This is a genomic window from Magnetospirillum sp. XM-1 (genome assembly GCF_001511835.1).
GTDB lineage: Bacteria > Pseudomonadota > Alphaproteobacteria > Rhodospirillales > Magnetospirillaceae > Phaeospirillum.
The window spans coordinates 55,863-168,041 of record NZ_LN997848.1 but is presented as its reverse complement, the minus strand read 5'-3'; the positions used below and the strand labels follow the sequence as shown (position 1 = coordinate 168,041).

The 112,179-nt window shown below is 65.0% G+C and carries 107 protein-coding genes, 5 tRNA genes and 1 pseudogene (2 of these 113 running past the window's edge); 47 read left to right on the top strand and 66 right to left on the bottom strand.

All coding sequences use genetic code 11. The annotated features are described in order from the left end of the window. The 14 genes from flhA to XM1_RS00770 form a co-directional block, all read right to left on the bottom strand. A protein-coding gene (flhA, locus tag XM1_RS00835) for a flagellar biosynthesis protein FlhA (RefSeq protein WP_068428286.1) crosses the window boundary here: on the bottom strand, nt 1-2,089 show its 5' portion. 23 nt of this gene lie to the left of the window's left edge; the window shows 2,089 of its 2,112 coding nt (coding positions 1-2,089); it begins with the start codon at nt 2,087-2,089; its stop codon lies beyond the left edge, outside the window. Nucleotides 2,090-2,093: 4 nt separating this feature from the next. Beyond that, on the bottom strand, nt 2,094-3,470 hold the full coding sequence (locus tag XM1_RS00830; RefSeq protein WP_068428283.1) for a sigma-54 dependent transcriptional regulator: 1,377 nt from the start codon (nt 3,468-3,470) through the stop codon (nt 2,094-2,096). Between the two features lie 26 nt (nt 3,471-3,496). After that, complete coding sequence (gene fliN, locus XM1_RS00825; RefSeq protein ID WP_068428281.1) at nt 3,497-3,826, bottom strand: flagellar motor switch protein FliN; 330 nt, start codon at nt 3,824-3,826, stop codon at nt 3,497-3,499. A 12-nt stretch (nt 3,827-3,838) separates the two neighbouring features. After that, on the bottom strand, nt 3,839-4,516 hold the full coding sequence (locus XM1_RS00820) for a FliH/SctL family protein (RefSeq protein ID WP_068428277.1): 678 nt from the start codon (nt 4,514-4,516) through the stop codon (nt 3,839-3,841). A 126-nt stretch (nt 4,517-4,642) separates the two neighbouring features. Continuing rightward, nucleotides 4,643-5,662, bottom strand: coding sequence for a flagellar motor switch protein FliG (fliG, locus tag XM1_RS00815; protein ID WP_068428276.1), 1,020 nt, complete (start codon nt 5,660-5,662; stop codon nt 4,643-4,645). A 12-nt stretch (nt 5,663-5,674) separates the two neighbouring features. Beyond that, nucleotides 5,675-7,336 carry a flagellar basal-body MS-ring/collar protein FliF gene (fliF, locus tag XM1_RS00810; RefSeq protein ID WP_068428271.1) on the bottom strand — a complete coding sequence of 554 codons (1,662 nt, stop codon included), beginning with the start codon at nt 7,334-7,336 and terminating at the stop codon, nt 5,675-5,677. Between the two features lie 252 nt (nt 7,337-7,588). Beyond that, the gene (locus tag XM1_RS00805; protein WP_068428268.1) at nt 7,589-10,081 is read right to left on the bottom strand and encodes a flagellar hook-basal body complex protein; all 2,493 of its coding nucleotides are present in this window, start codon (nt 10,079-10,081) and stop codon (nt 7,589-7,591) included. A 22-nt stretch (nt 10,082-10,103) separates the two neighbouring features. Further along, nucleotides 10,104-10,913: a flagellar hook assembly protein FlgD gene (locus XM1_RS00800; RefSeq protein ID WP_068428261.1), complete on the bottom strand. Its 810-nt coding sequence runs from the start codon at nt 10,911-10,913 to the stop codon at nt 10,104-10,106. An 11-nt stretch (nt 10,914-10,924) separates the two neighbouring features. After that, nucleotides 10,925-12,688, bottom strand: coding sequence for a flagellar hook-length control protein FliK (locus XM1_RS00795; RefSeq protein ID WP_068428258.1), 1,764 nt, complete (start codon nt 12,686-12,688; stop codon nt 10,925-10,927). 192 nt (nt 12,689-12,880) lie between these two features. Further along, a complete protein-coding gene (locus tag XM1_RS00790) occupies nt 12,881-13,141 on the bottom strand; it encodes a hypothetical protein (RefSeq protein WP_068428254.1) in 261 nt (86 codons plus the stop codon). Between the two features lie 4 nt (nt 13,142-13,145). After that, nucleotides 13,146-13,880, bottom strand: a complete 735-nt coding sequence (locus XM1_RS00785; protein ID WP_068428252.1) for a molybdopterin-binding protein — start codon at nt 13,878-13,880, stop codon at nt 13,146-13,148. A 28-nt stretch (nt 13,881-13,908) separates the two neighbouring features. Beyond that, nucleotides 13,909-14,892: a bifunctional GNAT family N-acetyltransferase/(deoxy)nucleoside triphosphate pyrophosphohydrolase gene (locus XM1_RS00780; protein WP_068428250.1), complete on the bottom strand. Its 984-nt coding sequence runs from the start codon at nt 14,890-14,892 to the stop codon at nt 13,909-13,911. A gap of 19 nt (nt 14,893-14,911) precedes the next feature. Then, nucleotides 14,912-16,144 carry a bifunctional glutamate N-acetyltransferase/amino-acid acetyltransferase ArgJ gene (gene argJ, locus XM1_RS00775; protein ID WP_068428248.1) on the bottom strand — a complete coding sequence of 411 codons (1,233 nt, stop codon included), beginning with the start codon at nt 16,142-16,144 and terminating at the stop codon, nt 14,912-14,914. A gap of 76 nt (nt 16,145-16,220) precedes the next feature. Next, nucleotides 16,221-17,042, bottom strand: a complete 822-nt coding sequence (locus XM1_RS00770) for a peptidylprolyl isomerase (protein WP_068428245.1) — start codon at nt 17,040-17,042, stop codon at nt 16,221-16,223. A gap of 314 nt (nt 17,043-17,356) precedes the next feature. On the opposite strand from XM1_RS00770, the gene gap reads away from it, so the two are divergent. The 9 genes from gap to XM1_RS00725 all read left to right on the top strand — a co-directional run bounded on the left by gap (nt 17,357) and on the right by XM1_RS00725 (nt 25,847). Further along, a complete protein-coding gene (gap, locus tag XM1_RS00765; protein WP_068428242.1) occupies nt 17,357-18,355 on the top strand; it encodes a type I glyceraldehyde-3-phosphate dehydrogenase in 999 nt (332 codons plus the stop codon). Nucleotides 18,356-18,426: 71 nt separating this feature from the next. Next, nucleotides 18,427-19,674, top strand: a complete 1,248-nt coding sequence (gene pgk / locus XM1_RS00760; protein ID WP_068428239.1) for a phosphoglycerate kinase — start codon at nt 18,427-18,429, stop codon at nt 19,672-19,674. Nucleotides 19,675-19,762: 88 nt separating this feature from the next. Continuing rightward, nucleotides 19,763-20,524: a precorrin-4 C(11)-methyltransferase gene (gene cobM, locus XM1_RS00755; protein ID WP_068428235.1), complete on the top strand. Its 762-nt coding sequence runs from the start codon at nt 19,763-19,765 to the stop codon at nt 20,522-20,524. Nucleotides 20,525-20,561: 37 nt separating this feature from the next. Beyond that, nucleotides 20,562-21,341 (top strand): uroporphyrinogen-III C-methyltransferase, encoded by a 780-nt coding sequence (gene cobA, locus XM1_RS00750; RefSeq protein WP_082700308.1) that lies wholly within the window; start codon nt 20,562-20,564, stop codon nt 21,339-21,341. Continuing rightward, entirely contained in the window at nt 21,338-22,096 is a 759-nt protein-coding gene (locus XM1_RS00745; RefSeq protein ID WP_231920642.1) for a sulfite exporter TauE/SafE family protein, read from the top strand. Before cobA ends, XM1_RS00745 begins: the two co-directional genes overlap by 4 nt. A gap of 16 nt (nt 22,097-22,112) precedes the next feature. Continuing rightward, entirely contained in the window at nt 22,113-22,715 is a 603-nt protein-coding gene (locus XM1_RS00740) for an SCO family protein (protein ID WP_068428229.1), read from the top strand. Next, nucleotides 22,708-24,033, top strand: a complete 1,326-nt coding sequence (locus tag XM1_RS00735; RefSeq protein ID WP_068428225.1) for a cobyrinate a,c-diamide synthase — start codon at nt 22,708-22,710, stop codon at nt 24,031-24,033. The genes XM1_RS00740 and XM1_RS00735 overlap by 8 nt, the downstream gene beginning before the upstream one ends. A 142-nt stretch (nt 24,034-24,175) precedes the next feature. Continuing rightward, entirely contained in the window at nt 24,176-25,402 is a 1,227-nt protein-coding gene (locus tag XM1_RS00730; protein ID WP_068437342.1) for a polyhydroxyalkanoate depolymerase, read from the top strand. After that, nucleotides 25,365-25,847 carry a YcgN family cysteine cluster protein gene (locus tag XM1_RS00725; protein ID WP_068428222.1) on the top strand — a complete coding sequence of 161 codons (483 nt, stop codon included), beginning with the start codon at nt 25,365-25,367 and terminating at the stop codon, nt 25,845-25,847. Before XM1_RS00730 ends, XM1_RS00725 begins: the two co-directional genes overlap by 38 nt. Nucleotides 25,848-25,866: 19 nt before the next feature. Here the strand turns inward: XM1_RS00725 and XM1_RS00720 are convergent, their stop codons facing one another. Continuing rightward, a complete protein-coding gene (locus tag XM1_RS00720) occupies nt 25,867-27,987 on the bottom strand; it encodes a transglycosylase domain-containing protein (RefSeq protein WP_068437339.1) in 2,121 nt (706 codons plus the stop codon). Between the two features lie 95 nt (nt 27,988-28,082). On the opposite strand from XM1_RS00720, the gene XM1_RS00715 reads away from it, so the two are divergent. Next, nucleotides 28,083-28,286: a ribbon-helix-helix protein, CopG family gene (locus tag XM1_RS00715; RefSeq protein WP_068428219.1), complete on the top strand. Its 204-nt coding sequence runs from the start codon at nt 28,083-28,085 to the stop codon at nt 28,284-28,286. Between the two features lie 85 nt (nt 28,287-28,371). Here the strand turns inward: XM1_RS00715 and XM1_RS00710 are convergent, their stop codons facing one another. The 4 genes from XM1_RS00710 to XM1_RS00695 all read right to left on the bottom strand — a co-directional run bounded on the left by XM1_RS00710 (nt 28,372) and on the right by XM1_RS00695 (nt 33,293). After that, nucleotides 28,372-29,772, bottom strand: a complete 1,401-nt coding sequence (locus XM1_RS00710; RefSeq protein ID WP_068428217.1) for a nitronate monooxygenase family protein — start codon at nt 29,770-29,772, stop codon at nt 28,372-28,374. A 104-nt stretch (nt 29,773-29,876) separates the two neighbouring features. Next, the gene (gene ugpQ / locus XM1_RS00705; protein WP_068428214.1) at nt 29,877-30,584 is read right to left on the bottom strand and encodes a glycerophosphodiester phosphodiesterase; all 708 of its coding nucleotides are present in this window, start codon (nt 30,582-30,584) and stop codon (nt 29,877-29,879) included. Then, a complete protein-coding gene (locus XM1_RS00700) occupies nt 30,581-31,795 on the bottom strand; it encodes a glycosyltransferase family 9 protein (RefSeq protein ID WP_231920641.1) in 1,215 nt (404 codons plus the stop codon). The genes ugpQ and XM1_RS00700 overlap by 4 nt, the downstream gene beginning before the upstream one ends. 7 nt (nt 31,796-31,802) lie before the next feature. Next, a complete protein-coding gene (locus XM1_RS00695) occupies nt 31,803-33,293 on the bottom strand; it encodes a glycosyltransferase family 39 protein (protein WP_068428211.1) in 1,491 nt (496 codons plus the stop codon). A gap of 127 nt (nt 33,294-33,420) precedes the next feature. Between XM1_RS00695 and XM1_RS00690 the strand changes: the two genes are divergently transcribed. Then, nucleotides 33,421-33,765 (top strand): hypothetical protein, encoded by a 345-nt coding sequence (locus XM1_RS00690; protein WP_068428208.1) that lies wholly within the window; start codon nt 33,421-33,423, stop codon nt 33,763-33,765. 7 nt (nt 33,766-33,772) lie between these two features. Here the strand turns inward: XM1_RS00690 and XM1_RS00685 are convergent, their stop codons facing one another. From XM1_RS00685 to XM1_RS00645, 8 genes are all read right to left on the bottom strand, one after another. Beyond that, nucleotides 33,773-36,343 carry a nitrate reductase gene (locus tag XM1_RS00685; protein WP_068428199.1) on the bottom strand — a complete coding sequence of 857 codons (2,571 nt, stop codon included), beginning with the start codon at nt 36,341-36,343 and terminating at the stop codon, nt 33,773-33,775. Beyond that, complete coding sequence (gene nirD, locus XM1_RS00680; RefSeq protein ID WP_068428197.1) at nt 36,336-36,671, bottom strand: nitrite reductase small subunit NirD; 336 nt, start codon at nt 36,669-36,671, stop codon at nt 36,336-36,338. Before nirD ends, XM1_RS00685 begins: the two co-directional genes overlap by 8 nt. A gap of 3 nt (nt 36,672-36,674) precedes the next feature. Continuing rightward, a complete protein-coding gene (nirB, locus tag XM1_RS00675) occupies nt 36,675-39,134 on the bottom strand; it encodes a nitrite reductase large subunit NirB (RefSeq protein WP_068428196.1) in 2,460 nt (819 codons plus the stop codon). After that, nucleotides 39,131-40,354, bottom strand: a complete 1,224-nt coding sequence (locus XM1_RS00670) for a CmpA/NrtA family ABC transporter substrate-binding protein (protein WP_068428194.1) — start codon at nt 40,352-40,354, stop codon at nt 39,131-39,133. The genes nirB and XM1_RS00670 overlap by 4 nt, the downstream gene beginning before the upstream one ends. A 310-nt stretch (nt 40,355-40,664) precedes the next feature. Next, nucleotides 40,665-42,326: an ABC transporter ATP-binding protein gene (locus XM1_RS00660; RefSeq protein ID WP_068428192.1), complete on the bottom strand. Its 1,662-nt coding sequence runs from the start codon at nt 42,324-42,326 to the stop codon at nt 40,665-40,667. A gap of 14 nt (nt 42,327-42,340) precedes the next feature. Beyond that, complete coding sequence (locus XM1_RS00655; protein ID WP_068437332.1) at nt 42,341-43,429, bottom strand: ABC transporter permease; 1,089 nt, start codon at nt 43,427-43,429, stop codon at nt 42,341-42,343. Nucleotides 43,430-43,454: 25 nt separating this feature from the next. Continuing rightward, nucleotides 43,455-44,867: a CmpA/NrtA family ABC transporter substrate-binding protein gene (locus XM1_RS00650; RefSeq protein ID WP_068428191.1), complete on the bottom strand. Its 1,413-nt coding sequence runs from the start codon at nt 44,865-44,867 to the stop codon at nt 43,455-43,457. Nucleotides 44,868-45,256: 389 nt separating this feature from the next. Continuing rightward, nucleotides 45,257-45,835 (bottom strand): ANTAR domain-containing response regulator, encoded by a 579-nt coding sequence (locus XM1_RS00645; RefSeq protein ID WP_231920640.1) that lies wholly within the window; start codon nt 45,833-45,835, stop codon nt 45,257-45,259. Between the two features lie 173 nt (nt 45,836-46,008). Here XM1_RS00645 and XM1_RS00640 point away from each other — a divergent pair, with 173 nt between their 5' ends. The 3 genes from XM1_RS00640 (at nt 46,009) to XM1_RS00630 (ending at nt 49,197) form a co-directional block, all read left to right on the top strand. Beyond that, a complete protein-coding gene (locus tag XM1_RS00640) occupies nt 46,009-46,572 on the top strand; it encodes a hypothetical protein (protein WP_068428182.1) in 564 nt (187 codons plus the stop codon). 104 nt (nt 46,573-46,676) lie between these two features. After that, a complete protein-coding gene (locus XM1_RS00635; RefSeq protein WP_068428179.1) occupies nt 46,677-47,018 on the top strand; it encodes a DUF2946 family protein in 342 nt (113 codons plus the stop codon). Nucleotides 47,019-47,073: 55 nt separating this feature from the next. Beyond that, nucleotides 47,074-49,197 (top strand): TonB-dependent receptor, encoded by a 2,124-nt coding sequence (locus tag XM1_RS00630; RefSeq protein ID WP_068428177.1) that lies wholly within the window; start codon nt 47,074-47,076, stop codon nt 49,195-49,197. Between the two features lie 184 nt (nt 49,198-49,381). Here XM1_RS00630 and XM1_RS00625 read toward each other — a convergent pair whose 3' ends face one another. Then, nucleotides 49,382-49,993 carry a histidine phosphatase family protein gene (locus XM1_RS00625; protein ID WP_068428174.1) on the bottom strand — a complete coding sequence of 204 codons (612 nt, stop codon included), beginning with the start codon at nt 49,991-49,993 and terminating at the stop codon, nt 49,382-49,384. Next, on the bottom strand, nt 49,990-50,769 hold the full coding sequence (gene cobS, locus XM1_RS00620; RefSeq protein WP_068428169.1) for an adenosylcobinamide-GDP ribazoletransferase: 780 nt from the start codon (nt 50,767-50,769) through the stop codon (nt 49,990-49,992). Before cobS ends, XM1_RS00625 begins: the two co-directional genes overlap by 4 nt. A 56-nt stretch (nt 50,770-50,825) precedes the next feature. On the opposite strand from cobS, the gene cobT reads away from it, so the two are divergent. From cobT to XM1_RS00595, 5 genes are all read left to right on the top strand, one after another. Next, the gene (cobT, locus tag XM1_RS00615; protein ID WP_068428166.1) at nt 50,826-51,845 is read left to right on the top strand and encodes a nicotinate-nucleotide--dimethylbenzimidazole phosphoribosyltransferase; all 1,020 of its coding nucleotides are present in this window, start codon (nt 50,826-50,828) and stop codon (nt 51,843-51,845) included. 36 nt (nt 51,846-51,881) lie between these two features. Further along, complete coding sequence (locus XM1_RS00610; RefSeq protein ID WP_068428163.1) at nt 51,882-52,214, top strand: accessory factor UbiK family protein; 333 nt, start codon at nt 51,882-51,884, stop codon at nt 52,212-52,214. Nucleotides 52,215-52,443: 229 nt separating this feature from the next. Continuing rightward, nucleotides 52,444-52,947: a YbjN domain-containing protein gene (locus XM1_RS00605; RefSeq protein ID WP_068428157.1), complete on the top strand. Its 504-nt coding sequence runs from the start codon at nt 52,444-52,446 to the stop codon at nt 52,945-52,947. Nucleotides 52,948-53,009: 62 nt separating this feature from the next. Continuing rightward, a complete protein-coding gene (gene proC / locus XM1_RS00600; RefSeq protein ID WP_068428152.1) occupies nt 53,010-53,801 on the top strand; it encodes a pyrroline-5-carboxylate reductase in 792 nt (263 codons plus the stop codon). Between the two features lie 132 nt (nt 53,802-53,933). Continuing rightward, entirely contained in the window at nt 53,934-54,371 is a 438-nt protein-coding gene (locus tag XM1_RS00595) for a phasin family protein (RefSeq protein ID WP_068428145.1), read from the top strand. 57 nt (nt 54,372-54,428) lie between these two features. Here XM1_RS00595 and XM1_RS00590 read toward each other — a convergent pair whose 3' ends face one another. The 5 genes from XM1_RS00590 to XM1_RS00570 all read right to left on the bottom strand — a co-directional run bounded on the left by XM1_RS00590 (nt 54,429) and on the right by XM1_RS00570 (nt 59,457). Further along, entirely contained in the window at nt 54,429-56,162 is a 1,734-nt protein-coding gene (locus XM1_RS00590; RefSeq protein WP_082700307.1) for a hybrid sensor histidine kinase/response regulator, read from the bottom strand. Between the two features lie 105 nt (nt 56,163-56,267). Further along, the gene (locus XM1_RS00585) at nt 56,268-56,891 is read right to left on the bottom strand and encodes a ParA family protein (RefSeq protein WP_068428136.1); all 624 of its coding nucleotides are present in this window, start codon (nt 56,889-56,891) and stop codon (nt 56,268-56,270) included. Between the two features lie 35 nt (nt 56,892-56,926). Then, entirely contained in the window at nt 56,927-58,252 is a 1,326-nt protein-coding gene (locus tag XM1_RS00580) for an ATP-binding protein (RefSeq protein WP_068428133.1), read from the bottom strand. An 11-nt stretch (nt 58,253-58,263) separates the two neighbouring features. After that, nucleotides 58,264-58,947 carry a response regulator gene (locus XM1_RS00575; protein ID WP_068428130.1) on the bottom strand — a complete coding sequence of 228 codons (684 nt, stop codon included), beginning with the start codon at nt 58,945-58,947 and terminating at the stop codon, nt 58,264-58,266. Nucleotides 58,948-58,950: 3 nt separating this feature from the next. Continuing rightward, on the bottom strand, nt 58,951-59,457 hold the full coding sequence (locus XM1_RS00570) for a MarR family winged helix-turn-helix transcriptional regulator (RefSeq protein WP_068428127.1): 507 nt from the start codon (nt 59,455-59,457) through the stop codon (nt 58,951-58,953). Between the two features lie 120 nt (nt 59,458-59,577). Between XM1_RS00570 and XM1_RS00565 the strand changes: the two genes are divergently transcribed. The 3 genes from XM1_RS00565 (at nt 59,578) to XM1_RS00555 (ending at nt 62,608) form a co-directional block, all read left to right on the top strand. Next, complete coding sequence (locus XM1_RS00565; protein WP_068428124.1) at nt 59,578-60,450, top strand: branched-chain amino acid aminotransferase; 873 nt, start codon at nt 59,578-59,580, stop codon at nt 60,448-60,450. 152 nt (nt 60,451-60,602) lie between these two features. Further along, entirely contained in the window at nt 60,603-62,309 is a 1,707-nt protein-coding gene (locus XM1_RS00560; RefSeq protein WP_231920639.1) for a methyl-accepting chemotaxis protein, read from the top strand. Nucleotides 62,310-62,416: 107 nt separating this feature from the next. Next, nucleotides 62,417-62,608, top strand: coding sequence for a hypothetical protein (locus tag XM1_RS00555; protein WP_156428600.1), 192 nt, complete (start codon nt 62,417-62,419; stop codon nt 62,606-62,608). A 157-nt stretch (nt 62,609-62,765) separates the two neighbouring features. Here XM1_RS00555 and XM1_RS00550 read toward each other — a convergent pair whose 3' ends face one another. Beyond that, a complete protein-coding gene (locus XM1_RS00550) occupies nt 62,766-63,815 on the bottom strand; it encodes an HD-GYP domain-containing protein (RefSeq protein WP_068428118.1) in 1,050 nt (349 codons plus the stop codon). Nucleotides 63,816-64,161: 346 nt separating this feature from the next. On the opposite strand from XM1_RS00550, the gene XM1_RS00545 reads away from it, so the two are divergent. Continuing rightward, nucleotides 64,162-65,856 (top strand): methyl-accepting chemotaxis protein, encoded by a 1,695-nt coding sequence (locus XM1_RS00545; protein ID WP_068428115.1) that lies wholly within the window; start codon nt 64,162-64,164, stop codon nt 65,854-65,856. A 207-nt stretch (nt 65,857-66,063) separates the two neighbouring features. Here XM1_RS00545 and XM1_RS00540 read toward each other — a convergent pair whose 3' ends face one another. Beyond that, complete coding sequence (locus tag XM1_RS00540; protein WP_068428112.1) at nt 66,064-67,266, bottom strand: pyridoxal phosphate-dependent aminotransferase; 1,203 nt, start codon at nt 67,264-67,266, stop codon at nt 66,064-66,066. Between the two features lie 206 nt (nt 67,267-67,472). Between XM1_RS00540 and XM1_RS00535 the strand changes: the two genes are divergently transcribed. Continuing rightward, a complete protein-coding gene (locus tag XM1_RS00535; RefSeq protein ID WP_068428109.1) occupies nt 67,473-68,618 on the top strand; it encodes a tetratricopeptide repeat protein in 1,146 nt (381 codons plus the stop codon). Between the two features lie 97 nt (nt 68,619-68,715). Here the strand turns inward: XM1_RS00535 and XM1_RS00530 are convergent, their stop codons facing one another. Next, on the bottom strand, nt 68,716-69,126 hold the full coding sequence (locus tag XM1_RS00530; protein ID WP_068428106.1) for a peptide ABC transporter substrate-binding protein: 411 nt from the start codon (nt 69,124-69,126) through the stop codon (nt 68,716-68,718). A gap of 6 nt (nt 69,127-69,132) precedes the next feature. Next, complete coding sequence (locus tag XM1_RS00525) at nt 69,133-69,552, bottom strand: two-component system response regulator (protein ID WP_068428103.1); 420 nt, start codon at nt 69,550-69,552, stop codon at nt 69,133-69,135. Between the two features lie 233 nt (nt 69,553-69,785). On the opposite strand from XM1_RS00525, the gene XM1_RS00520 reads away from it, so the two are divergent. Beyond that, on the top strand, nt 69,786-70,319 hold the full coding sequence (locus tag XM1_RS00520) for a hypothetical protein (RefSeq protein WP_068428100.1): 534 nt from the start codon (nt 69,786-69,788) through the stop codon (nt 70,317-70,319). Nucleotides 70,320-70,406: 87 nt separating this feature from the next. Beyond that, nucleotides 70,407-70,631, top strand: coding sequence for a hypothetical protein (locus tag XM1_RS00515; RefSeq protein ID WP_068428098.1), 225 nt, complete (start codon nt 70,407-70,409; stop codon nt 70,629-70,631). A gap of 198 nt (nt 70,632-70,829) precedes the next feature. Here XM1_RS00515 and XM1_RS00510 read toward each other — a convergent pair whose 3' ends face one another. From XM1_RS00510 to XM1_RS23775, 9 genes are all read right to left on the bottom strand, one after another. Beyond that, entirely contained in the window at nt 70,830-71,600 is a 771-nt protein-coding gene (locus XM1_RS00510) for a LamB/YcsF family protein (RefSeq protein ID WP_068428095.1), read from the bottom strand. A 6-nt stretch (nt 71,601-71,606) separates the two neighbouring features. After that, entirely contained in the window at nt 71,607-72,653 is a 1,047-nt protein-coding gene (locus XM1_RS00505; protein ID WP_068428092.1) for a biotin-dependent carboxyltransferase family protein, read from the bottom strand. Then, on the bottom strand, nt 72,646-73,356 hold the full coding sequence (pxpB, locus tag XM1_RS00500) for a 5-oxoprolinase subunit PxpB (RefSeq protein ID WP_068428088.1): 711 nt from the start codon (nt 73,354-73,356) through the stop codon (nt 72,646-72,648). The genes XM1_RS00505 and pxpB overlap by 8 nt, the downstream gene beginning before the upstream one ends. A gap of 171 nt (nt 73,357-73,527) precedes the next feature. Further along, nucleotides 73,528-74,052, bottom strand: a complete 525-nt coding sequence (locus tag XM1_RS00495; RefSeq protein ID WP_197603099.1) for a Swt1 family HEPN domain-containing protein — start codon at nt 74,050-74,052, stop codon at nt 73,528-73,530. A gap of 58 nt (nt 74,053-74,110) precedes the next feature. Next, nucleotides 74,111-74,952, bottom strand: a protein-coding gene (locus XM1_RS22950; RefSeq protein ID WP_148207253.1) for an IS5 family transposase whose coding sequence is annotated in 2 segments (ribosomal slippage) — nt 74,111-74,580 and nt 74,580-74,952 — 843 coding nt in all. Because the reading frame shifts where the segments join, the coding sequence is not laid out codon by codon here. A gap of 110 nt (nt 74,953-75,062) precedes the next feature. Then, on the bottom strand, nt 75,063-75,761 hold the full coding sequence (locus tag XM1_RS23780; RefSeq protein ID WP_156428599.1) for a DUF5343 domain-containing protein: 699 nt from the start codon (nt 75,759-75,761) through the stop codon (nt 75,063-75,065). Between the two features lie 89 nt (nt 75,762-75,850). Beyond that, entirely contained in the window at nt 75,851-76,066 is a 216-nt protein-coding gene (locus XM1_RS00480; protein ID WP_156428598.1) for a hypothetical protein, read from the bottom strand. A 201-nt stretch (nt 76,067-76,267) separates the two neighbouring features. Continuing rightward, entirely contained in the window at nt 76,268-76,495 is a 228-nt protein-coding gene (locus XM1_RS00475; protein WP_068428079.1) for a hypothetical protein, read from the bottom strand. Between the two features lie 566 nt (nt 76,496-77,061). Then, a complete protein-coding gene (locus XM1_RS23775; RefSeq protein ID WP_156428597.1) occupies nt 77,062-77,352 on the bottom strand; it encodes an XRE family transcriptional regulator in 291 nt (96 codons plus the stop codon). 133 nt (nt 77,353-77,485) lie between these two features. Here XM1_RS23775 and XM1_RS00470 point away from each other — a divergent pair, with 133 nt between their 5' ends. The 9 genes from XM1_RS00470 to XM1_RS22945 all read left to right on the top strand — a co-directional run bounded on the left by XM1_RS00470 (nt 77,486) and on the right by XM1_RS22945 (nt 85,043). Then, nucleotides 77,486-79,006 (top strand): recombinase family protein, encoded by a 1,521-nt coding sequence (locus XM1_RS00470; RefSeq protein ID WP_068428076.1) that lies wholly within the window; start codon nt 77,486-77,488, stop codon nt 79,004-79,006. Next, nucleotides 79,003-79,872: a plasmid partitioning protein RepB C-terminal domain-containing protein gene (locus XM1_RS00465; RefSeq protein ID WP_068428073.1), complete on the top strand. Its 870-nt coding sequence runs from the start codon at nt 79,003-79,005 to the stop codon at nt 79,870-79,872. Before XM1_RS00470 ends, XM1_RS00465 begins: the two co-directional genes overlap by 4 nt. Nucleotide 79,873: 1 nt before the next feature. Continuing rightward, nucleotides 79,874-80,773 (top strand): plasmid partitioning protein RepB C-terminal domain-containing protein, encoded by a 900-nt coding sequence (locus XM1_RS00460; protein WP_068428070.1) that lies wholly within the window; start codon nt 79,874-79,876, stop codon nt 80,771-80,773. A 632-nt stretch (nt 80,774-81,405) separates the two neighbouring features. After that, entirely contained in the window at nt 81,406-82,419 is a 1,014-nt protein-coding gene (locus XM1_RS00455; RefSeq protein ID WP_231920638.1) for a YafY family protein, read from the top strand. After that, entirely contained in the window at nt 82,420-82,668 is a 249-nt protein-coding gene (locus tag XM1_RS00450) for a hypothetical protein (protein WP_068428067.1), read from the top strand. Next, complete coding sequence (locus tag XM1_RS23770) at nt 82,665-82,808, top strand: hypothetical protein (protein ID WP_156428596.1); 144 nt, start codon at nt 82,665-82,667, stop codon at nt 82,806-82,808. The genes XM1_RS00450 and XM1_RS23770 overlap by 4 nt, the downstream gene beginning before the upstream one ends. A 35-nt stretch (nt 82,809-82,843) precedes the next feature. Further along, on the top strand, nt 82,844-83,305 hold the full coding sequence (locus XM1_RS00445) for a YfbR-like 5'-deoxynucleotidase (RefSeq protein WP_231920637.1): 462 nt from the start codon (nt 82,844-82,846) through the stop codon (nt 83,303-83,305). A gap of 98 nt (nt 83,306-83,403) precedes the next feature. Then, a complete protein-coding gene (locus XM1_RS00440; protein ID WP_231920636.1) occupies nt 83,404-83,760 on the top strand; it encodes a DUF3572 domain-containing protein in 357 nt (118 codons plus the stop codon). Beyond that, a complete protein-coding gene (locus XM1_RS22945; protein ID WP_156428595.1) occupies nt 83,757-85,043 on the top strand; it encodes a hypothetical protein in 1,287 nt (428 codons plus the stop codon). Before XM1_RS00440 ends, XM1_RS22945 begins: the two co-directional genes overlap by 4 nt. Here XM1_RS22945 and XM1_RS00435 read toward each other — a convergent pair. The 7 genes and pseudogenes from XM1_RS00435 to XM1_RS00405 form a co-directional block, all read right to left on the bottom strand. After that, a complete protein-coding gene (locus XM1_RS00435) occupies nt 85,032-85,388 on the bottom strand; it encodes a hypothetical protein (protein ID WP_197603098.1) in 357 nt (118 codons plus the stop codon). The two genes, XM1_RS22945 and XM1_RS00435, sit on opposite strands and share 12 nt — an antisense overlap. A 27-nt stretch (nt 85,389-85,415) precedes the next feature. Beyond that, nucleotides 85,416-86,367, bottom strand: a protein-coding gene (locus XM1_RS22940) for an IS630 family transposase (RefSeq protein ID WP_156428594.1) whose coding sequence is annotated in 2 segments (ribosomal slippage) — nt 85,416-86,031 and nt 86,030-86,367 — 954 coding nt in all. Because the reading frame shifts where the segments join, the coding sequence is not laid out codon by codon here. Between the two features lie 150 nt (nt 86,368-86,517). Beyond that, nucleotides 86,518-86,766 (bottom strand): hypothetical protein, encoded by a 249-nt coding sequence (locus tag XM1_RS00425; protein ID WP_068428062.1) that lies wholly within the window; start codon nt 86,764-86,766, stop codon nt 86,518-86,520. Beyond that, entirely contained in the window at nt 86,763-87,971 is a 1,209-nt protein-coding gene (locus tag XM1_RS00420) for an IS91 family transposase (RefSeq protein ID WP_369815998.1), read from the bottom strand. The genes XM1_RS00425 and XM1_RS00420 overlap by 4 nt, the downstream gene beginning before the upstream one ends. A gap of 1 nt (nt 87,972) precedes the next feature. Further along, the gene (locus XM1_RS00415) at nt 87,973-88,830 is read right to left on the bottom strand and encodes a tyrosine-type recombinase/integrase (RefSeq protein ID WP_068428055.1); all 858 of its coding nucleotides are present in this window, start codon (nt 88,828-88,830) and stop codon (nt 87,973-87,975) included. A 138-nt stretch (nt 88,831-88,968) separates the two neighbouring features. Next, nucleotides 88,969-89,493, bottom strand: a pseudogene (locus XM1_RS00410) (3'-5' exonuclease); the annotation flags it as partial. Nucleotides 89,494-89,640: 147 nt separating this feature from the next. Beyond that, complete coding sequence (locus XM1_RS00405) at nt 89,641-90,426, bottom strand: nucleotidyltransferase domain-containing protein (protein WP_068428048.1); 786 nt, start codon at nt 90,424-90,426, stop codon at nt 89,641-89,643. A gap of 1,031 nt (nt 90,427-91,457) precedes the next feature. Here XM1_RS00405 and XM1_RS00395 point away from each other — a divergent pair. From XM1_RS00395 to XM1_RS23765, 10 genes are all read left to right on the top strand, one after another. After that, nucleotides 91,458-91,535 (top strand) — tRNA-Met (locus XM1_RS00395). 192 nt (nt 91,536-91,727) lie between these two features. Further along, nucleotides 91,728-92,363, top strand: coding sequence for a hypothetical protein (locus XM1_RS00390; protein WP_068428042.1), 636 nt, complete (start codon nt 91,728-91,730; stop codon nt 92,361-92,363). A gap of 114 nt (nt 92,364-92,477) precedes the next feature. Next, a tRNA-Lys gene (locus XM1_RS00385) sits at nt 92,478-92,552 on the top strand. 22 nt (nt 92,553-92,574) lie between these two features. Continuing rightward, nucleotides 92,575-93,141: an HNH endonuclease gene (locus XM1_RS00380; protein WP_068428039.1), complete on the top strand. Its 567-nt coding sequence runs from the start codon at nt 92,575-92,577 to the stop codon at nt 93,139-93,141. Nucleotides 93,142-93,226: 85 nt separating this feature from the next. Next, a tRNA-Phe gene (locus XM1_RS00375) sits at nt 93,227-93,302 on the top strand. Between the two features lie 15 nt (nt 93,303-93,317). Beyond that, nucleotides 93,318-93,392, top strand: a tRNA-Gln gene (locus XM1_RS00370). Between the two features lie 34 nt (nt 93,393-93,426). Then, entirely contained in the window at nt 93,427-94,644 is a 1,218-nt protein-coding gene (locus tag XM1_RS00365) for an RtcB family protein (RefSeq protein ID WP_068428036.1), read from the top strand. 708 nt (nt 94,645-95,352) lie between these two features. Beyond that, nucleotides 95,353-95,417, top strand: a tRNA-Lys gene (locus XM1_RS00360). A gap of 397 nt (nt 95,418-95,814) precedes the next feature. Further along, nucleotides 95,815-97,416: a TROVE domain-containing protein gene (locus XM1_RS00355; RefSeq protein ID WP_068428034.1), complete on the top strand. Its 1,602-nt coding sequence runs from the start codon at nt 95,815-95,817 to the stop codon at nt 97,414-97,416. Between the two features lie 2 nt (nt 97,417-97,418). After that, nucleotides 97,419-97,655 carry a hypothetical protein gene (locus tag XM1_RS23765; RefSeq protein ID WP_156428593.1) on the top strand — a complete coding sequence of 79 codons (237 nt, stop codon included), beginning with the start codon at nt 97,419-97,421 and terminating at the stop codon, nt 97,653-97,655. A 6-nt stretch (nt 97,656-97,661) separates the two neighbouring features. Here XM1_RS23765 and XM1_RS00350 read toward each other — a convergent pair whose 3' ends face one another. After that, nucleotides 97,662-98,504 (bottom strand): hypothetical protein, encoded by an 843-nt coding sequence (locus XM1_RS00350; RefSeq protein ID WP_068428032.1) that lies wholly within the window; start codon nt 98,502-98,504, stop codon nt 97,662-97,664. Between the two features lie 297 nt (nt 98,505-98,801). Between XM1_RS00350 and XM1_RS22935 the strand changes: the two genes are divergently transcribed. Together XM1_RS22935 and XM1_RS00340 are read left to right on the top strand one after the other, a co-directional pair. Then, nucleotides 98,802-99,842, top strand: a complete 1,041-nt coding sequence (locus tag XM1_RS22935; protein WP_082700304.1) for a GNAT family N-acetyltransferase — start codon at nt 98,802-98,804, stop codon at nt 99,840-99,842. Between the two features lie 107 nt (nt 99,843-99,949). Continuing rightward, nucleotides 99,950-100,474: a phospholipase D family protein gene (locus XM1_RS00340; RefSeq protein WP_068428027.1), complete on the top strand. Its 525-nt coding sequence runs from the start codon at nt 99,950-99,952 to the stop codon at nt 100,472-100,474. Between the two features lie 75 nt (nt 100,475-100,549). Here the strand turns inward: XM1_RS00340 and XM1_RS00335 are convergent, their stop codons facing one another. From XM1_RS00335 to XM1_RS00280, 11 genes are all read right to left on the bottom strand, one after another. After that, complete coding sequence (locus XM1_RS00335) at nt 100,550-101,149, bottom strand: hypothetical protein (RefSeq protein ID WP_068428024.1); 600 nt, start codon at nt 101,147-101,149, stop codon at nt 100,550-100,552. Nucleotide 101,150: 1 nt separating this feature from the next. Then, nucleotides 101,151-101,780: a glycoside hydrolase family 19 protein gene (locus XM1_RS00330; RefSeq protein ID WP_068428021.1), complete on the bottom strand. Its 630-nt coding sequence runs from the start codon at nt 101,778-101,780 to the stop codon at nt 101,151-101,153. 12 nt (nt 101,781-101,792) lie between these two features. Then, on the bottom strand, nt 101,793-104,093 hold the full coding sequence (locus tag XM1_RS00325; RefSeq protein ID WP_068428017.1) for a host specificity factor TipJ family phage tail protein: 2,301 nt from the start codon (nt 104,091-104,093) through the stop codon (nt 101,793-101,795). Then, nucleotides 104,090-105,025, bottom strand: coding sequence for a DUF1833 family protein (locus tag XM1_RS24755; RefSeq protein ID WP_231920634.1), 936 nt, complete (start codon nt 105,023-105,025; stop codon nt 104,090-104,092). Before XM1_RS24755 ends, XM1_RS00325 begins: the two co-directional genes overlap by 4 nt. After that, nucleotides 105,018-105,371 carry a hypothetical protein gene (locus XM1_RS00310; RefSeq protein ID WP_068428014.1) on the bottom strand — a complete coding sequence of 118 codons (354 nt, stop codon included), beginning with the start codon at nt 105,369-105,371 and terminating at the stop codon, nt 105,018-105,020. Before XM1_RS00310 ends, XM1_RS24755 begins: the two co-directional genes overlap by 8 nt. Nucleotides 105,372-105,377: 6 nt before the next feature. Continuing rightward, nucleotides 105,378-105,647: a hypothetical protein gene (locus tag XM1_RS00305; protein WP_068428011.1), complete on the bottom strand. Its 270-nt coding sequence runs from the start codon at nt 105,645-105,647 to the stop codon at nt 105,378-105,380. A gap of 15 nt (nt 105,648-105,662) precedes the next feature. After that, nucleotides 105,663-107,855, bottom strand: a complete 2,193-nt coding sequence (locus tag XM1_RS00300) for a hypothetical protein (RefSeq protein ID WP_068428009.1) — start codon at nt 107,853-107,855, stop codon at nt 105,663-105,665. Between the two features lie 105 nt (nt 107,856-107,960). Continuing rightward, entirely contained in the window at nt 107,961-108,278 is a 318-nt protein-coding gene (locus tag XM1_RS00295; protein ID WP_068428006.1) for a hypothetical protein, read from the bottom strand. Nucleotides 108,279-108,283: 5 nt separating this feature from the next. After that, nucleotides 108,284-109,795, bottom strand: a complete 1,512-nt coding sequence (locus tag XM1_RS00290; RefSeq protein WP_068428003.1) for a hypothetical protein — start codon at nt 109,793-109,795, stop codon at nt 108,284-108,286. A 6-nt stretch (nt 109,796-109,801) separates the two neighbouring features. Beyond that, the gene (locus XM1_RS00285; RefSeq protein ID WP_068428000.1) at nt 109,802-110,299 is read right to left on the bottom strand and encodes a hypothetical protein; all 498 of its coding nucleotides are present in this window, start codon (nt 110,297-110,299) and stop codon (nt 109,802-109,804) included. Then, nucleotides 110,296-112,179, bottom strand: partial view of a phage tail tape measure C-terminal domain-containing protein gene (locus tag XM1_RS00280; protein ID WP_172821873.1) — the 3' portion only. 1,062 nt of this gene lie beyond the right edge of the window; the window shows 1,884 of its 2,946 coding nt (coding positions 1,063-2,946); its start codon lies beyond the right edge, outside the window — the gene reads right to left on this strand; the stop codon is at nt 110,296-110,298. Before XM1_RS00280 ends, XM1_RS00285 begins: the two co-directional genes overlap by 4 nt.

The following is a 112,179-nucleotide window of genomic DNA, read 5'->3' as shown; positions in this document are numbered from 1 at the left end:
TGCGGGCCTTGGGATGGATTTCCGACTGGCTCATCACCACGGTCATGGGCCGGAAGCGCTCGACGATGGAGCGCACATAGGGCCGGACCATGGGGCTGGTCAGCAGGATGGGGGTCTCGCCCTGCATGGCGAAGCGTTCGAAGGTCTGGCGCGTGCGGCTGATGAAGTCCTGCAGCTGCGAGGGCGCCATGGAGATCTGCTTTTCCTCGCCGGTGCCCACCAGGGATTCGGCGAAGGCCTGCTCCCATTCCGGCGAGAGCGTCACCAGCGGGATGAAGCCCTGCGGCCCGGTGTTGTTGTCCGAGATCTGACGCGCCAGACGGGCGCGCACGTGCTCGGTGATCATGGTGACGTTGCGGGTATGGCCGCAGGCCTCGGCGATGCCTTCCAGGATGGTGGGCAGGTCGCGGATGGAGATGCGCTCGCCCAGAAGGTTCTGCAGCACCCGCTGCAGCCCGCCGATGGTCATCTGGCTGGGGATCAGCTCGGCGATCAGCTTCTGGTGCTCCTTGTCCAGCTCGTCCAGCAGTTTCTGGGTTTCGGCGTGGGACAGAAGCTCGCTCATGTTGTCCTTGATCACCTCGGTCAGGTGGGTGGTGATCACGGTGGGCGGGTCCACCACGGTATAGCCGCGGAACAGGGCTTCCTCGCGGTTGGTGGGGTCGATCCACATGGCCGGCAGGCCGAAGGTGGGCTCGCGGGTCTTCTCGCCCGGCAGGGTGATGTCCTCGCCCCTGGGATCCATGATCAGCAGCGCTGCGGGGCGCAGATCGCCTCGGCCCGCCTCCACTTCCTTCACATGGATGACATAGGTGTTGGCGGGCAGCTGCATGTTGTCCTGGATGCGCACCGACGGCATGACGAAGCCCATCTCGGTGGCGATGGCGCGCCGCAAGCTCTTGATCTGGTCGGTCAGGCGCTGGCCCTTGGGCGTGTTGATAAGCTGCAACAGGCCGTAGCCCAGTTCCAGGCGCACATGGTCGATCTTCAGCGCCGTGGAGATGGGCTCCTCGGGGACCGGCGCCTGCTGCAGGGCCTCGGCCTCGACCTCCTGCTGCTTCTGTTCGGCCTTTGCCCGCTGGTCGCGGTCCAGCAGATAGGCCGACGCGCCCATGCCCAACCCCAGCAGGAAGAAGGGCAGGAACGGCATGTTGGGCACCAGCGACATCAGGGTCATCAGGCCGCCGGCCATGCCCACGGCGCGGGGATAACCGGCCAGCTGCTTGAACAGGGCGCGGTCGACGGCTTCCTGCACGCCGGCCTTGGTGACCAGCATGCCCGCCGAGACCGAGACGATCAGGGCCGGAACCTGGGTGACCAGACCGTCGCCCACCGTCAGCTTGGTGTAGTACTCGGCCGCCTGGCTGAAGGTCAGTCCCTGCTGCGCCATGCCGATGATCATGCCGCCGATGACGTTGATGGCGGTGATCATCAGGCCGGCGACGGCGTCGCCGCGCACGAATTTCGACGCGCCGTCCATGGCGCCGAAGAAGGCGGATTCGCCTTCCAGCTCGGCGCGGCGCTTGCGGGCGGTGGGCTCGTCGCACAGGCCGGCCGAAAGGTCGGCGTCGATGGCCATCTGCTTGCCGGGCATGGCGTCCAGGGTGAAGCGCGCCGCCACCTCGGCGATACGGGTCGAGCCCTTGGTGATGACCACGAAATTGACGATCACCAGGATGGCGAAGACGATGATGCCGATGACGAAGCTGCCGCTCATGATGAAGCTGGCGAAGGCGGCGATCACCTGTCCGGCGCCCTCGACGCCTTCGTGGCCGTGGGACAGGATCAGTCGGGTGGACGCCAGGTTCAGCGCCAGCCGGATCAGGGTGGTGAGCAGCAGAACCGTGGGGAACGAGCTGAACTGCAGCGGCTTCTCGATGAAGATGGCCACCATCAGGATCAGCACGGCGATGGTCAGCGACAGGGCCAGGCCGATATCGAGCAGCCACGGCGGCAGCGGCAGGATCAGCATCATCACGATGACGATGATGCCGAACGCCAGGCCCACGTCGCCGCGTCGGGCCGACGCGGCGAAGCGGTCCAGGATTTCCCGGCCGACGCTGGAGCTTGATGCCTGTCCCTCAGCCATGGCTTTAGATCATGGCCCGTTCGATTTCGCCGCCGGCGGGCGGCGGCACGTCGACGCCTTCGTCGGAATACTGCTTGAGCTTGTTCCTCAGGGTGCGGATGGAGATGCCCAGGATGTTGGCCGCGTGGGTGCGGTTGCCGAGGCAATGGGACAGCGTGTCGATGATCAGGTCGCGCTCGACCTCGGCCACCGTCTTGCCCACCAGATTGGCGCCCCTGGCGCCCATCACCGAGGCGGCGGCGTTGGCGGCCTGGGCGACCATGGGATCGGAATTGGTGCCCACCGGGTTGCCCGACAAGATGATGGCGTCGGGGCCGATCTCGGCGCCGCTGGCCAGCAGCACGGCGCGGTGCATGGTGTTTTCCAGCTCGCGCACGTTGCCGCGCCAGTGGTGGCGCGACAGCATCTGGCGGACCTCGGCGGAAATGGGCCGCGTCGGCAGGCCGTTGGCTTCGGTGTAGCGCTTGGCGAAGTGGTCGGCCAGGACGGCGATGTCCAGCGGGCGTTCACGCAGCGCGGGCAGGGCCAGGGTCACCACGTTGAGGCGGTAATACAGATCCTCGCGGAAGGTGCCCTTCTTGACCTCGTCCTCCAGGTTGCGGTTGGAGGTGGCGAGGATGCGCACGTCCACCTTGACCGGCTGGTTGCCGCCCACCCGGTCGATTTCCTTTTCCTGGATGGCGCGCAGCAGCTTGGATTGCAGGCGCACGTCCATCTCGGAGATTTCGTCGAGCAGGAGCGTGCCGCCCTGGGCTTCCTCGAACTTGCCGATGCGCCGGGCCACCGCGCCGGTAAAGGCGCCCTTCTCGTGGCCGAACAACTCGGATTCCAGCAGGTTCTCGGGGATGGCGGCGCAGTTGACCGCCACGAAGCGCTTGTCCGAACGCTTGGACTTGTTGTGGATGAACCGCGCGATCAGCTCCTTGCCGGTGCCGGATTCGCCGGTGATCATGATCGAGGCGTCGGAATTGGCCACCTGCTCGGCCAGCTTCAAGGTCTGGCCCATGCGGGGGTCCTTGAAGACGATGTTGTGGCTTTCCTGGGTGACGGCGGCGATGACGGCGGCGATGAGCTCGGCGTCGGGCGGCAGCGGGATGTATTCCTTGGCGCCGGCCTTGATGGCGCGCACGGCGGCCGAGGCGTCGGACGCGATGCCGCAGGCCACCACCGGGACGATGATGCGTTCGGCTTCCAGGGAATCGATCAGGCCCTTGATGTCGCGCTTGACGTCGATCATCACCAGATCGGCGCCCTGGGTGCGCAGAACCTCGAGGCCGGCGGGAACGTCCTCGGCCTGGCGGACCTTGGCGCCGCGCGCCATGGCGATCTGGCTGGCGGCGCCGATCTGGCCGTCGAGCGTGCCGATGATCAGAAGTCGCATGTCGTCCCTCTCCCGCTAGAGCTCTTTTAAGCCCGGTCGGTCTTGATGATTTCGGTCATGGTCACGCCCAGGCGGTCTTCCACCACGACCACCTCGCCGCGCGCCACCAGACGGTTGTTGACGTAGATGTCGATGGCCTCGCCCACCTTGCGGTCCAGCTCCACCACCGCGCCGCGTCCCAGCTTCAACAGCTGGTTAACCTGCATGGTGGCCTTGCCCAGCACCGCCGAGACCTGCACCGGAATGTCGTAGACGGCTTCCAGGTCGCGGGCCGATCGCGGCATGTCCGGGACATCGCCGCGGCCTACCTGGTCGTCGCCTTCCGGCTTGAAGTCGTTGAGTTCGAAATCGGGCATGGTGACCTCCAGTTACTCTTCCGGGCGGTGTTCGGGCGGCGCCAGGGCCCGGTTCACCGCCGTTTCGATGTCGGCGATCAGGCGGGCCTGATCCCGCTCGGCTCCGCCGTCCGTCCATTCCACCCGGCAATCGCCGATCCCCACCCGAGGGTCGGCCTGGACCACCACGCGGCCCTCGAAGCCGTGCTCGATGGCGGTCTGCTCCAGGCGTTCGCGCATGGGATCGACCAGGGCGGAATCCACCCGGACGATGATGCGCGGCTCGTCGAGCACATGGCTCAGGCATTCGTGGACGGTCCGCACGATCTCGTCGAAGGCGTTCTGCTCGCAGGCGGCGGGCAGCACCTTCTTCAGCACCGCCATGGCCACCCGGGCGGCGACCCGCTGGTTGGCGTCGTTGGCGTCGGCCTGGGCGTTGTCCAGCATGGCCAGCGCGTTGGAGACGCGCTCCAGCGAGGCGGCCAGCAGGGCCTGCTGGGTCTCGTTGGCCTCGGTGGTGCCGTTGCGGTGGCCTTCCTCGTAGGCGGCTTCCCGCACCACCTGGAGGTCCTCCTCGGTGAAGGTGGGCGGTGGCGGCGGCTCGGGCTCGGCCTCGGTCTGGTAGGCATCCTCGACCGGTTCGGCCGCCTTGGGCCGGTTGGCCGGCGGCGGACCGAAATCCAGGTCGAACATGTATTTCTGGTAGGCCATGTGAGTCTTTGCTTTGCCTCAGTCGCCGGCGGGGGCTTCCGCCCCCTTGGCTTTCCTCGCTTTTGCCTTCGCTTACGCTTCGGCAACGCTGCGGCGCCCTCAACGGGCGTAGTCGCTGCGCTCCGATTAGTACACCAGTTCGTCTTCCTCGCGGCCTTCGGAGATGACGATCTGTCCCGACGCCGCCAGTTCCTTGGCCATGACCACGATGGCCGCCTGGGCCTGGTCCACGTCCCTGAGACGCACCGGGCCCAGCGCTTCCATGTCTTCCCTCAGCATCTTGCCGGCGCGTTCGGACATGTTCTTGAAGAACAGCTCCTTGACGGCGTCGGCGCCGCCCTTGAGCGCGATGGCCAGCTTGTCCTTTTCCACCGAGCGCAGCAGCACCTGGATGCCGGCGGCGTCGATGCGGGTGAGGTCGTCGAAGGTGAACATCAGCGCCTTGATCTTCTCGGCGCTTTCGCGGTTGCGCTCCTCCAGGGCCGACATGAACCGGTTTTCGGTGTTGCGGTCCAGGTTGTTGAAGATGTCGGCCATCAGTTCGTGGGCGTCGCGGCGCTGGGTGCGGGCCAGGTTGGTCATGAACTCGGTCCGGAGAGTCTTTTCCACGCCGTCCAGGACTTCCTTCTGCACCGCCTCCATGCGCAGCATGCGCATGATGACTTCCATGGCGAAGTTCTCGGGCAGGATGGCCAGCACACGCGACGCGTGGTCGGGCTTGATCTTGGCCAGCACCACGGCGACGGTCTGCGGGTATTCGTTCTTCAGGTAGTTGGCCAGCACCTGTTCGGAGACGTTGCCCAGCTTGTCCCACATGGTACGGCCGGCGGGACCGCGGATTTCCTCCATGATGGAGTTGACGCGATCCTTGGGCAGGCTCTTCATCAGCAGGCGTTCGGTGGTGTCGAACGAGCCGGTCAGCGAGCCGGTGGACGACAGCGCGTCGGCGAATTCCACGAACACGCGCTCGACCAGATTGGACGACACGGTGCCCAAGGACGCCATGATCTGGGACAGTTCCTTGATCTCGTCGTCGCCAAGCATGCCGAACAGCTTGGACGAGTGTTCCTCGTTCAAGGACAGCATGAACATGGCCGCCTTCTGGGGGCCGGTGAGGCTGCGGTAGTCTTCCTTGACGCGCGCCATCTAAAGACCTCCTCAGCTTTCCTGGTAGAGCCAGTTGCGGATGATGGACAGAGCCTCTTCCGGGTGCTTGTCGACGATCTCGCCGATCTTCCTGATGGACGACGCCTTGACGCGGCCTTCCACCTTGTCGATGTCGATGAGCTCGTCGGCGATGACCTCCTCCTCGCCGCCCAGCGGCGCCGGCATGGCGGCCGCGCCGGGGCCGGTGAGCTGCGGCATGGCGCCGCCCTCGGCGGTCAGCAGGCGGCGGCCATCGGGACCCACCTGGCCCTGCATGGACTCGATGGCGCGGCTGATGAGCGGGCGCAGCACCAGGAGCAGGAACAGGATGGCGACCACGGACAGGCCCAGGTTCGACGCCACCTTCTCGACGAAGTCGCGGCGCATGCCGAAGATGAACTCGCCGGGTTCTTCGGCCTGGAGCAGTTCCTCGCCCTTGTAGAAGGGCATGGAGGCGACCTTGACCTGATCGTCGCGGTCCTTGGTGTAGCCGATGGCGGATTTGACCAGCGCCTCGATCTGCGACAGTTCCTCGGCCGTCCGGTCGCGGTACGAGGTCTGCTTGCCGTCGGCCGATTGCTCGCGCACGCCATCGACGATGACGGCGGCGGACACCTTGCGGATCTCGCCGATCTCGCGGACCGTGCTCTTGGTCTTGCGCGAGATCTCGTAGTTCACGGTTTCCTGGTTCTTGTTGATCTTGGTCGATGTGCGGATGTTGCCCGACGACGAGGCGTTGGGATCGGGCAGGTTCTGCTGCACGGTGACCGGGGTGGGTTCGGCGTCCTGGCTCTGCTCGCCCTCGTTGACGGTGACCTGGGAGCGGACCACCTTGGTCTCGGGGTCGAAGGTCTCCTCGGTGGTGGTGGCCTGGCTCATGTCCATGTCCACCGTCACCTCGGCGCGCACGCGGCCCGGGCCCAGCGAGCGCTCCAGCAGGTCCTCGATGGTCTTGACCAGCTTGGCCTCGGTCTTGATCTTCATTTCCTCGGCGCTTTGCGCCTGGAATTCCTTGGAATTCTCGAAGCCCTTGGCCAGCAGGGTGCCCTTGTCGTCGACGATGGAGATGCGCGACGGCTTCATCTTGGGAACGGCGGCGGCGATCAGGTGCTGGATGGCGCTGACCTGCCCCTTGTCCAGGCGGCCCGCCCCCTGCATCTTGATGATCACCGAGGCCGACGGTTCCTGGGTATCGCGCGAGAAGGCCTCGCGCTTGGGCAGCACCAGGTGGACGCGGGCGGCCTTGACCTTGTCGATGGAGCGGATGGTCTTGGACAGTTCGCCTTCCAGGGCGCGGACCATGGTGATGTTCTGCTGGAAGCTGGTGGAGCCCAGGGCGTCCTGCTTGTCGAACAGCTCGTAGCCGGCCATGCGGCCGCCGGCGGGCAGCGCCTGTTCGGCCATGCGCACGCGCAGGTCCAGCTTGCGGTCCTTGGGCACCCAGACCTCGGTGCCGTCCTTGCGGAGTTCGTAGGGAATCTTGTCGGCGGTCAGCTTCTCGATGATCGCCTTGGAATCGCCCAGGTCGAGATCGCCGTAGAGCAGCTCCATCTGCGGCGCGGCGACGCGGCTCATCAGATAGATGAAGAAACCCAGGATGCTGACACCGACGCCAGCGATGGCGGCCAGCCGCATGGGCCCCAGGCCGCGCAGCATCTGCAGGAATGCGTTCACGTCGTCTCCATCGGATGCACGCGCACGCCGCCGGCCGGCACGCGCGTCCAGGTGACAGACTAAGGTCGGGCCGCTGAAGAGATGGTTAACGCCCGGCAATTTTTGCCGGGTGAGTCTGTTTGCCCTCAATCGCCGGGGGCGGAAACTAAACCGGCGGCCTTCTGGCCCCGCCCGCGCAGGCGGGCAAATACTAAACCGGCGGCCTTCTGGCCGCCGGTTGGGTGTTAGGAAGCAGGTTCAGGGATTGGACGATTAACGTTTGATCTGCACCAGCTCGTCCAGCATCTGGTCGGCAGTGGTGATGATCTTGGCCGCTGCCGAGTAGGCGCGCTGGGTCACGATCATGGTGGTGAACTCGGAACCGATATCCACGGTCGAGGCTTCCAGCGAGGCGGACTGCACCGAGCCGGCGCCGGCGTTGTTGGCGACGCGCAGGGTGTAGGTGCCCGACGTGTTGGTCTCGATCCAGGAATTGCCGGTCAGCGATTCCAGGCCGTTGGGGTTGGTGAAGGTGGCCACCGGGATCTGGAACACCGGACGGCGGACGCCGTTGTCGAACAGGGCGGTGACGACGCCGTCGGTGCCCACCGACACGCCGGAGAAGTTGCCGAACTTCGCGCCGTTCTGGGTCAGATAGGCCAGCTGATAGGTGCCGCCCAACTGGGTCATGCCGTCGGCCTGGGAGGTGTTGCCCACGAACCAGTTGACGCGCTGGTCGGCACCGGTGCCGTTGGGGACCAGGGTCATGGACTGCGCGCCATTGGCCCAGTTGACCGCCATCTTGCCGACGTTGATCTGCTTGGGCGTGCCGTCGCCATTGAAGGTGATGGCCGGGTTGGTGGCGGTGATGGCGTTGACGGAGAATTTCCCGTCCACGTTGTCCAGCGAAGGAATGGACGATGTCCAGTTGCGAGTCTGCGACTGGGTCAGGGTCGTGCCCATGTTGGAGCAATCCACCGACATGGTGGTGCCGCCGGTTTGCTGGACGATTTCCACGGTCGAGCCGTTGGCGCGGAACAGTGGCAGGGTTCCGCCGATGGAAACGACGTCGGTGGTCAACGCGGTGTTGGTGGCCGCCGACCAGTTCCTGGGATTGCGCAGTGCCTGGGCCACCAGGTTGGCGACGTCGGAGCCCGATGTGTAGGAGGTGCTGTTGAGGTTGATGATGACATCGGTACCGGCGGCGTGGGTGAGCGTGCCCTTGGTGTCGAACACCACCTTCATGCTCTGGCTGGCGACGGTGAAGGTGATGTACTTGTTGTGCAGGTTCTGGATATCGGCGTTTGAGGACGCGGTGAAGTCCAGGCGGCCCTGGCTGCCGTAGACCAGCGACGGGTTCGACTGGTCAAGAATGTCCATGGAAGCGGCACCCGACGGAGGGGTTACGCCACGCTGGTCCTGATAGGGGGCGGTGGAGGTGACGATGTAGTCGGCGGGAGTCAAGTCGAAGCCCGTCGCGCTCTTGTTGGCGATTTTGTAGTAGCCGGCGTTCAGGGTCGTGCTGGTGCCGTTGCTGACCTTGATGTAGTCGCCGTTGTTGAAGTTGTTTTGGTTGTAAGTGGTGATCGTGCTGGCGTTCAGCGCGATATGCGGGCTACCTGCGGCAGTGAACGTCACGTTGTTAAAGTTCAAGGTGGCGCCGTTGTAGACCAGGGTGGCGGTGGTGCCGGCCTGGTCGGTGACGGCGGGGCTGGTGGTCACGCCTTGGCTGACGTACCAGTTGCCGTTATTGCTGCTGGCGGTGCCGGAGGCGGCGGAAATGTTGAGGACCGACCCCGTGGGCAGTTGGCTGCTGACCAGCGTGCCCGCAGGCATGGCGATGGCGCCGCTGCTGGCGAAGTAGCCCAGCGGCGTGGCGCTGGCCGTGGTGATCAGGGTGGAGGTGGAGCCGTCCGATTCGCCCACCAGTTTGAGGGCTGCGGTGCTGTTGGTCGTGACGTCGGTCAGCGTGGTGGACACCGAGAAGAAATTGCTCTTGGTCTCCACATCCCACTGGTTGGAGTTCGTCTTGGTCCAGTTGACGTTGAAATTGTGGGTGTCGCCGAGCGAGTCGTAGATCAGCACGCTGGTCTGATGATAGCCCGAGGAACCGACGTCGGCCGGGTTGTAGATGGTGTCGCCCGACGGCAGGTTGGCGCCCATCTTGATCTGAGTGGTCTGGTCGGCGGTGCCGCCGATGGTCTTCAGATTGAGGGACTTCACTTCCTGCGGGTTGATGATGTTCTGGTTGACGTAATGGAAGGTGCCGTCGCTCTGCTTGTACGCCTTCATGTAGGTGTTGCCGTCGATGGTCACCTCGGTCGGCTTGGCCAGGACGTTGTTGTTGGTGGGCTGCAGCGGCCAGCCCTGGACGTAGAAGCCCGACACGTTCTGCAGGTAGCCTTCCTTGTCCACCTTGAACGAACCGGCGCGGGTATAGGCGAACATGCCGTTGCCCGAGACGGCCGGATCGGGATCGGTGTTGACCACGAACATGCCCTGGCCCGACAGGGCCAGGTCGGTGGAGTTGGTGGTGGCCTGCAGCAGGCCCTGGCTGTCGATGGCCGCCCGGGGCTTGGACTGGACACCGCCCGGCGAGTAGGTGGTCAGGGAGACCTGCTTGGTCACCAGGGTCTGGAAGTTGACCTTGGCACCCTTGTAGCCGGTGGTGTTCACGTTGGTGATGTTGTCCGAGATGGCTCCCATGGCGCTGGACTGAGAAGCCAGACCGGAGACACCCGAGAACAATGCGCCGTACAAGCTCATGATATCCTCCTGATCCTAAATCCTACTGGCTGCTCGAGCCGGTGCTGTTGCTGGAGGCCGACTGCAGCGCCTGAAGCTGCGCCAGCGCGGCCTGGTATTGGGCATTGGCGGCATTCAACTGGGCGGTGTTGATGCTGCTGGTGTTGTCCTTGACGCTGACCACCTTATCCATGGCGAGCGAGATGTCGTTGCCCTTGGTCCCGGCGCCCATCACCAGGGTGGTGCCGTTGGTGGCGTCGTTGGTGACCTTGGTGACCCGGCCGAAGGTGGTGCTGGTGGTCGTAATGCTCGTCCCGTCGGTGGCGGTGGCCGTCACCGAGATGGAATAGCGGCCGTCGGAGAGCTGGGTGCCCGACGCGTCCTTGCCGTTCCAGCTGAGGTTGTGGGTTCCGGCGGCGGTCTCGCCGGTGATGGAATCGACCTGCTTGCCCGAGGAGTCCTTGATGACGATCTTCACGTCGCGGGCTTCCTTGGGCAGGGTGTAGGTCAGCGAGGCCGCGCCGTCCTGCAGCGGCAGGTCGGTGCCCGACACCTCGACCGTCTGGCCGAGATAGTTGATGCCCTGGCTGGTCTGCGCGGATTGCTGCAGCTTGATCAGCTTTTCCAGGTTGGAATTGGCGTTGATCTGCTGCTCGACGCTGGAGAACTGGACCAACTGGTTGGTGAACTGGGTCGAGTCCATGGGCGACAGCGGATCCTGATGCTTCAGCTGAGTGGTCAGCATGGTCAGGAAGGTGTTGAAGTTGCTGCCCAGCGTCGCCTTGCCCGCGGCCGAGCCGGTGGCGGCGGCGGCGGTATTGGCGGCGGCGGCTGATGTGTCGACGGTAGTCATCGGACCTGCTCCTACACCGAAATGTCGACGCCGGAGCGTCCGCCCAGGGTACGGCCGCGGGCGGCCTGGGCCGCGCCCGCGCCGGCCATCTGGGCCTCCTCGCCGCCACCATTGCCGCGGCTGCGGCCACGGCGTGACCGGGCGTTGTTGTTGCCGCGATCGGCGTTCTGCTGCTGCTCGCCGCCCTTCAGGCTGAAGCTGGTGGCGGCGGTGTCGGGCTTGAGACCGGCATCCTCCAGGGCCTTCTCCAGGCCCTTGGCGTCCTTTTGCAGCATGGCGAGCGTCTCGGGCTTGTCGGCGGTCACGGTGGCCGAGACGCGGCCATCGGCGCTGACCTCCAGCTTGATCTCGATCTTGCCCAGTTCATGGGGCTTCAGCTGGATCTTGATGGTGTCGGCGCCGTCCTTGACCTGCTTGTCGATCTGGACGGAGACCTGCTCCATCACCTGGGCCTGCAATTGGGTGCGGGGCGTGCGCGCGGCGGACTGGGCGGCCTGTCCGGCCGACGCCTTGTCGGCGGCCTGGGTCGAACCCACGCCGGCCAGACCGGCGACCGTGCGCTGTTCGGGAGCGGCGTCCTCGGCGGCGGAGGCTTCGACCTGGGCGGCCAGAATGGCGGTGAAGGGGCGGGCTTCGGCTTCGGTCACCGTGGCGGCACCCGCGTCCTGGGTCTGGGTGGGGTCCGCCTGGACCAATGCGGGCCCGGCATCCTGGCTGGAGGCGAAGCCCTGCCCGGCCTGCTGGTCCTGGCCGTTGCCCTGGGCGCCGGCCGTCTGGGCGGCGAGGTCGAGCAGCGAGAAGGTCTCGACCACCGTGGGGGCATTCTGGGCGACGGGGCCGGTATCGGCGGTCTTGGTCTGAACCTTGATGTCCATGTGGACATTGGAGCCGGACAGCATGGCGGCCAGATCGCGGGCCTGCTGGTCGGCCAGATTCTCCACCTGACCGGCGGTCGTGGCCTCGGCGGCGGCCTTGTGCTGTCCCACCTTGGTGATCATCTGGTTGACCAGTTCGGTCGCAGCGTCGAGCGCGTCGTCCATGTCGCCGTCCTGGACGTCGTTGACCAGACGGCTCTGCAGGTCGGAGATGCGCTGGCGGTCGTCGGCCGACAGGCCGGCCATGGGATCTTCCTCGCCCTTGCCATCGTCGGCGCCGTTCAACTGGGCCTTGATGTTCTGGGCCAGGGCGTTGAGGTCCAGGGTGGGGGCGTCGGCGGCGGTGTCCACCTGGACGACCTGGACGGTCTCGGTGATGGTCACGTCGATGGCGACGACAACCTGCTCGTCATCCTTGGCCTTGGCCTCGGCCGGGGCCTGGACGGTGTCGTCGTCCTGGGCCGAGGCGTCCTCGTCGGAGGCATCGGTGTCGGCGGCCTGGACGGTGGCGGTATCGTCGTTCTTCTGGACCGGAGCCGGGGCGGCCTGGGTGTCGTCGGCCTTGCGGGAATTGGCCTGGCCGGCACCGGCGGCGCGGGACGGCTTGTCGGCCTTGACGGCGGGACGGGCGTCCTTGGCGTCGGGCTGGGCGTCCTGGCGGGCCTCCTTGGCGTCGACCTTCACTTCCATGTGCAGGCGGGTGATGTGCTCGGACAGGACCTTGTCGCCGGAACTCAGCCCGCCCAGCTTGCCGTTGACGCCGGCATAGCGCTGGGTGGTCTGCTGCAACACCGAAAGGAAGGCGTCCTCCGCCGACACGCCGGCCTGCTGCTTGTCCTGGGAGACGGCAGTCATGTTGGCTTCGGGCACTACACGCTTGTCGATGGATTGCACGGTCATGGTCTTGTCCCCGCGAAATGGGCTTGCGAACGGTCTTTCGCGTCCATTCCTCAGCAAGCGGCGGGCCAAGTCGTGCCGGTTGGGCTAGTGCATTGATATAAATAAGCTTTATTTTTGAGGGGGAGGTGGGGGCTGGGGCGGGAGCGGTCCGGGACGGAAAAAACTGCCGGGTGAGGGGAAAAGGCTGCCGGTTCAGTAGATGTCGCGGTCGCGTTCGTCGTCCTTGGCCAGGCTCATGATCCCCACCCCCATGGCCACCGAGCCGAAGGTGACGAACAGGCCGCCGAACAGCAGCAGAAGGACCGGGACGGGGTTGGGAGACTCCATGGCCATGGTGCGGATATGGCCCAAGTCGGTGGCCAGCACCAGACCGCCGAAGGTGGCGCCGGCGGCAAGGCCGTAGCACAGGTGCTGGGCCAGGAATTTCAGGGGCTCGCGTTCCTTGGGGGTCATGGCTTCACCCCTCGGCGATTGCGGCGCCCAGTTCGGTGGCCAGGGCGCGGGTCTGGACCATGACGCTGTCGAGCATTCCGGCATCGATGCCGCGCGCCACGATGGTCACCAGCGAGCGGCCCTCGGCAAAGGAGGGATAGGAGCCCACCTCCACCTGGGGATGGCGGTCCTGGATGCGGGTCAGTCCCTCGGCCAGGTCGCCTTCGCGCGCCGACAGGGTGAGCGAGCGCGACATCTGGGGCGGCCCTTCCGCCAGCGTGCCGCGAATGCCCTCGAACATGGCCCGCAGGATGGAGGGCACCCCGGCCATGACGAAGACGTTGCCCATGCGAAAGCCGGGGGCCTGGCTGATGGGGTTGTCGATCAGCGCGGCGCCTTCGGGGATTTCCGCCATCTTCAGGCGGGCGGCGTTGAGTTCGCCCTGGCCGTAGCGGCTTTGCAGGCGGCGGACCGCCTCGGGGTCGCGCTCCAGCGCCACACCGAAGGCCTTGGCCACCGCCGCCGAGGTGATGTCGTCGTGGGTGGGGCCGATGCCGCCCGAGGTGAAGACGTAGGTGTAAGAGGCGCGAAGCGCGTCCAGGGCGGCGACGATGGCCGTCTGGTCGTCCCTGACGATGCGCACCTCGCCCAGCGTGATGCCGCGCTCCGCCAGTTCCTTGCCGAGAAAGGCGACGTTGGAATCCTGGGTGCGACCCGACAGGATCTCATTGCCGATCACCAGAATCGCCGCATTGGCCATGACCGCACTCCCACATCAGGGAATGGAATTATACCCATTCCCGGAGGATGGCGACCAGCGGGATGTCGGCCGGCGGCATGGGCAGATCCCCTAGGCGGGCGGCGCGCACCCATCGCAACTCCTGGCCCTCGCGGGCGGCGGGGTTGCCCTTCCACACCCGCACCAGATAGAGCGGCATCAGCAGGTGGAAGGTGTCGTAATCGTGGGAGGCGAAGGCGACGGGCGCCAGGCAGCTTTCCCGCACGTCGATGCCCAACTCCTCCTCCAGCTCGCGCACCAGGGCGCTTTCCGGGGTCTCGCCCTCATGGACCTTGCCGCCGGGGAACTCCCACAGGCCGGCCATGGTCTTGCCGGCGGGGCGCGACGCCATCAGCACGCGGCCGTCGCCGTCCACCAGGGCGGCGGCCACCACCAGCAGGGTGGGGCGCAAGCCGCGGGCCATCTCCCATTCGGCCCGGCGCAGATGGAAGACCGGGGCGACGACGCTGGTGCCGCGTGCCGGCATGGGGCAGGAATCCACATAGTGGAAGGTCAGCCCCACCTTTTCCAGCACCCGCTTGGAGGCCACGTTGTCGGGATGGAAATGGGCCCAGACCCGCTCGAAGCCCAGGGTGTCGAACAGATGGCGGATCAGGCGGTGGGCGGCCTCGGTGGCATAGCCCTGGCCCCAGAAATCCTTGCCGATCCAATAGCCCAGCTCGGGCGTGCCGTCGCGCTCCAGCCCGAAGCCCATGATGCCGACCAGAACGCCGTCGGTGGTGCGTTCCAGCGCCAGGGCCACGCCCTTGCCCTCGATGCGGCGGACTTCCTGGTTGGCGACGAAGGCCTTGGCGTCATCCAGGCCGTAGGGATGGGGAATGGCGGCGGTCAGGCGCACCACGTCCCAATCGCCCAGCAGCGCCACCAGGGCGTCCAGGTCCCGGTCGGCCACGGGGCGCATGCGCAGCCGGGCGGTGAGCAGCGGATGTCCCGCCCAGACCGTGCCGGGTTCCCGGCAACCCCGTTCCGCCATGATGCCCTCTTTCGTTGCCTCAGGTCCGATAGGACCCGTTGATGTCGATATATGCGTGGGTCAGATCGCAAGTATAGACGGTCGCCTTGCCCTTGCCCACGCCCACATCGACCTCGATGACGATGTCCTGGCCCTTGAAGTGGGCGGTCACCGGCGCCTCGTCGTAGCCATGGGCCATCTCGCCCTTGTCGGCGACCAGCACGCCGCCCATGCGGATGGAGAGCCTGTCGCGGTTGGCCTTCTCGCCCGCCTTGCCGACCGCGGCCACCACGCGGCCCCAATTGGCGTCCTCGCCGGCGATGGCGGTCTTGACCAGGGGGGAATTGGCGATGGACATGCCGATGGTGCGCGCCGCCCGCTTGCCGGCGGCACCGCTCACGTGGATGGTGACGAACTTGGTGGCGCCCTCGCCGTCCTTGACCACCTGCAGCGCCAGATCGAGCAGCAGGTCGAACAGCTTGGCCTTGAAATCGGCCAGCCGCTTGTCCTTGGAATCCTTGATCACCGTGTTGCGGGCCGCACCCGTGGCGAACAGCATCAGGGTGTCGCTGGTCGACGTGTCGGAATCCACGGTGATGGAATTGAACGACTTGTCCACGCCCTTGGACAGCAGGTCCTGCAGCACGCCCGACGGCAGAGCCGCGTCGGTGAAGACGTAGGACAGCATGGTCGCCATGTCGGGCGCGATCATGCCGGCGCCCTTGGCTATGCCGTTGATGATCACCTTGGTGCCGTCGATCATGGCGGTGCGGGTGGCGCCCTTGGGGTATGTGTCGGTGGTCATGATCGCCTGGGCGGCTTCCAGCCAGTTGCCGGGCTGGAGCTTGGCGCGCACGTCACTCAGGGCGGCGGTGATCTTCTCGTCGGGCAGGCGCACGCCGATGGTGCCGGTGGACGCGATGTAGACCTCGGATTCCTTGCAGCCCACCAGGGAGGCGGTGGACTCCACCGTGCGCTTGACCGAGGCGACGCCCACCGAGCCGGTGAAGGCGTTGGCGTTGCCGGAATTGACCACCAGGGCGCGGGCCGAGCCCTTGGACACGGCCGCGCGGCACCACTCCACCGGGGCCGACGCGGTCAGCGAGCGGGTGAAGACGCCGGCGGCGGCCGTGCCCTTGTCCATCTCGACCATCAGCAGATCGGTGCGCCCGGCATATCGCACGCCGCAGGCGTGGCTGGCCAGCCGGACGCCTTTGATGACGGGCATGTCGGGGAAGCTCTTGGGCGCAAGCGGGGAGATGGCGGTGCTCATGGCGGGGCGCTTTCCGTAGTTCGCAAAGGTAAAAGGCCCGGCCGCTTGTTTAAGTGGCCGGGCCCGTTTAAGGCTTTTACTTCTTGGCCGCTTCCAGCGGCGAGCCGTCGGGCTTGAACCGCTTGATCTTGGCCTTTTCACGCAGATCGACGACCATCTTTTCCTGGATGTCCTCGGCGATCTGCCGGGCGATCACGGGCTTGGCCTGGTCGAAGGGCGGGATCGAGGCCATGCGCTTGTCCTCGACCTTGATGATGTGATAGCCGAACTGGCTCTTCACCGGGGTCTTGGAGACCTCGCCGGGGCGCATGGCGAAGGCGGCGGCCGAGAATTCCGGCACCATGGCTTCCTTGACGAAGTAGCCGAGGTCGCCGCCCATCTGGCCCGAACCCTTGTCGGTGGAGCGGCTCTTGGCCAGTTCGCCGAAATCGGTGCCGCGGCCCAGGTCGGCGATGATCGAGCGGGCGCCTTCCTCGGTTTCCACCAGGATGTGGCGGGCGCGCACTTCTTCCTGCGGCACGAAGTTCTTCACCGCCATGTCGTAGCGGGCCTTGATCGCCTCGTCGGTGACGGCGCCGCGCACCTTCTTCTGCATCAGGGCCTGGGCCATCAGCTGGGTCTCGACCCGCTTCAGCGCCGCCTTGACGTCGGGGTCGGCGTCCATCTTTTCCTTCTTGGCCAGCTCGTAGACCAGCTGGTTGTTGATGGCGACCTCGAGCACCGCTTCATAGGGGGCCTGGGGGCCCATCTGGCGGCCGTATTCGGCCAGCTGCGACATCTTGATGTCAGAACCGTTGACGTTGGCGACAACGGTGTCGGCGGCGAACGCCGGGCTGGCGGCCAGCCCGGCCGCCAGGGACAGGGCGAGCATGGGGCGGCGCGCGAACAGCATCTTCATGAGCGATCTTTCCTTCTCGTCGGTGGTCTGGGCGCCGGAAGGGCGTCCACGGCCGAGACATCGGTGCCAGCGGTTGAACCATAACCGGGCGGGCGGCACAAGTGCCCGATTTGTATCACCCTGGAATGCGGCAAAGTCATGGCCGGAATTCGCCCCCACCGAGCACTGGATTCGGAGCGCACTCTGTGCAATATGGTTGCCCGACTCGGCAGGCCAGGGCGCGCCGCTTTTCGCGCGCGCCGGCGCCACCCCATCCAAGCCCCCGGCCAGGGCATGCCTGCGAGACGCAAGTGTCGGACCAAGTGGAGGAAATTATGACTGTTCGCGTTGGCATCAACGGCTTCGGCCGCATCGGTCGCATGGTGTTCCGCGCCGTGGCGAAGGAATTCCCCGAGATCGAGATCGTCGGCATCAACGACCTCCTCGAGCCCGACTACCTCGCCTACATGCTGAAGTACGATTCGGTGCACGGCCGCTTTGCCGGCGACATCTCGGTGGAAGGCTCGAACCTGATCGTCAACGGCAAGAAGGTCCGCCTCACCGCCGTCAAGGATCCGGCCGAACTGAAGTGGAACGAGGTCAACGCCGATATCGTCATCGAGTCCACCGGCCTGTTCCTGGATGCCGCCAACGCCGAGAAGCACATCAAGGCCGGCGCCAAGAAGGTGCTGATGAGCGCGCCCTCCAAGGACGAAACCCCCATGTTCGTCTATGGCGTGAACCACGAGAAGTATGCCGGCGAGAAGATCGTCTCGGCCGCTTCGTGCACCACCAACTGCCTGGCCCCCGTCGCCAAGGTGCTGAACGACAACTGGGGCATCAAGCGCGGCCTGATGACCACCGTGCACGCCGCCACCGCCACCCAGAAGACCGTTGACGGCCCGTCGTCCAAGGATTGGCGCGGCGGCCGCGGCATCCTGGAAAACATCATCCCGTCGTCCACCGGCGCCGCCAAGGCCGTGGGCAAGGTGCTGCCCGAGCTGAACAAGAAGCTGACCGGCATGGCCTTCCGCGTTCCCACCTCGGACGTCTCGGTGGTCGACCTGACCGTCGAGCTGAACAAGGACGCGTCCTACGAGGACATCTGCAAGGCCATGAAGGCGGCCTCGGAAGGCGCGCTCAAGGGCGTGCTGGGCTACACCGAGGACAAGGTGGTCGCCACCGACTTCGTCGGCTGCAACATGCCGTCGATCTTCGACGCCGACGCCGGCATCGCGCTGGACAGCACCTTCGTCAAGGTCGTCACCTGGTACGACAACGAGTACGGCTACACCTGCAACATGCTGCGCTTCCTGAAGCACATCGCCAAGTAAGCCGCATGGCTTCGGTCCGGGCGGAAGGGTCTCCCTTCCGCCCGAATTTCTTCCAGACATAAGGAGCTTCCATGTTCCGGACCATCGACAAGCTGGACGTCCAGGGCAAGCGGGTGCTGGTGCGCGCCGACCTCAACGTTCCTGCCAAGGACGGCAAGGTTACCGACACCACCCGCATCGACCGCTCGGCCGCCACGCTGATCCAGTTGGCCGCCAAGGGCGCCAAGGTCATCGTGCTGACCCATTTCGGCCGCCCCAAGGGGCGCGAGGACAAGTACTCGCAGAAGCTGCTGGTCGAGCCGCTGGCCAAGGCGGTGGGCAAGAATGTGGCCTGGGCCGACGACTGCATCGGGCCGGACGCCGAGAAGCTGATCGCCTCCATGAAGGACGGCGACATCGCCCTGCTGGAAAACGTCCGCTTCCATCCCGAGGAAGAGAAGAACGATCCCGCCTTCGCCAAGGCGCTGGCCGCCCTGGGCGACGCCTATGTCAACGACGCCTTTTCGACCGCGCACCGGGCGCACGCCTCCACCGAGGGTCTGGCGCATCTGCTGCCGGCCGCCGCCGGCCGCCTGATGCAGGCCGAGCTGGAAGCGCTGGGTCGTGCGCTGGAAGCCCCCGAGAAGCCGGTGGCCGCCATCGTCGGTGGCGCCAAGGTTTCCACCAAGCTGGACCTGCTGGGCAACCTGGTGAGCAAGGTGGACTACCTGATCATCGGCGGCGGCATGGCCAACACCTTCCTGTTCGCGCAAGGCAAGGCCGTGGGCAAGTCCCTGTGCGAGAAGGATCTGGCCGACACCGCGCGCGAGATCATCAAGAAGGCCGAGGCGGCCAAGTGCCGCATCGTGCTGCCCACCGACGCGGTGGTGGCGGGCGAGTTCGCCGAGAATGCCGCCAACGCCGTGGTCAGCGTCGATGCCGTGCCCGAGGACAAGATGATCCTCGACGCCGGCCCGGCTTCGGCCGAGGCGGTGGTCAAGCTGCTGGAAAGCTGCAAGACCCTGGTGTGGAACGGCCCGCTGGGCGCCTTCGAGATCGCGCCCTTCGACAAGGCCACCAATGCCGTGGCCCAGGCGGCCGCCGCGCTCACCGCCAAGGGCAAGCTGCTCACCGTGGGCGGTGGCGGCGATACCGTCTCGGCCCTGGCCAAGGCGGGCGTGGAGGAGAAGTTCTCCTACATCTCCACCGCCGGCGGCGCCTTCCTGGAATGGCTGGAAGGCAAGGAGCTGCCCGGCGTGGCCGCCCTGCACGTCCAGCCCGACCAGGTGCGCGGCACCGGTTGCGGCTGCGGCGCCGGCGGCGTCGGCGGCTGCGGCTGAGTTTATTCATCGTCACCCCCGGGCTTGGCCTGGGGGTCCATGGATGGCCGGGCCAAGCCCGGCCATGACGATTTTCGGAAGGTAGTTCATGACCGTCCATTTCATCGGCGCCGGTCCCGGCGCTCCCGACCTGATCACGGTGCGGGGGCTGAACCTGATCCGCCGCTGTCCCGTGGTGCTGTACGCCGGCTCGCTGGTGCCGCCCGAGATCGTCGCCGAGGCCAAGGCCGACGCCCGGGTGGTCGACACCGCGCCCTTGAACCTGGACGAGATCGTCGCCGAGATCGAGGCCGCCCACGCCAAGGGCCATGACGTGGCCCGCGTCCATTCCGGCGACCCGTCCATCTACGGCGCCATCGCCGAGCAGATGCGCCGCCTGGATGCGCTGGGCATTCCCTATGACGTGACGCCGGGCGTGCCCGCCTTCGCGGCTGCCGCCGCCGCGCTCTCCACCGAGCTGACCCTGCCCGACATCAGCCAGACGGTGATCCTGACCCGGACGTCGGTGCGTTCGTCGGCCATGCCCAACAACGAGGATCTGGCGACCCTGGGCAAAAGCGGCGCGACGCTGGCCATCCATCTGTCGGTGAGCAACCTGGCCCATGTGGTCAAGGAACTGTCCCCCCTTTACGGCGCGGATTGCCCGGTGGTGGTGGCCTTCCGGGTGGGCTGGCCGGACCAGAGCTTCATCCGGGGCACGCTTTCCGACATCCGCGACAAGGTGAAGGCGGCGGGGCTGACCCGCACCGCGCTCATTCTGGTGGGGCGGGTTCTGGGGGGCGCCGAATTCACCGATTCGCGTCTTTATGCCGAGGACCATACCCACGTCCTGCGTCCCGCGAAGGGATAAGACTCGGACCAAACAACGTCCTATAGTACGGGCCACCATGCTCGACCTGCCTTTCGACCTTCCCGTTTTCGAACCCGGCTCGGTGTGGCTGGCGGGCGCCGGCCCCGGCGATCCCGGCCTGCTGACCCTGCTGGCGCTGCACGCGCTGAAATCCGCCGACGTGGTGGTTCACGACGCCCTGGTCGATGCCCGCATCCTGGCGCTCATTCCCGCCGAAGCCGCAATCGAGTCCATGGGCAAGCGCGGCGGTGAGGCTTCGGCGCGGCAGACCGACATCACGGCGCGGCTGATCGAGCTGGCCCGGGCGGGCAAGAGGGTGCTGCGGCTCAAGGGCGGCGATCCCTTCGTCTTCGGGCGCGGGCCGGAAGAGGCCCTGGCCCTGGTGGCGGCGGGCGTGCCTTTCCGCATCGTGCCGGGCATCACGGCGGGCATCGGCGGGCTGGCCTATGCCGGCATTCCCGTCACCGCCAAGGAGACCAATGCGGCGGTGGCCTTCGTCACCGGCCACGGCCCCGACGGCGAGATCCCCGACGAATTCGACTGGAACGCCCTGGCGCGCGGCGCACCCGTCCTGGTGTTCTACATGGGCCTGAAGCACCTGGACCTTTTGACGGGACGCCTGATGGCGGCGGGCCGCAAGGCGGACGAGGCGGTGGCGGTGGTCTGCAACGCCGCCACGCCCCGCCAAAGCGTGCTGGAGACCACTCTGGCCGAGGCGGCGGGGGCGGTGGAGCGGGCCGGCCTCAAGCCTCCGGCCTTGCTGGTGGTGGGGCCGGTGGTCGAGTTACGCCGCCAGTTGGACTGGTGGATTCCGTGATCGAACTGCTGACCGATCTGGCCCATGCCGGTATCGGCATCTGCAAGGTCGGCGTCGACGGGCGCGAGAACCTGATCCTCGGCCTGTTCGTCACCGGTCTGGTGGGCAGCCTGACCCATTGCGCCGGCATGTGTGGGCCCTTCGTGCTGTCGCAATGCGCGGCAAGGCTCGAAGCCATTCCGCTCGAGCGCATGACCGAGATGCGGCGGCTGGCGGGCGCCGCCCTGCTGCCGTATCATCTGGGGCGCGCTACCACCTATGGTGCGCTGGGCGCCGTGGCGGCGACCTTCGGCGGCATTCTGGGGGGGGCGGCCTCGTTCCGGCTGCTGGCCGCGCTGCTGTTGGGCGTGGCGGCCTTGCTGTTGCTGGCCATGGCCTTGCCCGGGATCAAGGCGCTGGCCGGACGCGGCGGCGAAAGTGCCTGGGCCCGGGCGGTCGGCCGCATGGCCGGGCCGCTGTTCGCGCGCCCCTTCGGGCTGCGCGGCTGGGCGCTGGGGATCATGCTGGGGTTCATTCCCTGCGGCTTGCTGTACGCCGCCCTGGCGGCGGCGGCGGCGGGCGGCAATCCGGTGGCCGGCGCCTTCGGCATGCTGGCCTTCTGGGCCGGAACGGTGCCCATGCTGGTTCTGGTGGCGGCGGTGGGGCAGGCGGCCTTGTCCCATTGGCGGGCCCCGCTGTTGCGGGCGGCGCCCGCCTTGTTGGTTCTGAACGCGGGGATGCTGGGCTTCATGGCCTGGCAGCTTCTTGCTTCCTGATACGGAGAGACTAGGGATGAAGTTCTCGCGCAGCCTGCTGGCCCTGATGGCGGTGATCGTCGTCGCCTTCGTGGTTCTCGGCGTCCGTCTGGTGATCTGGAGCGGCCAGAATTCCGAAGGCGCCAAGGCGATTCCGGCCATCGGCGGACCTTTCCAGCTGACCGACCATAACGGCAAGGCGGTGAGCGACCGCGATTTCCGCAATCGCTACATGCTGATCTTCTTCGGCTACACCTTCTGCCCCGACGTCTGCCCGACCACGCTGTCGACGGTGACGGCGGTGATGGAGAAGCTGGGGCCCAGCTATGCCAAGAAGGTGGTGCCGATCTTCGTCACCGTCGATCCCGAGCGCGACACCGTGGCGGTGATGAAGGAATATGTCGGTGCCTTCTCCCCCGACATCGTCGGCCTGACCGGCAGCCCGGACGAGGTGGCCAAGGTGGCCAAGGAGTTCAAGGTCTACGCCGCCAAGGTCAAGGGCGACCGCCCCGAGCATTACACCGTGGACCATTCGGCCATCCTTTACCTGATGGGACCCGACGGCAAATTCGTGGCCCACTTCACCCACGGCATCTCGGTGGACGATTTGGCGGCGGGGCTGAAGAAGCACGTTGGTTAAAGGTCTGATCATCGCCGCGCCCGCCTCGGGCAGCGGCAAGACCACCCTGACGCTGGGTCTGTTGCGCCTGCTGGCGGGGCGCGGGCTGGCGGTGGGTTCGGCCAAGGTCGGCCCGGACTATATCGACCCGGCCTTCCACGCCGCCGCCTCGGGGCGGGCCTGCTACAACCTGGATTCCTGGGCCATGCGCGCCCTTACCCTGGGCGCCCTGGCGGCCCAGGCGGGCGCCGGCGCCGACCTGCTGGTCTGCGAAGGCGTGATGGGGCTGTTCGACGGCGCCTTCGTGCCGGCCGGACAGGCCGACGGCAGCACCGCCGATCTGGCGGCCATGACCGGCTGGCCGGTGGCGCTGGTCGTCGACGGCCGGGGCATGACCGGCTCGGCGGCCGCCGTGCTGGCCGGCTTCGCCAATCTCCGGCCCGATGTGCGCATCCGGGGCGTGATCTTCAACCGGGTCGTGGGCGACAAGCACAAGGCGGCCATCCGGGCGGCCTGTTCCATCGCCTGCCCGGACATCCGCCTGCTGGGCTTCCTGCCGCCTTCGTCGGGCCTCGAGACGCCGTCGCGCCATCTGGGGCTGGTCCAGGCGGCCGAGCGCGCCGACCTCCAGGCCTTTCTCGACGGCGCTGCCGCCCTGGTGGAGCGGCATCTGGACGTGGACGGGCTGGTCGCCCTGGCCGAGCCGTCCCGGCTGGCGGGGGGCGCGGGGACCGCCATGGTGCCGCCCTTGGGTGCCCGCATCGCCGTGGCCCGCGACACCGCCTTCGCCTTCGCCTATCCCGCCTTGCTGGAAGGCTGGCGGGAGGCCGGGGCCGAGCTTTCCTTCTTCTCTCCCCTGGCCGACCAGGGACCGGACGGGTCCGCCGACGCGGTCTATCTGCCGGGTGGCTACCCTGAGCTGCATGCCGGCCTGCTGGCGGGCAATGCCGGCTTCCTGGGGGGCTTGCGCCACGCGGCGGCGCGGGGCGCGGTGCTCTATGGCGAGTGCGGCGGCTACATGGTGCTGGGGCGGGGAATGGAGGACGCCCAGGGGGGGCGCCATCCCATGGCCGGGTTGCTGGGCCTGGAAACCTCCTTCGCCAAGCGGAAGCTGCATCTGGGCTATCGCCGGGCCACCCTGGCCGCCGATGGGGCGCTGGGCCGGAGCGGTGAGGCCTTTCGCGGCCACGAATTCCACTACGCCTCCATCCTGGCCGAGGAGGGGGCGCCGCTGTTTGCCGTCTCCGACGCGCCGGGCGCTCCGCTGGGCCGGGCCGGGCTGGCCGAGGGGCGGGTCTGCGGATCCTTCGTCCATCTGATCGACGCGGCTGCCCCTTGAACTTGCTGCGGCGCAGCATGAAATCATTCCAGGGTCAAGGTGAATTCTGCACCATAGTGCAGAATAATTTTGTTGCGAGGATTGTCGCTCGCCTGTAACAAAAATGCACGCCACCGTTCCAACCAGCCTGGGATCGACGGACATGCTCTATCACTTGCACGAAATGCAGCACCACGCTTTCGCCCCCATGCGCATGCTGGCCGAGGCCATGCAGTCGGTGTACAGCCATCCCTGGGTGCCCATGGCCTACACCAAGTTCGGCCGCACGGTGGCGGCGACGGCGGAACTGGTGGAGCGGACCACGCGGCGCTATCCCAAGCCGCCCTTCAACCTGCACACCACCACGGTGGACGGCGAGACGGTGAGCGTGGTCGAGCAGGTGGCCCACGAGACCCCCTTCTGCAATCTGCTGCACTTCAAGCGCAACGTCGAAGGGCGCAACGACCCCAAGGTGCTGCTGCTGGCCCCCATGTCGGGCCATTTCGCCACCCTGCTGCGCGGCACGGTGGAGACCATGCTGCACGAGCATGACGTCTACATCACCGATTGGATCGACGCCCGCAACGTGCCGCTGGCCAAGGGCGACTTCACCCTGGACGACTACATCGACCTGCTGGTGGAGTTCATGGAATTCCTGGGGCCCGACACCCACGTCATGGCCGTGTGCCAGCCGTCGGTGCCCATGCTGTGCGCCGTGTCGCTGATGGCCGCCGAGGGCAACCCCAACCAGCCGCGCTCCATGCTGATGATGGGCGGTCCCATCGACACCCGCGTCAATCCCACCAAGGTCAACGACGTCGCCACCCACAAGCCCCATTCGTGGTTCGAGCGCACGGTGATCCACTCGGTGCCCATGAATTATCCCGGCCACGGCCGCAAGGTCTATCCCGGCTTCCTGCAGCTGCACGGCTTCATGAGCATGAATCTCGAGCGCCACGTGGGCGAGCACGTCAAGCTCTACCAGAACATGGTCAAGGGCGACGGCGATTCCGCCGCCCAGCACCGCGAGTTCTACGACGAGTACCTGTCGGTGATGGACCTGCCGGCCAATTACTACCTGGAGACCATCCGCAAGGTGTTCCAGGAGCACCACCTGCCCCGCGGCGTCATGGTGTCGCGCGGCCGCAAGGTCGATCCCGGCGCCATCCGCCACACCGCCCTGATGACCATCGAGGGCGAGAAGGACGACATCACCGGCGTCGGCCAGACCAAGGCGGCCCACGATCTGTGCGTCAACCTGGCGCCCGAGAAGCAGCGCTACCACCTGCAGTCCAAGGTGGGCCATTATGGCGTCTTCAACGGCCGCCGCTGGCGCGAAGAGGTCTATCCCAATGTCCGCGAGTTCATCCGTCAACACGACCGGGGCTGACGCCCAAGCGGAAGGTCCGCCTTTCTGGCGGACCACGCCGCTTTCGGCCATGACCCGGGCGCAGTGGGAATCGCTCTGCGACGGCTGCGGCCGCTGCTGCCTGCACAAGCTCGAGGACGCCGACACCGGCGAGGTCCACTACACCAACGTGGCCTGCCGGTTGCTCAACCTGCATACCTGCGGCTGCAAGAACTATGCGAAGCGCTGGGACCATGTGCCCGATTGCGTCGAGCTTTCCCCCGTGGTGCTGCCGACCCTCAAATGGCTGCCGTCCACCTGCGCCTATCGCCTGCTCGCCGAGGGCAAGGTGCTGCAATGGTGGCACCCGCTGGTCTCGGGCGATCCCGAGACGGTGCATCGGGCCGGCATCTCGGTGCGGGGCAAGGTCATCGCCGAATCCCGCGCCGACCTTCTGGACTACCACGTGGTGACCTGGCCGGAATAGCCGGTCACCAACGAGGGGCTCAGCGCCCGAAGATCCCCTTCAGCAAATCGTCGATGGCCCCGCCGATGCCCTTGGCCACGTCGCCGGCCGCCTGGGCGGCTCCGGCCACGAAGTCGCCGACGCTTTCGGCCGGGTTGGGCTCGGCCGGAATCTCGGGCGTGCGCAGCGGCCGGGCGGGCAGGCCGCGATGGGCGGCGACCATGATCTGCTTCCACAACTGGGCGGGCAGGCCGCCGCCGGTGACCTTCTTCATCTCGATGCGGTAATCGTCGTTGCCCATCCACACGCCGGTGACGTAATCGGCGGTGAAGCCCATGAACCAGGCGTCGCGGTAATCCTGGGTGGTGCCGGTCTTGCCGGCGGCCGGGCGGTCGAGGCGCGCCGCCTTGCCCGAGCCTTGGGTGATGACGGCGCTCATCATGTCGTGCATGCGGGCCAGCGCCACCGGCGACACCACCTGGCCGAAGCCGCCGCCCTGGCGCTGGTAGAGCACCTGGCCCTGGGGATCGGTGATGCGCGACACGCCATAGGCGGCGATTCCGTATCCGCCGTTGGCCAGGGCGGCATAGGCGGTGGTCATCTCCAAGAGCGACACCTCGCTGGTGCCGAGCGCCAGGGTGGCGTCACCCCGCAATTCGGCGGTGATCCCTAAGCGCCGCGCCGTGGCGATCACCCGGGCGGGTCCCACTTCCTCCACCAGCCTGACGGCGACGGTGTTGACGGATTCGGCCAGGGCCTGGCGCAGCGGAATGGGGCCGAGATACTTGCCGGTGTAATTGCCGGGGCTCCAGTTGCCCAGCCTGATGGGGGCGTCCTCGTAGACGTCGTCGGGGGTGTGGCCCTTCTCCATGGCGGTGAGGTAGACGAAGGGCTTGAACGACGAGCCGGGCTGGCGCAGCCCCTGGGTGGCGCGGTTGAACTGGCTGTCGTCGTAATCCTTGCCCCCCGACAGCGCCCGGATGGCGCCGTCGGGGCTCATCACCACCACGGCGCCCTGGGAGGCGTGGGCCTTGGCGCCGGGGCCGGTGATCATGGCCTTGAGGTCGGCTTCCACCTTGCGCTGCAGGCTGATGTCGAGCGTGGTGTGGACGATGATGTCCTTGCCCGCCACCTCGCCGAACTGGTCCAGGTTGCTCATCACCCAGTCGGCGAAGTAGCGTCCGGCCGGAATGGGGCGCTTGACCAGCTGGGCGGCGCCGGTGACCTGGACGGTGTCGGCGGTCTTCTGGTCGATGTAGCCGGCCTTGACCATGTTGTCCAAGACGTCGGCGGTGCGCTTGCGCGACGCTTCCGGGTCGTTCAAGGGCGAATAACGGCTCGGCGCCTTCAGCAGGCCGGCCAGAACGGCGGCCTGGTAGACGTCGACCTTGCGGGCCGAGACGTCGAAATAGCGCTTGGCGGCGGCGTCCACCCCGAAGGTGCCCGATCCCAGATAGACCCGGTTGAGGTAGAGCCCCAGGATCTGCTCCTTGGAGAAGCGCTTTTCCAGCCACAGGGCCATCAGCACTTCCTGCACCTTGCGCTTCATATTGCGGTCGGGGGTGAGGAACAGGTTCTTGGCCAGCTGCTGGGTGATGGTCGAGCCGCCCTGCACCGTGTGGCCGGCGCGCAAATTGACGAACAGGGCGCGGGCCAGGCCGATGGGGTCGACGCCGAAATGGCTGTAGAAGCGCCGGTCCTCGGTGGCCAGCACCGCCTGGGCGATGAAGGGCGACATCTCGGCAAGCTCCAGCGGCTCGCCGTACAAATCGCCATAGGCGGCGAAGGTCTCGCCTTCCACCGAGTGGAACACCACGCTGGGCCGCCGCGTCTGGGCGGTCATGCGGTCGATGTCGGGCAGGTCGATGGCGTAATAGGCGACGATGCCGGCCACGCCGATGCCGGCCCAGATGGCCAGCGTCAGGCCCCACAGCAGCAGACGACGCAGCCAGATCCGCCGGTTTCCTCCGTTGCCGCCGGTCTTCCTCGGCGCCCTGGACGGCTTCTTCGGCTCGCGGGGCTCGCGCGTCTTTTTCGGTCCCGGCGGCTCGCGCGGCGGCATTTCGCCCCCGGAACCGCTGGGCAACAGCCGGTCGGCGGGGTCGATGGAAAGCTTGAACGGATTGCCGGCGCCCTTGGGGCGCGAAGGAGGAACTGCCATGGCGCCTTCTACCACGGGGCGGGGGGCGCTCGGAACTGGCAACATCCGTTCATTGGATGTAGACTCCGCGCGGAATGTTTAACGAGGACCGAACCATGGAAACCCTGTCGCTTGCCATCTCGCCCGAACTGAAGCAGCGCCTGGAGGCGCTGGCCGCCGAGACCGGGCAGACGGTGGGGGAATGCCTGGCCGTCGCGGTCAAGGAATACGTCGAGAACTGGGAAACCCACCTCTCGGACGTCCACCAGATCGACGAGCACGAGGCCCGTGCCGTGCTGAAGGCTGCGGTCAACGAATAGAGCCACAGGCATCGCCCCAACGTGAAACGCCGCCCGGTTTGGGCGGCGTTTCCGTTTGTGGGCTCACAATGTGGCAGAAAGAGGGTCACTCGCCGCTGGCGATGCGCTCCACCAGCTGCTTCACCGTGGGGATGAAGCCGTTCTTGTAGAACGGGTCCGAGCCGAAGCGGTAGGCGTTGTGGCCGGCGAACATCAGCTCGTGCTCCACGTCGCCGCCATGGCCGATGTTCTGCAGGGTCTTCTGGATGCAGAAGCTGCGCGGATCGGCCTTCTTGCCGGTGGTGCCCGCCTCGTTCTGGGCCCAGTTGGAGAACATGCACTGGGACAGGCAGCCCATGCAGTTGACCTGATCGATGCGGATTTCCTCGGCCTTGTCGGGGGTGACGAAGACCAGGGTGGAATCGGGGGTGCGCAGAGCCTCGGTGAAGCCCTCGTTCATCCAGCCCAGCGCGCGGTCGCGGTCATGGGGCGTGACCCAGACGATGCGCTTACGGGCGCCGATGGGCAGCTCGGCCTCGTGGTCGCCGACGCATTCGCTGGAATAGGGGATCTGGTGGTCCAGGCGCTGGCACAGCTCGTTGATGAAGCCGTTCTTCACCGCCGAGGAGTAGAAGCCGGTGGGGCTGAAATGGTGCAGCAGCACGTCGCCGGGCTGGAGCGTCAGCAGGCGCTGCTTCCACTCGTTGGAGATGGGGCTTTCCTGGGTCAGCAGCGGGCGGGTGCCGTACTGGAAGGCGATGGGGCCCAGCTCGGGATTGCCGATCCAGTCCTCCCACTCCTTCAGCCACCAGACGCCGCCGGCCATGAAGATCGGCACGTTGCCGGACACGCCGCATTCCGTCATGGTCTTGCGCAGCTCGGCGACGCGGCCGTAGGGGGGCTCGGGCTTCCTGGGGTCTTCGGAATTGGACAGGCCGTTATGGCCGCCCGCCAGCCAGGGATCCTCGTAGACCACGCCGCCCAGCAACTGGCCGTACTTGTGGTAGGCGCGCTTCCACAGCGCGCGGAAGGCCCGCGCCGACGACACGATGGGGTAGTAGTAGACGCCGTAGCGCGCCGCGATCTCGGCCACGCGGTAGGGCATGCCGGCGCCGCAGGTGACGCCGTGGATCAGGCCCTTGGAGCCTTCCAGCACGCCTTCAAGGATCTGCTCGGCGCCGCCCATCTCCCACAGCACGTTCATGTGGATGCGCCCCTGGCCGCCGGCCAGGTCGTGGGCGATGCGGGCCTGGGCGATGCCGCCCCGGATGCCGTAGGCGATCAGCTCGTGGTGTTTCTCGGTCCTGGTCTTGCCGTGATAGACCATGTCGATGCGATTGCCGTTCTCGTCATAGAGATCGGCGTTGACCCCGGAGAAGGTGGCGACGCCGCCGGCGGCCGCCCAGGCGCCCGAGCTTTCGCCGTTGGAGACGTTGATTCCTTTGCCGCCCTCGACCAGGGGCAGGACCTCGCGGCCGGAAATCAGGATAGGATCGAGCGCTTTCACGTCAGGGGTAACTCCTCGCATGGCGTCGGCGGGCTCTCCCAGGCCTGCCGATGACGGCACATATATAACCCTTTGTCGTCATGCGCCACAGTGACGTTACGAACTCATGACGAATGAGGAAAATCGCTGAACACGCCCGTGACGCCCCAGTCTCGAAGCTGCCGCGCCCGGACGGGGTCGTTGACCGTGTAGGCCCGCACCGAGAACCCCGCCGCCCTTACGGTTTCGACCTGTTCCGCCTCCAGCGTCCGGTGATCCAGATGCAGGGCCTCGACGCCGAGACTTCGCGCCCGCTCGCGCCAGTCGGGGGGGAGGCCTTCCAGCAAAAGGGCGCGCGGCCAATGGGGCGCGACGCGGCGCGCCGCCTCCAGGCAGGGGATTGCGAAGCTGGAAACCAGCGGCGGGGCGATGCCGTCGGGCCACGAGCCCAGGGCCAGGGCCAGGGCGGTATCGGCGGTTTCGATCTCGCGGCCCGCATCGGGCTTGATCTCCATGTTGACCGCGAGCCCCAGGTCCAGGCACAGGCCGAGCGCCTGTTCCAGGCTGGGGACCTTTTCTCCGGCGAAGGCGGGGGCGAACCAGGAGCCGGCGTCCAGGCGGGCGATCTCGGCCCAGTCCCGCGCCGCGACCGGGCCGGTGCCGTCGGTGGTGCGCTCCAGGGTGTCGTCGTGGAAGACCAGCGGCACGCCGTCACGGGACAGCCGCACGTCGAACTCGACCATGGCGAGGCCATGGGCGCTGGCGGCGCGCAATGACGCCAGGGTGTTCTCGGGGGCGAGGCCGGCCAGTCCGCGATGGCCGATCAGCATCATCCCAGCAGGCGCTTCACCGCGCCCAGCACCTGCTCCACCGGAATGGCGCGCATGCAGGCGGGATCTGTGCAGGCGGTGCTGCGATGGTTCATGGCCGAGACGCAGGGCGAACAGGCCAGGCGGGCGGTGATGAACTCGGCCTTGTCGTTCAGCGCGCCATAGAGGGCGGGCGTCTCGGGGCCGAACAGCACGATGGTGGGCAGGCCCACGGGCGCCGCGAAGTGGGCCGGGCCGGAATCGTTGGTGACCATCACCGCCGACAAGGCGTAAAGCGGGATCAGGTCTTCCATGCGGGTGAAGCCGGCCAGATTGCAGATGCGGTCGGAACCCGCCGCCGCCACCAGGGTCTCGGCCTCGGCCTTTTCCGAGGCGACACCGGTGATGATGATGGCCATGTCGTCGTGCTCGGCCAGCAGCCGGCGGGCCACTTCCTTGTAGCGGTCGTAGGGCCAGCGCCTGAGCGGCATCAGCTCGCTGGCGTTGGGGTTGAGGATCACCCAGCGCTTGGCGTCTTGCAGCACCGGATAGGCCTCGAACAGCCGGGTCTTGAAAGCGTCCAGCACCTCGGCCGACGGCGTCACCGGGGCGAGGCGGATGTCGGCTTCAGTGAAATGGACCTTGCCGTGGGGCGTGGTGCCTTCCGGCTCGGTCAGGGCGTGGACCTGGGCCATGAAGCACTTGGCCACGTGCTGGTGGGGATTGTAGGGCACGCGGTGGGTGAGCAGCTCGCCGCGATAAAGCCCCTCGGTGTGGAAGCGGTGGAAGCCCACCCGCTTGGGCGCGCCCGACAGGAAGGTCAGCAGCGCCGAGAAGCGCGAGAACATCTCCATGTCGATGGCGGCCATCAGGTCCAGCGAACGCATGGTGCGGACCATGGCCAGCGTGTCCACCACCAGATTGACCAGGCTGTCGGCGCGGATGGTCAGCATGTTTTCCCGCGCGATGGTGCCCATGATGTCCAGGCTGGGGCGGTTCTTGGCGAAGATCAGGAAATAGATCCGGGCGTCGGGGAACAGCGCCTGCGCCCGCTTGAGCGCCGCGTCGGCGATCACCGCGCTGCCCATCTCGGACAGTTCGATGAACAGGATGTTCTTGCCTGCCTTGGGCGCGGGCGGGCTGAAGAAACAGCGGATACGCCAGTAAAGCGTCATCAGGAAGGTGAGCGGGACCCCCGCCCAGAAATCGATCTGCCGCATCCTGTCGACGTTCACGACCGCCTCACTTGTTCTCGAAGGTGCCCGAGGAATAGCCCTCGGCCAGCCAGATTTCGTACCGATCGACCACCTTGCCCCCCCAGGGCCTTTCCACCGTGGTCAGCAGCGTCAGGCTGCGGAAGGACCTTTGCATATCCTGGATCGCGTAGAAGCTGTCCTTGATCACGTAAAGTCCGTCGCGCCCGACCAGGGTGGCGGCGTCTTGCGCATCATACGAAGGAATTCGGGGAAAGCCAGCCGAACCGGTCAGGAAGACGATGGGATGGCCCGGCAGGTAATAGGTCAGCAACCCGGCCACTTCGTGCTTGCTGGCGAAGACGAAGGAATCGGGGCGCTTGGCCCGCTCGGCCTGGACCGCCCGGGCCAGCGCGTCCCAGCCGCCCAGGCGGCTCATGGGATCGGATTTGATGGGGATGGGCAGGCGCGCCGTGGCCATCTGCACATAGGTGGCGGCGACCAACAGGCCGCCCAGGGCCACCGCCGCCATCCAGGCCCAGCGCAGGCTCTTGCGCCAGGACGGCCCCAGCGTGACCCAGGCGCCCGAGGTGGCGATGGCGGCGCCCAGATAGGCGGGGCCGGGCCAATGGGGCTGCACCAATCCGCCCAGGCTGTGGTTGACGAAGAAGGCCAGCAGCGGCGCCGAGGTGGCGCCCAGCAGGAACCAGCCGGGCCGCCTTTGCCGCCAGCCCGACCACAGGGCCCAGCCCATGCCCCACAGCATGAAGGCGAAGATCAGCGGCGTGACCGTGCCCAGCTGGGTGCCGAGGAAGGTGGAAAGGCTTTTCAGCGGATTGCTGACCGGCACGTCGAAGGAATGGGACAGCTGCTTCTTGATGGACACCCAGTCGTGCTGGGCGTTCCACACCAGCACCGGGGCGGTGCAGGCCAGCGCCAGGACGATGGCGGCCCAGAAATGGGGGCTCTTCCACCAGCGCCGCGCAGGGGCGAACAGGGCGAACACCGCCAGGATGCCGGGCGCGATCAGCACCATGGTGTATTTGGAGGTGAAGCCCAGGCCGAGCGAGAGCCCCAGCAGGTACAGCCAGCGCACCCGCCCCTCGTCCAGCAGGCGGATCATGGCCCAAAGCGACAGGGACCAGAACACCAGCAGCGGCGAATCTGGGGTGACGATCACGCCGGCGGCGGCGAACAGGATGGTGGCGTTGAGCAGAGCCACCGCCCACCAGCCAGCGCGGATGTCCTGGAAGGCCAGGCGGGCGATGTCGAAGACCAGCAAGGTGACGGCGGCCGCGGCGAGGATTGCGGGTAGGCGAATGGCCGCCTCGGACTCGCCGAACAGGGCGGTGGCGGCGGCCATCCACCAGGCCATCATGGCGGGATGGTCGTAATAGGACAGTTGCAGGTCCTGCGACCACAGCCAGTAATAGGCCTCGTCCCCCGACAGCAGGGCGCCGCCGGCCAGCCACAGATGCAGCAGGGCGGCCAGGACCACCACTCCTGCCAGCAATGCGGCGTCTTTCGCTCGAATGGTCATGGTTCCGGCTGCGTGGACTATGGGCGACGGGGCAATACCACGAAATGCCCCCCCTCGACCAGCCGCCACCTTGTCGCCCGGGGCGGACGCCGCTATACCCGATGGGAACATGGATGGAGGAGGTCACATGTCCCGTTTCACCGCCGCAAAGCCGCTGATCGCCGTTTCCCTCGCCTGTGGCCTGCTGGCCGCCTGCAGCGGCGAGCCGTCCGAGGCCGACATGAAGACCGCCGTCGAGCAGACCTTCGGCGGCATGAACGAGCAATTGGGCGGCGTCGGCAAGCTGATCGGCAAGGACCTGTCCACCAAGGTCAAGGGCTTCAAGAAGCTGGCCTGCGCCGAGGCCAAGGGCAATCCCGGCTTCGCCTGCGATTTCGAGATGACGCTGGACGGCCCGCTGGGCGCCAAGACGGAAAAGGCCTCGGGCCGCTTCGTCAAGGGCGACAAGGGCTGGGCGGTCTTCGAGAAGTAAGGGCGCCCTACGCCACCTTCTTAGGCGCCGCCTCGGCCAGGATCGCCCGCAATTCCGGGATGCACGAGCCGCAATTGGTGCCGGCTTTCAGCATGGCGCCCACTTCGGCCACGCTGGACAGGCGGTGGTTGCCGATGGCGGCGCGGATGGCCGCCAGGCCGACGTTGAAGCAGGCGCACACCGTCTTGTCGCGGCCGCGGTCGCCGCCGGGCGGCGCGCCGGCCACCAGGGTGGCCCGCTCGTCGCCAAGGATGGCGGCGCGGCCGAAGGCGGCGGCCACCCAGTCGGGCGAGAAATCGGTGGCCCAGGGAAAGACGAACAGCACCGCGTCCAGGCGGCCGTCCACCAGACGCGCGCCCCGGTAATGGCCGCGATTGGGGTCGAGGAACTCGATCCACTCGCCGTCTTTCCCCAGCCATTGCTTGGCGGCGGCGGGCCAGTCCTCGCCGCTCTCGCCCGCCAGCCGCCAGACCGAATGGCCCGTCCCCGCCGCCTTGGCCCAGTAGAACGAGCGGGGCAGCTCCACCGGGTTGCGCGACAGCAGCACGCCATGCCAGGCGGCGGAAAGGGGCGCGACCATGACGGGGGCCTGCTTCAGCTCGGGCTGGCCCGAGACGGGATCGGTGGCCGCGTCGATCAGGCTGCCGACCACCGCACCGGACGCCGTGCGGTCGTTCCAGTGGATGGGGGCGAAGACTTCCCCTAAGCGCTGGCCGCTGTCGATGGCGACGCGCAGGACCACGCTGGCTCGCGCCCCCGAGACCCTGGCCAGCCCGCCATCGGCGAGGCCGAAGCGGGCGGCGTCCTTGGGGTGGACCAGCAGCGCCGGCTCGGGTGCGTGGGCGGCCAGCCGGGGCGAGCGCCCCGTTCGCGTCATGGTGTGCCACTGGTCGCGCATGCGCCCGGTGTTGAGGATCAGGGGGAAGGCCTCGTCTGTGGCCCGCGCCGGCGGGCGCGGCGTGATCTCGAGCATGCGGGCCTTGCCGTCGGGATGGAAGAAGCGGCCGTCGGCGAACATCCGCGCCGTGCCCTGTCCGGGCGACGTCACCGGCCACTGGATCGGCTCGATGGCCTGGTAATCCGCACCCACCAGACCCGACAGGTCCAGGTCGCGGGTTCCATGGTTCTCGAAGGCGGTCAGGCGGCAGAACTCGTCGAAGATGGCGCCCGCATCGGGCCAGGCGAAGGAATCGGCGAAGCCCATGCGGCGCGCCACCTGGGCGATGATCCACCAATCGCCCCTGGCCTCGCCGGGCGCGGCTAGGAAGGGGCGCTGGCGCGAGATGCGGCGCTCGGAATTGGTGACGGTGCCCTCCTTCTCGCCCCAGGCCAGGGCCGGCAGGCGCACATGGGCCAGCCGAGCGGAATCGGTGTCGGCCTCGCATTCAGAAATCACCACGAAGGGGCAGGCCTGCATGGCGGCGCGCACAAGGTCGGCCTCGGGCAGGCTGACCGCCGGATTGGTGGCCATCACCCACAGCGCCTTGATCTTGCCCTCGGAAACGGCGCGGAACAGGTCCACCGCCTTCAGGCCCGGCCTGGTCGCCATGCGGGCCGCGTTCCAGAAGCGACCGACCCGGTCCACGCTGGCCTCGTCGAAGCCCATATGGGCGGCCAGCATGTTGGCCAGCCCGCCCACCTCGCGCCCGCCCATGGCGTTGGGCTGGCCGGTGAGTGAGAACGGCCCCATGCCGGGCCGACCGATGCGCCCCGTCTGGAGGTGGCAATTGATGATGGTATCCACCTTGTCGGTGCCGGACGACGACTGGTTGATGCCCTGGGACCAGAGGGTGACGGTCTTCTCGGTGTCGGCGAACCACGAGAAGAACTGGACGAGCTGTTCCAAGGGGACGCCCACGTCCAACTCGGTCTCCTCGCCCCTGAGATGGGCGAGCAGCGCGTTGAACAGCACGGCGTCGGAACCGGGACGGATGGCCAGATGCAAATCGGCGCATTCGGCGGTGGAGGTGCGGCGGGGGTCGACGACCACGATGCGCATGTCGGGCCGCCTTGTCTTGGCGGCCAGGATGCGCTGGAACACCACCGGATGGCACCATGCGGCGTTGGAGCCCACCAGCACCACCAGATCGGCCAGTTCCAGATCCTCGTAGCAGCCGGGCACGGTGTCGGCACCAAAGGCGCGCACGTGCCCCGCCACGGTGGACGACATGCACAGCCGCGAATTGGTGTCGATGTTGGCCGAGCCGATGAAGCCCTTCATCAGCTTGTTGGCGGCGTAGTAATCCTCGGTCAGCAATTGGCCGGAGACGTAGAAGGCCACCGAATCCGGGCCGTGTTCGGCAATGGCGGCGGAGAACTTCTCCGCCACCAGATCCAGCGCCGGCTTCCACGCCGCCCGCTCCGTCCCGATCATGGGGTGGAGCAGGCGGCCGTCCAGGCCGATGGTCTCGGCCAGGGCCGAGCCCTTGACGCACAGGCGGCCGAAATTGGCGGGATGCTCGGGATCGCCCTTGACCACCCATTCGGCGGAATCGTCTAAGCGCGCGGCGATGACGCCGCAGCCGACGCCGCAATAGGGACAGGTGGTGCGGACGATCTCGGGCATCGTGTCAGCCATGGGCCACCTTTTTCGCGACGTCGAGCTTCAGCCAGACCTGGCCGTCGGCCACCTTGGATTCCACCGGGCGGGTGCAGCCCTCGTCGGGCTGGGTGGCCTCGCCGGTGACTAGGTCGATGGTCCAGGAATGCAGCGGGCAGACCACCACACGACCGGTGACGATGCCTTCGCTCAACGGGCCGCCCTTGTGGGGGCAGCGGTTGTGAAGGGCGAAGATCTCGTCGCCCGAGGTGCGGAATACCGCGATGTCGCCCTTTGCCGTCTGGACGGTGCGGGCTCCCAGCTTGGGGATGTCCTCGACGCGTCCGATCTTGATCCAGTCCTGCATGGTTCAGCCCACCTCGGCCAGGGTGTTGAATTCGTGCGCATCCACCGCGCCCGAGGCCCGTTCGGCCCAGGGATCGACCTGCGCGTATTTCTGCGAGAAGATGAAGCGGGCGAAGGCGGCGCGGCGGCCTTCGGCGTCCTCGACCACGCGCTTTTGGATGTAGTCCATGCCGACCCGCTCGACCCACGGCGCGGTGCGCTCCAGGTAGCGGGCCTCTTCCCGGTAGATCTGCATGAAGGCGCCGGAATACTCCAACACCTCCTCTTCGGTGGCGACGCGGACCAGATGGTCGGTGCCGCGCAGCTCGATGCCGCCGTTGCCGCCCACCGAGATGTCGTAGCCGGCCTCGACGCAGACGATACCGATGTCCTTGATGGAGGCCTCGGCGCAATTGCGCGGGCAGCCCGACACCGCCAGCTTGACCTTGTGCGGCGTCCACGACCCCCACATCAGCTTCTCCAGCTTGACGCCGAGGCCGGTGGAATCCTGGGTGCCGAAGCGGCACCATTCCGAGCCGACGCAGGTCTTCACGGTGCGCAGGCCCTTGGAATAGGCATGGCCCGAGATCAGCCCGGCCTTGTTGAGGTCGCCCCACACGCCGGGAAGATCCTCCTTCTTGACGCCCAGCAGGTCGATGCGCTGGCCGCCGGTGACCTTCACCGTGGGGATCTCGTACTTGTCGGCCACGTCGGCGATGGCGCGCAGCTCGTCGGGCGTGGTGAGGCCCCCCCACATGCGCGGCACCACCGAATAGGTGCCGTCCTTCTGGATGTTGGCGTGGACGCGCTCGTTGATGAAGCGGCTCTGGTAATCGTCCACGTATTCGCTGGGCCAGGCGCACAGCAGGTAGTAGTTCAAGGCCGGGCGGCACTTGGCGCAGCCGTCGGCATGGCGCCAGCCCAGCGCCGAACGCACCGCGTCCTGGGTCTTCAGGTCCTGGGCGATGATGGCCTTCCGGACCTCGTCGTGGGACAGGTCGGTGCAGCCGCACATGCCGGCGGCCTTGGCTTCCACCACTTCGCCGGTGACGTGGGAAAGGATAGCCTGGACCACCGAGGCGCACTGGCCGCAGGACGCCGAGGCCTTGGTGTGGGCCTTGACCTCGTCCAGGCTGGTCAGCCCCTTCTCGGTGATGGCCTTGACGATGGCGCCCTTGGACACGCCGTTGCAGCCGCAGACCTGGGTGTCGTCGCTCATGGCGGCGACGTTGACGCCGCCCCCGTGGCCCTTGCAGGAGGAATCGGCATAGGCCTGGCCGAAGATCATGCGGTCGCGGATGGCGGCCACGTCGGCCTTCTCGCGCATCAGCTGGAAGTACCAGGAGCCGTCGGCGACGTCGCCGTACATGACGGCACCCACCACCTTGTCGGCGCGGATAACCAGCTTCTTGTAGATGCCCTTGGCGCTGTCGCGGTAGACCAGTTCCTCGTCGGCCTCGTCCTGGGCGGCCAACTGACCGGCCGAGAACACGTCGATGCCGGTGATCTTGAGCCGGGTGGACAGCGGCGGGGTCTCGTAGTTGAGGCCGTCGCGGCCGGCAAGCCGCGAGGCGCAGACCTTGGCCTGCTCCCAGATGGGGGCGACCAGCCCGAAGATCTGGCCCCGATGCTCGACGCACTCGCCCACCGAATAGATGGCCGGGTCCGAGGTGGCCATGTCGTCGCCCACCGCGATGCCGCGGTTGATGTCCAGGCCCGAGGCCTTGGCCAGATCCACGTTGGGGCGGATGCCGATGGCGACCACCACCAGGTCGGCGGGAATCTCGCGGCCGTCGGTGAGCTTGACGCCCTTGGCGGTTCCCTCCTCGGCGCCCATGATCTCCTCGGTCTGGCCCGAGGTGAAGAAGTGCAGGCCGCGCTCGGTCAGGTCCTTTTGCAGCAGGTGGCCGGCTTCCACGTCCAGCTGGCGTTCCATCAGGGTGGGCATCAGGTGGACCAGGGCTACCGGCATGCCGCGCCGCTTCAGGCCCCAGGCGGCTTCCAGGCCCAGAAGGCCGCCGCCGATCACCACGGCGCGCTGCTGGGCCTCGGCCGCTTCCAGCATCTTGTCCACGTCGGCGATGTCGCGGAAGGCGACCACACCGGGCAGGTCCAGGCCGGGCAGCGGCGGCATCAGCGGCTTGGAGCCGGTGGCCAGCAGCAGCTTGTCGTAGGGCACCACGACGCCGTTGGCCGAACTCACCGTCTTTGCCGCGCGGTCGATGGCGACGACGGGGTCGCCGGTGTGAAGGGTGATGCCGTTTTCGGCGTACCATTCGCGGGTGTTGATGACGATGTCGTCCACCTGCTTCTCGCCGGCCAGCACCGAGGACAGCATGATGCGGTTGTAATTGGGGTGGGGCTCGGCCCCGAACACCGTGATGTCGTAGCGGGCCGGCGCGATGGCCAGCAATTCCTCGACGGTGCGCATGCCGGCCATGCCGTTGCCGATGACGACCAGCTTCTGGCGGGGAACAGCGTTCATGTGAGGTCTCCTGATTCGGTCCGCGCCGCCGGGGCGGAGGCGATGATGCGGGCGGTGAAGGGATCGAAGGTGGCGCCGCCCAGCAGCAGGTCGGGGCCCATCTCCATGGGGCGGGTGGCCTTCAGCAGGGTCCAGGGGCCGGCGTGGGCGCCCTCGGTCTTGTAGTCGGTGAGCGGCACGCGCAGGCCCAGCGCCAGGGCGGCCACCCGGTAGAGGTCGGGGCGGAACACGGCTTCGGCGGCCGAGCGCGTGTCCAGGGCGGCGGGCGCCATGCCCCAGCGCTTCATCATCTCCAGGTGCCACATGGCCTGGGAGCGCCAGGGGAAGTTGGCGGCCTGGGCGTGGAAGGTGATCAGCGTCCTGGGCAGGCCGTGCTCGCCCAGCAGCGGGGCCAGCAGGGCGTCGACGGGGGCGTTGACGTATTGCGGCTGGGCCAGCAGCTCGGCCAGTTCGCAGCGGTTGTCGTCGCACCATTGGGCGGCGCTGATCAGCGCCTGCAGCACCGCCAGATGGGTCTCGGGGTGGCTTTCCGCCCAGCTTTGAGTGACGGCGAAGACCTTTTCCAGCCGTCCGGCGAAGATGTCGCCGCTGGTCGCGGCGATGCGGCCCAGATTCATGCGGGCCGCCAGGCTGCCCCAGGGCTCGCCGACGCAATAGCCGACGATGTTGCCCGCCGACAGGAACGAGATCATCTGGGGCGGCGGCACCACGGTAAGGGTGACGTCCTTCTGGGTGTCGATGCCGGCGGCTTCCATCCACAGCCGTAACTCGGCGGCGTGGGAGGAATAGGGATAGACGGTGGCGAACGTCATGGGCGGACGGCCGCAGGCCTTGTCGGCCTCGATCACCCGCTTCAGGGCGCGGGCGGAGACGGGGGCGGCTTCCATGGAATCGGGATCGGCGGCCTCCATGCGCTCCCACAGGGCGTTGCCGATGGCGATGGTGTTGCCGCCCAGGTTCAGCGCCATGCCGGCGGCCATGGGCACCCGGATCGGCGACAGCCCCAGGCTCATGGCCAGCGGCATGGGGGCCAGCATCTGGGCCCCGTCCAGCGCGCCCACCGCCACCTTGTCGCGGATCGACGCCCACGAGGCCTCGCGCGACAGCTCGACGTCGAGGCCCATCTCGGCGAAGAAGCCGCGCTCCTTGGCCACCACCAGGGGGGCCGCGTCGATCAGGGGCACGATGCCAAGCTTCAGGCGGGTCTTTTCCAGGTTCATCTCGTCGGTCCCTCGGCCAAACAAAAAAGGCGTTCCGCGGAAAGGCCCGGTGCCGGCCCATTGGGGGCGGCGCCGAATTTCCGTGGAACGCCTTTGTTCCTTCGCCCCATGGGCCGCTTCGTCGCGACACCGGGGCTTCGTCTTAGGGCGGCGGGCCTCGCCATTGAGGTCCGCCTGAAGTCTCGTCCTCTGCTTTGCACGCCTCATGCCAAGCCGGATGCGGCGAAAATGCTGGGCTTGATGCCGATGGCCGGCAGGATGTGCCTAAAAAATAAACAGTAACAAAATGACGGTCTAAAAATTAATCAGGTCAGGAGGCCTTGGCGTGGGCGCCGGTCTCGTACTCGTCGAGGAAGTTCAGCACCTCGGCGCGATACTCGTAGTAGCGCGGGTGTTCCAGCAGGGCGCGCCGGGTGCGCGGGCGCGGAATGTCGACGTTCAGGATCTTGCCGATGCGGGCGTTGGGGCCGTTGGTCATCATCACCACCTTGTCGGCCATCAGGATGGCCTCGTCCACGTCGTGGGTGACGCAGATGGCGGTGACCTTGGTGCGCGCCCAGACCTCCATCAGCACTTCCTGCAATTCCCAGCGGGTCAGCGAGTCCAGCATGCCGAACGGCTCGTCCAGCAGCAGCAGCTTGGGGCTAAGGGCGAAGGCGCGTGCGATGCCGACCCGCTGCTTCATGCCGTTGGACAGCTCCGCCGCCTTCTTGTCCATGGAATCGCCCAGGCCGACGCGTTCCAGATAATAGGCGACGATGTCGTAGCGTTCCGCCGGACTGGCGTGGGGATAGACGCGGTCCACGCCCAGCGCCACGTTCTGGATGGCGGTGAGCCAGGGGAACAGCGAGGGGGCCTGGAACACCACGGCGCGGTCGGGGCCTGCCTGGGCGACCTCGCGGCCGTCCAGGATGACGCCGCCCTCGGAGACGTCGGTCAGGCCCGCCGTCATGGTCAGCACCGTGGACTTGCCGCAGCCCGAATGGCCGATCAGCGAGATGAACTCGCCCTGGTGCATCTTGAGGTCGAAGCCGTCCACCACGGTCAGCGGGCCCTTGGGGGTGGGGTAGATCTTCTTGACGCGGGAGAATTCCACGTAGCGGTCGGGATTGTTGACTTTGCCGGCCTCGCGGTAGGCCTTGGGCGGCCCGCCGAAGCTGATGGGGGTGACGGCGGGCAGGATGCGTCCGTCGCCGGTCTCGGCCCCGCGCTCGACGCCGACCGCCATCAGGTATTCGGTGACCTCGGCCCGCAGGCGCTTGAAGTCGGGATCGGAATTGACGGCGGCGCGGTCGCGGGGACGCGGCAGGTCCACCTTGAAGCTGGGGCCGAAGGTAGCTCCCGGTCCGGGATTGAGCGGGATAATGCGGTCGGCCAGCAGCAGCGCCTCGTCCACGTCGTTGGTGATGAGAACGACGGTCTTCTTCTCCTGCTCCCAGATGGATTCGATCTCGTCTTGCAGTTTGGCGCGCGTCAGGGCGTCCAGCGCCGACAACGGCTCGTCGAGCAGCAGGATGTCGGGGCTCATGGCCAGCGCGCGGGCCACGGCGACCCGCTGGCGCATGCCGCCCGACAGCTCCGCCGGGCGGCGCTCGGCGGCGTGGGACAGGCCGACCATGCCGATATACTTGGCGATACGGGCCTGGCGCTCGGCCTTGGGCGCGTCGGGCATGACCGAGTCCACCGCCAGCGCGATGTTGCCCTCCACCGTCAGCCAGGGCATCAGCGAGTAGCTTTGGAACACCACGCCGCGATCGGCGCCGGGCCCCTCCACCGCCTTGCCCCGCAGCAGGACTTCTCCGGCATCGGGCTTGATCAGCCCGGCCATCAGGGACACCAGGGTGGTCTTGCCCGAGCCGGAGAAGCCCAGGATGGCGATGAACTCGCCGTCCTCGATCTCCAGGTCGATATCGCGCAACACCGAGGTGGGGCCGTAGGACTTGGCGACGTTCTTGAGTTCGAGGATCGGCATGGTCGATCTCCTGGTCAGCGGGTATTGGAGTGGGAGAACAGCGCCTGGCAGGCCAGCATGACGCGGTCCAGCAGGAAGCCGATCAGGCCGATGGTCAGCACGGCGACCATGATCTTGGCGAGCGACTGCGACGAGCCGTTCTGGAACTCGTCCCACACGAATTTGCCCAGCCCCGGGTTCTGGGCCAGCATCTCGGCGGCGATCAGCACCATCCAGCCCACGCCCAGCGACAGCCTGAGGCCGGTGAAGATGTAGGGCAGGGCCGAGGGCAGGACCAGCTTGCGGATGGTGGTGCCCATGGGCAGGTTCAGCACCCGGCCGACATTCATCAAATCCTTGTCGATGGAGGCGACGCCCACCGCGGTGTTGATCAGCGTGGTCCACAGCGAGCACAGCGTCACCGTGATGGCCGAGTTGAGGAAGGCCTTCTCGAACATGGGGTCGGTGCTGGTATAGGACGCCGACACCACCATGGTGACGATGGGCAGCCAGGCCAGGGGCGACACCGGCTTGAAGATCTGGATCAGCGGGTTCAGCGCGGCGTTGACGGTCTTGGACAGGCCGCACATGACGCCCAGCGGCACGGCCACGGCAGTAGCCAGCATGAAGCCCATGAACACCGTCTTCAGGCTGGTGGCGATCTGGTCGAGATAGGTGGGCTTGCCGGTGAACTTGCGCACCTTGGTCTCGGCCGCCGGGTCCTCGGCCTTCAGCTCGGCGTTGCGCTTGGCCTGGCGCTCGTAGAAGGCCGCCTCCTTGGCGCGCTCGGCCTTGTGGTCGGCCAGCAGGTTGCCCACCTGCTCCCACACCTGGGCCGGGCCGGGGACGGCGCCCAGCGAGGTCTGCACCTTGGGCGCCAGCGCGCCCCAGGCGGCGAGGAACAGGACGATGGCCAGCACGGGCACGCCGATCTGGCGCCACAATTCGCCCAGCTGGCGCTTAGGGTCGGTCCCCGTCATCAGCTTGAACAGCGGAACCACCCAGCCCACGCCCGCCACCGTCAGGGTGGGGGCCGCCCGGTTGAGGGCGTTGGCGAAGGAGAAGGCGGGCTTGGCCGGCTTGGTGGGGGTGCTGTGCCCCGCGGCTTGGGTGATGGTGCTCATGGCTTTGTCCTCGCTTGGGGGCATCTCAGTTTCCGGCCACCTTGTTGTTTTCCACCTTCTGGGCGCCCTTGAGGCCGATGGAGAACTTCTTCAGGTAGTCGTTGGGCTTCTTGCCGTCATAGGAGATGCCGTCGATGAACTCGGCGGTCGGCGCGCGGTAGCCGTCGGAATCCCAGGGAAAGTCCTCCTTGGCCACCTTGCCCTCGTCCAGCAGCGCCTTGGCGGCCTTGAGGTAGACGTCCGGCTTGTAGACCTTCCTGGCCATGTCGGCGTACCAGGAATCGGGCTTGGCCTCGGCGATCTGGCCCCAGCGGCGCATCTGGCTCAGGTACCAGACGGCGTCCGAGTAGAAGGGGTAGGTGGCGTAGTAGCGGTAGAACACGTTGAAGTCGGGAACGGCGCGCTTGTCGCCCTTCTCGTACTCGAAGGTGCCGGTCATGGAATTGGCGATAACCTTGGCGTCGGCGCCCACGTATTCGGGCTTGGCCAGGATCTTCACCGCCTCGTCGCGGTTGGCGTTGTTGTTCTCGTCCAGCCACTTGCCGGCGCGGATCAGGGCCTTGACCACCGCCAGGTGGGTGTTGGGGTTCTTCTCGGCCCAGGCGTTGTTGACGCCGAACACCTTCTCGGGGTTGTTCTTCCAGATCTCGTAATCGGTGATCACCGGCACGCCGATGCCCTTGAACACGGCGGCCTGGTTCCAGGGCTCGCCCACGCTATAGCCCGAGATGGTGCCTGCCTCGAGCGTGGCGGGCATCTGGGGCGGCGGCGTCACCGACAACAGGGCGTCGGCGCCGATCTGGCCCGACACGTTGTCGGGGCTGTAATAGCCGGGATTGATGCCGCCCGAGGCCAGCCAGTAGCGCAGCTCGTAATTGTGGGTGGAGACCGGGAAGACCATGCCCATGTTGAAGCTCTTGCCCTGGGCCTTCAGCGCGTCCACCACCTTCTTCAGGGCGTCGGCCTTGATGGGGTGGACGATCTTGCCGTCGGGGCCCTTGGGCAGGTGCGGCTTCATCATCTCCCACACCTCGTTGGAGACGGTGATGCCGTTGCCGTTCAGATCCATGGAGAAGGCGGTGACCACGTGGGCCTGGGTGCCGTAGCCGATGGTGGCGCCGATGGGCTGGCCGGCCAGCATGTGGGCGCCGTCCAGTTCGCCCGAGATGACGCGGTCGAGCAGCACTTTCCAGTTGGCCTGGGGCTCCAGGGTGACGAACAGGCCTTCGTCCTCGAAGAAGCCCTTTTCCTTGGCGATGGCCAGCGGCGCCATGTCGGTCAGCTTGATGAAGCCGAGCTTCAGCTCGTCCTTCTCCAGCTTCAGCTTGGCGGCCTCGGCCGACAGCGGCAGGGCGGCGGCCATCAGGCCGGCGGCGGCGATCCCAATGGCGACGCGGCGCGTCAGGCCGTTGCTCTCGAACTTGGTCATCTTGCTCATGTCAGCCCCTCGCCGATCTGGAGTTCAAAACGCAAAAAAGGCGTTCCGCGACGTCACGCCATCCCGTGCAAGGGGGCGCAATTGCCGTGGAACGCCTTTGTTCCTTCATCGGCCGGGCCGGCATCGTCGCCGGATCGGCCGTCTGTCATCTCGTGGGGCGGGACCTCGCCATTGAGGGGCGCCGCCGTCGCAAGGAGAGGAAAGCAACCTCCGTGCCAGAGCGGGATTTGACCGATTCAGTGATTTTGCGGCACCGCAGCATATGCGCAATGCCTAAAAATTAGACGCAAATATAAAACTGTCTAAATTTTAGCCAATGCGCCAGCCGGAGGGCGGGCGGAGCGCGGCCGTGACCGGCCGTTGGGCATTTGGGTAATAAAAGCGGCAGGTCAGCCCAGCAGCTCGGCGGCCTCGATGACCTTGTTGGCCACGTCGATCAGGCGCTGCTTCTGGTCCATGGCCATGCGCCGCATCAGGCGGTAGGCCTCGTCCTCCTCGACCTTGCGCCGCTTCATCAAGATGCCCTTGGCCTTCTCGATCTGCTTGCGCTCGGCCAGCGTGGTGCGCGCCTTGTCCAGCTCGCCCCGCAGGGACTGGAACTGGGCGAAGCGGGCGATGGCCACGTCGATCACCGGGCGGACCCGGTCGGGCTTCAGCCCGTCCACCACATAGGCGGAGACGCCCGCCTCCACCGCCGCCTTGATGGTCTCGGGCTTGCCGTCCTGGGCGAACATCACCACCGGGCGGCCCTGCTCGATGCCGACGCGGCGCATGTCTTCCAGGGTGTCGCGGTCAGGCGAATCGATGTCGACGATGATCACGTCGGCGGCCAGCTCCGCCACGCGGGCGGGCAGGCCGGCGCCGCTGGCGAACACCGCCACCACGGTGAAGCCGTCGGCCTCCAGCGAGGAGCGGACCATTTCCGCCCGGTCCCGCTCGTCGTCCACCACGATGACCCGCAATCCCATGTGCATTCCTTGAGGCTGTGTCGAAGGTAAACAAGCATGTATCATGCCAGTTGTCAGGTGTTTCCCCTCTCCCCAACGTGGGGCCTTCGCCGGGCATTGCAATGCCCTGTTTCGGTGCTACCCTCGACGGGTCGAATGATTGAGGAGTGGTCGCGGTGGGCGGAAAACGGGCATTGGCGCTTCTTCTGGTCGCCATGACGGCCTTTCCCGCCCTGGCCGGCGGCAAGGGCGGCAAGGAAGGCGGCAGCGGCGGCGAATCCCAGGGCGCCATGTGGGCGACCTTGGCCGGGCCGCGGGAAGTGGTGGTGGCGCCGCCCCAGGCCAGCGAAAGCCTGGGCACCGTGGCGGTGATCGCCACCATGTGGGCCGGGTCGGGCTCGGCCAAGTGCCGGGTCAATTTCGTGGTGGAGAACTATTCCTCGGCCAATGTGGCGCTGGGCTTCATCGCCCGGACCTTCGGGGCCAAGGACGAACTGGTGGACAACTGGGTGGTCAGCGTCGCCGCCTTGCCCCCCAGCGGGCGTACCGGCCGGCTGTTCTCGTGCACATTGGGGGCGACCCAGCTGACCATCGTTCCCACCGCCGGCTACGACTGGCCGCCCGCCAAGTGCGTCAAGGCGGGGGAGGAGACCGAGATGTGCCCGCTCACCTTGAAGCTCACCTCCACCGTTCCCATCGCGCTCGGCAAGGAAGAAAAGAAGCCGGAAAAGCCCGAGGACAAGAAGGCCAAGAAATAGCCTTTCCATGACCTTTGTCCAACTTGCCGGGTATGTGAAGTCGCCCTAGGGTCTCGCCCCGAGACGGGGGGCGGCGAATGGCCGGGCAATCGATAGTCAGGTGGATGAGACCGGCGGCGGCTTGGCTGCTGGCGCTTGTCCTGCTGATCGGCACCATGCCGCCCATTCCCTCCGCGATCGGCGGCAATGGGCCGGATGCCTTCGTCGCCGCCGACCTCTGCTCCAGCACCCATGGGGTCGATCCCGCCCAGGCGGGCGGACCCAAGCATGATTGCGGCGGCCATTGCTGCATCCTGTCGGGCAAGGTGCTGCCGCCCGCCCCGCTGGCCGTGCGGCCGCTTGGGCTGGTGGTGGCCGAGCGGTCCGTCCCGGACCCGTCCGCCGAGCCGGACCAGCCGTCACTTCCACTCCCCCCCGCCCGCGCCCCTCCGTTCCTCGCCGCCTAAGACACGGCCCGCCTGTTCGGGCCGCCTTTAAGCGATTCATTCATCGAGGAACATCATGACCTGCCACGCGATTCATCGTGGCGGACGTCGGCATGGCCGCGTCCGTCTGCTTGCCACCACCTTTCTTTCCACGATCCTGATGTCCGGCGCCGCATGGGCCGAGGACATTCCCGAAGTGGTGATCTCGGCGCCGCGCCTCAGCATTCCGGCCGAGGCCAAGGCCAGCGCCGCCGGCGACACCGCCAGGCTGCTGTCGGGCACGCCCGGTCTCAACCTCATCACCAATGGCGGCGTCTCCAGCCTGCCCGACATCCATGGCCTGGCCGACGACCGGCTGAAGATCCTGGTGGACGGCATGGAGCTCACGTCGGCTTGCTCCAACCACATGAATCCGGCGCTGTCCTATATGGATTCCTCCAAGGTGGAGCGGGTCGAGGTGTGGAGCGGCATCACCCCCGTGAGCGCCGGCGGCGACAATATCGGCGGCGTCATCTCGGTGAAGGCGGCTCCGCCGGTCTTCGCCGCGCCGGGCGAGGGCTATGCGGTGGGAGGCCGGGCCTCGGCCTTCTTCAAGAGCGTCAACACCGGCATCGGCGGCTCGCTGGCCGTGCATGGCGCCGACGACACCTACAGCCTGGGCTATGACGGGTCGTGGGTGCGCGGCCTCAACTACTCAGCGGGCGGCGACGGCCGCACGGTCCACTCCACCCGCTACGAATCGCGCAACCACGAGCTCTCTCTCGGTGTGAAGGGCAATGCCGGCCTGCTGGTGCTGAAGGCCGGGCAACAGGACATCCCCTTCCAGGGCTTCGCCAACCAGCGCATGGATATGACCGGCAACAAGGGCTATCACGGCAACGGCCGCTACGAGGGCGAGTTCGGCTGGGGCAAGCTGGAAGCCCGCGCCTATTGGCAGCAGGTCAAGCACGCCATGGACCAGGCCGCCAACGAGAAGGGCGGCAAGATGCCCATGCGCACCGACGCCACCGACGTGGGCTACGCCGTCAAGGGCGACATCAACCTGTCCCAGGCGAGCACATTGCGGATCGGGCACGAATTCCACCGCTTCATGCTCGAGGATTGGTGGCCGCCGGTGGCGGGCAGCGCCTCCATGTCGCCGCTTACCTTCCAGTCCATCTATGGCGGCACCCGCGACGTGGTCAGCGCCTTTGCGGAGTGGGAGGAGAAGTGGTCGCCGCAATGGACCACCCTGCTGGGCCTGCGTAGCGACACGGTGCTGATGGATACCGGCGCGGTCCATGGCTACGGCACCGCCCAGGAGGGTATCGACGCCACCGCCTTCAACGGCCGTAACCACGCGAAGATAGACGCCAACTTCGACCTGACCGCCCTGGTCCGCTACGAGCCCGACGGCACCAACACCAACGAACTGGGCTATGCCAGGAAGTCGCGCTCGCCCAACCTCTACGAGCGCTACTCATGGTCCACGTCCAACATGGACAGCCGGATGATCAACTGGACCGGCGACGCCAACGGCTATCTGGGCAACCTGGACCTCAAGCCCGAGGTGGCCCACACCGTCAGCACCTCGGTGGCGCTGCACGATGCGGGGCGCAAGGACTGGGGCATCAAGGCTACGCCCTACGCCACCTACATCGTCGATTACATCGGCGTCGATAAGGTGCGGAACAACGTTTCGGGCGGAGCCAACTACCCGCTGCTGAAATTCGCCAACCACGACGCCATGATGTACGGCATCGACTTCTCCGGCAGCGCGGTTTTCGCCCGCGACACCGGCTGGGGCGACTTCAAGCTCACGGGGCGGCTGGGCTGGCTGCACGGCGAGATGGTCAATACCGGCAAGGCCATGTACCACGTCATGCCCATCAACGGTAAGGCCGCCATCGAGCAGAGCCTGGGCGGCTGGACCTCGGCGATCGAGGCGGAGCTGGTGGGGACCAAGGCGGGCGTGGACACCCTGCGCCAGGAGCCCAAGACCCCCGGGTATGCCCTGCTCAACCTGCGCGGCGGCTATGAGTGGGAGGCGGTGCAGGTCAGTCTCGGCGTCGACAACCTGTTCGACCGGCGCTACTACCACCCGCTGGGCGGCGTGGATTACACCGAAATGAGGCGCACCGGCCGTGGAACCAACACTCAGGCGGGCCCCCTGGCGGCGCCCGGCCGTTCGCTCAACGCCGGGGTGACGGTGAAGTTCTGATCGCGTGGACCGAGGGGGAGCGATCCCCCTCGGACTTACATCAAGATGCGCTGGTCGGAACCGATCATCCCATCGCCCTCAATCGCCGGGCGCCGCCGGTGGCGGCTTGGCTCCCGCCGCATAAGCGGCGCGGCCCCTTGGGCCTATCCAAGCAGCGACGAGTCACGCTCATCGCTGCTTGGTCTTACTCGTAGGGCTGGGCGTTGACCGTTTCCACCCGCCAGCCGGCGGCAGTGGAATCCAGCCGGGTCAGCGACAGCGGCTTGACCGCGAAGCGCAGCGCCTGTTCCGGCTTCAAATCCAGCGCCACCGCCAGCGCGGCGCGCACCGTTCCCGCATGAACCACCGCCAGGATGTCGCGGCCCGCCTGGGCGGCGGTGATCTGCTCCAGCGCGCCCTGCACCCGCCCGATCATGGCGGCGAAACTTTCTCCTCCGGGGGGCGCCGTTGCGGCGGGGTTGGCCCAGAAGCCGGCGAGGTCCGGGTCCTTGGCCGCTTCCAGCTCCATCCACGAGCGGCCCTGCCAGCGACCGAAATCCTGCTCGGCCAGATCGGGCTCGACCATGGGGGGCGGCAGCAGCAGGCCGGCGGCCTCCAGCGCTCCGGCGGTCTGGCGGCAGCGGATCAGGCCGCTTTCCACCAGCACCGGGTTGACCGGCAGGGTGCGGGCCAGGGACCGGAACACCTCGTCCTCGGAGGTGTCGCAGGCCACGTCCAGGCGGCCGGTGATGCGGCCGTGCGGGCAGGGAACGGGGGCGTGGCGCAGCAGCCACCAGCGTGTCGCATTCTGGCTCATGCGAGAACTCCGGCGGCGGCCAGCAGCACGGCGATTTCCGTCGCCTGCTGCACCGATCCCAGCACGTCGCCGGTATAGCCGCCCAGCGCGCGTCGGGCGATCCAGACCACGGCCCCGCCGGCGGCCAGGGCGGCCAGCAGCGCGGCCAGGGTTCCCGGCAGCCCCAGCCCGGTCAGGCAGGCCAGCAGGCCCAGCCCGGCGGCGGTGGCGGCGATGGTGGCGTCGGGTGATCCGGCGCCGGCTCCCAGCCCGTCGGGGCGGGCGGGGCCCATCACCTGCATGGCGGCGGGGATCAGGGCGCGCGACAGGGCGCAAGCTGCGACCAGGGCGGCGCATTGGCTCCAGCCCATGGGAATGGCGGCCAGGGCCGAGGCCCTGAGGCCCACCGTGAAGACCAGGGCCAGCACCCCGAAGGCGCCGGTGCGTGAATCGCGCATCACCTCGAGCCGCCGCTCGCGGCCGCCGCGCGCCCCCAGCCCGTCGGCCAGATCGGCCAGCCCGTCCTCGTGCAGCGCCCCGGTGGCCAGCACCAGGGCGAGGACGGCCAGCATGGCGGCGGGCAAGGGCGGCAGCACGCTTGCCGCCGCCCAGGCGATGGCGGCGGCCCCCAGGCCCAGGCCGATTCCCACCAGGGGAAAGGCGCGCATGGACCGCGCCAGATCGCCGATGCCGGCGTCGGGCAGCGGCAGGCGGGTCAGGAACACGGCGGCCAGATGGGCGTCGCCCAGCCAGGATCGCGGCGGCGGATTCTCGTCGATGACAGGTGACTCGTTCATGGTGATGGTTTATAGGACGGCCAAGGCCAAGCCGCAATATCTTGGGGGGAAAATCCTTGAATTCGTCTATTTCTAGCGTTGCCCAGATCCGCTCCCTGCTGGCCGCCCTGCCCGGCCCCGACGCGGCGGCCTCCGCCGCCTGGGCGGCGCGCGAGCCCCAGTTGACCAAGCCGGCCGGTTCACTGGGCCGCCTGGAAGAGGCTTCCGCCTGGCTGGCGGCCTGGCAGGGGCGTCATCCGCCCCGCATGGAAAGCCCGGCGGCCCGGGTGTTCGCCGGCAATCACGGCGTGGCAGCGCTGGGCGTCTCGGCCTTTCCGCCCGAGGTGACGGTGCAGATGGTGGCCAATTTCCGCCACGGCGGCGCGGCCATCAACCAGCTGTGCAAGACCTTCGGCATCGCGCTCGACGTGCTGGCCCTCGACCTGGATAAACCCACCGCCGACTTCACCCAAGGCCCCGCCATGGACGAGGCCGAGTTCGTCGCCGCCTTCCGGGCCGGCATGGATTCGGTTCCCGATGGCGCCGACGTGCTGGTGATCGGCGAGATGGGCATCGGCAACACCACGCCGGCGGCCGCCGTGTCGGCGGCGCTGTTCGGCGGCGAGGCGGGCGACTGGACCGGGCGCGGCACCGGCGTGGAAGGCGGCGCGCTGGCCCGCAAGATCGAGGTGGTGGGCCAGGGCGTGGCGCGGCACAAGGGGCTTTCGCCGCTCGATACCCTGCGCTGCCTGGGTGGGCGTGAACTGGCGGCCATGGCCGGGGCGGTGCTGTCCGCCCGGCAAAAGCGGGTGCCGGTGCTGCTGGACGGCTATGTCACCACGGCGGCGGTGGCCGCGCTGGAGGCCGAGGCCAAGGGGGCGCTGGACCATTGCATGGTCGGCCACGTCTCGGTGGAACCGGGACACAAGCGCCTGCTGGCCGCGCTCGGCAAGACCGCCCTGTTCGACCTGGGCATGCGGCTCGGCGAGGGATCGGGCGCCGCCCTGGCGGTGGGCGTGCTGAAGGCCGCCTGCGCCTGCCACGCCGGCATGGCGACCTTTGCCGAGGCGGGAGTCAGTGACAAGGACGAGGCTTAGGCCCATAATAGACCACCGTTTTTTCAAGAGGCCGTCATGCAAAGCCAGAAGCCCTTCTTCGACGATATCGCCCGCGTGGCCTCCGGCGCGCTGGGCGCGCTGTCCGGCCTGCGCGCCGAGATGGAGGCGATGATGCGCCAGCAGTTCGAGCGCTTCACCTCCGGCCTCGATCTGGTCCCGCGCGACGAGTTCGAGGTGGTGCGCGCCATGGCCATCAAGGCGCGCGAGGACAACGAGGCCCAGGCCGCCCGCATCGCCGAGCTGGAGGCCAAGCTGGCCGCCCTGGCCGCTGCTCCCGCTCCCAAGCCCAAGGCGGAACCCAAGCCCAAGGCCCCGGCCAAGTCCAAGGCCGCGCCCAAGGGCGCCTGACCCGCCCCCGACGCCATGCCCATCTGGGCATGGCTAGGCCCAAGGGGCCCCGGCATGTGGATAACCCGGGTTATCCACATAAATTCATAAATAGTCCGTAAATAAAGCCTTGCGCCGCCGCTTGGCGTTTGGGTAGGCTACCCCTTGTGCGAATTCTGCGGCTGCGAACACAATCTTTTGATTCGTGCCGTCGGAATCGACGGTAGCCATGCCAAGGGAGGGCGCAGGCATGACCTTGACCGCCACGTATCAGGAAGAGCCCCAGATCAATCCCGTCGATCTTGTCGAGCAAGTCGTCGCCGCCAACGATTGGGCGTTCGACCGCCGCAACGATGAGGAACTGGCCGCCGAGGCCCCTGGGCAATGGTGCAATTACAGCCTTTATTTCGCCTGGCGCGAAGATATGGGCGCCATGCACTTCACCTGTGCCTTCGACATGAAGATTCCGCCGTCGCGCCGTGCCATGGTCCACGAGCTGCTGGCCACCCTGAACGAGAAGCTGTGGCTCGGCCATTTCGGCCTGTGGGAGGACGAGGGCGTGCCCATGTTCCGCCACACCTCGCTGCTGCGCGGCGGGGCCGGCGTCTCGCCGGAACAGGTCGAGGACCTGGTGGACATCGCCGTCACCGAGTGTGAGCGCTTCTACCCCGCCTTCCAATTCGTCATCTGGGGCGGCAAGAGCGCGGCCGAGGCCATCGCCGCCTCGCTGCTGGAGACCGTCGGCGAGGCTTGACTTCGCTCGGCTCCCCGTGCCATGCCGGTCCCCTTGATGGACCGGGGCACGGAGTACTTCCCATGACCAAGATTCTGTTGGCGGGCTGCGGCAAGATGGGCTCGGCCATGCTGGCCGGCTGGCTCGAGCGTGGCATCGAAGCCGCCGACGTGGTGGTGGTCGAGCCTTCCGCGCCCGATCTGGGGGCGGTGCGGGTGGTGACCTCCGATGCCGCCATTCCCTCCGATTTCATCCCCGACGTGGTGATCTTCGCGGTCAAGCCCCAGGTCATGGCCGAGGTGGTGCCGCCCTATGCCCGCTTCGGCTCGGCGGTCTTCCTGTCCATCGCCGCCGGCAAGACCATCGCCTTCTTCCGGGAGCGCCTGGGAGCCGGAGCCGCCATCGTGCGGGCCATGCCCAACACGCCGGCGGCGGTGCGGCGCGGCATCACGGTCTGCTGCGCCGAAACCGCGGTGCCGGCGGCGGCGCGCGACCTCTGCCAGTCGCTGCTGGAAGCGGTGGGCGAGGTGGGCTGGGTCGAGGACGAAAGCCTGATGGACGTGGTCACCGCCGTGTCCGGTTCGGGCCCCGCCTACATCTTCCTGCTGGCCGAGGCCATGGAGGCCGCCGGGCTGGCCCAGGGGCTGCCGGCCGATCTGGCCGAACGGCTGGCGCGGGCCACCGTGGCCGGGGCCGGGGAATTGCTGCGCCTGTCGCCGGAAAGCGCCGCGCAATTGCGCAAGAACGTCACCTCGCCGGGCGGCACCACGGCGGCGGCCCTGGCGGTGCTGATGGCCGACAGCCACGGAATCCCCAGCCTGATGACCGAGGCGGTGGCCGCCGCCACTCGCCGTGGGCGGGAGCTGGCGGGCTAGCCATACCATTTTCGCAACCTAGGTATTTTTACGATAGGCTGTCAGTCGGATGTGACTCCGTTTGACTCGAAAGCGTTGTCGCGATTATGTTCGCTGCACCGCAACATAAAAAACCGGGTTGGAGATTTCATCATGGCCGGCAAGCAGACTGAGCAGTTCTTCGATTTCGACGTCGCCAAGTATCTGGGCGACTTCAAGGTTCCCGGCGTGGACGTCGAGACCATCGTCGCCAATCAGCGCAAGAACATCGAGGCCTTGACCCAGGCGAACAAGCTGGCCTTTGAGGGCCTGCAGAACGTCGTGAAGCGTCAGGTCGAGATCCTGCGCCAGACCATGGACGAGGTCGCCCAGGTCTCCAAGGACTTCGCCGAGCCCGGCACCGCCCAGGACAAGGCCGCCAAGCAGGCCGAGTTCGCCAAGGACGCCTTCGAGCGCGCCCTGGCCAATGCCCGCGAGCTGGCCGAGATGATCGCCAAGGCCAATTCCGAGGCGTTCGACCTGCTGAACAAGCGCTTCACCCAGAGCCTGGACGAGGCCCGCGAGGTCTTCGCCAAGGCCGGCAAGAAGTAATCCTTCCGCGGAATCGGAACGGATGCGACGACGGCCGCTCCCGCAAGGGGGCGGCCGTTACGTTTTGGGAACGGGGGGCTGCGACAGCGGGATGGCCACGGTGACGGTGGTGCCGCGTCCGGGAATGCTGGACACCGACAGCGAGCCGCCGTGCATCTCCGCCAGCCGCTTGGAAAGCGGCAGCCCCAGGCCGGTTCCGGCCTCGGCCTTGGCCACCTCGGACGGGTTCTGCCCGAACGGAGTGAGGGCCACGGCGATTTCCTCGGCGGTCATGCCGGCTCCCGTGTCGCTGACCGTCAGGAACAGCTGGCGGTCGTCGCTGTCGGCTTCCAGGATGATCCGCCCGCCTTCGGGCGTGAACTTGACGGCGTTGGACAGCAGATTGAGAAGAATCTGACGCAGCCGGCGCGGATCGGCCATGGCCATCAGGTCGCGGTCGAGACCGGTGACGGTCAGCATGACGCCCTTGTGTTCCGACCGCATCCGGACGATTTCGCCGCATTCCCTGACCAGCGGCATGATGGCGGTGGGGATTGCGTCGATTTCCATCCGCCCCGCCTCGATCTTGGACAGGTCGAGGACGTCGTTGATCAGGGCCAGCAGCAGGTGGCCGGAACTCTGCACATGCCCGAGATAATCGTGGCAGCGGGTCCGGCAGGAATGGTCGGGAAAGCCGGCGATCAGCGCGTCGGAAAAGCCGATGATGGCGTTGAGCGGCGTCCTGAGTTCGTGGCTCATATTGGCCAGGAAGGCCGACTTGGCGTGGCTGGCGGCATCGGCGGCGAGGCGCGAGCGGGCCAGTTCCTCCAAGGTGGCGTCCATGCGCTCCAACTGCCGGATCAGCAGCAGGGTCAGGGTGGCGATCACGGTTCCGATCAGCAGGGCCGCCATGGCGATCAGAAAGCTGTGCCGCCGCCAGTCCTTCAGGACGGCGCTCCGGTCCGAGGAGGCGATGGCGATCACCGGATGGTGGAGCGCGGCGTGGAAGGCGTAAAGCCGGTTGCGCCCGTCCAGGGGCGAGACCGTGTCGCCGCCTCCCGAAGGCTGGGTCTTGATCCGCTTGAAGTCCGGGCTTGCCGCCAGGGACTGGCCGGCGAAGCGTTCGTGGTCGGGGGTGCGGGCCAGGATGGTGCCGTCCGGCATCACCAGCAGGGCGGTATCGGTTGCGGTGCGGGCCGCCGCCTTGATGACGGTGGACAGGTGCTCGAGGTTGATGGTGGCGGCCACCACCCCGGCAAATGCACCGTCCGGGGTCTCGATCTTGCGGCTCAGCACCATGATCCAGCGGTTGTCGTTGCGGCTTTGGATCACGCCGCTGACGAACAGGGCCGAGGCCGAGGCGTCCTGGTGATGGCGGAAATAGGGGCGGTCGGACAGATCCACCGGCTTGTAGGGATCGGGCAGATTGGTGGCCGCCCGGGACATGCCGTCGGGCCCGATGACCAGCAGGGCGCGGGCCACCGGCGTTTCCGCCAATTGCCGCCGGAGAAAAGGCAGCAGGGCGTCGATCCGGTCCTGCCGCGCCGCCACCTCGCTGGTGCCGAGCAGAACCTTGTCGATGGCCAGGAAGTTGGTGGCGGCGGTTTCCGCCAGCAGATGGGCGGTATGGCGAAGACTGGTGTCGGCGTCGGACAGAGCCTCGCTCCGCATCGCCACGATCCAGAAGAGACAGCCGCCCGCCAGCATGGCCATGGCGGCGCCGACCAGCGTGACCATCAGGAGACGGATTCGGCGAGACGTCGGGCGGCTGGATTCTGCCATGGGGATCGGCTGGGCCGCCTCGGACTGCACGCGCCGCGCTCCGTCATTCTACCTATCGCGGCAAGCTTAGCGCAGAAACGGGGAGGGAGGGAAATGGTGAAAGTGCGAGTGAGGCGCAGCGGTGGCTTTCCGAGCTCAGCCCTTTTCGATCAGCGCCAGCAGCGGTGCCCATTCGGCGGCATAGGATTTGGCGCGGCGGTCGCCGGCTTCCAGCACCGTCGCGCCGGCGGCGGCGACGGCGGTGTAGATCTGGCTGTCGCGCAGGCGGGCCACCACGGGAAAGCCCAGCCCGCCGAAGAAGCCGTCCAAATGGTCGCTGGCCTTGGTGCCCGGCCGCAGCCGGTTGCCGACCACGGCGACCACCCGTTTGTTCTTGCGCACCGCCTTGACCTTGGCGAGCCGCTCGAGGAAATGGGCGGTGGCGTCCTCGTCGAAGGCGCCGGGCAGGACGGGCACGACGACGACCTCGGAAATATCGATCAGGTCCTCGACGTCCTTGTGGTGCATGGCGGCGGGCGCGTCGATCACCAGCCGCTGCAGCCCCTTGGGCGGCGAGCCCACGTCCTTGGACCAGTCCAGGCCGATGATGGCGGGCAAGGTGGCGGGGCGGCGGCGCAGCCAGTTCAGGCTGGAGCGCTGGCGGTCGCAATCGCCGATGGCGGTGGCCAGCCCCTGGCCCGCGAAGGCGGCGGCGATATGGGTGGCCAGCGTGGTCTTGCCGCAGCCTCCCTTGATGTTTCCCACCAGCACCGTCCGCATGCTTCGCTTCCCCTTCAACGCGCCGCCGGACTCTATCACAGCGGCAGCCGCACGCGCGCCCGCAAACCACCGAGCGGCGAGTCCTCGAGGACCACGTCGCCGCCATGGGTGCGCACGATGTCACGGGCGATGGTCAACCCCAGCCCGACGCCGCCGGTTCCGGAATTGCGCGAGGATTCCAGGCGGGTGAACGGCTTGAACACCTCTTCGCGCCGGTCGGCGGGGATGCCGGGGCCGTCGTCGTCGACCAGAACCTCCGCCACCTCGCCGCGCAATCCCACCCGGACCCAGACATGGCCGCCGTAGCGGATGGCGTTGCCGATCAGATTACCCAGGGCGCGGGACAGGGAATCGGGGCGCAGCGGCATGACGATCTCGCCTTCATGGTGGAGGTCGATGACGGCGCCCTGGCGGCGGAAGCGCGAGACCACCTCGTCCACCAGCCCCGGCAGGTCGGTGGGTTCCGGCTGCTCGCTGCCCTCGCCGCGGGCGAAGGCCAGATAGCCCTCGACCATGCGCTCCATCTCGGCGATGTCTTCCTCCAGCTCGGCGCGTCCGTCCATGTCGCCCATGATGGCCAGTTGCAGCTTCATGCGGGTGAGCGGCGTCCTCAAGTCATGGGACACCCCGGCCAGCATCTCGGTGCGCTGCTGGATCTGGCGCTGGATGCGGCTTTTCATCAGGTTGAAGGCCTGGGCCGCCTGGCGCACCTCGCGGGCACCCTCCGGCTTGAAGTCGCCCACGTCCTGGCCCTTGCCGAAGCGGTCGGCGGCCAGGGCCAGCTTGCGCACGCTGCGCACCTGGTTGCGCATGAACACCGTGGCGATGCCGAACAGCAGCATGGCGGTGCCCAGCATCCACAGGATGAAGACATAGGTGGTGGACGAGAACAGGCGCTTCTTGGGGGCGAAGATCTCCAGCATGCCGTCGGACAGCTGGATGCGGATCACCACCTCGCGCTCCAGGGTCTCGGTGTCGATGCGGAAGGGACGCTGGACGCGTTCCTCCATGGCCTCGGTCAGGGCGCGCTCCAACAGGCCGGAGGGGGCGGCGTCCGGCTGGTTGGGCAGGATGGCGCCGGGCTGGAAGCGGGCGTCCAGCTCCATCCGGCTGGCGGCCACGGCCAGGATGACGCTCCGCTCGTCCTCGCCGGGGAAGGCGCGCATGGATTCGATGATCGAGCCGATGTCGCCGGCCAGCCCCTTGGCCAGGCGCTTGGCCACCGATTCCCAGTGGCTGCCGTAGAACACGTAGGTGGAGACCAGCTGCAGCATCACCAGCGGCAGGATGATGATCAGCAGCGAACGCCCCAGCAGGCCCTGGGGGGCTAGGCGTTTCAGAAGAAGACCCATGTGGGTCATGGAGCGAATCCTCAGTCGGGGCGCAGCATGTAGCCCATGCCGCGCACCGTCTGAAGATAGCGCGGCATCTTGGGGTCGTCCTCGATCTTCTTGCGCAGCCGCGTCACCTGGACGTCGACGGTGCGGGGATTGGCCGAGTTGCCGGTCCTGGCCGCCAGATCGTCGCGCGACACGCCCTGGCCCGCCACCTCGGCCAGGATGGCCAGCAGGTCGCGTTCGGCCTGGGTCAGGTGGACCGGCTGGTCGTCCTGGCGCAGTTCGGCGCGGTCCATGTTCCAGACAAAGGCGCCCAGCCGCAATTCGCGGGCGGCTTCGGGCTCCTCGCGCGGGGCGCGGCGCAGGATGGAGGCCACGCGCAGCAGCAGTTCGCGGGGCTCGAACGGCTTGGACAGGTAGTCGTCGGCGCCGGCCTCCAGGCCCTTGATGCGGTCGTCCACCTCGCCCCTGGCGGTCAGCAGCAGGATGGGCAGGGTGCGGCCCTCGGCGCGCAGCGACCGGGTCAGCGCCATGCCGTCCTCGCCCGGCATCATGACGTCGAGGACCATCAGGTCGAAGGCCAGGCCGGCCATGCACTGGCGCGCTTCGGCGGCATCGGCGGCGGCGGCCACCAGATAGCCGTTGTCGGCCAGATACTTGCGCAGCAATTCCCGCAGGCGCCGGTCGTCGTCCACCACCAGGATGTGGGCGTCTTCCACCGCTTAGGCCCCCCGGCGCAGTCCGACGGTGCGGGCGGGGAAGCGGCCTCGGTCGCCTTCGTCCACCAGCCCCAGCATCACCTTGCGGAAGCCCTCCACCGCCTCGGCCCCGGCCTCGCGGTAGGCCCGGGCGATGCGGGCCCGCTGACGCTCGGTCAGCAGGCGCTCCAGCTCGACGCCCTTTTCCGTCAGCTCCAGCAGGCGCTGGCGGCGGTCGCGCACGCCCGGACGCTGGACGATGAACTTCTCGGTGATCAGCTGGCCCAGCACGCGCGACAGGCTCTGCTTGGTGATGCGCAGGATCTCGAGAAGGTCGCTGACCGTGATGCCGGGATGGCGGCCGACGAAGTAGATGACGCGATGATGGGCCCGGCCGAATCCGTACTCGCCCAGGATGGCGTCGGGCTCGGCGGTGAAGTCGCGATAGGCGAAGAACAGCAGCTCGATCCCCTGGCGCAGTTCCTCCTCTCGCAGGAACAGCGGGTTGATGCCGGTCTTGATGTCGCTCATGGCGTGGTTACGTCAGTCATGTTGACATATATGACCTATAAATGTTACGTCATGCAAGAGAGATTGGTAATTTTCCAACCTCCAGCGTCCCTGCCACCTTCTTATTGGAACGGAACGACCATGTCAGTCCTCCCCTTCGACGACCGCGACGGCTTTCTCTGGCTCGACGGCAAGCTGGTTCCCTGGCGTGACGCCAAGATCCACGTGCTGACTCATGGCCTGCATTACGGATCCTGCGTGTTCGAAGGCGAGCGAGTGTATGGTGGCAAGGTGTTCAAGCTGCGCGAGCATTCGCAGCGCCTGATCGATTCGGGTCGCATTCTCGGCTTCGAGGTGCCGTGGACGGCGGACGAGATCGACGCCGCCACCATGGCCACCGTCAAGGCCAACAACATCGTCGACGGCTATGTCCGCCCGGTGGCGTGGCGCGGCTCGGAGATGATGGGCGTCGCCGCCCAGTCCACCAAGATCCGCTTCGCGGTGGCCACCTGGTCCTGGCCCAGCTACTGGAGCCCGGAGGCCCGCATGAAGGGCATCCGCCTCAACATCTCCACCTGGAAGCGCCCCCACCCCGAGACGGCGCCCACCGCGTCCAAGGCGGCGGGCCTCTACATGATCTGCACCATGAGCAAGCACAAGGCCGAGGGCGACGGCTACGAGGATTCGCTGATGCTCGACTGGCGCGGCCAAGTCGCCGAGGCCACCGGCGCCAATATCTTCTTCGTGTTCGGTGATGAACTGCACACGCCGACGCCCGATTGCTTCTTGAACGGCATCACCCGCCAGACGGTGATCGACCTGGCCAAGAAGCGCGGCATCAAGGTGGTCGAACGGGCCATTTTCCCCGAGGACATGGCCAAGGCGTCCGAATGCTTCCTCACCGGCACCGCCGCCGAGGTGACCCCGGTCCGCGAGATCGGGACCTATACCTTCACGCCCGGCGATATTACGCGTCAATTGATTACGGATTATGACGCATTGGTCCGCTCTTAATAATTTCCGGTCGCAGCGCCGGCCATTTTCCTTGCGGAACGTCAAAACCCGGTATTTTCAAGTCCGGGCTTTCGTAATAGTCTCCGCTGGGGAACAGGGATGGGCGTTGCGACCGGGTTGGGCCGGCCGCGCTTGAACGGATGGGAGTTTCCGTGTCGCACGCGTGGCAGAATCTGCGGCTGTCCAGCCGCTTCATGCTCATTGTCGGTGTCGGCGTCGTTATCCTGATCGCCGGTGTCGTCCTCACCATCGCAAGGTTCGAGCGCGCCGAAATGGAGCGCCAGCTGCAGCAGCTCTCGGCCAACGAGATGACCTCGCTGCACGCGCTTATCCAGAACGTGATGGCGAAGCGGCCCGAAGACGGCGACAACATCGGCATCGCCGTCTTCAACAACTGGTTCGACTCCCGCAACATCCACTATCCCGGCAAGGTGTGGAGCGCCTGGGGGCCCCAGGTGGCCGCCTATATGAAGGACGCCGAGCCCGACAAGCCGGCCAAGCTGCCCAGGGACGACGTCGACCGCCAGGCGTTTGAGAGCAAGGTGCCGGTCGGACGGTTCGAGGGCGGCTTCTACCGCTATTCCCTGCCCATCGTGCTGGGCGTCACCGAGGGCGCCAAGGAAGAGGTCTGTCATTCCTGTCATGGCGGCATGGGCATGAATGACGGCGACGTCATCGCCGTGCTGTCGTCGTCGCTGTCCACCACCGAATCCGAGGCGCGTCTTCACCAGGTCCTGACCTGGCTGGTGGTGGGCGGCATCGTCGCCACCGTCCTGGCCGTGTTCGGCGTGCGCCTCATCTTGAAGCGCATCATCGCCGACCCCATCGAGGACATGACCGTCCGCATGGAAAAGCTGGCCCGTGGCGACGTCTCCATCGCCGTGCCGGCGCTGGATCGCCAGGACGAGGTGGGCGACATCGCCCGGGCTGTCCAGGTCTTCAAGGACAACACCATCGCCAAGCAGAAGATGGAGGCCGAGGCCCAGACGGCCGCCGCGGTGCGCGAACAGCGCATGCACCGGCTGGAGGGGCTGATCGCCGCCTTCGACCAGGCGGTGACCGCCGTGCTGGATTCCGTGTCGGCCTCGGCGCAGCAGATGATCCAGACGGCGCGCAGCATGGTGGAGTCCGCCGACCAGGCGTTGGAAAAGGCGGGTTCCGCCGCCCGCCAGGCCAGCGAGGCCAATCAGAACGTCAGCACCGTGGCCGCCGCCGCCGAGGAACTGTCGTCTTCCATCAGCGAGATCGCCCAGCAGGTGGGGATGTCCAATCAGGTGGCGGTCTCCGCCACCAAGGAGGCGGATTCGGTCAACACCAGGGTGCAGGGCCTTGCCGGCGCCGCCGACAAGATCGGCGAGATCGTCGAGATGATCACCGGCATCGCGGAACAGACCAATCTGCTGGCCTTGAACGCCACCGTCGAGGCGGCCCGGGCCGGCGAGGCGGGCAAGGGCTTCAACGTGGTGGCCTCGGAAGTGAAGAACCTGGCCCGGCAGACGGTGGGCGCCACCGAGGACATCGCGTCCCAGATCGGCACCATCCAGAAGGAAACCGACAAGACGGTCCGCGCCATTCGCGGCATCAACACCACCATTTCCTCCATGGACGGCATCACCACCGCCATCGCCTCGGCCATCGAGGAGCAGGGCGCCGCCACCCAGGAGATCGCCCGCAACATCGACCACGCCGCTTCGGGCACCCGCTATGTCTACGACAACATCAACGCGGTGACCCAGACCATCCACGAGACCGACCAGGCGGCCAAGGACGTGCTGGGGGCGGTGGAAACCCTGCAGCGCCAGGCCATGACGCTGCGCGCCGAGGTGGACCGCTTCCTGAACGGCATCCGCGAGGTGTGAGCGGGGGCGCCCAGGTCTGAGCGGAGCGCAGGTCAGGGCGGCGGTGTTTCGCCTTCCATTCCGGAGCGATTCCAGGTAACTCTGTGGGCCTCGACCAGGGGGTGTTCATGAGCCTGCCCAAGACCGTGCTCGATTGCCCGCATTGCCAGCAGAGCAGTGATCATCGCGTCCATTCCTATGGGGATGGCACCGCCATCGTCTGGTGCGGCGCCTGCCACAACCCGCGTGAGCTGCTGATGGCTCAACTGCGCCGCATGGCCCGGCGCGACGGGCGTTCTTCCGTCATCGCCGCCGAATAGCGCGCCCTTATACCAAATCCCGATGAGCCGGCCTCATCGGGATTTGGTTAGGCCCGAAGGGCCGCGCCGCTTATGCGGCGGGAGGCAAGGGCGCACAGCGCCCGCCCGCCGATTGAGGGCGATCCCGGTGATCGCCTGCGATCACCGGGATCTGGTATTACATGGGCGGCGGCGCATCCTCGTCGAGGATGCCGGCGCCCTTCTCCTCCACCACCTCGATGCAGGCCTGCACCACCGTGGCGTCATAGCGGGTGCCCGCATGGTCGCGCAGTTCCTGGATGGCGACGTCCAGGCCGAGGGCCGGCCGGTATGGCCGGTGGGACGAGATGGCTTCCAGCACGTCGGCCACCGCGATGATGCGCGATTCCAGGATGATCTCGTCGCCCTTCAGTCCCATGGGATAGCCGCTGCCGTCCAGGCGTTCGTGGTGCTGGCGGATCATCTCGGCCACCGGCCAGGGGAATTCGATATCCTTCATGATCTCCCAGCCCATCTGGGGATGCATGCGGATGACCTTGTGGACTTCCGCCGACAATTTGCCGGGGCGCGAGAGAAATTCGGCAGGGACGTGAATCTTGCCGATATCGTGCAGCAATCCCCCGGTCCGCAGGCCTTCCACCGTCGCTTCGGACAGGCCCATGCGCTGGCCGATGGCGGTGGACAGCTGGGCCACCCGGCGCTGGTGGCCGGTGGTGTAGGGGTCGCGCATCTCGAGCGTCAGCGACAGCGAGCGGACGGTTTGCAGCAGGACGCGCTTCAGGCGCTCGGCGGTGGTGCGGCGCTCCTCCTCGACCGCCTTGCGCTCGATGGCGTAGAGGATGGTGCGGCGGATCAGGTTGCCGTCGCCCTGGCCCTTGACCAGATAATCCTGGCAGCCGTGCTGCAGGGCCAGCAGGCCCATGGATTCGTCGTCCAGGCCGGTGCAGATGACGATGGGAAGGGTCGGCGCCGCGATGCGCAGGCGCTCCACCGTTTCGATGCCGTGGGCGTCGGGAAGCGAAAGGTCGAGCAGGACGGCGTCCGGCGGCTCGGCCATCGCGGCGGCGACGGCGTCGCCCAGAGTGGCGGCGCGGCGGCAGTGAAAGCCGCCCACCTCGTTCAGCAACAGTTCGATCAGGCGCGCGTCGGCGGGATTGTCCTCGACCAGCAGGAGGTCCACGGATCTCGAGCGCAAATCGGTCATTTCGAGGTCCCGTTTCAGGTGCATCAGGAATATCCCGCCCGTCCTGCGGCATAGGGCCAAAACCCGAGCCACTCCAATGTTGTGGCATAATGTGACGGGGTTGTTAAGTGGGGCTGGAGTCGTGCCTGCCATGTCGTCCTGGCCGTTGGTATTATGGTTCGGGGCTGGCAGCCCTGGTCGAAACTTACAGCAATGGGTTGAAAATACGTAATTTCCGAGGGTGATTGCGGCGGCCGGATAGACCAAGGAGGGCATTCACAAAAGTCTTTATGTCTGGTTAATCTAGGTCTAACGTACTATGTCCGGTCTGTCGGCGGTTTTGCTGCCCGGGGTGAGTGAGGCTCGCTCCGTCTGTCGTGGGAGGTGCGTCATGGGGGCTCTCAAGCTGGGTATTGGCGGAAAGATTTGGGCCCTGGTGGCGCTGCTGGTGGTGGGGTTGGGCCTGTTGACCGCCCAGAGCCTCAGTTCGCTGCGCGACACGCTGGTGGAGGACCGCCGGCAGTCGCTGAAGCATCTGGTGGAATCGGCGACCTCCATCGTCGCCGGCTATCAGGCCCGCGCCGCCAAGGGCGAACTGAGCGAGGACGACGCCAAGGCCTTGGCCAAGACCGCCCTGCAATTCCTGCGCTATGGCAAGAACGACTACTTCTTCATCAACAATTACCAGTACAGCGCGGTGATGCACCCCCTGCGCCCCGAAATGGTCGGGCAGGACCAGTCCCAGATGAAGGACCCCAACGGCATCTTCATCACCCGCGAGATGGTCGATGTGTCGCGCCGGGACGGCGGCGGATACGTCTACTACCACTGGGCCCGGGTCAAGGATCAGCCGCCGGTGCCCAAGGTGGTCTACGTGGCCGACTTCAAGCCGTGGAGCTGGGTGATCGGTACCGGCGTCTACATCGACGACATCGACGAGGCCTACCGGGCCAAGATGGTCGACATCGGCCTCAAGGCGGCGGCGCTCGCGCTGCTGGCCGGCGTGGTGGCGGTGCTGATCGCCAAGTCCATCACCGGGCCGCTGGGGCAATTGGTGACCCGCATGGGCGCCCTGGCCCAGGGCGACATCGAGCATGAGGTCCAGGGGACGGAGCGCCGGGACGAAATGGGCGCCCTGGCCCGCGCCATGGAGGTGTTCCGGGGCGGGGCCCTCGAGAATCGCCGGCTTCTGAGCGAGCAGGAGCGGATGAAGCAGGTCGCCGCCCAAGACCGGAACCGGACGCTGCTGGAGATGGCCGACGGGCTGGAGCGCCGGGTCAAGGCGGCGGTGGAGGCCATCAGCCAGGTGGGAAGCCGCCTCAACGGCGCGTCCAGCGCCATGACCCATACGGCGGAGCAAACCTCCGAACAGACCAGCGCCGTGGTCGCCGCCACCGCCCAGACCTCGGGCAACGTCCAGACCGTGGCGTCGGCCGCCGAGGAATTGAGCGCGTCGGGCAACGAGATCAGCCGTCAGGTGGCGCTGACCGCCGACATCGCGCGTGCCGCCGCCGAGGAGGCGGAGCAGACCAACGGCATGGTGTCGGCCCTGGCCGCCGCCGCCGGGCGCATCGGCGAGGTGGTCCAGCTGATCGACGCCATCGCCGGCCAGACCAACCTCCTGGCCTTGAACGCCACCATCGAGGCGGCCCGTGCCGGCGAGGCGGGAAAAGGCTTCGCCGTGGTGGCGGGCGAGGTGAAGACCCTGGCCAACCAGACCGCCAAGGCCACCCAGGAGATCACCTCCCAGATCAATGCGGTCCAGGCCGAGACCACCAAGGCGGTGGCGGCCATCCGTCACATCGGCGAGACCATCAACCGGGTGGACGAGGCGACGTCGTCCATCGCCAGCGCGGTGGAGGAGCAGAACGCCGCCATCCACGAGATCACCCGCTCGGTGCAGGAAGCGGCGCGCGGCACCCGCGAGGTGTCCGAGCATATCGGCAAGGTGGAGGAGGGTACCAACACGTCGCGCACCGCCGCCGAGGAAGTGGCCGGCTCGGCCCGCGAGATGGTGACCCAGAACGGCACGCTGACCCGCGAGATCGACGGCTTCCTGCGGGAAATCCGCACCCAGGCGGCTTAGCTAAGCCGTTTGCATTGTCTCCTCGTCATGGCCGGGCGTGGCCCGGCCATCCACGCGGTGCCGTTTAGCGCTGTGGGGGCGGAACCATGGATGCCCGGATCAAGTCCGGGCATGACGGGCGGAATGGATTGGGGCAGACCGACGTGAAACGGCAAGGGGCGGTTCCTCGCGGAACCGCCCCCTTTTTATGCCGTCTAGGCTTCAAGCCTACTTCAGGCTTTCGCAGAAGCGCTTGATGCGCTCGGCCGCCTTGGTGAGCGCGGCGTCCGAGGTGGCGTAGGAGATGCGGAAATAGGGCTCCAGGCCGAAGGCCGCGCCTTGGACCACCGCCACGCCCTCGGCCTCCAGCAGGGCGCCGACGAAGTCGGTGTCGCTGTTGATGACCTTGCCGTCGGGGGTCTTCTTGCCGATCACGCCGGCGCAGGACGGATAGACGTAGAAGGCGCCTTCCGGGGTGCGGCAGGTGATGCCGGGGCACTGGTTCAAGAGGCCGACGATCAGGTCGCGGCGGCGCTTGAACACCTCGGCGTTCTTCGGGATGAAGTCCTGGGTGCCGTTCAGCGCTTCCACCGACGCCGCCTGGCTGATGGAGGCGGTGTGGGTCACCGACTGGGACTGGATCATGTTGATGGCCTTGATGATGGCGGCCGGGCCGGCGGCGTAGCCGACGCGCCAGCCGGTCATGGCATAGGCCTTGGACACGCCGTTCATGGTCAGCGTGCGGTCATAGAGCTTGGGCTCCACCTGGGCGGGGGTGCAGAACTTGAAGTCGTCGTAGACCAGGTGTTCGTACATGTCGTCGGACATGATCCACACGTGCGGATGCTTGACCAGCACGTCGGTCAGCGCCTTCATCTCGTCCCAGGAATAGGCCGCGCCGGTCGGGTTGGACGGCGAGTTCAGCACCAGCCACTTGGTCTTGGGGGTGATGGCCTTCTCCAGGTCGGCGGCCTGCAGCTTGAAGCCCTTCTCCTCGGGGCAGCGCACGAAGACCGGCTGACCGCCGAACATCAGGGCGATGTCAGGATAGCTCACCCAATAGGGGGCGGGGACGATCACTTCGTCGCCGGGATTGATGGTGGCCATGAAGGCGTTGAAGATCACGCCCTTGCCGCCGACGCCGACGGTGATCTGGTCGGGGGTGTAGTCCAGGCCGTTCTCGCGCTTGAACTTGGCGGCGATGGCCTGGCGCAGCTCCAGCGTGCCGGCGGGGGCCACGTACTTGGTCTGGCCCTTGTCGATGGCGGCCTTGGCGGCGGCCTTGATGTTGTCCGGGGTGTCGAAATCGGGCTCGCCCGCGCCCAGGCCGATGACGTCGCGGCCGGCGGCCTTCAGTTCGGCGGCCTTCTGGGTCACCGCGATGGTCGGGGACGGCTTGATGGCGGAAAGCCTGTCGGCGATGAACGGCATGGGTCGGGGTCCTCGAAAAGATGAGAGAATTCGCGGGGGGCGAAGTTACGCGCGCCCGCGTACGAGTGCAAGGATCATCCTGATTTTATGATAGAATGGCAGCTCGGAGTGGGGCGATAAGGTGAAGGCCGAAGCTCCGATTGCCATCCTGTGCGGGAAGTGGAATCATGCGCCCCCGTCCTTTTTCCTATGGAAAGTGCCGTTTCATGAGGATCGCCGCTGCCGTCGCCGCGTTGCTCGCTCTCAGCCTGCCTCTGGCCGAAGGGGCCGGGGCGGCGCCGAAGAAGGGCGCCAAGCCCGCCGCCGCGGCCGAGCCGCGCCATGCCGGTCTGGCCGCCGCCGCCGCCAATGGCGACATGGAGGCCCAGTACCAGCTGGCCGTGGCCTATCGCGACGGCGGCCATGGGCTGAAGGCCGATGCCCGCGCCGCGCTGGTGTGGTTCACCCTGGCCGGGGCCGAGGGGCATGTCGCCGCCGCCGCCGAGGCGGCCAAGGCCTTCGAGGCCGGCAAGGGCGTGGCCCGCGACCTCAACGCCGCCGGCAACTGGTGGTACAAGGCCGGCACCCTGGGCGATGCCCGGGGCCGGGCCCGCTGGGTCGACCTGTTCCTCGACGGCGAGGTTCACGCCATCGGCTCGCGCGACGGCATCGCCTGGCTGGCCGAAGCCGCCCAGAACGGCGACCTTCGCGCCATGATGGGGCTGGCCGACGTGCTGGAGCGCGGCCATGGGGTCGCTCCCGACGTGGGGCAGGCCGAGGCCTGGTACCGTCAGGCCGCCCTGCTGTATGGCGACGTCGAAGCCCGCTTCCGGCTCGGCCGTCTGCTGCTCGCCCGCCCGGCCATGTGGCGCAAGCCCGCCGAGGAGGAGTGGAACCTCAAGGACGCCGAGCGCAAGAGCCATCCGTTCGGCGCCGTGTGGTATGCCGCCAAGCCGCTCAATGCCGAAGAGGGCCAGGCGGTGCAGTTGCGTCCCGGCATCAACGAGGGCGAGCGCTGGCTGCGCTCGGCCGCCCGCCGGGGCCATGCCGAGGCGCAGTATCTGCTGGGCTCGGCCAAGGTGGCGGGCATGGAACTGCCCATGGACATGGTCGAAGGCGTCGCCTGGCTCGAAGCCGCCGCCGTCCAGGGCCATGCCGAGGCGCTGGTCGCCCTGGGCGATCTGGCCGCCAAGGGCCAGGGCTTCTACGCCAAGGACCCCATCCGGGCCTACGTCATGTATGATCTGGCCGCCGCCCAGGGCGAGGAGGGGGCCAAGGCGGCCCGCGACGCCATCGCCAAGGGAATGAACCAACGCCAGACCGCCCGGGCCCGCCAACTGGTTCAGGAACTGCGCGATCTCGCGGGGCTCTGATCGGCCGGCGGTGGAACGCGGCCGGGACGGCCGCGCTCCAATAAGGACGGACCGTCACGCGGAGCGCGGGCGTCTCGCCCGCAAAACTCCGGTGGACTCAGCAATTATCCAGCAGGATCCGCCCCCGTTCGCCGCCATCGCCCTCCAGGCGTTCGGCGATGACCTGGGCCATGCCGTCCGCCAGCCGGGCGGCGCGGGCCAGGATTTCCGGCGCCGGCGCCGGTCCCGCCTCCTCGATCAGCCGGCACAGCCGGTTGCCCAGCTCGCTGACCAGGGGGTAGCCGAAGGTGGTCGCCTGGCCCTTCATGTCGTGGCTGATGGTGAAGAGGCGGGGCAGCAGGGCGGCAAGGTCGGCGCCGGGCGCCTGCGCTTCGTCCAGGCAGGCGCGCAGCCGGACGGAATCGGCCGTGGCCCAGTCGAGGTAGCGCCCCGACAATCCGGCCAGGGCCGACTCGGCCCGGGCCAGGGCCTCGGGGGAAATTTCGGGAAGCTCGCCGTCTCCGGCCATCAAGGATTATTCCGCCGCCTGTTCCGCCGTCTCGGTGCGCCGGCGATCCTGCTCAATCAGTTCGGTGGCCCGCGCGATGATTTCAACCGCCGAGATGGGCTTGGCGATGATCTCGTCGATGCCGGTCTCCACCGCCGATTCCAGGACGGCATGATGCAGGGTGGGGCTGATGGCCAGGATCGGCACGTCGGCGCGGCCGATTTCGCCCCGGCGCAGCCGGTGAACGAACAGCACGCCCTCGGTCGGGTCGTCGGACCAGTCCATGATCACCAGATGGGGCGTGCGCGAGGCGACCAGCGACTCGGCCTGCTGCGGGGTGCGCGCCTCGACCACCTCGTGGGCGGGAACCGCACCCATCAGCGTGCCGATCAGGCGCCGCATATGGGCGTTCGGCTCGATGATCAAGACGCAGACGCGCCGTCCCATGCCCTCTTCCCCCGAGACGCCGGGTGCGTGGGCCAATATCCCCGCACCGCGCAATTCCTTCCCTGGCCCGGCTCGTTGACCGGAAGTGGACGCTTTGACAGCTTATCCGGTGAATACCGTAACACCGTACGGGCGCTGAGGAAAACCGAGTCTCTAGTATTAGGTGGAATCGCAGTAGGGTTATAGGGCGGGTATGGGCTTGCCTAACGGCCCGGGCGGAGTAACTTTAGAGTATGATGAAGAAACTCTTCTCGCTGGGCGCCGCCGCCCTTGCCGCCCTGGTGGGCGGTTGCGGCGACGGCCCGTCCACGGTGCCGGGCGGCTATCGCAACCCCGCCACCTGGAGCACCTTCTTCGCCGCCACCTCCTCCGGGCCGCTGCTGCTGGAGGTGCATGGCGATCCCTTCGGCACCTCGGCCGCCGAGCTGCGGGCGAAGGTGGCCACGGCCATGTCGGCGGCTATTCCCGCCCGGCCCTTCGCCATGACCTCCGACCCCCAGGCTGCCAGCCTGCCCAAGGTGAAGGTGGTGGTGGCCCTGGGGGCGCCGGCCAATCTGGACGCCGCCGAATTGTGCGCGGGCCGGGCGGTGACGGCCGCGGCCAGGGCCGATGGCGGGCGCATCGACGTCATGGCCGCCTTCTGCCATGGCGGCTCGCTGCTGTCGTGGGTGCGCGGCTGGGTGGGCAAGGTCGACGGGCCGGACGATGCCCGTTTCGCCCGGCTCATGGGGCAGGTGATGCGCGAGCTGGCCGGCGATCCCCAGTGATGGGCGACACCCAGATTCCAGAACGTGACATTTAATGAAGAATGCGTTAACGTAATGGTCTAACCGTTCAGCCAGAAAGGCAGGACCATGGACGCATCATCCGTCGGCGCCGGGAATTCGGCGCTCTATCTTCAGCGGGCCGCCGCGGGATTGCAGGCGCCGCTGACGGTTATCAAGCAGGAAGAGATGGCCGCCCAAGCCATTGCGCAGGTACTGACCCAAGGCGGTCAGTCGGCGCAGCAGGCCGCTGCGGTCGCTGATTCCGCCGTCAAGAGCGGCTCCATCGGCACCATTGTGGATATTTCAGTCTAGGCTTGGTGGCGGCTTCGTCCATCGGCCCGTTATGCGTCTGGTTTGGCGCGTGATGGGGCAGGTGGCGCTTTGGAATGACGATCGGGGCGGGGACGCGATGGCGACCCTGGTGCCTCATTTTGTGTTTTGGCCCTGTACCGCAATCGTGTGGGCCTGGGGCATTCCTCAGACAACCGGTTGGCGATCCCGGACAGTCTCTCAGGCCAGGGCGGCCAGGGGGACGATCTCGATTCCGGCCGCCGTCAGGCCTTGGCGCAGCCGCAGGGCCAGGGCCACGGCGCCGGCATCGTCGCCGTGGACGCAGACCGACTGGGCGCCGCACGCGATGATCCGGCCGTTCACCGAGCGCAGGATGCCCTGGGTCACCATGCGCAGCACGTTGGCGGCGGCCTCCTCGGGATCATGCACCATGGCCCTGGGGTGGGAGCGCGGCAGCAGATTGCCGTCATCGTCGTAATTGCGGTCGGCGAACACCTCTTCCGCCACCCTCAGCCCCACTTGCCGCCCGGCGGCGACCATGGCCGATCCCGCCGGGGCCAGCAGGATCAGGCCCGCGTCGACGGCCAGGATGCCCCTTGCCACCGCCATGGCCGCCTCGCCGTCCACCGCCGCCAGATTGCTGAGCGCCCCGTGCGGCTTGGCGTGTCCCACCGTCGCCCCGCAGGCGGCGGCGACACCCTTCAGCGCCCCGATCTGATAGGCGAGCAGGGCCTCGATCTCGGCGGCGGACAAGGTCATGGCGCGGCGGCCGAAGCCTTGCAGGTCGGCATAGCCGGGATGGGCGCCGATGCCCACGCCGGCCGCCTTGGCGGCCCGGATGGTGCGGGTCATCACCATGGGGTCGCCGGCATGGAAGCCGCAGGCGATGTTGGCCGACGAGACGATGGCCAGCATGGCCGCGTCGTCGCCCATGGACCAGGGGCCGAAGGCCTCGCCCAAATCGGAGTTCAAATCCACGCGGAGCGCCATGGCCGCCTACCTTCCCAATCCGCTGACCGCGTCCACTATGCCCGAGACCAGGTCGGAACCATAGAGTGCCTCCATGTCGATGCCGGTGGGCGAGAGCGACGTCATCGTTTCGATGGCTTGCCGCACGCCCCTTTCCAGATGGCGCCGCGCCGCTTCCGCCTCGGCGACGCTCACGGCGGCGAAGGTCAGCACGGTTCCCGGCACGGCGCGGCCCAGCCGTGGCAGGTCGGCGGAGATCACCGTGGCGATCTTGGCATAGCCGCCCACCGTCTGGCGGTCGGCCAGCACGATGATGGGCTGGCCGTTGCCCGGCACCTGGATGCAGCCGCCGACCAGCCCGTCCGAGGCGATGTCGGCGGAGCCCCGATGGGCCAGCCTGGGCCCGTCGAGGCGCAGGCCCATGCGGTCCGCCTCGCGGGTGACGCGGTATTCCGATCCAAGCAGGGTGGCGACGGCGTCCTCGGTGAAGGCATCGGCCTGGGGGCCCAGAACCACCCGGATCGGCCCGGCCCCGTACTCCATGGGGCGGCCCAGCGCCGTCTCATCGCGGCCGGCGCAATCGCCTAGCCGCAGCGGCACTCTGCTTCCGGCCGCGAGCGGCCTGCCCCCCAGCGGCCCCAGCCCGGCGCGGGCATAGGTGGACAGGCTGCCCATCACCGGGGCCAGGGCGAAGCCGCCTTCGACCGCTAGGTAGGCGGTGGACGATCCGCTCACCGCGCCGATCGTCAGCACGTCGCCGCGCTTCAGGCGGTGTGAGCGGTTGGAGGCCACCGGCCGGGGCGTCCCGTTCTCGGCGATGACCAGCTTGACCTCGCCCGCCACGCCGATCCGCACCGAATCCGCCGCGACGCGGATGACGGGTCCCATATAACTGATCTCCAGCGCGCCCTCTCCGCCGGCATTGCCGGCCAGGGCGTTGGCGAGGCGCAGACCGACGGGGTCCAGCGCGCCGGCGGGGGGCACGCCCTGGTCCTGAAAGCCCAAGCGGCCCAGATCCTGAATCGTGGTGTAAAGGCCGGGATGAACGATCTCGAGCCCCGCAACCTCAGCCATGGGACGATCCCCCGTTGCGCAGGGACTCGAAGGTCGGGCGGTCGATGGCCTTGAACCGCACCCGGTCGCCGGCCGCCAGCAGGCTGGGCGGATCGCGCTCCAGGTCGAACACCTTGAGCGGCGTCCGTCCGATCAGGTGCCAGCCGCCGGGGCTTTCCCAGGGATAGACCGCGCACAAGGCATCGGCCACCGCCACCGAGCCCGGCGGCACCTTGAGCCGGGGCGAGGCCCGCCGCTTCAGGCGCAGCGCCTCGGGCAGCCCGCCCATATAGGCGAAGCCCGGCATGAAGCCCAGCATGTAGACGAAGAACTCGGCCCCGGTGTGCAGACCGACGGCCTCGTCCCTGGACAGGCCGCGCGATGCCGCGATCTCCCCCAGATCCTCGCCCAGATCGGCATCGTAGCAGACGGGAATCTCCCACAGGCGGCCGGCGGCCTCGGGCGCCGTCCCGCTGGTGCCGGCGATGGCGCGGATCTCGGCCTCGAGTTCGGCGCGGCAGGTCGCCAGCGGATCGTACTGCACCAGCAGCGAGCGGAAGGTGGGAACCGTCTCCACCAGCCCCGCCAGCCTCCCCGCCCGGCAAGCCTCGGCCACGGCATGGCGCAGCCCGGTGACCCGGGCGCTGGCGGCCGGATCGACCGAATCGCCGAATTCGACGCTGAAGGCGGTGTCGCCCACATCGGTGATGCGCAATGTCTCCATCCCCGCATTGTCCGCCCACCGGCGGCCGGCGCAACGGAAATGTGCGGGGGCGGGAGTGCCGCAGCGGCGGGAGGGTGCGTGGAGGTGCAATGGTCTTGGGAGGTGTTGGTCGCTGATCTGTATGCGGTGTGATGCCTCGCTGGGGCTTGGTCGTGCGGGATAGGGGTAATCTTACGCCTTCGGCCCCTCGAGAACCCGGAACCAATCCCGGATTGCCAACTTCAGCCGGTCAACCTCATCTTCGGCCAAGACACCGCAATGGGCGATTGTCCCGCGAAGCATGTTAAGCCCGGAGAGAACCCGCCCAACGGCAGACTGGTTGCTCATAATACCAGCAAAGTCAGTCCAGTTTTCTCGAATGACATCCCATAGCTGTCCAAAGGTTATGTAGTCGATTTCGTCATCAGATCGCGGACTTACTGCCGCCTGTTCTTCTCTGCTTCTGTTCTTCTTCGCCTCATCCCTCACTCCCTGAGGCGCCTTCGTCTCCCACCAATTCGGGCCGTGAGCGCTCTCGAGGGTTTCGATTATAAGTTGCCTGATGTCATTCTCAAGCATGTAAAAGATCTGATAGTAGCGGGCCATCTTGGCGGCGTTCTTGCGGTTCGCCAAGTCAAACTGCCTAATGTATGGCTCAAGCTTGTCGCGGATCAGATCATCATCGGCGGCTGTGTCCGCCTCTCCGTACTCAGTCAAAGACGATCGCAGGCTACTCTCGATGACTGCGCACTTTAGAGTCCGTCCGTGAAGTTTCCTATGATTTCCGGTGTCTTGCTATCCTTCGCAGCATGAGGCGGATCATGGCGAGGCGAAGAAACGCCAGCGCCATCCTGGCGAGATTCTCGAAGTCCTTGGCGAGACGGCGACAACGCCCCAGCCACCCGAAGGTGCGCTCAACGATCCACCGCTTTGGCAGAACTTCGAACCCCTTGGCGGTGTCGGAGCGTTTGACGATTTCCAGGTGCCACGCCCCGAGTGCGCGGACGGCTGCCGCGGTGGCGGCCCCCTGGTAGCCGCCATCAGCGAACACCCGAACGATGAAGGGGAAGAGGCGCCGGACCTCCTTGAGGACCGGCAATCCGCCATCACGATCCTGGACATCGGCCGGTTGGACATGAGCCGCGAGGATCAAGCCAAGCGTATCGACGACGATGTGCCGCTTCTTGCCTTTGACCTTCTTCCCAGCGTCGTAGCCCGATGGATCAATCCGCGCCCCCCTTTTTCCGCGCCCTTGACGCTCTGGCTGTCTATGATCGCCGCCGTCGGGCTGGCTTCTTTGCCGGAGAGTTCCCGCACCTCGATGAACAGGGCGTGATGGAGGCGTGCCAGCGTGCCATCCCATTCCCACAGCCCAAGATATTCATGCACCGTGCTTTTGGGCGGCAGGTCCGTGGGCAATGCTCGCCACTGGCAACCGGTCATCAACACGTAGAAGATCCCATTCACCACTTCACGAAGATCCACCGTTCGCTGGCGCCCGCCGCGCTTTGCCGGTGGGATCAGCGGCGCCACCAGCGACCATTCCTCATCCGTCAGATCACTTGGATAGCGAAGTCCGCTCCGCTCATAGAGCCGTCGGTTGTCCTTGGTCCACATGGCGCCCCCAGCATTTCTCTGGAGACCCATGGAATCATAACCGATTCACCTGATTCAAGAACCTTCCGGACGGCCTCTTAGAACAAAGAGCTCAATTTTATGATGCTCGTTCATTGAAGCAGATTGCTCCTTAGGCTTTTGAAGATTGCGTTATAGACATCAACGTTTGTGGTCTCTGGGAGAACCACATTGATGTTATACGCAAGACCCAACTTCGGGGTAGTTCGCTGAACGCCTTCCTCATGTCGCGGTGAATTGAGCTCTGGTGAGTTGGTCTCTGCTTGAGGCACTGGACCGACATCTTCTCTCGCTGACTTTGCGTACGTCTGAAACGCTTCAAATGTGGTGTATATGCCTCTGACAATTCTGTCGCCTTTTGGTAGCCCCGTTACAGCTACGATGAGGTCAATGATCGCCTTCTCATCGGCTCGATGAGCGAACTGGTTTCGTTTGAAAATCTCGACAAACCCGGTCTTTAGAGCCAACTCGGCAGCCTTTGCCCTCCCTCCTTCTGTTTGGAACTGTGAGTAGAGTTCGGTAGGCGATCCACTTTGATTCAACAAACCAGTTGCTTTGAGTATGGGGATAATGGGTCGCGCAGAGCCGCCCGTTGCGCCTAAAACAGTGCCAAGAAAGTCTTGGGTGAAGATGCTGGGTTTTTCACTGATGGGGAGCTTCTCAAGCACTCGCGTCAGAACGCCGGGAGATAGCGTGTACGGCAATCCGCCTTGAATCTTACGGCGCGATTGCGTCCCACCTTGCGCATCATTTTCCTCAATTGCTGTGCTTGAGTTGCTTTCTCCGGCCACAAGCCACCCCCACTAATAGAAAAACAATTGATGGTTTAGCTTGCTACGAAAGCCCCCGCATTGCAATAGCAGCCCCGCCGGGGGGAATGTCACTCTGCCGCTTGATCGGATGCCCGCTGAGATTTTTGCCCCGAAACATCCGGGAGCAGATGCCCCAGGTCCAATCCCTCGTACCGTAGCCGCCCCATGGCCTCGGCCCGCTTCTTGAGGAAGATGCCCCGGCCATAGCGGCCCGACATTCCCTCTTCGCCGTGGCCTTGCAGGGCGTTCATGAAAAACGATTTTACAATAAAATAGGTGGCCACAGCGGGATTGCCGCAGCCCATTGGGCTGCGTCGTTCGGGCGCGCGCTTTATGAAAGCGCGCCCTCACCGAACCGGCGGATCGTTCACCGATCCCCGCACCACCTTAAATGCCAAAGGCCCCCGTGAAGGGGGCCTTTGGCATTTAAATGGCGGAGGGAAGGCGGCGGGAATCGAACCTTCTCTGCCGTTATCCCACCCCCTTTATTTGCTCAGTAGCTTCCGGTAATCCGCCGCGCTTCCGACTTGGCCGACCGAGTCGACATTTCCATAGTTGCCGATCCGCTCAATGACCTCATTGTGGCTGGCAGCTTCAGCCTCCCAAAGGTAGAGGTCCCCGGTCACATAATCCTTAGCCGCCCTGAAGATGGCGCCGCCTCTTGTCAGGCGCGCCACTTCCTTCTCGCTCGGGTTCTTCAACACGTTGACCATTGCGGCACAATCCTACCACAACCGCGGGGCCACGGCGACGCAGCCTTGGCCCAATCCATGATGCCGAGCCGCCTTCATTCCCCTCAGTTCCAGTGACCAAATCTGTCACGCCCGGGGAGCATTCTTGGGAACTGTCAATTGGATGGCCCCATTGATGACATGGGAATGGAGCAGGCAAGAATGGAATGCGGTCTGGATCCTCGCTGGTATGGAGCATCAATTGGCCGTGAGCACTGGCATTTTCACCGGAGATTGTACAAACGCTACAAATGTGTGATGGGGCCTGGCGATTTCTCTCAGATGGTTCGTGACTTAAAGTCTGGGCGTGCAATTTTATTGAGCAATAAATCGTCTGGAAAAAAGACCATATGGCTGGTCAGACTCATGAATAGCGGCATGATCGTGTTTGTTGGCTGCAAGGGGATGGCCATAGCGACCGCATACCCTCCAGAAGCATACGCGTCGTTGCTACTCAATTATTCAGCATATAGCCACATCGCGGCCGCGTATAGTGAGCGGGCGGTCGGTGCGCAATAGCTGATGCAGATGGCTGCCATTCCCCTGGCTTATGAGGGTGGCTTGACGCGCCCCGCGGCAGCCAATACCACCCAAGTCACGAGTTCAGAATGGCTCATCAGTGCCACTAGATGCTGACCATTCGGAATAGTCTCCCCCGCCAGCCATTTCTTGACGGCACGTTCACTGGCGCCAGTCCAGCGAGCGACGATTTTGACCTGGGAGCGCCTCCCTCTCAGTTCGTCCCGAATTGCGTTGGCGATGGCATTGGAAAGATCAAGGATTCCGCCACTGTCAACACCTGAAGAGGGCACTTTTGTGCCCTTTTCCGGCAAAGACATGGATGCACTCCATCCGTATGGTTAATGACGCTGACCACCAAGGCGCAGCGCCAAATCGACGGATGACGCGGAGGGGATTGGATTGGCCCAAGGACACAATCCATATTCCGGGGAAGTATCGGTAAGCCGTGGGATGATCCGTGCGGCGGAATACGTCCGCATGTCTACGGAGCATCAGCAGTATTCGACCGAGAACCAGTCCGATGCGATCCGTCAATACGCGGCCCGGCGGGGCTATACGATCGTCCGGACTTACGCTGATGAGGGTAAGAGTGGCCTACGACTGGACGGGCGGGACGCCCTGAAACAGTTGCTGGGCGATGTCCAAACCGGGAAGGCCGATTATTCGGTGATCCTCGTCTATGACGTCAGTCGCTGGGGCCGGTTCCAGGATGCGGACGAGGCCGCCCATAACGAGTTTGTCTGTCGGCGAGCCGGGATCGACGTCCAGTACTGCGCCGAGCCGTTCGAAAACGATGGCAGCTTTGGCTCCGACATCCAGAAGATGCTCAAACGCAAGATGGCCGGCGAGTACAGCCGTGAGCTATCGACCAAGGTGTTTGCCGGCCAATGCCGCCTGATCGAACACGGTTTTCGCCAGGGTGGACCACCTGGATTCGGTTTGCGGCGGAGCCTCATTGATCAAGCAGGAACACCCAAAGGCGAATTGGAGCGGGGGGAGCACAAAAGCATCCAGACAGACCGCGTCGTCTTGGTGCTGGGGCCGCCGGAAGAGGTCGAAACGGTCAAGTGGATGTACCGTGCCTTCATTGAGGATGGCAAACCCGAACGGGAAATCGCAGCCATCCTCAACCGGCGAGGCATATCGACCGACTTGGGTCGTCCCTGGACCAGGGGCACGGTGCATCAGGTGCTGATCAACGAAAAATACGTTGGCAACAACGTTTGGAACCGCATCTCCTTCAAGCTGAAGAAGAAGCGGATCAAGAACGGCCCGGACAGGCTCGTCCGTGCGGATGGTGTGTTTGACGCCATCGTTGATCTGGCGACTTTCCTGGCGGCCCAAGCGATCATTCGTCAACGCTCGATCCGCCTCACCGATGAAGAAATGCTAGCTGGCCTGCGGGGCTTGTTCGAGGAACGAGGTGTCCTCTCGGGATTGGTGATCGATGAGAAAGAGAATTTTCCCTCCAGTTCGGCCTTCCGGACCCGGTTCGGCAGCCTACTTCGCGCCTATGAACTGGTGGGCTACTCGCCTGGCCGGGACTACCGCTACATTGAGATCAATCGCTCCCTGCGCCGGATGCATCCCAACATCCTGGCCGAGATCACCTCGGAGATCGAAAGGCTGAGCGGTAGCGTGATCTGTGATCCTGCCACTGACTTGCTGACGGTGAACGGGGAGTTCACCGCCTCGATAGTGATCGTTCGGTGCATGACGTTGCCTACGGGTGGTCTGCGCTGGAAAATGCGCTTCGACACCGGGCTTCGACCCGACATCACCATCGCCATCCGCATGGATGCCGATAATCAGCACCCGTTGGACTACTACCTTCTCCCTCGTGTTGACGTTGCCCCCGGGGCCGTCCGCCTGAAAGAGGACAACAGTTTCTACTGGGACGCCTACCGCTTCGAGACCATCGACCACTTTATCTGGTTGGCGTCCCGGGCCAGCATCAGGAGTGCGGCATGAGCGACGAGATCCATATGGTTCCCGTGGAATCGATTGCGGTCCTGAACCCACGGGTGCGCAACAAGCGGATTTTCCAGGAACTGGTCACCAGCATCGCCCGTCTGGGCCTGAAAAAGCCGATCACCATCAGCCTGCGTGGGGATGGATCAGGCTACGATTTGGTGTGCGGCCAGGGGCGCTTGGAAGCGTTTATTGCCCTGGGGCAGAAGAGAATCCCCGCCTTGGTCATTCAGGCCTCCAGGGAAGATTGCTTCGTCATGTCTCTGGTAGAGAACCTCGCTCGCCGGCATCGCACCCCAATGGAACTACTTCGGGAAATTGGCTCTCTGAAAGAGCGGGGTTACGGCGTCACGGAAATCGCCACCAAGACCGGCTTCAGCCATGATTACATCTCTTCCATCTGCTTCCTGTTGGATCATGGCGAGAAGCGGCTGTTGGCTGCTGTCGAAAGAGGGGTGATGCCACACGGCATCGCCATGGAAATTGCTCGGGCCAAAGACGCGGATGTCCAGCAGGCCCTTGCCGACGCCTATGAAAGCGGAACCCTCCCTGGCAATCAGCTGGTGGCGATCCGCCGCATCATTGAGCAGCGCAATCAGAGTGGCAAACGGATGCAGATGGTTGGCGGCCACCGCTCGCTGAAGCAGGTCACCGCCGATGCGTTGGTTCGGGCCTATCGCAAGGAAACTGAGCGGCAGAAGGTGCTCATCAAGAAGGCCACCCTGACCCAGAGCCGGCTGATATTCCTCGTCAATGCGCTGCGTCGGCTCCTGGCTGACACCAATTTCGTGACGTTGCTGCGGGCTGAATCGATGCACACCATGCCCCGCCCCCTTCTGGAGCGATTGGGTGGGACCGGAGTTTGAGATGCCTGATCCGGTCAATTCTGCGTTTGAAACCCGGCTGGTTACCTTGCCACTGACCGCCATTCTCCCGTTGCACCAGGTATCGACTGCACAGCGGCAGTCCACGAAGTTCAAGATCATTGCCACGTCCATTGCGGAGGTTGGGGTTATCGAGCCCCTGGTCGTCGCCCGCCCCAAGCAAGGTCAGGATCGGTATCTACTCTTGGACGGGCACTTGCGTTTGGCGGTGCTAATGGATCGGGGTGAGCAGGAGGTTCGCTGCCTGATTTCGAGCGATGACGAATCCTACACCTACAACAAGCGGATCAACCGGCTGGCCACGATTCAAGAGCACTACATGATTTCCCGCGCCATCGATGACGGTGTCCCGGAGGAGAAGATCGCCAAGACCTTTGATATCGATGTGAAGCAGGTAAAGCGACGGCGGGCATTACTCGATGGGATTTGCTCAGAGGTTGTGGAGATGCTCAAGGATAAGTCCATCAATCCGAAAACCATCGAAACCCTGAAGAAGATGAAACCAGGCAGGCAGATCGAAGCCGCCGAGTTGATGATCGCGGCCGGCAATTTCACGTCCAGCTATGCCAGAGCCTTGCTTGCCGCCACCCGTCAGCACGATCTGGTGCGGCCGGATCGTCCGAAGCAGGTGGGCGGCATCACGCCAGAACAGATGGCGCGGATGGAACGGGAAATGGAAACCCTTCAGCAGGATTTCAAAGCGGTGGAAGCGTCCTACGGCGATGACGTCCTGCAATTGGTCATCGCCACGGGCTACCTATCCAAGCTGATCACCAACCCGGAGATCGAGACATATCTGATGAAAAACCATCCGGAACTGCTGGAGGAATTCCGAGTGATCGTGTCGGTTTCATCCTTGGATCAATCGGTGCCGACCATATAGCGCCGGACAATGGGGACCCGGACCCAAGGAGCGCGGGGACCGCAGGAGACGCCGTCGTGAGGGGCGGATCAAGCGCGGCGGCGGGGATGGCGGCGAACCCGTTCTGAGCCCGCCAATGGCGTGCCATCGGGCAGGCCAGCGCGGCCGATCAGGAATGGGCCTGATCGGCCGACTGCCCTTTGATCTGCAGCGGAGCATAATTGTGATGCGCATGCAAACATGCCTGCCACTGACTGTCTCCGGCTTGGGCTGCTTTTAATCGTACGCAAGCTGGAATTGTTGACCAGTACGCGGCCAGTGCAGCCCTTGATGCGAACCAGGCTTCGTCCTTTAGGCCGACTGGTTCAAACCAAACTCCCAGAAGGCCCAATGGCTGCCACTCGGGAATGACCGCAGTGCCTTCCGCTGTTCGGCAGCCGAAGGCCCCCCCCCACGGGCCCCATATTCGAATCTCGCCGTCATGGCGGGCTTCGATTAGATGGCCATCCACATACCGCCAATCAGCGGGAAAGCATTGTGTCGTTGGGCGGGTGCTCATAACCATGAGCATGACCATAACGGCTCAGGGAGTCAAAATCGGTCACCTTCCGTTCTCATGGGGTTGCCTGTTAGCGATGGCCGGGTCAGAATGCATGACCAATTTGGTCATGGGGCGGGAAATGCGTTACGAGAAGGCAGATAACCTTTTGCAGTTGGCCCTGGAACTCCAAGCGGCCCGGAGTGGCCTTTCGCTCGCCGATATTGAGGAAAAGTTCAGAGTTGGTCGGCGGACAGCCATGCGCATGCGCGATGCCGCGATGAGAAACTTTCCTCAAATGGAAGAAGTGGATACGGGCGAGCGGACGAAGCGGTGGCGGCTTCCCTCAGGAACCGTGGATCGCCTGGTTGCTTTCACCGCCGAGGAGTTGGCTGCCATTGAGGGTGCAATCAACTTGTTCGAACGGGATAACCGTGAGGACGAGGCCGCTGAATTGGCGACCCTTGGAGCCAAATTGCGGGCCTTGCTCAAACCGGATGTGGCTCGAAAGGTTGAGCCTGACCTTGAAGCTTTGCTTGAGGCAGAAGGGTTGGCGATGCGCCCCGGCCCACGTCCACGCATTGAAATCAGCGTGGTGGGAGATTTACGGCAAGCCATCAAAGCGTGTGTGAAGGTCAAACTTCAGTACCGAAACCGCAAGACCAAGAAGGTCAACGAGCGGTTGGTCCATCCCTACGGGTTCCTCCACGGGCACCGGAACTACCTCGTCGCGTTCCATGAAAATCTAAAAGCTAACAACGTGGTCTTGTTCGCTCTCCCGCATATCGAAGGCCTGGAAGTGACAGATGAGCCGTTCACTCGCGAGCCTGATTTTTCCCTCGACCAATATGCAGCCCGATCGTTTGGCCTCTTCCAGGGCGAGCCATTCAAGACAGTTTGGAAATTTTCTCCTGAAGCCGCCGATGATGCTGAGGAGTTCATTTTCCACCCGTCCCAACAGATTGAACGCCAACCGGACGGCTCCCTGCTGGTGACCCTTCATGCAGCTTCAGACTTGGAAATGGCATGGCACCTCTATGCTTGGGGCGACAAGGTGGAGGTGCTGGAACCCAAAGGCTTAGCGGAGATCGTTCACGGTCAAAGAATGTCATGGGGAGCGACGCCATAGGTGACCAAAAATGTCACCGTTATCTTGCATCCTATCCTGCTGATGAACATCTCGACCACACAGCGTCCGACCGATGATGACGTGCACAGAGCAGCCAAAGAGCTAATCGTGCGGTATGGCATTCAGGTCGCCATTGAAGACGCTACCCTCCGTGCTGATGCGCTTGCTCGAGATGGTCGATGGCCAGAGCATTCTGCAGCGATGCGGGTTTTGACGGCGGTTGAGCGGCTCGCGGAGGATGCCCAATGACCATCTGGACCCGGATCGGATTATTCGCATTTATCGCCATGACGCCCGTGCTGATGGACGACTTACACGATTTTCTGGCAGCGGGAGGTAAGCCAGTCGTTTCAGCTTCCCTCCAAATCGCCAGCATCCAAGGGCGGTGATTGTGGGACAAGTCGGCGGTCGAGCTTGGCAGCGAATGTTATCGGGGCGTCGCCTGGATATCTTGGACCCAAGCCCTCTGGACATTGAGATCGAGGACATCGCGCTGGGACTGTCCAGGCTGGCCCGCTGGAATGGTCAGACTCATGGGGAGCACGGGTATTCAGTGGCCCAGCATTCCATCTTGGTAACGGAACTCGTCGCCACGGATCAGCCAACTGCACCAATCCATTGCCTGCTTGCCGCCTTACTTCATGACGGCCCTGAGTTCGTAACCTCTGACCTCGTAACCCCATTTAAGAGGGCTATAGGGCAAGCGTATGTCGAGCTTGAAACACGGATGGCGGCAGCCATCCATTCAGCGTTCGGCCTGCCGGCCACGCTCCCCCATGAATGGAGTGATGCTGTTAATCGCGCCGATCGTCTTGCCGCTTTCCTAGAGGCGATCCACGTGGCCGGTTTCGATGAGCTTGAGGCGCGCCGGTTATTCGGATGGTGAAAAGCCATTCCTGATATTGAACTGGTGGCTTGGTCGTCAGCCATAGCACGGGACAAGTTTTTGTCAGTCTTCCATGACCTGAGGGCGGGTGGACATCAGTGTCGCAAGCGGTGGTGCTCAACCCGCCGGTCAGCTTCGGGGAGGTAATGATGGACCCGTTCAAAGAATACGTTCCAAAGGCAAAGCAGGTCACCGTCAGGCTGACCCCGGGTGACGCTGAAACCGTCGCTCTTCAGGCTGTGGCATGGATTGTGGCAGACGACGAGATGCGGGACCGGTTCATTGCTGTCACCGGCTGCAGTGGTGATGACCTCCGTCAGCGCATCGACCAGTCGGCATTCCTGGGTTCGGTGCTGGACTTCGTGCTGTCTGATGAACGGTCGCTGTTGGATTTTGCGGAGCATGCGGGATTGCCGCCGGAACTGCCGATGATGGCGCGTGTGAAACTGCCATGACCATCAAAACCCATCCAATCTCCCTGGCGGTTATTGCCATAACGGTCGCCACAATATGCCCCGTCTTCGGAGGCGATGCTGCGAAGGGAACTGATAGCGACCATGCCAAGGCAGTGGCCCAAATCGGGTGTGCGTCTTTGGCCGCCAGAGTAGACAACGCCGAAGGACGCTTCGGGCCTTTGTTTTTGCGGAGTTTCGATGGCCCAACCGGAAGCGGACCGCCGGACAATGTGGCACTGTCTACCGCAGCGATGACCTACGATAATGCATTAACTGCCATTGCGTTGATCGCCTGTGGTCGCTTGCCGCAAGCCAAGCGAGTTGGGGAAGCTCTCGCTCTTGCCGCATCATCTGATCGCGCTGGAAATAATGGCCGTATTCGCAATGCCTATCGAGCGGGACCGCAAGAGAAACCGCCTCTCCCGAATGGTTGGTGGGATGCCAAATCTGGTCGCTGGCTTGAGGATGCGTATCAAGTCGGCACATCGACTGGCAATGTCGCATGGGCTGCGCTGGCCCTGTTGACCTTGGCCGATGCCACGGGGGATCGCCAATTTCTTACGGCGGCATCCCGGTTAGCCGTCTGGGCAACAACTGAAACTTCAGATCTGCGTGGCGTTGGCGGATTCACCGGGGGCATTTTTGACGGCGAGGGCAATCCACGATTGCTTACGTGGAAATCCACGGAACACAACGCCGACCTTGAAGCCGTATTCCAGTGGCTTGCCCGAACTGGAGCACCTGGACAATGGCGGCATGAAGCTGGCAAGGCGCGAAAATTCACACTGTCACAATGGGATGAGAAAGAAGGGAAATTTATTACGGGCACATTGCCTGATGGAATTTCCCTTAATCGAAAAACCTCTGGTCTTGATGCTCAGTTGTGGCCCCAACTCCTGCCTGACGCGCCTGTTGAGTGGCGTCGTTCGCTCATCTATGCGGAAGCAGCCCACGGCGTCCCTGGTGGGTTCTCATTTAACAATGATCGAGGTGGATTTTGGTCGGAGGGAACTGCCCAGGCAGCCCTGATCTATCGCCTGCTTGGACAGGCCGACAAAGCTGAGCAAATTTTTTCCAAACTTGAGGGCCTATTTGCGACCGGTGGCTATATCTGGGCAACCCCGCAGGAGCGGCATACCACCGGGCTAGCCATCGGCCCCGATAGCATTTCGGCGGATTTCTACTACTATCGCCTGCCACATCTGGGAGCAACGGCCTGGGCTGTCATCGCGGCAACCGGCTGGAATCCATACGTTGGAAAAAAATTGAAATCAAACCCGTAGCGAAAACCGATCCCCGGCGGTGATCCGCTTCACCATCAAGTCCACGTCACGCTGGTAAATTTCCCGAACCAGGAAATCCCTTTCCTCATGTAGTTGGCCCTCGCCCACGTCGGTGTACCAGGCCCTTGGGCGGCCATCTGCACCGTCAGACCAGCGATACCCACGTGCCTTCAACGCATCTTTGAAATCATAGGGGGCATTCTCAGCCCATATCCTGAAGGTTGGCTTCCTGGCTTCTTCCAGCAATTTGGACATGGCCGGGACGCCGGACACCGGCAATGGGCGGGCCAGGATTTCCAGGGCGGCAAGGCAGTCATCGGTGGCGCGGTGTCCGTCATGGAACACCCCAAACCCCGCTAGAGCAATTCGCGATCACACTGGTTCATATCCGGCAGCCTTGAAGAAATTTCGGCACTCTTGAGGTTCGTAGAGATCGCAGATTCGGCCGATGGCGTCCCATAGGTCCTGAATGGTCCTGGCAGCCGTTTTTCTGAGGTGTGCCTTGAGCTTCGAGAAGGCCATTTCGATGGGATTGAGGTCGGGGGAATACGGCGGCAAGAACAGCATGAAGGCACCACGATCTTGGATGATCCGTTCTGCCCGAGGACTTTTGTGAGCTGAGAGATTGTCGAGGATCACGACGTCGCCCGGCTCCAGGGTTGGGGCCAGTTGGGTCTCGATATAGGCCTCGAACATCTTCCGGTTCATCGGGCAATTGATGACAAAGGGCGCCACCAAGCCATCATGACGCAGCCCGGCGATGAATGTTTCCGTCTTCCAATGTCCGAAGGGCACAGCGGCTTTCAACCGCGCCCCTTTGGGTGAGCGGCCCCGCAGACGGGTCATTTTGGTATTGGTTCCGGTCTCGTCGAGGAACACCAGGCGATGGGCCTGACGCCGCATCAGCGGTTGGCGGCCTTTAATCCACTCCTCGCGCAGCAACCGGACGTCCGGCCTCATCTGCTCGGACGCGACCAAAGTTTTTTTTATAGGTCAGCCCCTGTGCCCGGAGAAACCGGGCAAGGTTGGAAAGATGGATTTGAACGCCCCGCTCGGCCAGTTCTTTGGTTAAATCGGCCAGCGAGATATCCGGAACCTGCTTAACACGCAGCAGCACATAGGCCCGATGGTCGCCCAATTTACTGCGCCGATCACCGCCTTGCCGCTTTGGCGCCACCGTCCCACTCGACAGATATTGCGCCACATAGCGTACCGCCGAGCTCACCGAGATATTGAAGACACTGGCCGCCTGTCGGCGCGAATGGCCAGCCAGAACATATCGCGCAACACGGTCGCGCAGATCTACGGATAAAGGTCGAGTCATCGTGGGCCACCTCCACAGGAAGTGAATCACGATTAGCCGCGCCTGTGAATCTGGAGGGTTCTCTGAGGTCCGGCCGGTACGACGGCAGCCTCAAAGGAGCCGGACCTCTGAGAAGCCGGATTGAACGAAACCGCGGGACGCAGACGAGGTCTATGGGGATTTGGCCGTGGCGGTGGGTGCGCCGGGCGGCTGGGGCGGTGAGATGACGGCCGAGGGGGCGTTCACGGGCGCGGCGGCCAGGACCAAAATTGCGGCGGCGGTTGCCGTGAGGTGCCGATCGGCGGCAATCGCGCTGACCATGATGGGCGCCAGGACACGATGTGGGCGACCGAGCGCGATGCCGACGGCCAGCGTCGGTGCGAGCACGGTTCCCAAGAGCAGGCACGGTACGGCGGTCATGACGTGTCGATCCGGTAGGCGGCATGGCCGGCCGGTGATCGAGGGATGGCGCCGAGCGGCGCCATAGTGCCGCCGCAGCATGGGCAGCGGCGGAGGTCGTGGCCGGTGAGGCGGTGATGGCGGTCGCGGTAGTCGTCGGGCGTCCCCGCCGTGACCGTTGCCGGCGCCGGCACGGCCAGCAGGCGACGGCAGTTTTCCAGCTTGGCCGCCCGCTGGCCGTTGGCGAGGAATCCGTAATGACGGATGCGGTGGAAGCCGTCGGGCAAGACGTGGAGCAGGAAGCGGCGGATGAATTCGCCGGGCTGCAGCGTCATCACCTTCTGCTTGTCGTGATGACGATAGTCTTTCCAGCGGAAACGGACCGAGCCGTCCGCGATCTCGACCAGGCGGCTGTTGGCGATGGCAACGCGGTGGGTGTAGCGGCCGAGATAGGCCAGCACCTGCTCGGGGCCGCCGAATGGGCGTTTGGCGTAGACCACCCAGTCGGTTTTGCGCAGCGGCGCCAGATGGCGGGCAAAGGCGGCCGGCTCGGCGAGGGCTGCGAGGTCGGAGAAGAAGGCGAGCTTGCCCGCCAGGAACGCCGCCGTCATTTGGGCCAGAAACAAGCGGCGGAACAACCGGGACAGCACACGCACCGGCAGGAAGAAGCCCGGACGGCAGGCGACCCAGCGGCTTCCGTCCGGCGACAGGCCGCCGGCCGGCACCACGCAATGGAGATGGGGATGGTGCTGGAGCGCCTGTCCCCAGGTGTGCAGCACGGCGACGAAACCGGGTTCGGCGCCGAGATGCCTGGGATCGGCGGCGATGGTGCGCAGTGTCTCGGCTGTCGCCTTGAACAGGATGTCGTAGACCACCGCCTTGTTGTGGAAGGCAATGGCGGCGATCTCGGCCGGCACGGTGAAGACGACGTGGAAGTATGGCACCGGCAGCAACTCGGCTTGGCGGTCGGCCAGCCACTGGGCGCGTGCCAGCCCCTGGCATTTGGGACAATGCCGGTTGCGGCAGGAATTGTAGGCGATGCGCACCAGCCCGCACGCACCACAGGACTCGCTATGGCCGCCCAATTGCGCCGTTCGGCAAGCCTCGATGGCGGCCATCACCCGGCGGCGGCCGCGGTCGAGATGTCCATCCTGGGCAGCCCGCCATGCACTGCCGAAGCGGCGGAACACGTCCGCCACCTCCAGTCCCCCGGCCATGGCTGCCATCTCAGGACGGCGGCACCACCATCAGGTCGAGGCCGTCGAGTGGGCTGGTCGTCTTGGCGATCATTGCGTTGGAGACCTGGGTGTAGCGGGCCGTGGTCGACAGATTGTTGTGGCCGAGCAGCACCTGAATGATGCGGATGTCGGTGCCCGCTTCCAGCAGATGGGTGGCAAAGCTGTGGCGCAGGGTATGAACGGTGACGCACTTGTCGATCCCGGCGGCGGCACAGGCCGAGCGGCACGCGCAATTCAGCACATTCGGCTCGATCGGCTTGTCCTCGCGGCCGGGAAACAGCCAATGCCCGGGCCGCGCCAGCCGCCAATAGGTGCGCAGGATGCCGAGCAACTGCGCCGACAACATGACGTAGCGGTCCTTGCGCCCCTTGCCCTGCTCGACCCGGATCACCATCCGGCCGCTGTCGATGTCGGCCAGCTTGAGCGCCACCACCTCTGATACTCGCAGCCCGGCGGCATAGGCCGTGGTCAGCGCCGTGCGGTTCTTCAGGCTGGGCACCGCCTCCAGGAAGCGCACCACCTCGTCGGCGCTCAATACTACTGGCAACCGCCGCGGCTGGCGGGCATAGGTGATCCGCTCCGGGGTCTCGGGGCACCGCAGCGTCACCCCGTAGAAGAACCGCAGCGCCGCCACAAACTGGTTGAGGCTGGCCCACGAAATCCCCTGCGACACCAAGTGGACCTGCCACGTGCGCACGTCTTCAAGGTCGAGCCGATCCGGCGATCGATTGAAGAAGCGGCTGAACTTCGAAACCGCATGAAGGTAGGATCGTTGCGTCGCCGGCGAAAGATTGCGGACCGTCATGTCCTCGATCATGCGGCGACGCAAAGGGCTCAATTCGGCCATCGGGGGCCTCCTGTCTGTAGGGGGGGGCGTGGAAAACCAACCTTCTCAGACAGGAGCCTTCGCCGTCCCCTCAGGCTCCAATACCGCGCCAGCGGTTTCGTTCAATCCCCTGCGATTCCGTTAGATCGCGAACCGCTCTAGTAGGTAGCCCAGTTTGGTTCCCTCAAACCCTTCAGCTGCCCAATCAACTTGGGACATGGAACAGGCCCAGGGCTTGGTCGAAAAGCTGGGACAAAACCGTTCGGCAAACTTCCGATCAAAGGCAGCATTGTGAGCGATGATAAGGGCGGCTGGCGCCATGAACGCCGCCACCTCGTCAGGGTCTATGTTTTTCCCGGCCACCATCTCGTCGGTGATGCCGGTCAGTTTGGTGATCTCTGCAGGGATTGGGTCCGCCGGTTGCCGTAAACTCTGGAAGGCGGCCTGAACCTCGAAAACCCTGCCGTCCAGGCTGTAAGTGAACGGCACCATCGCCATCTCGATGATCTCGTCCTTTACCGGGTCCAGTCCGGTGGTTTCAAGGTCGAGGAAAATGCCCTGGCGTGCCTTCGAACCATCCGGTTGGGTAATATGCTGGCGTGGAACTAACCGGCGCAGGACACGATAATCGCCGGTAGCTTCCAGGGCGGCGGCCATGACCTCGTGTTCGTCAGGCTTTGGCATATTGGGACATTCCTATTGCGCTCACAATCGTAAGCTCAGATCCGCTGGAATTCCCAGATGATACTACCCCCACGCATCCACATTTTGACCTCGGTGGCATGGCCATGCATCGGGGAACGAATTCCAGGCCGGTGAAGCCGGGAGAGATCAATTGTCACATTGCCTCAGGACAATTGACTGAAATAATTCGTTCGCCTTGCTTTGAAAGGATGGATCAATGGACGGTGGTCCGTCTGGTCGCACCGCCAAATCCATCTCGGTCTCGATGAAATCGTCGATACGCGGGATATGCGGTCCCTCCCCCATTTCCAGAGAACTGACTTTCAGCGCCAACAGCGAATCAATGGCCTGCTGGAGATCTGCCTCCATTTTGATCCCCGCCAACAGGGAGGGAAAATCCATTGGGACGCGATCCGGTCTGGTGCGCAACCACCTCAAGGCAGCCGCAGGCCTGATGCAGTACATGTACTTCTTGAGCTTCACCATCTCCCGCTTGGCGATGTAGCGAGTGTAGTTGCTCCAGGCTAAGGCTCGATAGTGGTAGCGGGCGGAGTGGCGGTGAGGGCTCAATTCGGCCAGCGCTCGGATAGCCGCCGTCTCCGGGCGCTCCCGATAAACAATGGGTGATGAGAGCCACTCGATCAGCGCCGGGTTGGCTCTGACCAGCAGGCTCAATGCTTTGCGAAGGTCCCATCCGCCAACATCGAGATTATCGACAATCGGGCGCTCGATAACGTCCCGGCCAACGGACAACCGCACGTACCAGGTTAGTGGCCTGACGTACACGAAGCGAATGTCGTAATCGCTGTCGGGCGAGGGAAACCCCCAGGCACGGCTCCCGGACTCGACTGCAAACAAAATTCGCACGTCATGATCGGCCTCGACCTGGTCGAGCAGTCCGTTGACCTGGTGCCGGATGTTATCGGGGATCATCGCGCCTCCCTTTCATTCAACCAGCCTCCCTCATTGATGTGACCGAATCGGTCACTCAGCGGGACGATGATCGTTGCGATGATCTTGGGAGGTTTGAAGATGCTGACCTTCTGTGGGTGGCTGTTCGTAATCTTCGGGGTCGGTCTGATCGTCAAAGACTCGCATCGGCGGGACGATTGAACGGAGCGACAGGTGGATTTATTCGCTACCAGCCTGCACGGGCGCACGGCGCAAGGTCACCCCGCCGTCGTCTCTGATCTCAATGTCGATGCCTCGCCGCCTGAGGGCGTCGATCAATGCCAACCTGTTCCGCTCATGAATGGGAAGCCCTTGTTCGGCCCGCACCACCGTGCGGCGGGTGATCCCGGATATGGATGCAAGTCCACCCTGGCTGAGGCCAGCAAGGGTACGAGCTGCGGCAAGGACGTCGGCGGGAATGGATGGCATACCGGCATTCTAAAAAAGTTTCACATTATGTGCAATTTCTTATTGCGTGGCGACAGGTGCTCAGATATACGGATGAGCCATGGTCGCCTCGAATCATGGGGCGGAACCAAGCCACGGTCAGGAAGGACGCATGTTTTCACTCACCCCCAAATCCAACCCCGCACGTCAGGACGCCATGACTATTGGCGCCACAACTGCGTGCATCGTTGGTTTGGAATGTGTCGGGCATCAACCGCAGCAACTGCGGAAGTCTGTTGCTGGCATGGGGAAGATGTGGGGAAGCGATAACGGTTTCTATTCTGGCTCTGGAGGTGTCGATCGACGCTGATTTCTACAGCATCGGTCTTGATCGACCCTCCGAGCCTACGGCCGGAGGGTTTTTTGTTGCCTTCGAGGCAAAAATGCATGCGAGGCGCAGGCCTCCTAGGAAGTCCGCTCCGAAAGGGCGGCGAAAGCGACTGGTAGGGACGCGGAAAAATCTCCGCAGCAATGGTGGTAGCCCACCCTCTGGTTTCCAGCGTGTTTCGGTAGAGCGCCACTTTGATGGCCGTGGCGCCCAATGACGGCCAGGTTTGTTGATTTGATGCGGAGTGGACTGGAGTGGTTCCAGCACCCGGTTCATACCCGGAACAACGCCGGTTCGAGTCCGGCCTCCGCTACCAACCATTTCCAATCCCGCCGGCCCCCGGCGGGTGGGCGGCATGGCGTCCTTAGGATAAGCACCGCTTGGCGGTGCGAAAGGTGGAGTTCCGCGCGGGCTCTGCCGCCCACTGGGGTCCATCCATGCACATTTCCTTGAGGTGTAGCTCAGCGGTAGAGCCTCCGGCTCTGCGGAAGCTCTGAGGGGGTTCGTCATGTCCGATTCGGTGAATGCAAATTACGTCAAGAGTACGAACGGGATCTCATGGCAGCCGCACAACATCTTGCGTGTCGAGACGGTAATGACGACGCCGGACTGGTTGCCCAAGCTCGTTGACAGTGGCTGGGTAAATGCCCCTATCCGGGGTGAGGTGTCCGTGACGTTCTACCTATATCCCGGGGTCTCGGATTTTTATAAAGACAACGTCCTGGACCTGATTAACATTGTCTGGGAAGGAGGATTTCGCCCTGCCTGCGATACTCCATTCTGCTGCTGCGAATACGCGACGCCTGGTTTTCCTGGCTATGAGCCGTATTTGTCAGAAATTTCAGCAAGCTGTCTGACGGACATGTATGCACACCCCTCGGGGCCGATTGATATCGAGGTGTTCGAGGAATGCTGGCAGCAGACCTATGTAGAAGACATTCGCACGGTCGCTCAGCACTTCGACGTGTCGTTCGACGAAGTGTTCTTGGAAAACGGATACGAACGGCGACGTCAGTGCGAGACAAATGGGTGCACCATTCTGTTCAAAGGTGAGCGCTATAGGGTCAGATTCGCCTGGGAGGATCGAGGAGGCGAAGTGGATCTTATTCCGGATGGCGTGAAGTGGCCCCAGAGTTCGGCGTAGAACACGTTATGCCGTAAACCGCATTTCACGGATTTCCTTCGGGCTCCGGCGCGATGCATTTGGTTCGATAGGTATCCACGAACTGCAGCCAATCTCACATCAGGACGGGCGCTTGGACCGGTAGCTCAGCGGTAGAGCGGCGGCCTTTTAAGCCGTCTGTCGTGGGTTCGATCCCCACTCGGTTCACCACTACCCTTGCCAGGAGGCCGCCATGGTTCCCTCGCTTTCGGAAAGACAGCTGGCGGCGTTCCCGGCTCTGGTGCTGAACGCCGATTACCAACCCCTCCAATACCTACCTCTATCCATCCTGCCTTGGCAGGATGCAGTCCGAAGTGCTATCGGCGGCCAAGTCGACATCGTCGCAGAACATGATGTCAGGGTGCGCTCGCCATCCATGAGCGTTTCGTTGCCGGCAGTCATCCGGGTACGGCGCTTCGTGGCCCGACCCAAGGTGGCGCCGTTGACCCGTCACAACGTGCTGGTCCTTCGTGACAAATGCGCCTGTGCCTATTGCGGCAGGACCTTTGCGGTCAACAGATTGACCTACGACCACGTCATCCCGCGATCACGGGGCGGGCAGCATCGTTGGGAAAATCTGGTGGCGGCGTGCGCTGGTTGTAACGGCCGTAAAGCTGACCGGACGCCTGAGTTGGCGCGGATGCCGCTGCTGTGGCGCCCGTGGCGGCCGACGGTGGAGGAGTTGGCTCGAGCTGAATACTTCCGCGACCAGCGCCAGATCCATGCCGTCTGGCAGGATTTCCTGCCCTTTGCGGCGTGACGTGCGGAAGCCAAAGAAGCCGAGGCAGCGGCCTGCAAAGCCGCCCCTAGCCGGTGCGAGCCCGGCCCGCACGTCCAATCCATCAGCCGAGGTAGCAATGGCGGTCCACGCAGCGCGCTGAAAACGCGACCATGCTCGTTCGACTCGAGCCCTCGGCACCACTGTTTTCTCCCAGCTCCGGGGTCGTCTAACAGGTAGGACAGCGGGTTTTGGTCTCGCCAATCCTGGTTCAAATCCAGGCCCCGGAACCATCCATCAGACTGACAGGCCAAGCAGGAGGCCCCCATGGCCGGGTACGATTTCATCCCCGTTGAGAATGGTGTGCCGATCAAGGCCTGGACCAATGGCGTCCCGGTCGAGGAGGCTGCTCGCCAGCAGCTCTTGAACGTCGCATCTCTCCCCTTCGTCTTTCATCACCTGGCCGTGATGCCCGACGTTCACTGGGGCATGGGGGCCACGGTGGGGAGCGTTATCGCCACCCATAAGGCGATTATTCCTGCTGCCGTTGGCGTGGATATCGGCTGCGGCATGATGGCGGTGCGGACCACGGTGAAGGCCGAACACCTCCCCGATGATCTACATCCCATCCGAGCCGCCATCGAGAAGGCCGTGCCTCACGGTCGCACCGACAATGGAGGCAAGGCTGATCGCGGCTCATGGCATGATGTGCCGGAGCAGGCTGCGTCGGCGTGGAGCGCATTGGATGAAGAGTTCAAGCGCATCCTTGAGGATCAGCCCAAGCTTACCAACGGCAGGACTGCCGAGCACCTGGGAACCCTTGGTACGGGCAACCATTTCGTCGAGCTTTGTCTCGATGAAGTGGGCGCGCTGTGGGTGATGCTGCATTCGGGCTCGCGCGGCATCGGCAATAAGATCGGCACCCACTTCGTCGAGTTGGCGAAGCGGGACATGGAACGGTATTTCATCACCCTTCCTGACGCCGATCTGGCCTATTTCCCGGAAGGCACTCCCCATTACGAGCAGTACATGCGGGCGGTGTCCTGGGCACAGAAGTTCGCCCGCACCAATCGCCAACTCATGATGGATGCCGTGTTGCTGGTGCTGGGACGTTTCTTCCCGGACCTCGCCATCGACGAGGTGGCGGTCAATTGCCACCACAACTACGTCAACACCGAGCGGCACTTTGGCGAAAAGGTCTTGGTCACCCGCAAGGGAGCCGTCCGTGCCCAGGTGGGCGATCTCGGCATCATTCCCGGAAGCATGGGAGCCAAGTCCTTCATCGTGCGGGGCAAGGGCAACGCTGAAAGCTTCTGCTCTTGCAGCCACGGGGCCGGGCGCGCCATGAGCCGCAACAAGGCCAAGAAGACCTTCACCCTTGAAGACCACGCCAAGGCGACGGAAGGAGTGGAGTGCCGCAAGGACGCGGACGTGCTGGATGAAACTCCCGCTGCGTACAAGGACATCGATGCCGTCATGGCGGCCCAGGTCGACCTGGTGGAGATCGTCCATACCTTGAAACAGGTGGTGTGCGTTAAAGGGTGACCAAATTTGTCACCATTCCGTGAGAGATAAAGGGAAAGGAACGGGCCGGAAGTCAGTCGGTTATCTCAGAAGCGGTCATGAAACGGCCGCGCTCGTTTTTCCTGGCCCAGGCCAGGAAAGACTCCCGCCCCGCGAGGGGCTATCCGATTGGCGACACCATGCCCGTTCCCCAACGCCACCGCCGCCGGGCCGGACGGTTTCGATTAACGCTCATTGAAACCCGGAACCTGCGAACCGGGATCGAGACCACATTACGCCCGGTGGGTTCCTCATGGCACTTAAGGCCGCTGAGCAATCGAGAAGGAGTGCAGACGGGCCGAAGCTAGTTGGTTATCGCAAGTGCCAACTCGAGGCATCAATTCGGGGAGCAATCTCCGCGCCCGGTCTCCGGGGACGCCTCACTGTCCGCAAGGGCATCGCCTCGCAAGGGGTTTCCCAACTAGCGACACCATGCCCGTCTGTTTGAAATTGCGGCCACCGGGCCGAAAGATTTCGGTTATCGCTCCCTGGACCGGAGACGCGCCGGTCGCCGCGGACTTGTCCGTGGTCAACACCGAGATCACCAACATGTCCGGTGGACGGTTGAGTGAAAATGCTCTCGGGCCGGAGTGGTCCAGTTACCAGACTGTAAATCTGAGGCGAAAGCCCGACGGGACCGCAGTCCACGCCCGAGAGGCCATTGAAAGTTTGGAGGACGGGCCGACAGCCGGACGGTTATCGGTTAGAGCAGCTGACCCTTAATCAGCGTGTTGCGGGTTCAAGGCCCGCCTCCAGCCCGCGCTGGAGTAGCTCAATCCCCGTGAGGGGAGCCGGTCGGCGATGACACGTCCGTCCTCCATGAACAGTTTCTGCCCCGCCGGGCCGGAGGATCTTGGTTACCCGCTCCTGGGCCGGGAGTTCCTCCGGTCTCCACGGCAAAAGCCGTGGCCAACCAAGGCCAAGCGCACGCCCGGCGACCTTTTGATGAATTCCGGCCACCGGGCCGGAGGGTTTCGGTGATCGCTTTGTTAGCGGGAAAGGCCACGAGCCTCCACAGCTCCGAGACCGTGTAAGCCCGTCCATCGGGCCGGATGGGTTCTGGTTAACGCTGCAGAAGCCCGGAGAGACAGCCCCGGGCGCCAGGACCGTCGCATGCCCGGTGGCCCACAGATTGAGTTAAGGAGGTAGACGATGACGTACCGTAAGCTTTTCAGCTCTCGTCATGCAGTACCCCAGAACGCGGCCGCCCAGAGCGAGCCGCTGCCGGGGCAGGTTCCCAACAACGCCGGTGGCCATTGGTATGCCCTTGACGATTGGGCGCGGCTTGACCGCTTCCTGGTGCTGGGCTCCGAGGGTGGCACCTACTATGTCGGCGAGCGTCAACTCACCGCTGATAACGCCCATGCCGTTGCTCGCTGCCTGTCGGCCGACGGCCGACGGGTCGTCGCACGCGCCATCGAAATCAGCGAGGCCGGCCGGGCGCCGAAGAACGATCCGGCACTGTTCGTGCTGGCCATGGCCACAGCGGCGGCAGACGAGGCCACCCGGCGTGCCGCACTGGCCGCTCTTCCCCGGGTGGCCCGTACCGGCACCCACTTGCTGTCCTTTGCCGATATGGTCGAGGGCTTCCGTGGCTGGGGCCGGGGCTTGCGTCGAGCCGTTGCCGGCTGGTTCATCGGCCAGGACGCCGACCGCATCGCACTGCAGGCGGTGAAGTACATGAACCGGGGCGGCTGGTCCTTGCGCGACCTGCTGCGTCTGGCTCATCCGCTCACCGATGACGTGCGGATGAAGGCGCTATTTGATTGGATCGCCCACCCCGGTTCGGCCGACGCGGTGGCGGCTGCACGCACCGCCTTTCCGCTGGTGGAGGGCATGTTCGCCGCTCGTGAAGCTGATGGTCCGGCTGCAGTGGCCGCGGCGATCCGCGCCCACCGGCTGCCGCGCGAAGCTGTGCCGACCGAGAGGTTGAGTGCACCCGAGGTATGGGAGGCACTGCTAGAGTCCATGCCGGCCACGGCATTGATCCGCAACCTCGGCAAGCTTAGCCAAGTCGGCTTGCTGTCGATCGGCTCGGATGTCGCTGACCGGGTAGTCCGCCGCCTGTCGGATGGCGAAGCGCTGACTCGGGCCCGAGTCCACCCGGTGCAGATCCTGTTGGCGTTGAAGACCTACGCCCAGGGCCGCGGCGAGCGCGGCAAGCTTCAGTGGACCCCTGTGCCGGCGGTGGTTGATGCCCTTGATGAAGCCTTCTACCGGGCCTTTGCGACCGTGGCGCCCACGGGCAAGCGGCTGCTGGTGGGTGTCGACGTCTCGGGCTCGATGAATAGTCCCTGCATCGGCTCGGCTGTGCTTCATGCGTATGAAGCTGCGGCGGCCATGGCCATGACCTTCGTGCACAGCGAAAGGCATGTAGAGGTGGTCGGTTTCGATACCGAGATCCACACGGTGGCGCTGTCGGCACGCCAGCGGCTCGATGACGTGGTAAGGACGTTCAAGCAATGGAGCGGCGGCACCGACACCGCGTTGCCGATCCAGCATGCATTGAGGGCCCGCCGTGAATTTGACGCCATCGTCGTGCTCACCGACAACGAGACCTGGGCCGGCAAGCAGCATCCTGTGCAAGCGCTGCGACAGTATCGTGAAACGGTCAATCCTGCGGCCAAGGCCGTGGTACTGGCCACCGCCGCCAATACCGGTTCAGTGGTGCCCGACGGTGATCCGCTCTCGCTCGGCTGCGCCGGTTTCGACGCCGCCGTACCGCAGGTGGTGGCTGAGTTTGTCGGGAGGTAAGGATGGCTCGATCCAAGCGCCGAACACCGATCTTCGGCATCACCACAGCCGAAAGCGAACAATGGGACAAGCGGATCGCCAACCGGCGCTGGCGATCCGCAGTCCGCCGGGCGCTTAAGTTCGACGCGGATATCCTGCCCGAACGCCGCGAACACTCGGATCCCTGGATCATGGCAAAGGATGGAAAGCGATGGATGGCCGAATGGGCGCGTGAAGAGCCTTCAGCGATGAGAAAATAGTGGCGGTTACTCCAATTCGCTGAGGTACCCCTGAAGCCAGAGCATCCCTTGAACATCGGCGCCAGGCAGAGGGCGCTCATTACTGCCCCAATGTCCCTCTTCAACGTAGATCGTGACGTTGACGTCCTCCGACTCTCGCTCATGGATTCGCGACAGCGTTACGGAGAGGCGGGTGATTTGCCTGCCTGAAAGATCAAACGTCTGGACCTCTCTGACAGGACCTTGAAACTCATGGTCTCCCGGGGAAAGATCGTCGCGAGGAAACAGGATGGCCGCGCCCGCCATCTGAACCTCAATGGGGCTATCATCTCCCTCCCGCTCAGATCCAGCACGCATCGCCCTAATGGTTTCGATCTTCTCGATGAAAACAGGTTCAGGGTGAACCACCGTCGCCTGGTAAGCCACTGCGCCAAGAATGAAGTCCATCTCCTTTCCGACGGCGTACCTATCCTTGTTGGCATAGAAGCGCGTGTCGAAGAACGTCAAACTTGGGCCATCTCCCTCTGGAAAGCTGGCAGTAATCCAGCCTTCCAACCCGTTGGACCATGACTGGACGTTGTCGATTACCAGGCAATGTCTGGTGCCGTGTGCAGCCCAAGGAAAGGCAGAGGCAAACACGTTGCCGGGCTGACCGTCTTGGCCGGTCTCGCCGACAACGATAGAAAGAATTCTAAGCGGAGTGTCGGGCCAAGCAATCCCGACCGCCTCCCTCATGGCCAGAGGGCCTGACGACCACTTATCAATCACCCGCCCATTCGTGAGGGTTGGCCTTAACCATTCATCCTCAGCCTTGTCGAGGTCCTCAACGAGGCATTTCCAATGAGAGCCGTGGCCTTCGTAATCGCACATTTGTGCCTCTCTATACCTTGATCTGCCAGCCAACAGTTACATGTCGTCCGTGTCCGAATTGGACACATTTGCCTTTCGCTATTGGCACTCTTGCCGTCAAAGCGCCGGCCTCATCAACTACGTCCCAAAATCAGTTGGCGCGGGTAGCTTGGTGACCAAAATGGTCACCTTCTGAGGTCATTATTCAGTCTCCGGAGGCCAATCTCTCGGCAATCGAGTCCATCGGATCAAGCGAGCAAGGCAAGATCGAAAACCGCTCTCGCTGAATTTCCTGATCGTTTGGGTCTTTGAGGGGGAATGAGCGTGAACATGGCGGTCAGCGAGAATTTTTTGAGCTCTTACCGTGGCTCCGATGACGATTTCGGGCTTTATGGTCCGAACAGCGTTTGGAACCGGGCCGCACTCACCTCACAGCAGGGGGATCCATTCTGCTGTCTGGCTGAGTGGCAGATGTCTTATCACGATGTTTTTGAACCGAACCGAGCGATCTTCGCCCGAGAAAGTGCCGGGAATGCCCTTGCATTCGCCGTTATAAGGGTTGGTGGCACACCAAGGGGATTGGTTCCGTTGGATGACATGTGGCGCTTCGGCAACCCTTTGCTCGGGCCGAATGCGGTTGACCTATTTGCCGATACGCTCCCCGGATTGTTTGCCAAGTGGGGCGGCGACGCATCCTATATCCGTATTAGTGGGATTCGGCCGCACGGCCGGCTGCTTCGCGAGCTCAAGACTCGCTTTGGTAACTCCTATCGGTTCGCGCGTTATGAGCGTGATGTTCAATGCGGAGCCTCCTTACAGGGAGGAATCGACGGGTTCCTGTCTCGCCGCTCAGGAAACTTTCGTCGCAAACTGAAGAAAACCCTTCGAAATGCGGCTCAGGTCGGCATTCAAATAGAGCGCCACGTTCCTTCTGCCCCGTCGCAAGCTGAAGAAATTTACCAGCGCATGCTCTCTGTGGAACTGGCGAGTTGGAAAGGAAAAGGGCATTGCGGCATGGCGGATGGCCGCTGCCGACCCTACTATCTCCTCATGCTTCGGCGTTTATCTGTATCGGCCAGCGGACGGATCATGTTTGCAGTTCATGACGGCAAGGACATTGGGTTCATCTTTGGCGGTAAGGCCGGAAGCGTCTACCGCGGTCAGCAGTTCAGCTACGACGAAAATTGGCGTGATGCCTCGATTGGCAACGTTTTGCAATTTTCTCAATTGGAATGGCTCTGTGAGGAAGGCGCCAGCCGATATGACATGGGCCCCCTTTGCGGAAGGGGCATGGAGTACAAACAGCATTGGACGGAAAAGCGGTTTTGGATTGAGACTTGGTCGATGACCAAGGATTGAGGGGGCGTACTTGCTTATGGATAGAGTCTGGCCGAAAATTGGATGAGATCTTTTCCACTGGCGAGAAGGCGCCATAAGGCGGTCTTTGCCTGGGCAGGGGGGATGACATGCGAATGATAGGAGCGACTTTGGCAGCAATGCTTTGCTGTTCTGTTGCAGTTGAAGGCGCCGAGATCAGATCTTGTTTCACGCCAGGGGAAGATTGCACCGGCGTCATAGCGGCCGAAATTGCGGCCAGCCAGCACGAAGTTTTGGTTCAGGCTTATTCATTCACGAGCCCGGAAATCGTTCGAGCTCTGTTGGATGCTAAGAAGCGTGGGGCTGATGTCCGGGTGATCTTGGACAAATCGAACGCCTGCAGCGATAGCGGCAATTGCGAAAAGAAGGGCGCCATTGCAGCCGAGACTCTCGCTCTCGCCAAGGTTCCGGTGTTAGTCGATCGCCGGCATGCCATTGCCCACAACAAGGTGATGGTGCTGGACGGCAATCGGGTTATTACCGGTAGCTTCAATTTCACAAGGGCGGCTCAGGACAAGAACGCTGAGAACCTGCTGGTTATCGCTGACGGTGGGCTTGCCCGTCGCTACCGCGAGAACTGGCTCGCACACGCCCAGCATTCAGTGGTCCCCTGAGAAAAGACCTAAATGAAAATTGCGGCCGGCCAGGGTTTCTCCCGGCCGGCCGCTGCCATTGAAATCGGATATCGGCTATTTGCCGATTGGCGGTGCCTGCGCCAACAGGTTCCGGGTCTGCTCCGAATCCGCAGATCCGCCGAATTCAAAATCGAACGCCGTTCCGAACTTTCCGGCCAACAGCGTCACCACCGAAATGATGCACCCGCCCACAGCGGTGTTGCCGTCCACATGTCCGAACACCATGAAGCCGATTCCGCCGACGATGCCCAGACCGGCAGTGATCAGCAGAACATTGGAGCGGATGTTGCTCCTGCCGGCCTTGATGAACTCGGTATCCCGCGACCGTGCATCCTGGCGATCCGCCAGCGTTGCCGTGAGCGTCGTGATCGCCCCCGTGATCTGAGCCATGCGCTCGTCATGGGCAAACGATTGAGCTTGGTTCCGCAACTGGTACACCAAGTTGGGATCGGACAGCACCTCTCTCGCCTTTTCGGGATCTTCGGTGCCGGTGATGGACCTGACCGCGCCGGCCAACTTGCTGACCGCTTTCTCGGCATCATCGCCGAATAGTCCGGCAATGTCCGGAGCCACGTCGAGGGCCACTTTGGCGAGGCCGGCAATGGGGTTGGCGGCAATGGCAGCGGCATCGCCCAAGAGGTCGAAAAGATCCATGTTAAGCCTCCGTCAGGGTGATTCCCAAAGCCGCGCAGACCTGGGCATAGCGGTGTTTGCGGTCTTCGATGCCGATCAGACCACCATTGATGTGCCGCGTGATGGAGATGACGTCGCCTCGATCGGCAAAGGCATTGAGGTTGTTCCGGCGCCAGAACCACCCAGCCGACCGAGCGGCAAGACCCGGCTGTTCCAGCAGTTCCGGCTGGCCGATCAGATCGGCACCAAGGGCAAGGCAGGCTGCCGTGTAATTGGCTCGCCCGGTCAACTGGATCAGGCCTCGGCCCCGATAGCGCCAACCGTCGCCACTCGCCTCATCGCCATTGCCCATGCGGTTGCCGTAAACCCGAGATCCAATCCGTTCGGGCTGATGGGCGTAGACGACAGCCTGGTCGGCATCGAAGTGGCGGGGGAACACCCGCAACAGGGCCTCGGCGGAGTAATTCAGGTTCTCGACCCGGCAAGCGAGGTCATCGCTTTCATGGGCGATTTGAGCGAGGAATGCCGCCAGCCTGATAGGAGTTTCGATCCCCCACTCGGTACAGGCTTGGGCAAGAGGATCCAAAAAATGGTCGAGATCGACCGAGGACGCCCCCGGCATGGAGGCGCGAAGGATTTCGCGGGTCAGCATGGCTGCCAGTTCCTAATTGATGTGGACGCGGGAATCCTCTGCGACGGCGGAGATTTCCACCTGCTCGGCGCGGGGGCGGATGGCGAGGATACGAGCAGTCTGGGCCCAGGCATGGCCGGGGCCGAAGCTGAAATAGGTCCGCTCCTCCGAGCCGCCGACATAGGGGGTAACGGTTAGTGGGCCGCTGACGCGGACCATGGTGGCGTCTCCCGGCACAGCCTCAACCGGGAACGGCCCCGCCAGTCCACCATCACGGCGGCGAAGAGCGAGATAGTGGGTGGCTCCTTCAGTCCAGACCAAGGGCTCGGACAGCACCAACACATCGCCCTGGCAACAGATCACCTCGCCGCCTTGCCCCCAGCGGGGCATGTCGTGGGTGATGGCGACCAGATCGCCGTAGCTGGGAATCATGCCCTCCAATTCGGTGCGGAAGGTGATCAGACGGCGGCGATAGCGATTGTTGGCGGCGATGTAGAGACCTTCCCGTTGGGCATGGTCCTTGGCGGTGCAGCCGAACAGATTGACCTTGGCGGGATTGTCGCCGCTACTGTCGGCCAGCTTGGCGGTAACCTCATCGGGCTTCCAGGTGCGCGATGAGAAATATTCTACCGTCACCGCGTCGGCGGTGTCCTCGCCGGGCATGACGTATTTGATCTTGAATGAGCCCTTGACGATGTTGCGCGGCCCGAACATGGCGACCGGAATGGTTTGGGGCTGATCGCGGATGACGCGGATGATGCCGCCCTGCTGGATGGGGATGGCTCGGCCACAACGAGCGATACGTGAGAACGCCTCCCACACCGTCATGTTTGAATCGAAGACGGCATCAAAGCTGTCGCCGCGGTCCCCCCAGACTGCCTCCAACGTAGCCAAAGCCTTGAGGTCGATCCGGGTATCCGAAAGCTTCGCCCCATAGTCAGCTTTGCAGGCATCGGTGAAGGCCCAGGCGATGGATCGCGTAGGCTGCGGCTGGGACCAACCCGTTGCGGCGGACCAAATCGGCAGTTTGCGGGTAACGATGCAGTTGATGAGCCGGCTTGATCGCTGACTGAGATTGTCGGTCGCGCGCATCTTGACGGCCAGCAATGTCACGGCACCGAAATCCGGCCGGTCAGTCAGGATGGCTCGAAGAGCCCCCCAACGCACCTCATGTCCCGCTCGGGCATCGGTGTCCTTATTGTCTAGGCGTCTGGACCGGACCTCGTAACGGCCAGCGGCGACTGCATAGCGGTATGAAATCCGGATGGCGGTGTTGCTGGCCGCGCTATAGGTTTCCGATGCCAGCACCGACCAGCCGCCGATGGCGATGCCGTCGCTGTCGATGGGGCGGGTCTCGATTTGCCACTGGGCCGTGCGCGTGGTCAGTGTCCCGCTGTCGTTGGCGTAGTAAAGCCCTCTGGGAAAAATGATATCGACGGCCAGCGCGTTGGCCGTGGTGTCCACCGGGTTGGCGGCAAAGGGGCCGATGTAGCCGTCATCACCGGCTTGCACCAGGTTGGGCGCCACCAGTTCCTGGCCAGCCACTTCAGGCGCGGAAACCACTTCAGTGGGAAACAGGGAGACAGAGCGCCCCGGAGGCACGATCTCTGTCTGCACCTCCTCGAATGATGAGATCGGCGTGTCCTCGATGCGGACCTGCTCTATGGCGTATTCGCCCTGGCCGATGACATGAAGCTGGTAGAGGAATTGCTCGCCGTTGACGTAATCCTGATAAGGCTCAGCAGCCAGGTCCGGATAGATCATATGGCGGCCATAAATCACCGGGATCGGTTGGCCCAGGCGGGCTTGGTTGCCTTGGGCTTGCAAGCTGTAGGTCGGGCTGGGAGCCGGGGTGCTGCCACTGCCGCCCCAATTGAGGGACGGCATCGAAGGCTTGGGAGCCGGGATCACGGTATTGACCAGTACCGAACCGACCATGGCGATGGCGGCGGTGGCCATGGCGGCGGCGGTCCCGGCCTCGGCAAATCTCATGGCCACGGCTGCCACCGGTCCCAGGTAGATGGAGGCCACCAGAACGGCAATGGTCAGGATGGTGCTGAGCGGATTTTTGCCACCACCACCGCCGCCGCCGCCCCCCAAGGGGCAGCGGATGATGGAGATGATCTCGTCGTCACCAATCACCCGGACAGCGAATGTTTCTGCAGCAACCACCTGTCCGCCGATCCGGATCTCCGGGCCGTCTGCCCAGCGGTCGGCATCAATCCCGCAATCCAGCAGCAATTCTCCAACCGTCACCCCAGCATCAATGGCGTGGACGCTGCGGCTGGCCACCGGTTCAAACGGATTGGTGATGACGACGACGGACGCGGTCATGCGTCACCGATGAACCGGTAATGGCCTTCGATGGCCCAGCCATTGAGACGGAGAGCATCGGGGCGCTGGAACACCACCCCGGAATCCTGGCAGCAATGGAGGACACCGCCGGCATCCACGTCGAGCCAGACACCAACATGTATGGGGTGGCGCGATTGGCGCAGCAGGACGCAGTCACCCTCCAATGGATCGGGGACCTTGACCCAGCGTTGCCGCTCAGGGTGGTCACGGAAGGTCCGCCCCATCACCAGGATGTCTTCAGGGTTGCCGATTTCGGGCAATTCCCTGCCAAACTGGTTCCGTTGAACGGTGCGGACGAATTCCCAGCAATTGAACGTGTCTGGTCCGCTGCCGTGGACGGACCACGGCAGGCCAATGAGGGCTGATGCCCAGTGCATGGCAAGTCTCCTATCTGGCCAAGCCAGGAACCGCTTGGCGGTATAGGTGATGGAGGGAAAGGCTTTGTTGCCGACATCCAGCATGCGGGCGCGGCCGGTGACCCTGAGCGTGTCGGCCTCCACCTCAGACAAGGTCAGGGTGATGGGTGGGTCCATGTGCGGCCCGTCCAGATCGGTCGAGAGATAGGGCCGGTAAATGATGTCGATCTTGTCCTGGCTGATGGCAGCAGCCTCCAGGGCATCGACGATTTCCTGGCCAACATTGTCCAGGGTGACGGTGATTTCCGGCACCGGCGCGGTATCGACCGGAGGCAGGTCGAGATCGAAGGCCAAAGCGATGAAGGTGACCTTCTGGCCACCTCCTCGCGGCGCCCCCATTTCTAACCGAGCGAGGAGGTCTGCATGGTCCCGCACCACCCTGATCGGTTCGGTAAAGGTTGGATGCCAGATTTCCAGGGTGTGCAGGATCACCGTGTCGGCCGGTGCAGCGGCATAGGCCTCCCGCAAGGCCTGGGATAGAGCAGGGTCAGGCATCGCGGTCATCCCCGCACCGGGGTGCCGGGAAAGGGCAGAATGTCCGTGCCTCGAGCAGTTTGCGCATTTCGTGAACGACCTCGGAAAGCCCTTCCACGGCAGAACGCAAGGCTTCCGTCTGGCGCGCCTGCTCCTCGACCACATGGGCGAAGGCATTTACTGGAACCCCAGAATCCAGGGATTCCGGTTGTTGGCGATTATGCGCCCAGGCCCATGCGATAATGGCGACCACAAAAACAGAAGCCGCGATGGCGGTCATCTGCACCATGGGAGCCGCCTGTCCCCAGGCCCCGACGTACTGGGTGGCTACGCCGGCCCACACGTCGGGTGACTGTTCCAGCGCCATGGCCACTTACTCCAAGACGATGCCGACTTTGGCCGCTTCTGAGGTCAGTTCGGCAGTGCCCTTCCAGCGGAAGAAATACGGAGCCGTGGCCAGCACATGGCGGAGTTCCGCAATGTCCGCGACCGGTGCAAAGCCAATCTCCGCCGGCTGTTCCGGAATCTCCTCGTCATCAGGAATGGCGAAATAGTGCTTTCCGCTGCACTGCCCAAGGGATTCGTATTGCGCCGCCGGTTCCCAGTTGAGTCCGTTGGCGGGGGTGTAGGCATAGACTTTCATGGTGATTTCCTCCGATCAGAACCGCACGCGCAGGGGGGCGTTGGAACTCTGGTTCTCCGGCAGGCCGAGCGAGAAGGTGTTGCTCGGTCCCCAGGAGAACACGGTGCCGTCCATGGCCAGTGCCATGGCCTGGGGTTCGCCGTCGTTGCCCTGATGGAAGCCGGACACCGCGATGCGGCGGATCTTGCCGTGGTAGCGATTGGGGAAGCCCACCATGCGGAATGACATCTGCGGGTTGGGAATATTGGGGCCGGCGATGAAACTGGTGCCGTAGCCCACGGTCATGACGTAGCCATTGTTGCGGGCAATGCGATCGGCAGCCGTGGCATGACGCAGCAGGACGATATTGTCGTAGATGTAGGTGGCGTTGATCCCGGTGGTGGGCGAAATCACCTGAGACACATGGGTGACATTGGGCACCAAGGTGGGAGCAACGCGATTGGCGGTGTCGCCCAGACCCAGCTTTCCGTTGGTGTTGGCGCCCCAGGACCAGAACGAGCCGTCCTTGGTCATGGCAAAGGACGACCCGAACATGCCGCACACGGCCCAGATATCAATCACCTTGGTGGCGTCGGTCAGGCCCAGCATGGTGACCAGGATCGGCGTTGCCCGGTTGGTCGAGGAATTGTCCCCCAACTGGCCATAGCCGTTGTAGCCCATGCCGTAGAGCTTGCCGTCGGCGCGCAGCACCAGGGTCCAACCGTACCCGGAGAAGGAACCGCCCATGGCCACCTTGACCACCGGACCGCCCACATCGACAAGAACTGGGATCGTCTTGTTGGAGGTGGTGCCGTCGCCGATCTGGCCCGAGCCGTTGTAGCCGCAGAGGTAGAGCTTGTTGTCGGTGGTGATGAAGGCGACATGGCCGTAGGATCCGCCACCAGCGATGACCGCGCGGACATTGCGATTGAACATGCCGATCTTGGTCGGGACCGCTCGGTTGTTGGTGTCGCCCAATCCCAGCTGCCCGTAGCCGTTATAGCCCCAGGCGTAAACGTCGCCATTGTCCATCAGGGCGTAGATGGCCTCGGCGTCACCAGGGCCACCGGGGGTGTGGCTGCAGGCGAGATAGCGGACATTGCCGGCACCGGCAGGGAACGCAATCTTCTGGAAGAAGGCTTTGGACGAGGTGGTGCCGTCACCTTGTTGGCCGTGGGCGCCATAGCCCGAGCAATAGACGGAGCCATCGTCGGTAACGAGACCGGTCCACCCGTAGGTGCAGAGTACCTGCTTGATCTTGCCGGGTGTGGTCTCGGTAACCAGGTGGCCTTCCGTGTTGGTGCGGTACAGACCCGGCAGAACGGTCGGCCAAGGATTGCCCGTGGGATCGCCGTTGCGACCGCTATTGGCGTTACCCGCAATGAACACCGTACCTTCGGTGAAGATGCCGGCGTAACCCCGATAGGCTGAAGTCATTCCCGCGGCGAAATCAGCGTCGTAGATGCCCTGACCAACATGGTTGGGGAAATTGATGGCATCGGTGATCAGGCCAGCCAGCGCGGTGGGGCCAGATCCGACCACCGCGTCACTGTCATCACGGGCGATATAGTCGTTCATCAGGTATTTGACGCGGGAGCTGGGGCGCCCGTCTGACCAGCGCCAAAGCGGATCAAGGCCGTCGTCCGTGACCGACAGGATCTGGCGGGGTTGACCAACGGGAACGCGAACATTGCCCGATGCGCCGCGGACAAAGAGGTCGCCACGGGTGGTCAGAGGGGAGGTTGCCGCCGCCGCAAGGCCCTGCAGATCGATCACGAAATCGACGATGCCGCCATCGCAGAACAACCAACCGCGCTTGGTCGGAGCGATTTCGGCATAGGTAGTTTGGCTCGGGGTCTTGATCCGCACCGGCACCGACAACTCATTATCGATCACCGCAGCCCAGCCACGGGCCGGCGTGACGACATTGACGAAAGGCACCGTGTACGAGCCTTGGTCGGGGCGCAGCACCAGGATGTCGCGGGCAACCTGATCTTCAGCCAGGGTGACGGTGGCCGTTCCTGGAGAGGTCACGATGACGATTTCAGCCGGTCGGGCGGATTCGTCGATCAGCCCCAGCAGAGCGTCAGCGCCCACCATGGCTTCGACCGACTTGGCGAGATAGACGAGGTCACGGGCTGAAGCCCCGTCCTCACCGGAAGCGGCGGCCAGGGTCAGGCCACGGCCTTTGATCGTTTCGATCAGACTGCGGAGGGATGCAATAGACAAGGCGCTCTCCTTTTGTGCGCGTGGAAACCCCTGGCTCCCAGGCTGTTGCCCTGGGCCAGCGGATCAGAACTGGTTTTGGAAGAAGGGGCAGGCCGCGGCCTGCGGTTACATGACGTCGATGCCCAAAAGAGCCATATCTTCCAGCAACTCACCGGCATCAGTGGGCTTGCGTCGGCACACAGGGGCGGGAAGCAATGCGTCGAGCGGCGAGAATGGTTCCCATGCCGCGCCATCCCAGCGGTATAGCCCTTCGGGCGCCTCGACCTTTACCCAGAGATTGAGAGGCCTGTTGGCCAAGGGAATGGCATCACGAGCGGCAATATCGGGAACCGTCACCATGGCATCTAGGGCACGGCGTTGAGCCTCCACATCGGCCAATGGATCGGCGAAGAACTGGTCGATGCGTTCCTGAAGCGTGGGCATTAATGTCACCCCTGGAGGATGGTGGTGAAGCGGAGCAGGTCGTCGCGTGCTGCCAGAATCCGGCGATGCTCGGTGTCGAGTGCGGCGCGAGCGATCCGTTCGATGGGTATGGCAAAGCGAGCGACGTGGGTGACGGCGGCATTGATCATGCCGGTGGTCGTGGCCGCCAATGTCTGGACCTCGGTCTCGAATCCCGCTGCCGCTGCCGCAATCCGATCCTCGACGGATGCCCCTGCCGCGCTGAGCGCCGCCTTTCCGTCATCGGCTGCAGTTTTGATCTCGGCTGCCAGGTTACGCAGTCCGGTGTCGGCTTGGATCACCAGGGTGTTTACCTCGGTCAGGTGCGCCTGGGCGGAAGTGGCAGCTTGCTGAGCCGCAGTAACTTGATCCGCGGCAATGCCAGCGTGGTGCGCGGCTAAGTCGGCACTGGCCAAGGCGGCAGCCTCGGACCGTCCGGCCTCGTCGGCAAATGCTGTAAACAAGATCAGAGTGTGGCGTGTGTCGGCCAGCCGCCTGGCATCCGCGCCCAAAGCACGGCGAGCCAAGGCGTCAATGGGCAATGCAAAGCGGGCGGCATGCGCGCTGGCCTCCGTCGCGGCTCCTTCCGCTTCGGCGACAGCGGCAGATACTCGATCGGTTGTCTCACTCGACAGCGACAGAACGTCAGCCGCAAAGGCGGTTGCCGTCGCGGTGATGCGTCCTTCAACTGATGTGGCGGTGGATGCAAGGGAGGCTTTGGCGTCGGTGACCTCACCCTGAAAATCTGCCACCATTGCACTCACGGCTGTATCGGCCTGACGGAGCGCATCTTCAACTTCGATCCGCGCAGCTTCCGCCGCCTCATTGACCGCGGCAACCTGTAGGGCCGCGGTGCTGGCATGCTGGGCCGCCTCATCTGCGCTGGCCTTGGCTGCAGCCTCGGATCGTCCTGCCTCGTCGGCAAAGCAGGAAAACAGGTTCAGTGTGTCTCGCGTGCTGGCCAGGCGCTTTTCGTCTGCCACCAACGCCCGGCGGGCGACATCCTCAATGGGAAGCGAGAAGCGACGGCAATGGGCCCGGGCCTCGGCAGCCGCAGCTTCAGCCTGTACGACCGCCGCGCTGGCCTCATCAACGCGGGACTGTGCTTCAGCCTCGGCGTAGGCCAGCAAGCCGCCAATATCGGCTTCGGCTGCTGATGCGACGGTGCGAATTTCAGCCTCAGCCTGATTAACCATGGCATTGGCTTTGCCGAGTGCCGCCGTAACCTCTTCGGCCTTAACGCTGGCGACGGCGGCAAATCCCTCCGCCGCAGTCCCTGCTTCTTTCGCCGAGGAGAGAACCGTGCTCAGGTCCCCAATTTCTCGTTGAAGGGTCTCCTTCGCATCGGCCACGGCGCGGGCTACCGTCTTAACTGTTCCTCCCTCGGTGATCACCTGGCTATCGGTGCCGTTGGCAGGGCCATGCACCAACTTGTGCAGCAAGGAACTGTCCACCGTTACTTTTGCAACGGCGGCTGCCAGATCAGTTTGCAGGGTCATGGGGGATCACCAGCGAATGCGGTCGGTCAAATCGACATGCAAGGTGGAATGCAGGGCGGCGATATCGATGAACAGTGTCGGCACGTCCTCAACGAGCAGGATCTCCAAGGCTCCGTCGTCCAGCATGGGACGCTCCCGGATCTCCAGCACCGACGTGACGAGCCAGACGCCGCCTCGGTTCGGGACAGCCTTGTAAGGGACGCCACCTTGGCCGAGAAAACGGGCCTCGTGGGTGGCGAGGCCGATTCCGCCAAGCAGGGCAATGCTGAACCAGTTGGCGCCATTGCCCACCTTGAGCTTGAACCAGGCCTCGAAGGTGGCGAAGTCCACGTCCCTGAACCGCCAACGCACGGGCATGCGGGTCGGCACCTGGGTGAACCGCCTCCTTTGCCGAGCCGGGCCAGCTTCCATTTCGGTGCGCAGGCAGGAATCCTGCTGTTCCAGCGATGTGCCCTCGAAGGTGGGCAGCGGCAGTCGGCTGGGCCAGGAAATGGTGGTGGTCATCGATAAGCACCGGCAGCCGGGTTGAGCCCATAACGATGCTCCAGCATCGGGGCCATTCCCTCACCCCGGCCGATGCGACGGGTCATGCGCCCTTCCAATTCCTCAACGATCACGTCCAAGTGAATGCGGCCATCGGGCCCTTGGGATTGCTCGGCCCTGGCCTGAGTGCCCGATGCGTTGTTGTTGACGTTGACCACCACGCCGACAGTCGGCGGAGACATGGCGGCATTCAGGATGCGATCGGCATTGTCCATCTGCTTGGGCGTGAACACCCCTTCGCCCACCTTGGCGACGATGGGCCGTTCGCCGCCAACCAGGCCACCACCATGGAATCGGGGGGCATGGGCGAACACCGACGGGTCGAAGGGTCGGGTTTGCAGACGATCGAAGCCGATCAGGCCACCGGAATGGGCGATGGCGAAATTTCCGGTGTCCGGAACTGGGACGGATCCACCGGTACTGCCGCCGCTTTTCGAGAATAGGCCTCCAAGGCCACTCAGCAATCCGCCAAACAGCCCGCTCCCGGCTCCGGCGGCACCAAACAACGGCGCCACGATGGCCATGCGATAGGCCGCCCGCACCGCCTCCTCGGCGATGGTGTTGAACAGGTCCGTGGCCGACAGCTTGCCGGTGGTGGCCCATTTGACGAAGGCATCTTCGGTGGACTTCAGCGCCCGTGTCAGGCCTTGTTCCATGGCGGTGGCCGAGTCCTCGATGGAACGGCGATAGCTGATCAGCGCTCGTTCTGCTCCAGACACCCAGTCCTTTTCCGCCGACAAGCGACGCAGTACGGCGTCCTCGGTGGCGCGAGAATATTGCTGCTCGGTGACCAGTGCCCCTTCCTTGGATTGGCGCAGGCGCTCGATGGCGTCGATTTCCTCCTGATAGGTCAGGGCCGGATTGAGCGACTTGGCCTTGGCCAGCAGATCCTGGCGCTGGCGCTCGGCATCAAGTGCCTGGAGCCGCGTGCGCAAAGCCGCCTCGTTGAGGCCCTCGTCCTCATGCCGGCGAGCCGCCTCGTTGGCGATGCCTTCCTGGCGGGCCGCTTCGGCTCCCCGCATCCGGGCATCGGCCAGACGTCGTTCGGCCTCGATCTGGCGATCAAGGTCATGGGCGGTGGTGGCCTCACGGTTGCGGCGCTCGGCTTCGGCCTTGGCATCGAAGGCATTTCCCAATGCCGTGCGATCGGCGAAGGGGTTCTTGCGCACCTCGGTATCGACGAACGCCTGTCGCTGGGCGGCCAGTTTGGCGTCATACCCTTTGCCGATGGCGGCGGTGAGAAGATCGGTGGCCGCCACCTCTCGCAGCATGTTGGCGATCGTGTCGCGGGTGGCCGCTGCCAGCTTGAGTTTTGCTTCGCCCAGGCGGAGCGCCATCAGTTCGGCCGCCCCTTGGGCACCGAGGTTCAGTCTGATCGCCTCATCCTCGGCGCGGATCGTCACCAGGGCCAATTCGCGCTGGGCTTGGGGCAACCGCATGGCGGCAGCGGTCTTGGTGTATTCCGCCTGGAGATCGACCAGCTTCTTGCGATCACGTTCCAGCGCATCATTGGCTTCAGTTTCGGATGATACCACCGGCGCCGGGGGCGGCGGCATTGGAGCCGACAGGCTCTTACCATCCCTGCCAATGCTGACACCGGTGCGGCGTTCCTCTTCGATACGGGCCAGTTCAGCCTTGGCCTCGGCCAGTTGGCGATCGACATTGCCGCGGGCAAAATCGGTGGCGACGGCTTTGCGCAAGCTTTCCAGATCGGCGATCTTGCTTTTCAGGCTGGTGATCTGGGCGTCCTGATTGCCCAGCAGTGCCGCCGCCTCGGTGACCAGGGAAGTGAGCGCGTTGCGGGCGCCCTCCACCACACTGGTATGGGACAGGGTTTCGAG

What these genes read in the sequence shown, in the direction of transcription:
- XM1_RS00365 (WP_068428036.1), top strand. Translation starts at nt 93,427, where the DNA reads ATGGCCGGGTACGATTTCATCCCCGTTGAGAATGGTGTGCCGATCAAG.
- XM1_RS00515 (WP_068428098.1), top strand. Translation starts at nt 70,407, where the DNA reads ATGGACGCATCATCCGTCGGCGCCGGGAATTCGGCGCTCTATCTTCAG.
- XM1_RS00350 (WP_068428032.1), bottom strand. Translation starts at nt 98,504, where the DNA reads ATGTGCGATTACGAAGGCCACGGCTCTCATTGGAAATGCCTCGTTGAG.
- XM1_RS00525 (WP_068428103.1), bottom strand. Translation starts at nt 69,552, where the DNA reads ATGGGACGGCGCGTCTGCGTCTTGATCATCGAGCCGAACGCCCATATG.
- XM1_RS00295 (WP_068428006.1), bottom strand. Translation starts at nt 108,278, where the DNA reads ATGCCCACGCTTCAGGAACGCATCGACCAGTTCTTCGCCGATCCATTG.
- XM1_RS00465 (WP_068428073.1), top strand. Translation starts at nt 79,003, where the DNA reads ATGAGCGACGAGATCCATATGGTTCCCGTGGAATCGATTGCGGTCCTG.
- XM1_RS00505 (WP_068428092.1), bottom strand. Translation starts at nt 72,653, where the DNA reads ATGGCTGAGGTTGCGGGGCTCGAGATCGTTCATCCCGGCCTTTACACC.
- XM1_RS00540 (WP_068428112.1), bottom strand. Translation starts at nt 67,266, where the DNA reads ATGCCGTTCATCGCCGACAGGCTTTCCGCCATCAAGCCGTCCCCGACC.
- XM1_RS00655 (WP_068437332.1), bottom strand. Translation starts at nt 43,429, where the DNA reads ATGAGCACCATCACCCAAGCCGCGGGGCACAGCACCCCCACCAAGCCG.
- XM1_RS00725 (WP_068428222.1), top strand. Translation starts at nt 25,365, where the DNA reads ATGTCCGCGAGTTCATCCGTCAACACGACCGGGGCTGACGCCCAAGCG.
- XM1_RS00355 (WP_068428034.1), top strand. Translation starts at nt 95,815, where the DNA reads ATGACGTACCGTAAGCTTTTCAGCTCTCGTCATGCAGTACCCCAGAAC.
- XM1_RS00625 (WP_068428174.1), bottom strand. Translation starts at nt 49,993, where the DNA reads ATGAGCCAGAATGCGACACGCTGGTGGCTGCTGCGCCACGCCCCCGTT.
- XM1_RS00325 (WP_068428017.1), bottom strand. Translation starts at nt 104,093, where the DNA reads ATGACCGCGTCCGTCGTCGTCATCACCAATCCGTTTGAACCGGTGGCC.
- XM1_RS00510 (WP_068428095.1), bottom strand. Translation starts at nt 71,600, where the DNA reads ATGGCGCTCCGCGTGGATTTGAACTCCGATTTGGGCGAGGCCTTCGGC.
- XM1_RS00455 (WP_231920638.1), top strand. Translation starts at nt 81,406, where the DNA reads ATGACCAATTTGGTCATGGGGCGGGAAATGCGTTACGAGAAGGCAGAT.
- XM1_RS00405 (WP_068428048.1), bottom strand. Translation starts at nt 90,426, where the DNA reads ATGATCCCCGATAACATCCGGCACCAGGTCAACGGACTGCTCGACCAG.
- cobS (WP_068428169.1), bottom strand. Translation starts at nt 50,769, where the DNA reads ATGAACGAGTCACCTGTCATCGACGAGAATCCGCCGCCGCGATCCTGG.
- XM1_RS00310 (WP_068428014.1), bottom strand. Translation starts at nt 105,371, where the DNA reads ATGGCGCTGGAACAGTCACCCGACGTGTGGGCCGGCGTAGCCACCCAG.
- XM1_RS00660 (WP_068428192.1), bottom strand. Translation starts at nt 42,326, where the DNA reads ATGCCGATCCTCGAACTCAAGAACGTCGCCAAGTCCTACGGCCCCACC.
- XM1_RS00580 (WP_068428133.1), bottom strand. Translation starts at nt 58,252, where the DNA reads ATGACCCACATGGGTCTTCTTCTGAAACGCCTAGCCCCCCAGGGCCTG.
- XM1_RS00445 (WP_231920637.1), top strand. Translation starts at nt 82,844, where the DNA reads ATGTTATCGGGGCGTCGCCTGGATATCTTGGACCCAAGCCCTCTGGAC.
- XM1_RS00715 (WP_068428219.1), top strand. Translation starts at nt 28,083, where the DNA reads ATGGAAACCCTGTCGCTTGCCATCTCGCCCGAACTGAAGCAGCGCCTG.
- XM1_RS00415 (WP_068428055.1), bottom strand. Translation starts at nt 88,830, where the DNA reads ATGGCCGAATTGAGCCCTTTGCGTCGCCGCATGATCGAGGACATGACG.
- XM1_RS00830 (WP_068428283.1), bottom strand. Translation starts at nt 3,470, where the DNA reads ATGCGACTTCTGATCATCGGCACGCTCGACGGCCAGATCGGCGCCGCC.
- XM1_RS00820 (WP_068428277.1), bottom strand. Translation starts at nt 4,516, where the DNA reads ATGGCCTACCAGAAATACATGTTCGACCTGGATTTCGGTCCGCCGCCG.
- XM1_RS24755 (WP_231920634.1), bottom strand. Translation starts at nt 105,025, where the DNA reads ATGCCTGACCCTGCTCTATCCCAGGCCTTGCGGGAGGCCTATGCCGCT.
- gap (WP_068428242.1), top strand. Translation starts at nt 17,357, where the DNA reads ATGACTGTTCGCGTTGGCATCAACGGCTTCGGCCGCATCGGTCGCATG.
- XM1_RS00610 (WP_068428163.1), top strand. Translation starts at nt 51,882, where the DNA reads ATGCAAAGCCAGAAGCCCTTCTTCGACGATATCGCCCGCGTGGCCTCC.
- XM1_RS00770 (WP_068428245.1), bottom strand. Translation starts at nt 17,042, where the DNA reads ATGAAGATGCTGTTCGCGCGCCGCCCCATGCTCGCCCTGTCCCTGGCG.
- ugpQ (WP_068428214.1), bottom strand. Translation starts at nt 30,584, where the DNA reads ATGATGCTGATCGGCCATCGCGGACTGGCCGGCCTCGCCCCCGAGAAC.
- XM1_RS22945 (WP_156428595.1), top strand. Translation starts at nt 83,757, where the DNA reads ATGACCATCAAAACCCATCCAATCTCCCTGGCGGTTATTGCCATAACG.
- XM1_RS00595 (WP_068428145.1), top strand. Translation starts at nt 53,934, where the DNA reads ATGGCCGGCAAGCAGACTGAGCAGTTCTTCGATTTCGACGTCGCCAAG.
- XM1_RS00740 (WP_068428229.1), top strand. Translation starts at nt 22,113, where the DNA reads ATGAAGTTCTCGCGCAGCCTGCTGGCCCTGATGGCGGTGATCGTCGTC.
- XM1_RS00650 (WP_068428191.1), bottom strand. Translation starts at nt 44,867, where the DNA reads ATGAGCAAGATGACCAAGTTCGAGAGCAACGGCCTGACGCGCCGCGTC.
- XM1_RS00460 (WP_068428070.1), top strand. Translation starts at nt 79,874, where the DNA reads ATGCCTGATCCGGTCAATTCTGCGTTTGAAACCCGGCTGGTTACCTTG.
- XM1_RS00335 (WP_068428024.1), bottom strand. Translation starts at nt 101,149, where the DNA reads ATGGATCTTTTCGACCTCTTGGGCGATGCCGCTGCCATTGCCGCCAAC.
- XM1_RS00730 (WP_068437342.1), top strand. Translation starts at nt 24,176, where the DNA reads ATGCTCTATCACTTGCACGAAATGCAGCACCACGCTTTCGCCCCCATG.
- XM1_RS00420 (WP_369815998.1), bottom strand. Translation starts at nt 87,971, where the DNA reads ATGGCAGCCATGGCCGGGGGACTGGAGGTGGCGGACGTGTTCCGCCGC.
- XM1_RS00685 (WP_068428199.1), bottom strand. Translation starts at nt 36,343, where the DNA reads ATGGCTGACACGATGCCCGAGATCGTCCGCACCACCTGTCCCTATTGC.
- nirD (WP_068428197.1), bottom strand. Translation starts at nt 36,671, where the DNA reads ATGCAGGACTGGATCAAGATCGGACGCGTCGAGGACATCCCCAAGCTG.
- XM1_RS00690 (WP_068428208.1), top strand. Translation starts at nt 33,421, where the DNA reads ATGTCCCGTTTCACCGCCGCAAAGCCGCTGATCGCCGTTTCCCTCGCC.
- proC (WP_068428152.1), top strand. Translation starts at nt 53,010, where the DNA reads ATGACCAAGATTCTGTTGGCGGGCTGCGGCAAGATGGGCTCGGCCATG.
- XM1_RS00475 (WP_068428079.1), bottom strand. Translation starts at nt 76,495, where the DNA reads ATGGTCAACGTGTTGAAGAACCCGAGCGAGAAGGAAGTGGCGCGCCTG.
- pgk (WP_068428239.1), top strand. Translation starts at nt 18,427, where the DNA reads ATGTTCCGGACCATCGACAAGCTGGACGTCCAGGGCAAGCGGGTGCTG.
- XM1_RS00530 (WP_068428106.1), bottom strand. Translation starts at nt 69,126, where the DNA reads ATGGCCGGAGACGGCGAGCTTCCCGAAATTTCCCCCGAGGCCCTGGCC.
- XM1_RS00305 (WP_068428011.1), bottom strand. Translation starts at nt 105,647, where the DNA reads ATGAAAGTCTATGCCTACACCCCCGCCAACGGACTCAACTGGGAACCG.
- XM1_RS00470 (WP_068428076.1), top strand. Translation starts at nt 77,486, where the DNA reads ATGATCCGTGCGGCGGAATACGTCCGCATGTCTACGGAGCATCAGCAG.
- XM1_RS00555 (WP_156428600.1), top strand. Translation starts at nt 62,417, where the DNA reads ATGAGCCTGCCCAAGACCGTGCTCGATTGCCCGCATTGCCAGCAGAGC.
- XM1_RS23775 (WP_156428597.1), bottom strand. Translation starts at nt 77,352, where the DNA reads ATGTCTTTGCCGGAAAAGGGCACAAAAGTGCCCTCTTCAGGTGTTGAC.
- cobA (WP_082700308.1), top strand. Translation starts at nt 20,562, where the DNA reads ATGCTCGACCTGCCTTTCGACCTTCCCGTTTTCGAACCCGGCTCGGTG.
- XM1_RS23765 (WP_156428593.1), top strand. Translation starts at nt 97,419, where the DNA reads ATGGCTCGATCCAAGCGCCGAACACCGATCTTCGGCATCACCACAGCC.
- XM1_RS00630 (WP_068428177.1), top strand. Translation starts at nt 47,074, where the DNA reads ATGACCTGCCACGCGATTCATCGTGGCGGACGTCGGCATGGCCGCGTC.
- XM1_RS00670 (WP_068428194.1), bottom strand. Translation starts at nt 40,354, where the DNA reads ATGAACCTGGAAAAGACCCGCCTGAAGCTTGGCATCGTGCCCCTGATC.
- XM1_RS00545 (WP_068428115.1), top strand. Translation starts at nt 64,162, where the DNA reads ATGGGGGCTCTCAAGCTGGGTATTGGCGGAAAGATTTGGGCCCTGGTG.
- XM1_RS00290 (WP_068428003.1), bottom strand. Translation starts at nt 109,795, where the DNA reads ATGACCCTGCAAACTGATCTGGCAGCCGCCGTTGCAAAAGTAACGGTG.
- XM1_RS00795 (WP_068428258.1), bottom strand. Translation starts at nt 12,688, where the DNA reads ATGACCGTGCAATCCATCGACAAGCGTGTAGTGCCCGAAGCCAACATG.
- XM1_RS00720 (WP_068437339.1), bottom strand. Translation starts at nt 27,987, where the DNA reads ATGGCAGTTCCTCCTTCGCGCCCCAAGGGCGCCGGCAATCCGTTCAAG.
- XM1_RS00695 (WP_068428211.1), bottom strand. Translation starts at nt 33,293, where the DNA reads ATGACCATTCGAGCGAAAGACGCCGCATTGCTGGCAGGAGTGGTGGTC.
- XM1_RS00425 (WP_068428062.1), bottom strand. Translation starts at nt 86,766, where the DNA reads ATGACCGCCGTACCGTGCCTGCTCTTGGGAACCGTGCTCGCACCGACG.
- XM1_RS00585 (WP_068428136.1), bottom strand. Translation starts at nt 56,891, where the DNA reads ATGCGGACGGTGCTGGTGGGAAACATCAAGGGAGGCTGCGGCAAGACC.
- XM1_RS00330 (WP_068428021.1), bottom strand. Translation starts at nt 101,780, where the DNA reads ATGCTGACCCGCGAAATCCTTCGCGCCTCCATGCCGGGGGCGTCCTCG.
- XM1_RS00635 (WP_068428179.1), top strand. Translation starts at nt 46,677, where the DNA reads ATGAGACCGGCGGCGGCTTGGCTGCTGGCGCTTGTCCTGCTGATCGGC.
- XM1_RS22935 (WP_082700304.1), top strand. Translation starts at nt 98,802, where the DNA reads ATGAGCGTGAACATGGCGGTCAGCGAGAATTTTTTGAGCTCTTACCGT.
- XM1_RS00645 (WP_231920640.1), bottom strand. Translation starts at nt 45,835, where the DNA reads ATGGGATTGCGGGTCATCGTGGTGGACGACGAGCGGGACCGGGCGGAA.
- XM1_RS00605 (WP_068428157.1), top strand. Translation starts at nt 52,444, where the DNA reads ATGACCTTGACCGCCACGTATCAGGAAGAGCCCCAGATCAATCCCGTC.
- XM1_RS00570 (WP_068428127.1), bottom strand. Translation starts at nt 59,457, where the DNA reads ATGAGCGACATCAAGACCGGCATCAACCCGCTGTTCCTGCGAGAGGAG.
- XM1_RS00535 (WP_068428109.1), top strand. Translation starts at nt 67,473, where the DNA reads ATGAGGATCGCCGCTGCCGTCGCCGCGTTGCTCGCTCTCAGCCTGCCT.
- XM1_RS00285 (WP_068428000.1), bottom strand. Translation starts at nt 110,299, where the DNA reads ATGACCACCACCATTTCCTGGCCCAGCCGACTGCCGCTGCCCACCTTC.
- nirB (WP_068428196.1), bottom strand. Translation starts at nt 39,134, where the DNA reads ATGAACGCTGTTCCCCGCCAGAAGCTGGTCGTCATCGGCAACGGCATG.
- XM1_RS00550 (WP_068428118.1), bottom strand. Translation starts at nt 63,815, where the DNA reads ATGCACCTGAAACGGGACCTCGAAATGACCGATTTGCGCTCGAGATCC.
- pxpB (WP_068428088.1), bottom strand. Translation starts at nt 73,356, where the DNA reads ATGGAGACATTGCGCATCACCGATGTGGGCGACACCGCCTTCAGCGTC.
- fliG (WP_068428276.1), bottom strand. Translation starts at nt 5,662, where the DNA reads ATGGCGCGCGTCAAGGAAGACTACCGCAGCCTCACCGGCCCCCAGAAG.
- XM1_RS00790 (WP_068428254.1), bottom strand. Translation starts at nt 13,141, where the DNA reads ATGACCCCCAAGGAACGCGAGCCCCTGAAATTCCTGGCCCAGCACCTG.
- fliN (WP_068428281.1), bottom strand. Translation starts at nt 3,826, where the DNA reads ATGCCCGATTTCGAACTCAACGACTTCAAGCCGGAAGGCGACGACCAG.
- XM1_RS00800 (WP_068428261.1), bottom strand. Translation starts at nt 10,913, where the DNA reads ATGACTACCGTCGACACATCAGCCGCCGCCGCCAATACCGCCGCCGCC.
- argJ (WP_068428248.1), bottom strand. Translation starts at nt 16,144, where the DNA reads ATGAGCACCGCCATCTCCCCGCTTGCGCCCAAGAGCTTCCCCGACATG.
- XM1_RS00805 (WP_068428268.1), bottom strand. Translation starts at nt 10,081, where the DNA reads ATGAGCTTGTACGGCGCATTGTTCTCGGGTGTCTCCGGTCTGGCTTCT.
- XM1_RS00520 (WP_068428100.1), top strand. Translation starts at nt 69,786, where the DNA reads ATGATGAAGAAACTCTTCTCGCTGGGCGCCGCCGCCCTTGCCGCCCTG.
- XM1_RS00780 (WP_068428250.1), bottom strand. Translation starts at nt 14,892, where the DNA reads ATGGCGGAACGGGGTTGCCGGGAACCCGGCACGGTCTGGGCGGGACAT.
- XM1_RS23770 (WP_156428596.1), top strand. Translation starts at nt 82,665, where the DNA reads ATGACCATCTGGACCCGGATCGGATTATTCGCATTTATCGCCATGACG.
- XM1_RS00380 (WP_068428039.1), top strand. Translation starts at nt 92,575, where the DNA reads ATGGTTCCCTCGCTTTCGGAAAGACAGCTGGCGGCGTTCCCGGCTCTG.
- cobM (WP_068428235.1), top strand. Translation starts at nt 19,763, where the DNA reads ATGACCGTCCATTTCATCGGCGCCGGTCCCGGCGCTCCCGACCTGATC.
- XM1_RS00785 (WP_068428252.1), bottom strand. Translation starts at nt 13,880, where the DNA reads ATGGCCAATGCGGCGATTCTGGTGATCGGCAATGAGATCCTGTCGGGT.
- XM1_RS00390 (WP_068428042.1), top strand. Translation starts at nt 91,728, where the DNA reads ATGTCCGATTCGGTGAATGCAAATTACGTCAAGAGTACGAACGGGATC.
- XM1_RS00340 (WP_068428027.1), top strand. Translation starts at nt 99,950, where the DNA reads ATGCGAATGATAGGAGCGACTTTGGCAGCAATGCTTTGCTGTTCTGTT.
- XM1_RS00565 (WP_068428124.1), top strand. Translation starts at nt 59,578, where the DNA reads ATGTCAGTCCTCCCCTTCGACGACCGCGACGGCTTTCTCTGGCTCGAC.